Annotated in this window: 96 protein-coding genes, 1 tRNA gene and 4 pseudogenes; 69 read left to right on the plus strand and 32 right to left on the minus strand. The window is 60.3% G+C overall.

Going from position 1 to position 91,747, the window contains the following annotated elements; genetic code table 11:
- The 5 genes from PAF17_RS13785 to PAF17_RS13805 form a co-directional block, all read right to left on the minus strand.
- On the minus strand, nt 1-280 hold a 280-nt coding region (locus tag PAF17_RS13785; protein WP_408636428.1), incomplete at its 3' end, for an electron transfer flavoprotein subunit beta/FixA family protein.
- 131 nt (nt 281-411) lie between these two features.
- Nucleotides 412-984 (minus strand): cob(I)yrinic acid a,c-diamide adenosyltransferase, encoded by a 573-nt coding sequence (locus PAF17_RS13790; RefSeq protein WP_271889688.1) that lies wholly within the window; start codon nt 982-984, stop codon nt 412-414.
- Nucleotides 984-1,184 carry a twin transmembrane helix small protein gene (locus PAF17_RS13795; protein WP_271889689.1) on the minus strand — a complete coding sequence of 67 codons (201 nt, stop codon included), beginning with the start codon at nt 1,182-1,184 and terminating at the stop codon, nt 984-986. Before PAF17_RS13795 ends, PAF17_RS13790 begins: the two co-directional genes overlap by 1 nt.
- Before the next feature lie 24 nt (nt 1,185-1,208).
- Nucleotides 1,209-2,027: an SDR family NAD(P)-dependent oxidoreductase gene (locus PAF17_RS13800; protein ID WP_271889690.1), complete on the minus strand. Its 819-nt coding sequence runs from the start codon at nt 2,025-2,027 to the stop codon at nt 1,209-1,211.
- A 1-nt stretch (nt 2,028) separates the two neighbouring features.
- Nucleotides 2,029-2,550 carry an SH3 domain-containing protein gene (locus PAF17_RS13805; RefSeq protein ID WP_271889691.1) on the minus strand — a complete coding sequence of 174 codons (522 nt, stop codon included), beginning with the start codon at nt 2,548-2,550 and terminating at the stop codon, nt 2,029-2,031.
- Nucleotides 2,551-2,696: 146 nt separating this feature from the next.
- Between PAF17_RS13805 and parC the strand changes: the two genes are divergently transcribed.
- Nucleotides 2,697-4,940, plus strand: coding sequence for a DNA topoisomerase IV subunit A (gene parC, locus PAF17_RS13810; protein WP_271889692.1), 2,244 nt, complete (start codon nt 2,697-2,699; stop codon nt 4,938-4,940).
- Nucleotides 4,941-4,957: 17 nt separating this feature from the next.
- On the opposite strand, the gene PAF17_RS13815 is transcribed toward parC, so the two are convergent.
- From PAF17_RS13815 to PAF17_RS13825, 3 genes are all read right to left on the minus strand, one after another.
- Nucleotides 4,958-5,545: a cytochrome b/b6 domain-containing protein gene (locus PAF17_RS13815; RefSeq protein ID WP_271889693.1), complete on the minus strand. Its 588-nt coding sequence runs from the start codon at nt 5,543-5,545 to the stop codon at nt 4,958-4,960.
- The gene (locus PAF17_RS13820; RefSeq protein ID WP_271889694.1) at nt 5,542-5,997 is read right to left on the minus strand and encodes a c-type cytochrome; all 456 of its coding nucleotides are present in this window, start codon (nt 5,995-5,997) and stop codon (nt 5,542-5,544) included. Before PAF17_RS13820 ends, PAF17_RS13815 begins: the two co-directional genes overlap by 4 nt.
- A 181-nt stretch (nt 5,998-6,178) precedes the next feature.
- On the minus strand, nt 6,179-7,096 hold the full coding sequence (locus tag PAF17_RS13825) for a tellurite resistance TerB family protein (RefSeq protein ID WP_271889696.1): 918 nt from the start codon (nt 7,094-7,096) through the stop codon (nt 6,179-6,181).
- A 229-nt stretch (nt 7,097-7,325) separates the two neighbouring features.
- On the opposite strand from PAF17_RS13825, the gene tuf (PAF17_RS13830) reads away from it, so the two are divergent.
- Together tuf (PAF17_RS13830) and PAF17_RS13835 are read left to right on the plus strand one after the other, a co-directional pair.
- Nucleotides 7,326-8,501 (plus strand): elongation factor Tu, encoded by a 1,176-nt coding sequence (gene tuf, locus PAF17_RS13830; protein ID WP_271889697.1) that lies wholly within the window; start codon nt 7,326-7,328, stop codon nt 8,499-8,501.
- A gap of 121 nt (nt 8,502-8,622) precedes the next feature.
- Nucleotides 8,623-9,018 (plus strand): VOC family protein, encoded by a 396-nt coding sequence (locus PAF17_RS13835; protein WP_271889698.1) that lies wholly within the window; start codon nt 8,623-8,625, stop codon nt 9,016-9,018.
- Nucleotides 9,019-9,072: 54 nt separating this feature from the next.
- On the opposite strand, the gene PAF17_RS13840 is transcribed toward PAF17_RS13835, so the two are convergent.
- Nucleotides 9,073-9,954 (minus strand): AraC family transcriptional regulator, encoded by an 882-nt coding sequence (locus tag PAF17_RS13840; RefSeq protein ID WP_271889699.1) that lies wholly within the window; start codon nt 9,952-9,954, stop codon nt 9,073-9,075.
- A gap of 154 nt (nt 9,955-10,108) precedes the next feature.
- Between PAF17_RS13840 and PAF17_RS13845 the strand changes: the two genes are divergently transcribed.
- The 38 genes from PAF17_RS13845 to rpmD all read left to right on the plus strand — a co-directional run bounded on the left by PAF17_RS13845 (nt 10,109) and on the right by rpmD (nt 42,830).
- Nucleotides 10,109-11,056 carry an SDR family oxidoreductase gene (locus PAF17_RS13845; RefSeq protein WP_271889700.1) on the plus strand — a complete coding sequence of 316 codons (948 nt, stop codon included), beginning with the start codon at nt 10,109-10,111 and terminating at the stop codon, nt 11,054-11,056.
- A 498-nt stretch (nt 11,057-11,554) separates the two neighbouring features.
- Nucleotides 11,555-13,408: an ABC transporter ATP-binding protein gene (locus PAF17_RS13850; protein ID WP_271889701.1), complete on the plus strand. Its 1,854-nt coding sequence runs from the start codon at nt 11,555-11,557 to the stop codon at nt 13,406-13,408.
- 103 nt (nt 13,409-13,511) lie between these two features.
- Nucleotides 13,512-13,587: transfer RNA gene (locus PAF17_RS13855), tRNA-Trp, on the plus strand.
- Nucleotides 13,588-13,745: 158 nt separating this feature from the next.
- Nucleotides 13,746-13,940 carry a preprotein translocase subunit SecE gene (gene secE, locus PAF17_RS13860; protein WP_271889702.1) on the plus strand — a complete coding sequence of 65 codons (195 nt, stop codon included), beginning with the start codon at nt 13,746-13,748 and terminating at the stop codon, nt 13,938-13,940.
- A 171-nt stretch (nt 13,941-14,111) separates the two neighbouring features.
- Nucleotides 14,112-14,648 (plus strand): transcription termination/antitermination protein NusG, encoded by a 537-nt coding sequence (nusG, locus tag PAF17_RS13865; protein WP_271889703.1) that lies wholly within the window; start codon nt 14,112-14,114, stop codon nt 14,646-14,648.
- Nucleotides 14,649-14,737: 89 nt separating this feature from the next.
- A complete protein-coding gene (gene rplK, locus PAF17_RS13870; protein ID WP_271889704.1) occupies nt 14,738-15,190 on the plus strand; it encodes a 50S ribosomal protein L11 in 453 nt (150 codons plus the stop codon).
- A 3-nt stretch (nt 15,191-15,193) separates the two neighbouring features.
- A complete protein-coding gene (rplA, locus tag PAF17_RS13875) occupies nt 15,194-15,892 on the plus strand; it encodes a 50S ribosomal protein L1 (protein ID WP_271889705.1) in 699 nt (232 codons plus the stop codon).
- Nucleotides 15,893-16,131: 239 nt separating this feature from the next.
- Nucleotides 16,132-16,647, plus strand: coding sequence for a 50S ribosomal protein L10 (gene rplJ / locus PAF17_RS13880; RefSeq protein WP_271889706.1), 516 nt, complete (start codon nt 16,132-16,134; stop codon nt 16,645-16,647).
- 66 nt (nt 16,648-16,713) lie between these two features.
- Nucleotides 16,714-17,088 carry a 50S ribosomal protein L7/L12 gene (gene rplL / locus PAF17_RS13885; RefSeq protein WP_271889707.1) on the plus strand — a complete coding sequence of 125 codons (375 nt, stop codon included), beginning with the start codon at nt 16,714-16,716 and terminating at the stop codon, nt 17,086-17,088.
- A 228-nt stretch (nt 17,089-17,316) separates the two neighbouring features.
- Nucleotides 17,317-21,462 (plus strand): DNA-directed RNA polymerase subunit beta, encoded by a 4,146-nt coding sequence (gene rpoB / locus PAF17_RS13890; RefSeq protein WP_271889708.1) that lies wholly within the window; start codon nt 17,317-17,319, stop codon nt 21,460-21,462.
- Nucleotides 21,463-21,514: 52 nt separating this feature from the next.
- A complete protein-coding gene (rpoC, locus tag PAF17_RS13895) occupies nt 21,515-25,750 on the plus strand; it encodes a DNA-directed RNA polymerase subunit beta' (protein ID WP_271889709.1) in 4,236 nt (1,411 codons plus the stop codon).
- 151 nt (nt 25,751-25,901) lie between these two features.
- Nucleotides 25,902-26,837, plus strand: coding sequence for a DMT family transporter (locus PAF17_RS13900; RefSeq protein ID WP_271889710.1), 936 nt, complete (start codon nt 25,902-25,904; stop codon nt 26,835-26,837).
- Nucleotides 26,837-27,649: a glycosyltransferase gene (locus tag PAF17_RS13905; protein ID WP_271889711.1), complete on the plus strand. Its 813-nt coding sequence runs from the start codon at nt 26,837-26,839 to the stop codon at nt 27,647-27,649. The genes PAF17_RS13900 and PAF17_RS13905 overlap by 1 nt, the downstream gene beginning before the upstream one ends.
- Before the next feature lie 257 nt (nt 27,650-27,906).
- Nucleotides 27,907-28,278, plus strand: coding sequence for a 30S ribosomal protein S12 (gene rpsL, locus PAF17_RS13910; RefSeq protein ID WP_271889712.1), 372 nt, complete (start codon nt 27,907-27,909; stop codon nt 28,276-28,278).
- Between the two features lie 12 nt (nt 28,279-28,290).
- On the plus strand, nt 28,291-28,761 hold the full coding sequence (gene rpsG / locus PAF17_RS13915) for a 30S ribosomal protein S7 (protein ID WP_271889713.1): 471 nt from the start codon (nt 28,291-28,293) through the stop codon (nt 28,759-28,761).
- An 18-nt stretch (nt 28,762-28,779) separates the two neighbouring features.
- Nucleotides 28,780-30,903 (plus strand): elongation factor G, encoded by a 2,124-nt coding sequence (fusA, locus tag PAF17_RS13920; RefSeq protein ID WP_271889714.1) that lies wholly within the window; start codon nt 28,780-28,782, stop codon nt 30,901-30,903.
- An 80-nt stretch (nt 30,904-30,983) separates the two neighbouring features.
- Nucleotides 30,984-32,159, plus strand: coding sequence for an elongation factor Tu (tuf, locus tag PAF17_RS13925; protein WP_271889697.1), 1,176 nt, complete (start codon nt 30,984-30,986; stop codon nt 32,157-32,159).
- 197 nt (nt 32,160-32,356) lie between these two features.
- Complete coding sequence (locus tag PAF17_RS13930; protein WP_271889715.1) at nt 32,357-33,196, plus strand: 2OG-Fe(II) oxygenase; 840 nt, start codon at nt 32,357-32,359, stop codon at nt 33,194-33,196.
- Between the two features lie 264 nt (nt 33,197-33,460).
- A complete protein-coding gene (rpsJ, locus tag PAF17_RS13935) occupies nt 33,461-33,769 on the plus strand; it encodes a 30S ribosomal protein S10 (protein ID WP_042247848.1) in 309 nt (102 codons plus the stop codon).
- A gap of 12 nt (nt 33,770-33,781) precedes the next feature.
- Nucleotides 33,782-34,645 carry a 50S ribosomal protein L3 gene (gene rplC / locus PAF17_RS13940; protein WP_271889716.1) on the plus strand — a complete coding sequence of 288 codons (864 nt, stop codon included), beginning with the start codon at nt 33,782-33,784 and terminating at the stop codon, nt 34,643-34,645.
- Nucleotides 34,645-35,265, plus strand: coding sequence for a 50S ribosomal protein L4 (rplD, locus tag PAF17_RS13945; RefSeq protein ID WP_271889717.1), 621 nt, complete (start codon nt 34,645-34,647; stop codon nt 35,263-35,265). The genes rplC and rplD overlap by 1 nt, the downstream gene beginning before the upstream one ends.
- Nucleotides 35,262-35,558: a 50S ribosomal protein L23 gene (locus PAF17_RS13950; protein WP_271889718.1), complete on the plus strand. Its 297-nt coding sequence runs from the start codon at nt 35,262-35,264 to the stop codon at nt 35,556-35,558. The genes rplD and PAF17_RS13950 overlap by 4 nt, the downstream gene beginning before the upstream one ends.
- A 96-nt stretch (nt 35,559-35,654) precedes the next feature.
- Nucleotides 35,655-36,494 carry a 50S ribosomal protein L2 gene (gene rplB / locus PAF17_RS13955; protein WP_271889719.1) on the plus strand — a complete coding sequence of 280 codons (840 nt, stop codon included), beginning with the start codon at nt 35,655-35,657 and terminating at the stop codon, nt 36,492-36,494.
- A 3-nt stretch (nt 36,495-36,497) separates the two neighbouring features.
- On the plus strand, nt 36,498-36,776 hold the full coding sequence (gene rpsS, locus PAF17_RS13960) for a 30S ribosomal protein S19 (RefSeq protein ID WP_271889720.1): 279 nt from the start codon (nt 36,498-36,500) through the stop codon (nt 36,774-36,776).
- A gap of 5 nt (nt 36,777-36,781) precedes the next feature.
- Nucleotides 36,782-37,162: a 50S ribosomal protein L22 gene (rplV, locus tag PAF17_RS13965; protein ID WP_271889721.1), complete on the plus strand. Its 381-nt coding sequence runs from the start codon at nt 36,782-36,784 to the stop codon at nt 37,160-37,162.
- The gene (gene rpsC, locus PAF17_RS13970) at nt 37,162-37,872 is read left to right on the plus strand and encodes a 30S ribosomal protein S3 (protein ID WP_271889722.1); all 711 of its coding nucleotides are present in this window, start codon (nt 37,162-37,164) and stop codon (nt 37,870-37,872) included. Before rplV ends, rpsC begins: the two co-directional genes overlap by 1 nt.
- A 12-nt stretch (nt 37,873-37,884) precedes the next feature.
- Complete coding sequence (gene rplP, locus PAF17_RS13975) at nt 37,885-38,298, plus strand: 50S ribosomal protein L16 (protein ID WP_271889723.1); 414 nt, start codon at nt 37,885-37,887, stop codon at nt 38,296-38,298.
- Between the two features lie 199 nt (nt 38,299-38,497).
- Complete coding sequence (gene rpmC, locus PAF17_RS13980) at nt 38,498-38,704, plus strand: 50S ribosomal protein L29 (protein ID WP_271889724.1); 207 nt, start codon at nt 38,498-38,500, stop codon at nt 38,702-38,704.
- Nucleotides 38,705-38,716: 12 nt separating this feature from the next.
- Nucleotides 38,717-38,962 (plus strand): 30S ribosomal protein S17, encoded by a 246-nt coding sequence (rpsQ, locus tag PAF17_RS13985; protein ID WP_271889725.1) that lies wholly within the window; start codon nt 38,717-38,719, stop codon nt 38,960-38,962.
- A gap of 76 nt (nt 38,963-39,038) precedes the next feature.
- Entirely contained in the window at nt 39,039-39,407 is a 369-nt protein-coding gene (gene rplN, locus PAF17_RS13990; RefSeq protein ID WP_089345713.1) for a 50S ribosomal protein L14, read from the plus strand.
- Nucleotides 39,407-39,712 carry a 50S ribosomal protein L24 gene (gene rplX / locus PAF17_RS13995; protein ID WP_271889726.1) on the plus strand — a complete coding sequence of 102 codons (306 nt, stop codon included), beginning with the start codon at nt 39,407-39,409 and terminating at the stop codon, nt 39,710-39,712. The genes rplN and rplX overlap by 1 nt, the downstream gene beginning before the upstream one ends.
- On the plus strand, nt 39,712-40,272 hold the full coding sequence (gene rplE, locus PAF17_RS14000; RefSeq protein ID WP_271889727.1) for a 50S ribosomal protein L5: 561 nt from the start codon (nt 39,712-39,714) through the stop codon (nt 40,270-40,272). The genes rplX and rplE overlap by 1 nt, the downstream gene beginning before the upstream one ends.
- A 19-nt stretch (nt 40,273-40,291) precedes the next feature.
- Complete coding sequence (gene rpsN, locus PAF17_RS14005) at nt 40,292-40,597, plus strand: 30S ribosomal protein S14 (RefSeq protein ID WP_271889728.1); 306 nt, start codon at nt 40,292-40,294, stop codon at nt 40,595-40,597.
- A gap of 10 nt (nt 40,598-40,607) precedes the next feature.
- Nucleotides 40,608-41,006 carry a 30S ribosomal protein S8 gene (rpsH, locus tag PAF17_RS14010; protein ID WP_271889729.1) on the plus strand — a complete coding sequence of 133 codons (399 nt, stop codon included), beginning with the start codon at nt 40,608-40,610 and terminating at the stop codon, nt 41,004-41,006.
- A gap of 12 nt (nt 41,007-41,018) precedes the next feature.
- Nucleotides 41,019-41,552 (plus strand): 50S ribosomal protein L6, encoded by a 534-nt coding sequence (rplF, locus tag PAF17_RS14015; protein WP_271889730.1) that lies wholly within the window; start codon nt 41,019-41,021, stop codon nt 41,550-41,552.
- Between the two features lie 12 nt (nt 41,553-41,564).
- On the plus strand, nt 41,565-41,924 hold the full coding sequence (gene rplR, locus PAF17_RS14020; RefSeq protein ID WP_271889731.1) for a 50S ribosomal protein L18: 360 nt from the start codon (nt 41,565-41,567) through the stop codon (nt 41,922-41,924).
- A gap of 133 nt (nt 41,925-42,057) precedes the next feature.
- Nucleotides 42,058-42,630 carry a 30S ribosomal protein S5 gene (rpsE, locus tag PAF17_RS14025; RefSeq protein WP_271889732.1) on the plus strand — a complete coding sequence of 191 codons (573 nt, stop codon included), beginning with the start codon at nt 42,058-42,060 and terminating at the stop codon, nt 42,628-42,630.
- A gap of 11 nt (nt 42,631-42,641) precedes the next feature.
- Nucleotides 42,642-42,830 carry a 50S ribosomal protein L30 gene (gene rpmD / locus PAF17_RS14030; protein WP_271889733.1) on the plus strand — a complete coding sequence of 63 codons (189 nt, stop codon included), beginning with the start codon at nt 42,642-42,644 and terminating at the stop codon, nt 42,828-42,830.
- A 65-nt stretch (nt 42,831-42,895) separates the two neighbouring features.
- On the opposite strand, the gene PAF17_RS14035 is transcribed toward rpmD, so the two are convergent.
- The gene (locus PAF17_RS14035) at nt 42,896-44,011 is read right to left on the minus strand and encodes an aminotransferase class V-fold PLP-dependent enzyme (RefSeq protein ID WP_271889734.1); all 1,116 of its coding nucleotides are present in this window, start codon (nt 44,009-44,011) and stop codon (nt 42,896-42,898) included.
- A 146-nt stretch (nt 44,012-44,157) separates the two neighbouring features.
- Here PAF17_RS14035 and PAF17_RS14040 point away from each other — a divergent pair, with 146 nt between their 5' ends.
- The 3 genes from PAF17_RS14040 to PAF17_RS14050 are packed head-to-tail and all read left to right on the plus strand — an operon-like array spanning nt 44,158 to nt 47,518.
- Nucleotides 44,158-44,856, plus strand: a complete 699-nt coding sequence (locus PAF17_RS14040) for a type 1 glutamine amidotransferase (protein WP_271889735.1) — start codon at nt 44,158-44,160, stop codon at nt 44,854-44,856.
- Nucleotides 44,853-46,211: a glutamine synthetase family protein gene (locus PAF17_RS14045; protein ID WP_271889736.1), complete on the plus strand. Its 1,359-nt coding sequence runs from the start codon at nt 44,853-44,855 to the stop codon at nt 46,209-46,211. Before PAF17_RS14040 ends, PAF17_RS14045 begins: the two co-directional genes overlap by 4 nt.
- The gene (locus tag PAF17_RS14050; RefSeq protein ID WP_271889737.1) at nt 46,208-47,518 is read left to right on the plus strand and encodes an NAD(P)/FAD-dependent oxidoreductase; all 1,311 of its coding nucleotides are present in this window, start codon (nt 46,208-46,210) and stop codon (nt 47,516-47,518) included. Before PAF17_RS14045 ends, PAF17_RS14050 begins: the two co-directional genes overlap by 4 nt.
- Here PAF17_RS14050 and PAF17_RS14055 read toward each other — a convergent pair.
- From PAF17_RS14055 to cobD, 4 genes are all read right to left on the minus strand, one after another.
- A complete protein-coding gene (locus tag PAF17_RS14055; RefSeq protein ID WP_271889738.1) occupies nt 47,515-47,976 on the minus strand; it encodes a tellurite resistance TerB family protein in 462 nt (153 codons plus the stop codon). The genes PAF17_RS14050 and PAF17_RS14055 overlap by 4 nt on opposite strands.
- Nucleotides 47,977-48,119: 143 nt before the next feature.
- The gene (gene ppk2 / locus PAF17_RS14060; protein ID WP_271889739.1) at nt 48,120-49,025 is read right to left on the minus strand and encodes a polyphosphate kinase 2; all 906 of its coding nucleotides are present in this window, start codon (nt 49,023-49,025) and stop codon (nt 48,120-48,122) included.
- A gap of 77 nt (nt 49,026-49,102) precedes the next feature.
- Nucleotides 49,103-49,573 (minus strand): hypothetical protein, encoded by a 471-nt coding sequence (locus PAF17_RS14065; protein ID WP_271889740.1) that lies wholly within the window; start codon nt 49,571-49,573, stop codon nt 49,103-49,105.
- A gap of 56 nt (nt 49,574-49,629) precedes the next feature.
- Nucleotides 49,630-50,592: a threonine-phosphate decarboxylase CobD gene (gene cobD, locus PAF17_RS14070; RefSeq protein ID WP_271889741.1), complete on the minus strand. Its 963-nt coding sequence runs from the start codon at nt 50,590-50,592 to the stop codon at nt 49,630-49,632.
- Nucleotides 50,593-50,798: 206 nt separating this feature from the next.
- Between cobD and PAF17_RS14075 the strand changes: the two genes are divergently transcribed.
- The 6 genes from PAF17_RS14075 to PAF17_RS14100 all read left to right on the plus strand — a co-directional run bounded on the left by PAF17_RS14075 (nt 50,799) and on the right by PAF17_RS14100 (nt 54,851).
- A complete protein-coding gene (locus PAF17_RS14075) occupies nt 50,799-51,302 on the plus strand; it encodes a type III secretion system chaperone family protein (RefSeq protein ID WP_271889742.1) in 504 nt (167 codons plus the stop codon).
- A gap of 38 nt (nt 51,303-51,340) precedes the next feature.
- Complete coding sequence (proC, locus tag PAF17_RS14080) at nt 51,341-52,156, plus strand: pyrroline-5-carboxylate reductase (protein WP_271889743.1); 816 nt, start codon at nt 51,341-51,343, stop codon at nt 52,154-52,156.
- The gene (locus tag PAF17_RS14085; protein WP_271889744.1) at nt 52,153-52,485 is read left to right on the plus strand and encodes a tRNA-binding protein; all 333 of its coding nucleotides are present in this window, start codon (nt 52,153-52,155) and stop codon (nt 52,483-52,485) included. Before proC ends, PAF17_RS14085 begins: the two co-directional genes overlap by 4 nt.
- Nucleotides 52,485-53,435 carry a 2-hydroxyacid dehydrogenase gene (locus tag PAF17_RS14090; RefSeq protein ID WP_271889745.1) on the plus strand — a complete coding sequence of 317 codons (951 nt, stop codon included), beginning with the start codon at nt 52,485-52,487 and terminating at the stop codon, nt 53,433-53,435. Before PAF17_RS14085 ends, PAF17_RS14090 begins: the two co-directional genes overlap by 1 nt.
- A 79-nt stretch (nt 53,436-53,514) precedes the next feature.
- Nucleotides 53,515-53,715 (plus strand): CsbD family protein, encoded by a 201-nt coding sequence (locus PAF17_RS14095; protein ID WP_271889746.1) that lies wholly within the window; start codon nt 53,515-53,517, stop codon nt 53,713-53,715.
- A gap of 158 nt (nt 53,716-53,873) precedes the next feature.
- On the plus strand, nt 53,874-54,851 hold the full coding sequence (locus PAF17_RS14100) for a magnesium transporter CorA family protein (RefSeq protein ID WP_271889747.1): 978 nt from the start codon (nt 53,874-53,876) through the stop codon (nt 54,849-54,851).
- Between the two features lie 6 nt (nt 54,852-54,857).
- On the opposite strand, the gene arsH is transcribed toward PAF17_RS14100, so the two are convergent.
- The 11 genes from arsH to PAF17_RS14155 all read right to left on the minus strand — a co-directional run bounded on the left by arsH (nt 54,858) and on the right by PAF17_RS14155 (nt 64,987).
- On the minus strand, nt 54,858-55,571 hold the full coding sequence (arsH, locus tag PAF17_RS14105) for an arsenical resistance protein ArsH (RefSeq protein ID WP_271889748.1): 714 nt from the start codon (nt 55,569-55,571) through the stop codon (nt 54,858-54,860).
- Nucleotides 55,564-55,983: an arsenate reductase (glutaredoxin) gene (arsC, locus tag PAF17_RS14110; RefSeq protein ID WP_271889749.1), complete on the minus strand. Its 420-nt coding sequence runs from the start codon at nt 55,981-55,983 to the stop codon at nt 55,564-55,566. Before arsC ends, arsH begins: the two co-directional genes overlap by 8 nt.
- Nucleotides 55,980-57,032, minus strand: coding sequence for an ACR3 family arsenite efflux transporter (gene arsB, locus PAF17_RS14115; RefSeq protein ID WP_271889750.1), 1,053 nt, complete (start codon nt 57,030-57,032; stop codon nt 55,980-55,982). Before arsB ends, arsC begins: the two co-directional genes overlap by 4 nt.
- 36 nt (nt 57,033-57,068) lie before the next feature.
- Entirely contained in the window at nt 57,069-57,401 is a 333-nt protein-coding gene (locus PAF17_RS14120; protein WP_271889751.1) for an ArsR/SmtB family transcription factor, read from the minus strand.
- Nucleotides 57,402-57,465: 64 nt separating this feature from the next.
- The gene (locus tag PAF17_RS14125; RefSeq protein WP_271889752.1) at nt 57,466-58,695 is read right to left on the minus strand and encodes a Hint domain-containing protein; all 1,230 of its coding nucleotides are present in this window, start codon (nt 58,693-58,695) and stop codon (nt 57,466-57,468) included.
- A gap of 249 nt (nt 58,696-58,944) precedes the next feature.
- A complete protein-coding gene (locus tag PAF17_RS14130; protein WP_271889753.1) occupies nt 58,945-60,825 on the minus strand; it encodes an OmpA family protein in 1,881 nt (626 codons plus the stop codon).
- 183 nt (nt 60,826-61,008) lie between these two features.
- Nucleotides 61,009-61,848: a ferredoxin--NADP reductase gene (locus tag PAF17_RS14135; RefSeq protein ID WP_271889754.1), complete on the minus strand. Its 840-nt coding sequence runs from the start codon at nt 61,846-61,848 to the stop codon at nt 61,009-61,011.
- A 51-nt stretch (nt 61,849-61,899) separates the two neighbouring features.
- Nucleotides 61,900-62,286 carry a DUF934 domain-containing protein gene (locus PAF17_RS14140; protein ID WP_271889755.1) on the minus strand — a complete coding sequence of 129 codons (387 nt, stop codon included), beginning with the start codon at nt 62,284-62,286 and terminating at the stop codon, nt 61,900-61,902.
- Nucleotides 62,283-63,014 carry a phosphoadenylyl-sulfate reductase gene (locus tag PAF17_RS14145; RefSeq protein ID WP_271889756.1) on the minus strand — a complete coding sequence of 244 codons (732 nt, stop codon included), beginning with the start codon at nt 63,012-63,014 and terminating at the stop codon, nt 62,283-62,285. The genes PAF17_RS14140 and PAF17_RS14145 overlap by 4 nt, the downstream gene beginning before the upstream one ends.
- Nucleotides 63,007-64,665 (minus strand): nitrite/sulfite reductase, encoded by a 1,659-nt coding sequence (locus tag PAF17_RS14150; protein ID WP_271889757.1) that lies wholly within the window; start codon nt 64,663-64,665, stop codon nt 63,007-63,009. Before PAF17_RS14150 ends, PAF17_RS14145 begins: the two co-directional genes overlap by 8 nt.
- Complete coding sequence (locus tag PAF17_RS14155) at nt 64,658-64,987, minus strand: DUF2849 domain-containing protein (protein WP_271889758.1); 330 nt, start codon at nt 64,985-64,987, stop codon at nt 64,658-64,660. Before PAF17_RS14155 ends, PAF17_RS14150 begins: the two co-directional genes overlap by 8 nt.
- 101 nt (nt 64,988-65,088) lie before the next feature.
- Between PAF17_RS14155 and PAF17_RS14160 the strand changes: the two genes are divergently transcribed.
- A complete protein-coding gene (locus tag PAF17_RS14160; protein ID WP_271889759.1) occupies nt 65,089-65,592 on the plus strand; it encodes an Lrp/AsnC family transcriptional regulator in 504 nt (167 codons plus the stop codon).
- Between the two features lie 8 nt (nt 65,593-65,600).
- Here the strand turns inward: PAF17_RS14160 and iscR are convergent, their stop codons facing one another.
- Nucleotides 65,601-66,059, minus strand: coding sequence for a Fe-S cluster assembly transcriptional regulator IscR (iscR, locus tag PAF17_RS14165; protein WP_271889760.1), 459 nt, complete (start codon nt 66,057-66,059; stop codon nt 65,601-65,603).
- A 165-nt stretch (nt 66,060-66,224) separates the two neighbouring features.
- On the opposite strand from iscR, the gene PAF17_RS14170 reads away from it, so the two are divergent.
- The gene (locus PAF17_RS14170; RefSeq protein WP_271889761.1) at nt 66,225-66,887 is read left to right on the plus strand and encodes an alpha/beta hydrolase; all 663 of its coding nucleotides are present in this window, start codon (nt 66,225-66,227) and stop codon (nt 66,885-66,887) included.
- A 9-nt stretch (nt 66,888-66,896) separates the two neighbouring features.
- Nucleotides 66,897-68,024, plus strand: a complete 1,128-nt coding sequence (locus PAF17_RS14175) for an HD domain-containing protein (protein WP_271889762.1) — start codon at nt 66,897-66,899, stop codon at nt 68,022-68,024.
- Here the strand turns inward: PAF17_RS14175 and PAF17_RS14180 are convergent.
- Nucleotides 68,021-69,181: a Hint domain-containing protein gene (locus PAF17_RS14180; RefSeq protein ID WP_271889763.1), complete on the minus strand. Its 1,161-nt coding sequence runs from the start codon at nt 69,179-69,181 to the stop codon at nt 68,021-68,023. The genes PAF17_RS14175 and PAF17_RS14180 overlap by 4 nt on opposite strands.
- Nucleotides 69,182-69,384: 203 nt before the next feature.
- On the opposite strand from PAF17_RS14180, the gene PAF17_RS14185 reads away from it, so the two are divergent.
- A complete protein-coding gene (locus PAF17_RS14185) occupies nt 69,385-70,596 on the plus strand; it encodes an NADP-dependent isocitrate dehydrogenase (protein ID WP_271889764.1) in 1,212 nt (403 codons plus the stop codon).
- Between the two features lie 43 nt (nt 70,597-70,639).
- On the opposite strand, the gene PAF17_RS14190 is transcribed toward PAF17_RS14185, so the two are convergent.
- Nucleotides 70,640-71,515 carry a helix-turn-helix domain-containing protein gene (locus tag PAF17_RS14190; RefSeq protein WP_271889765.1) on the minus strand — a complete coding sequence of 292 codons (876 nt, stop codon included), beginning with the start codon at nt 71,513-71,515 and terminating at the stop codon, nt 70,640-70,642.
- Between the two features lie 112 nt (nt 71,516-71,627).
- Between PAF17_RS14190 and PAF17_RS14195 the strand changes: the two genes are divergently transcribed.
- The 4 genes from PAF17_RS14195 (at nt 71,628) to PAF17_RS14210 (ending at nt 75,766) form a co-directional block, all read left to right on the plus strand.
- Nucleotides 71,628-71,834 (plus strand): DUF2061 domain-containing protein, encoded by a 207-nt coding sequence (locus tag PAF17_RS14195; protein ID WP_271889766.1) that lies wholly within the window; start codon nt 71,628-71,630, stop codon nt 71,832-71,834.
- Between the two features lie 62 nt (nt 71,835-71,896).
- A complete protein-coding gene (purQ, locus tag PAF17_RS14200; protein ID WP_271889767.1) occupies nt 71,897-72,565 on the plus strand; it encodes a phosphoribosylformylglycinamidine synthase subunit PurQ in 669 nt (222 codons plus the stop codon).
- A gap of 140 nt (nt 72,566-72,705) precedes the next feature.
- On the plus strand, nt 72,706-74,421 hold the full coding sequence (locus PAF17_RS14205; RefSeq protein WP_271889779.1) for a sensor histidine kinase: 1,716 nt from the start codon (nt 72,706-72,708) through the stop codon (nt 74,419-74,421).
- Between the two features lie 19 nt (nt 74,422-74,440).
- A complete protein-coding gene (locus PAF17_RS14210) occupies nt 74,441-75,766 on the plus strand; it encodes a sigma-54-dependent transcriptional regulator (RefSeq protein WP_271889768.1) in 1,326 nt (441 codons plus the stop codon).
- 85 nt (nt 75,767-75,851) lie between these two features.
- On the opposite strand, the gene PAF17_RS14215 is transcribed toward PAF17_RS14210, so the two are convergent.
- Nucleotides 75,852-77,003: a hypothetical protein gene (locus PAF17_RS14215; RefSeq protein ID WP_271889769.1), complete on the minus strand. Its 1,152-nt coding sequence runs from the start codon at nt 77,001-77,003 to the stop codon at nt 75,852-75,854.
- A gap of 215 nt (nt 77,004-77,218) precedes the next feature.
- On the opposite strand from PAF17_RS14215, the gene metZ reads away from it, so the two are divergent.
- The 11 genes and pseudogenes from metZ to PAF17_RS14270 form a co-directional block, all read left to right on the plus strand.
- A complete protein-coding gene (gene metZ, locus PAF17_RS14220; RefSeq protein ID WP_271889770.1) occupies nt 77,219-78,418 on the plus strand; it encodes an O-succinylhomoserine sulfhydrylase in 1,200 nt (399 codons plus the stop codon).
- Nucleotides 78,419-78,496: 78 nt separating this feature from the next.
- Nucleotides 78,497-79,459, plus strand: coding sequence for a GTP cyclohydrolase FolE2 (gene folE2 / locus PAF17_RS14225; RefSeq protein WP_408636429.1), 963 nt, complete (start codon nt 78,497-78,499; stop codon nt 79,457-79,459).
- A 69-nt stretch (nt 79,460-79,528) separates the two neighbouring features.
- The gene (locus PAF17_RS14230; protein WP_271889771.1) at nt 79,529-81,958 is read left to right on the plus strand and encodes an ATP-dependent helicase; all 2,430 of its coding nucleotides are present in this window, start codon (nt 79,529-79,531) and stop codon (nt 81,956-81,958) included.
- Between the two features lie 32 nt (nt 81,959-81,990).
- Nucleotides 81,991-83,175: an STAS/SEC14 domain-containing protein gene (locus tag PAF17_RS14235; RefSeq protein WP_271889772.1), complete on the plus strand. Its 1,185-nt coding sequence runs from the start codon at nt 81,991-81,993 to the stop codon at nt 83,173-83,175.
- A 198-nt stretch (nt 83,176-83,373) separates the two neighbouring features.
- Nucleotides 83,374-84,447 carry a hypothetical protein gene (locus tag PAF17_RS14240; protein ID WP_271889773.1) on the plus strand — a complete coding sequence of 358 codons (1,074 nt, stop codon included), beginning with the start codon at nt 83,374-83,376 and terminating at the stop codon, nt 84,445-84,447.
- A 3-nt stretch (nt 84,448-84,450) separates the two neighbouring features.
- On the plus strand, nt 84,451-85,584 hold the full coding sequence (locus PAF17_RS14245; RefSeq protein ID WP_271889774.1) for a hypothetical protein: 1,134 nt from the start codon (nt 84,451-84,453) through the stop codon (nt 85,582-85,584).
- A gap of 150 nt (nt 85,585-85,734) precedes the next feature.
- Nucleotides 85,735-87,660, plus strand: coding sequence for an AAA family ATPase (locus PAF17_RS14250; protein ID WP_271889775.1), 1,926 nt, complete (start codon nt 85,735-85,737; stop codon nt 87,658-87,660).
- 43 nt (nt 87,661-87,703) lie between these two features.
- Nucleotides 87,704-89,095: a DUF6638 family protein gene (locus PAF17_RS14255; RefSeq protein ID WP_271889776.1), complete on the plus strand. Its 1,392-nt coding sequence runs from the start codon at nt 87,704-87,706 to the stop codon at nt 89,093-89,095.
- Nucleotides 89,092-89,373: a hypothetical protein gene (locus tag PAF17_RS14260; protein WP_271889777.1), complete on the plus strand. Its 282-nt coding sequence runs from the start codon at nt 89,092-89,094 to the stop codon at nt 89,371-89,373. Before PAF17_RS14255 ends, PAF17_RS14260 begins: the two co-directional genes overlap by 4 nt.
- 13 nt (nt 89,374-89,386) lie before the next feature.
- Nucleotides 89,387-90,082, plus strand: a complete 696-nt coding sequence (locus PAF17_RS14265) for a DUF1523 family protein (protein ID WP_271889778.1) — start codon at nt 89,387-89,389, stop codon at nt 90,080-90,082.
- Nucleotides 90,083-90,371: 289 nt separating this feature from the next.
- Nucleotides 90,372-90,866 (plus strand): annotated as a pseudogene (locus tag PAF17_RS14270) (IS3 family transposase); the annotation flags it as partial.
- Between the two features lie 42 nt (nt 90,867-90,908).
- Here the strand turns inward: PAF17_RS14270 and PAF17_RS14275 are convergent.
- The 3 pseudogenes from PAF17_RS14275 to PAF17_RS14285 form a co-directional block, all read right to left on the minus strand.
- Nucleotides 90,909-91,046: pseudogene (locus PAF17_RS14275) on the minus strand (ATP-binding protein); the annotation flags it as partial.
- Nucleotides 91,036-91,628, minus strand: a pseudogene (locus PAF17_RS14280) (Mu transposase domain-containing protein); the annotation flags it as partial. The pseudogenes PAF17_RS14280 and PAF17_RS14275, both read right to left, overlap by 11 nt.
- Nucleotides 91,629-91,651: 23 nt before the next feature.
- Nucleotides 91,652-91,747, minus strand: a pseudogene (locus tag PAF17_RS14285) (IS5/IS1182 family transposase); the annotation flags it as partial.

A 91,747-nucleotide genomic window follows, 5' to 3' on the forward strand; every position in this document is an offset into this window, starting at 1 on the left:
TATGGACGTCATCGGCGGCCACCACCAGGATCGCGCGGTCGGCGCCCATGGCCAGCGCGGTGCGCAGCGTTTCCTGCGCCTGCTTGACCCCGATGCTGACGGCCACGACCTCGGTCGCGGCGCCCTTTTCTTTCAGCCGGATCGCCTCTTCGACCGCAATCTCGTCAAAGGGGTTCATCGACATCTTCACATTCGCCAGATCAACACCAGAACCATCAGCCTTAACGCGCGCCTTCACGTTGTAGTCAATAACGCGCTTGACCGGCACAACTACCTTCATCAGCCTCTCCCTTGTTTGCGTCTTCTGTTGGGGCAAGTGTTAGCGACAGGTCGGTGGCAGTTACAGGGTAAAAACGTCGCAGAATATGCCTTTTGCGGCCATCACGTCACGTCGCCATGTGCTGTCATTCGCTAACGGCTGGCGCCGGGAACCCAGAGCACATCGTCGTTTCCGTTGTCATTCGCCTTGCGTGCGGCCACGAAAAGCCAGTCGGACAAACGGTTGAGATATCGCACCGCCGCGGGATTCGCGTCGCCATTGGCGGCAAGTTCGGTGGCACGGCGTTCAGCGCGACGGGCAACGGTCCGTGCCAGATGCAGATTTGCGGCGAGAACGCTGCCGCCGGGCAGGATGAAGCTACGCAAGGGCTGGAGGTCGCCGTTCATGCGATCGATTTCCTGTTCGAGACGTTCGATCTGCCCGTCGATGATGCGCAGCACCGGATAACCGGCCTGATCGTCGGCGGATATGTCGGGGCGGGCCAGATCCGCACCAAGATCGAACAGGTCGTTCTGAATGACCGACAATTCTTGCGCCATACTGTCCTGCGCATGCAGGCGGCACAGTCCCAATGTCGCGTTCAGTTCGTCGACCGAGCCATAGGCTTCGACCCGGAGGTCGTGTTTTGCGACCCGGCTGCCATCTGAAAGCGCGGTGTCGCCCTTGTCGCCGGTGCGGGTATAGATCTTGTTCAGAACAACCATCAGCTTCCCTTCAGCCAGATGAACAGCAGGATCAATGCGACGGCCACGGCCTGCGCCGCAATACGCCAGCGCATGAGCCGGTTGCCGTGCTTGCGATTGAATTCGCCGCCGCGTGCGAAGCCCCCGATGCCTGTTGCCAAAATGGCCAGCACCACCAGCACCGCGATGACGACGATATAGAAGAGTGGCTTGTCTTGCATGGAAACCGCCTTTCGGGCGCGACCCTAGCTGCGGCGCGCAAACCAGTCCAGAGCGCGTGTGGGCAAAAACCTGCGACCAATTGCCGAAAGCCGTGTCGGCGTGGTCACGTAATAGCGCCGTGCCGGAGAGGTTGCCGTCAGCGCCTGCAAGATCCGGTCACTGACCGCCGATGGCGCAAGTTCGAACCGGTCTTTTCCCGATGACTCATAGAGCCGGCGCAGCAGAACCCGTCGATAATCCTCGGCGCGCGCGCTGGCCTGCCAGTTCACCCATCTTTCGAAATGTGGAATGGCGTTGAGGCGAATGCGGCTGGTGATGGGGCCGGGCTCGATCAGGATGACCTTGACATCGGTGTCATGCATTTCGATCCGCAAGACATCGGTCAGCCCTTCGAGGGCGAATTTGGTCGCCACATAGGGGCCGCGCCATGGGATGCCGACAAGGCCAAGCACCGAGCTGATATTGATGATGCGCCCACCATTCTTTCGAAAATGCGGGATCAGTCGGGTGGTCAGGTCATGGGTGCCGAAGAGGTTGGTTTCAAAGATCTCGCGCAATGCCTGGCGCGGTATGTCTTCGACGGCGCCGGGCAAGGCGTAAGCGGCATTGTTCACAAGCGCATCGGGCGGGGTGGTGGACAGGACTGTTTGCACGAACCGTTCGACACTGTCCGGATCGGCCAGTTCAAGGTGATGGCACGCGATTCCTTCGGCATTGCGGGCGGCGATGTCTTCGGCACGCCGGCAGGTGGCAATGACATGCCATCCTTCGGCCTTCATCCGGCGCGCGGCATCAAGTCCGATGCCAGACGAGGCACCGGTAATCACGACGGTTTTCTTCATGTCAGTTGGGATTCGTATTGCTGAGAAACTGCGCCGACATATAGCCGATACGTCCACCCGTGTCGCGAATATTGATCCACGAAGCGTCGGTCGGGCCCAGTGTCTCGACGGGGTCGCCCAAAACCAATGCGCCGATCACACGGTCATTGGTTGACGGTCCTGCGCGAAAATTGACGCGATTGCCGGTGACATACATGATATCCTCGGTTGCGGCGGGCAGTTCCGCCTGCGCCGGGGCGGGTGCAGATGACGGCCCGGAATGGTCGGGGGCGCGTCGCAGCGGTGGGCCGGGAAAGGTCTGGACCTGCTCTGGCGTCTGGGATGTGGCCTGAATCACTTCGGGCAGGGGCTCTGGGGCAGGTGCGGGGGCGATCAGAACCTGTCGGCCGGCATCTTGCGCCGCGGATCTTTCTGGTTCCGCTTCGATCTGTCGCGCCGCGCGTGGATTGCCCGCGCCATAGCTTTCCATAAAAACGTAAAGTCCCGCCAAGGTGATGGCGACAAGAATTACCAGTTTGAACATCGCGCTTTCGTCGGTCCCCGATCGCTGCTTTTTCCTGTCTAGCTGATTGCGGGCGGCAACGCTATGCGCAGGATTGCCTTGACCAGAACCTTTTGCGCGGATTTTCCCGCTGGACCGTCCGGCATTCACATCCTATCCAGAGGATTATGTCAGAAGATCTGCCCACCGAACCCGAAGATAACACCCAGGCTGAACCGTTGAGCCGCGCCATTGGCGAACGGTATCTGACCTATGCGCTGTCCACGATCATGAACCGGGCGCTGCCCGATGCCCGCGACGGCCTGAAGCCGGTGCATCGCCGCATTCTGTTCGCAATGCGCGAATTAAGGCTGGCGCCCAACGGGGCGTTCAGGAAATCGGCCAAGATCACCGGCGATGTGATGGGGAACTATCACCCCCATGGCGATGCAGCGATCTATGATGCGATGGCGCGTTTGGCACAGGATTTCGCGATGCGCTATCCGCTGGTCGACGGGCAGGGGAACTTCGGCAATATCGACGGCGACAACCCGGCCGCCGCACGCTATACCGAGGCGCGTCTGGCGCAGGCGTCCGAGGCATTGATGGACGGTCTGGCCGAGAACGCGGTCGATTATCGCGCCAATTATGATGGCACGCTGACCGAGCCGGCGGTGCTGCCTTCGGCCTTTCCCAACCTGCTGGCCAATGGCGCATCGGGTATTGCAGTGGGTATGGCGACGAATATCCCGCCCCATAACTTGCACGAGGTGATCGACGCCTGTCTGCATCTGATCAAGACCCCGGATGCGCGCGACGACACGCTGGCCAATATTCTGCAAGGCCCCGATTTCCCGACCGGCGGCGTCATCGTCGAAAGTCGCGAATCGATCGCCGAAACCTATCGCACGGGGCGCGGCGCGTTTCGCGTGCGGGCCAAGTGGGAACAAGAGGATCTGGGCCGTGGCCAGTGGCAGATCGTCGTCACCGAAATTCCCTATCAGGTTCAGAAATCCAAGCTGATCGAACGACTTGCGGAACTGATCCAGACCAAGAAAATTCCGATCCTCGCCGATGTGCGCGATGAATCCGCCGAGGACATCCGCATCGTTCTGGAGCCCAAGACCCGCAGCGTCGATCCCGATCAGCTGATGGCCGCGCTTTACAAGATCAGCGATCTGGAAGTGCGTTTCAGTCTGAACATGAATGTGCTGATCGATGGCCGGGTGCCGAAGGTTTGCAGCCTCAAGGAAGTGTTGCGGGCGTTTCTGGACCACCGCCGCGAGGTGTTGGTGCGACGTGCGAATTTCCGGTTGGACAAGATCGCCGCCCGGCTAGAGGTTCTGGAAGGCTATCTGGTTGCGTATCTGAATATCGATCGCGTGATCGAGATCATTCGCTATGACGACAACCCCAAAGCCGTGATGATGGCTGAGTTCGGCTTGTCCGAAGTGCAGGTCGAGGCAATTCTGAACATGCGCTTGCGTGCCTTGCGCAAGCTTGAGGAAATCGAGCTGCGTGCCGAGCGCGACAACCTTCTGGAAGAACGGCAGGCGCTGCAGGACATGCTGGCCGACGAAGATGCGCAATGGGGACGTATCTCGGAGCAGCTGAAAGACGTGCGCAACCTGTTTGGCAAATCAAAGCCGGAAGGTCAGCGCCGCACTCTCATCACCGATGCGGTCGTGGTCGAGCCGGTCGATATGGACGCGATGATCGAGCGCGAGCCGCTGACAGTGATCCTGTCCAAGATGGGCTGGATCCGCGCGATGAAGGGGCATCAGCCGCTGGATGCGGAGCTGAAATTCAAGGATGGCGACGGCCCCGGCCTGGCCTTGCATGCAGAAACCACCGACAAGCTGATGGTCTTTGCCTCGAACGGACGGTTCTACACGGTGCCGGCCAATAGCCTGCCCGGTGGGCGGGGCATGGGCGAGCCGCTGCGCCTGATGATCGATCTTCCGAACGAGGCCGAGGTGATCTCGGTCTTTCCGTGGCGCGAGGGCGAGAAATACCTGGTCGCCTCGAAGGTCGGTGACGGCTTTGTCGTGCAGGCGGGCGATATTCTGGCCCAGACCAAAAGCGGTAAGCAGGTGCTGAATGGCGATGCACTGTTGTGCAAGCCGGTTGCCGGCGATCACGTTGCGGTGGTCGGCACGAACCGCAAGCTGCTGGTTTTCCCGCTGAGCGAACTGCCCGAAATGACGCGCGGCAAGGGTGTGCGGTTGCAGCGCTATGGCAGCGGGGGCGGGCTTGTGGCCGCCGACACGCTGTCGGATGCGCGCTTCGTCAACATCGCCGATGGTCTGAGCTGGCCGATGGGGGGCGGCAAGACCCGCACCGAAAGCGACCTGACCGAATGGCTGGGCAAACGGGCCGGGACCGGACGTATGGCACCGCGCGGCTTTCCGCGCGACAACAGGTTCGCCTGACAGGTTGGTGCGGCGCCCTAGCGGCGCCGCACCCATTTCCAGCCTGTGATCATCGGGCGGACAAGGTTTTCGTTTTTCCAGACCCGATAGAAGATGATCGTGGCAAGGTGCAATAACACCAGGATCAGGATCAATGTTCCGCCCAGATGGTGCCAGCCCACCGCCTTGCGCGAAACCGTTGCGCCAACATCGGCCGCAAACGGCCCGACATTGATAAAGTCTTCCGGGTCCGAAATCAGGCCGGTTGCGACCTGAATGCCCAGCACCCCGATCATCGCGACCACCGACAATGCGCCAAGCGGATTGTGGCCTGGCCAGTTGCTGGGTTCGCGATGCCCTGCATGGCGCAGGTAGTCGAATATCGCACGCGGCCCGCGCAGAAAGCTGGTGAACCGCGCAGGCTCAGGGCCGACAAAGCCCCAGATCACGCGAAACACCAGCAGGGCCGCGATAGCATATCCAAAAAGGAAATGCAGCGTCATGACATTCGGGCCGAACTGGCCAAGCAGCCAGTTCGAGATAACCAGAATGGCCAGCAGCCAGTGAAAGATCCTGAGCGCCGGATCCCAGACCCGGACGCGTTGTGCAAGATCGGGCTGACTCATTCCGGTTTGCGGAAATCATCATGGCAGGATTTGCAGCTGCCGCCCAGTTTTTGCAGCACGGGACCGATATTCCCCTGACCGCCTTTCACGCCTTCGGACGCACCGGTGGCTGCTTCGGCGAAAGACTGAAACTCTTGGGCAAATTTCTCGGAATTGTCCCATACGGCGGGCAGCGCGCCGGAATTTTCCAGATCTTCGGATGATGTGCCGGGAACGAACAGGCCGGTTGCCGTATATTGGGTCAGAGCCTCGATATTGGCCGCTGCGGTGGCTGCGGCGGCCTCGTCATATTCGATTTCGCCCTTTGCCATGCCCGACAATTGCCCCATGTTCAGCGCCAGCATGCGCATGAAGCCATGGCGAGCCTCCATCACGTCTTCGGTGGACTGGGCGGTCGCGATGACCGGAACGGCAAGGAATGCGACAAGGGCGGCTGACTTGAACAGTTTCATGGCTTGCTCCTGAGGTGAGTTGGCGAAGAAGGCTATGTCGGTTGAACCATCGCAGAGGCCGGCCCGGCAATCAATCTGACGCGGCGTCGATCACGCATATTCTATGAAAAATATGGTCTTGTGCCCGCAGGATGGCGAACCGGTCTGCGCAACCGGTCCGCCAGAATGTCCGGATCGCCCCCTAGCGGTAAAGTTGCGTCACCCCGACCTCCTGATGGATCTGGTTCACCGCTTCGGGCGGCAGTTTCAATGCCTGTGCGAGGTTGTGCAGATATTGCGCCTCTTCCTGATTGTCGAAATCGATCGCCAAGAGCGACATCAGATAGGTTTGTGCCTCAAGGCCGTTGGGCACCTCTTGCGCCAGTGCGGTGGCATCAACGGGCGCAGCCATCTGTTCACGGATGAACTGGCGTTCGTCTTCATCCAGTTCGTCACCCAGATGGCCAAGAAGCCGCTGTTTCTCGGCCTCGTCGATCTTGCCGTCGGATTTCGCCGCCTGGATCATTGCCTTCAGCATCAGCCCTGCCACGGCGTTCTGTTCGGCAGTCGGTGCGATTTCGGGCTCGTCATTGCGTGCAACGGCGTCGTTGAACAGCTCGCCAAAGCTTGCGTCATTGCTGTCCTGGGCGTCTTTGCGCGCAAGGCCACCCATTGCCGCACCACCGGCTGCGCCACCCAACAGCCCGCCCAACAGATCACCCAATCCACCGGACCCACTGCCGCCTGCCGGTCGTGAGCCACCGGTCAGCTGCCCCAGGATATCACTGAGTCCGCCGCCGCCGCCGCTGCGCGCGCGATTCGTCAGACCATCCAGCAACCCACCAAGACCGCCCTGCGCTCCGGCGGATTGCGCGCCGCCATAAGGCCGGCCCGAACCTGCGCCCCGGCCGCCAAGCACCTGCCCCAATGTGTCCGACAAGCTGCCCGTCTGGCCATTGGTGTTGCTGCCAAGCAGGCTGTCCAGCAATCCGCCCGAACCTTGCTGCTGACCGCGAGAGGCGGCCTGGCTGCCTTGCTGGCGGCTTTTCATCATGGCGCCAACACCTTTAGCAACCATTACGCCGGCCGCTACGCGGGCCAGAGATTTCATCAGGCTCATCGTCAACTCCCCTAGCTGCTGGACCGTCAGTTGCGGTCAGCTTCATGCGTCAATGATTGCGTGTCCGGGGCGGTTCCCGCAAGCCCGAAGGATTGTTGCCACAGGCGGCATCTAAAATGACGTTCGCGCGGTCGCACCACCCTTGATTTTTCCTCTGTCCGCTTATACATCGCGGCGCACGCTAAATCGGGGCCATCTTTCCGCCATGCCCCGCGATCAGGAGGCCTAGATGGCAAAGGCAAAGTTTGAACGGAACAAACCGCACGTCAACATCGGCACGATTGGTCACGTTGACCACGGCAAGACGACGCTGACTGCTGCGATCACGAAATATTACGGCGATTTCCGCGCCTATGACCAGATTGACGGCGCGCCGGAAGAGAAGGCCCGCGGGATCACGATCTCGACCGCTCATGTCGAGTACGAGACCGATACGCGTCACTATGCGCATGTCGACTGCCCGGGCCACGCCGACTATGTGAAGAACATGATCACCGGTGCTGCGCAGATGGACGGCGCGATCCTGGTGGTGAACGCTGCTGACGGCCCGATGCCGCAGACGCGCGAGCACATTCTGCTGGGCCGTCAGGTCGGCATCCCGTTCATGGTCGTCTACCTGAACAAGGTCGACCAGGTGGATGACGAAGAGCTGCTGGAACTGGTCGAGATGGAAGTGCGCGAGCTGCTGTCCAGCTACGACTATCCGGGCGACGACATTCCGATCATCAAGGGTTCGGCTCTGGCCGCTCTGGAAGGTCGCGACGAGGAAATCGGCGAAAAGTCGATCCGCGCGCTGCTGGAAGCCGTTGACAGCTACATCCCGACGCCCGAGCGCGCCGTTGACCAGCCGTTCCTGATGCCGATCGAAGACGTGTTCTCGATCTCGGGTCGTGGTACGGTTGTGACCGGTCGCGTCGAGCGTGGCGCCGTCAACGTGGGTGACGAACTGGAAATCGTGGGCATCCGCGACACCAAGAAAACCACCTGTACCGGCGTTGAAATGTTCCGCAAGCTGCTGGATCGCGGTGAGGCTGGCGACAACATCGGTGCGCTGCTGCGCGGCGTTGACCGTGATGGCGTCGAGCGTGGCCAGGTTCTGGCCAAGCCGGGCTCGGTGACCCCGCACACCAAGTTCGAAGCCGAAGCCTATATCCTGACCAAGGAAGAGGGTGGCCGTCACACGCCGTTCTTCGCGAACTATCGTCCGCAGTTCTACTTCCGCACGACGGATGTGACCGGCACCGTGAAGCTGCCCGAGGGCACCGAGATGGTGATGCCCGGTGACAACCTGAAATTCGAGGTCGAGCTGATCGCCCCGATCGCGATGGAAGAGAAACTGCGCTTCGCCATCCGCGAAGGCGGCCGCACCGTCGGCGCAGGCGTCGTCGCCAAGATCATCGAGTGATCCGCAAGGATATCGCGAAAGAGGGGCCGTCCGGATGGGCGGCCCCTTTGCGTTGAAAACAACGACAAACAAATCAGAAAAGAGCGGACCAGCATCGGTTTGTCCAAGCGGGAATCACATCATGGCAAAATACATTCATTCAATGCTGCGCGTCCTGAACGAAGAGCGGTCGGTTGCATTTTACGATCAATGTTTCGGCCTGAAGGTGGCCGAACGGCTGGATTTCGAAGGTTTCACCCTGATCTACCTGGCCAATGAGGAAAGCGGGACCGAGCTTGAACTGACGGTCAACAAGGACCGGACCGAACCCTATGATCTGGGCGATGGATATGGTCACGTGGCGTTTTCGGTCGAGGATGTCGACGCATTGCACGCCCGGCTCGAAGCAGCCGGATTGGCGCCACGCAAGCTGGTCGATTTCGCGCCCGGCGGCGAGGTCATCGCCCGCTTTTTCTTCATTGCCGATCCTGACGGGTATCAGATCGAGGTGTTGCAGCGCGGCGGGCGGTATAGCTGACGACCAAGTTGCAGTGAACGCGGGCGGCGGCGTCGACGGCCCGTCATTGGCCCGTCAGCCGGGAATGCCCCTGTGAAGATCGCTCCACTGTCTGGGAGGCTGGCCGTAGACGCGCTTGAATTCGCGGCTGAACTGAGATGCGCTGACATAGCCCACAGTCATCGCGGCGCGGGACACGCTCATTCCTCCGGCGATTTTCATGGCGGCGTTGTTGAGCCGCATCGATTTGACGAACTGGATGGGCGACATGCTTGTGGCCTGTTTGAACTTGCGATGAAACACGGCGCGACTCATTCCTGCGCGGGCGGCCAGCGCATCGATTGTGACGCTTTCATCGAGGCGGGCGGAAAGATGCGCGATGGATTGTGCGATGGCATTGCCGGGACCGAACGCCTGCCGGGCAAAGGATCCGGCCTGACCTTTCAGAATTGCATAAAGCAGTTCTCGTCGACGTGCGTTGCCCAGAACCTCGAGGTCGGCTTGGGATCGTCCCAGTTGCAGCAAGCGTAGCAAGGCGTCGGTAAAAGAAGCGTCCCATTCGGCCAACCGAATACCCCGTGCGCTGCCCGGCGCGGCCTGCAGGCGCTCTCCTGCCGTGTCCATCGCGATGGACAGCTCGGTCATCAAGGGCCTGTCCAGCGTGATATAGACGCCATAGAGCGGGTTTTCGGGCGAAGCGGTCGGCGTTCCCGCCTCGACTGGCATCGACATCGGACAGCACAGGTATTCGCGGCTGTCATAGACATAGTGTTGTCCGTCCAGCACGGTTTCCTTGCCACCGCTGACGATGGCGATGACACAAGGTTCATACACCGCCGGGACGCATGGCACCGCCCGGGTGGCGCGAAACAGTTGCACGCCCTTGATGCCGGTGTCGGACATGCCATCATCTGGCATCCGGCTTTCAATGATCTGTCTGATCTGGTCCTTGCTCATGTCCGGGATTTACCATCAGGAAAGCCCAAATAACAACGGGATTGATATAATCGGGCAAGTTATTGCGATGATATCGCCTATTCAGTACGCGTTGCGAGACTTAGTTCCATGCCGGTACAACAGCCAATGCGCTATCGCTGAAAGGATCAGGCATATGACAGGCACCATCTTTGGCCCGGAAGGCTGGACCCCGGATCATCTCGGGACACTTGCCGGGAAAACCTTTGTCATCACCGGCGGCAATGCTGGCACGGGATATCAGGCCACCCGCATCCTGCTGGCCAAAGGCGCAAAGGTTGTGATGCTGAACCGCAGTGCCGAACGGTCGGAAGCCGCTCTCAAGGGGCTGAAGGGGGAATTCGGCGCGACGGCTGATGTCAGCTATATCCGGATGGATCTTGCAGATCTTGTCGGCGTGCGTGCCGCAGCGGAAGAGGTGCTGACATCCGTGCCGCGCATCGACGCGCTGATCTGCAATGCCGCCATAGCGCAGGTTCCACAGCGCAAGCTGACTGTTGACGGCTTTGAAAGCCAGCTGGGCACCAATCACTATGGCCATTTTGTGTTGTCGGGGATGCTGTTTGATCGGATCGAGGAATCACATGGCCGCATCGTCGTGGTCGCAAGCCTTGGTTACAAGATGGGCCTGCGCAGGATCCGGTTCGAGGATATGCACTGGAACACCGGCTACAGCGCGAATCCCGCCTATAGCCAAAGCAAGCTGGCGCAAATGATGTTTGCCTATGAATTGCAGGATCGGGTGAAATCCAAGGGCAAAAATGTCGGGGTCTATGTCTGCCATCCCGGTTCGTCGCAGACATCGCTGATCCGCACCAGCGGGGGAATGCTGGCACGGATCGCATGGCGGTTGATGATCATGACGCCGATGGTGCAGTCTGCGGAAAAGGGCGCCTATCCCGAAGTGATGTGCGCGACCGAAGCCGATCTGGAGCCGCGCGCCCTTTATGGCCCGACGGGGCGTATGGAATGTGTCGGCCCTGTCGGGCGCGGTACGTTGAAACCCTATGCGCATGACAGAAAGGCCATGGAGAAGCTGTGGCGGAAATCAGAGCAGGATACCGGCTTCAGCTGGGCATGCTAGTCCAAGTCATGCCTTTGCGTCCCTGTGATTGCACAAGGAAATATTCGTGGGTCTCGTGAAATCTGCAAATCATTGGGCGCGGGCTTGCTCCTTCCCGCGCGGGCGCGGTTCCGTGGATTATTACAGGCTTATGCCGCCGATGCTGCCGGTTTCCTGACTGCCGAGATTGTGTGCGCCGACAAGGTTTTGAACCAGTGTCGGATCGCCATGTTTCGGATCTTTCCCGCGATTGTCGCCCCGAGCGCGCCGGCATTGACATGTCTGCTGGCACCGGTCTGGCGGGCGAGCCTGACGGTCGCGATTGCCCGGCTGAAGTTGTATAGGCAGCGTCTTGCCTTGGCGCAGGAATGTCCTTGAATACGCAGGAAACAAGCCGGCATTTCGGCGGTTGCGTTTGCCCTTGTGTGGCGGTTCTATGCTGCCTGACTTGACTCGGGGCGTGGCTCGGGTCAGCACAGAACGCTCTGTGCCGTTATTCACAAGCTTTCGGGTGCCCTTATGTTCGCATGGTTCGAGCGTCGGATTGAACCCTATCCGATGGATGACCCATCAATGCCGCCGCGTTCACTGTGGCGCTTCGTATTGCATTACTCGCGGGGCGCGCTGCCCTGGCTGATGGCGCTTGCGGTGTTTTCAGGTCTGATCGCCGTGATCGAGGTGATGCTGTTTGGCTGGTTGGGTGACCTGATCGACAGGCTTGCGGACACGCCGCGCGAATTGTTCTGGGCGCAGGAAGGCGGGCGGCTGATTTTTATGGCGGTCGTGCTTGTGGTGGCGTTGCCATTGCTTAATCTGGTGTCCTCTTTGATCCTGCATCAGTCGTTGATGGGCAATTTCCCCCAACGCATCCGCTGGCAGGCGCATCGCTATTTGCTGCATCAGTCGATCGGCTATTTCCAGGATGAGTTCGCGGGCCGGATCGCTCAGCGGTTGATGCAGACCGCGTTGGCCGTGCGCGAAGTCGCCATGAAGATCATGGATGTGGGCAGCTATGTGCTGATCTATTTCCTCGGCGCGATGGCTCTGGCGGCCAGTCAGGATTGGCGGCTGGCGCTGCCATTTCTGGCGTGGGCGGTAGCCTATGCCATCATGCTGTGGCACATCGTGCCGCGATTGGGACGGGTTGCGCAGGCTCAGGCCGATGCGCGCTCGGCGATGACCGGGCGTGTGGTGGACAGCTATACCAATATCGCGACGGTCAAGCTGTTCTCGCATTCGACACGCGAAGAAGCATGGATGCAGGAGGGAATGGATGGATTCCTGCGGACGGTTCATCAACAGATGCGCCTCAGCAGTATTCAGGACATCACCCTGAACGCGATCAATGTCGCGCTTGTGGCTTCGGTCACCGGACTGGGGCTGTGGCTGTGGAGCGTGGACCGCGTTGCTGTCGGGGCGGTGGCGATTGCCGTGCCTCTGGCGTTGCGGCTGAACAATATGGCGCATTGGATCATGTGGGAGTTCGCTTCCCTTTTCGAGAATATCGGGACGGTGCGCGATGGCATTTCCAGCCTCGCGTTGCCGCGTCAGGTATTGGATGCCCCGAATGCGCGCCCGCTTGTGACTGGCCCCGGTGAGGTGTCGTTCGAGAATGTGACGTTCCGCTATGGTGGCGTGGAGGGTGCGCGCCCGCTGGCGGTTCTGGACGATCTGACCTTGAAGATCGCGCCGGGCGAGCGTGTCGGTCTGGTGGGGCGTTCGGGTGCGGGGAAAAGCACGCTGGTCAACCTGCTGCTGCGGTTCCACGATATCGAGCAGGGCCGTATCAGCATTGACGGACAGGATATTTCCCGACTGACCCAGGACAGTTTGCGCGCGGCAATCGGGGTGGTTACGCAGGACAGCTCGCTTTTGCATCGGTCGGTGCGCGACAACATCGCCTATGGTCGCCCCGACGCCAGCGATCAGCAGATTGCCCGGGCGCTTGAACTGGCCGAGGCCGATGGCTTTGTGCCCGACCTTTCCGACAGCTATGGCAATGCCGGGCTGGCGGCCCATGTCGGTGAACGCGGGGTCAAGCTGTCGGGCGGACAACGTCAGCGAATCGCCATTGCCCGCGTCGCGCTGAAGGATGCCCCGATTCTGGTGCTGGACGAGGCGACGAGCGCGTTGGATAGCGAAGTCGAGGCCGCGATCCAGTCCCGGTTGGATGTGTTGATGCAGAACAAGACCGTCATCGCGATTGCCCATCGTCTTTCGACGATCGCGGCGATGGACCGGCTTGTGGTGATGGATCAGGGCCGGATCATCGAACAGGGAACGCATGGCGAATTGCTGGCACGTGACGGGCTATATGCACGGCTGTGGTCGCGGCAGTCGGGCGGTTTCCTGGCGGCGGATATAGCCAGCTGATCCATTCGCGCCGTTCCTGCCGGGCAGGGGTGGGTTCCACCCTGAAGATGCGCAAACCCCCTTGCGCATCCGTCGCCTCTGCCTTAAACGGTCGCTCGGCCTTAGGGGTATAGCTCAGTTGGTAGAGCATCGGTCTCCAAAACCGAGGGTCGTGGGTTCGAGTCCCTCTGCCCCTGCCAGGCCTTTTCGATCGCCTGTATCTTGCTTTTTGGTCCTGTGGCTTCGATCAGTTGTGGATCGTCCTGCGTCAAGGTTCGGGTTTGTCCTGTGATGCGTGGGCTTGAAACAGTTCCCCTCAGGCGCTAAGTGATCCTCTGATTTCGCGAAGGAGCCGCCCGTGGCCAATCCCGTTCAGTTCATCAATCAGGTGCGCGCCGAAGGCGCCAAGATCACATGGCCGACCCGGCGAGAGGTGATCACCACGACGATCATGGTTTTCATCATGGCCGCGTTGACTAGCCTGTTCTTCTTTCTTGTCGATCTGGCGATCCGTTTCGGCATCACCGAAGGATTGCAACTGATCAGCGGTTGATCAGGGCTTGCAATTCCGGGCCGGGGGCGTTATCTGCGCTCGACTGTCCGGCTAGCGGCGTGCAGCGAATCCGCATGCGCGCCGATTTCAATTTTGACGGACTCAAATGAATTCAAGGGTTTGCGCGCTGGTCGCGTGATTCCCTCAAGACGAGCAGGGGTCGATCGAGACATGGCAAAGCGTTGGTACTCCGTCAGCGTCCTGTCGAACTTCGAAAAGAAGGTCGCCGAGGCGATTCGTCAGGCGGCTGCCGAAAAGGGCCTTGAAGAAGAGATCGACGAGGTGCTGGTCCCGACCGAAGAGGTCATCGAGATCCGCCGCGGCAAGAAAGTGACGTCGGAACGTCGCTTCATGCCGGGTTATGTTCTGGTCCACATGGATATGTCGGACCGCACATATCATCTGGTGAACTCGATCAACCGGGTCACCGGGTTTCTTGGCGCGCAAGGCAAGCCGATGCCCATGCGCGATGATGAAGTGAATACGATCCTTCATCGCACTGGCGACGGCGAAGAGGCTGCTCCGCGCAACCTCATCCGCTTTGATGTTGGCGAGAAGGTCAATGTGACCGATGGCCCGTTCGAAGGCTTCTCGGGCATGGTCGAAGAGGTGGATGAAGCGGCTGCGCGCATCAAGGTCACCGTTTCGATCTTTGGCCGGCCCACGCCGGTCGAACTGGAATTCACGCAGGTCGCCAAGACCGCGTGATCGTTCGCGGGAGGTGCCGGGGTTTTCACGCCGGGCCGAACCGCTAAGTCGATCCCCGCGCGGGATCTGATGATAAAGGAGAGGGCCACATGGCCAAGAAAGTAGTTGGGCAGCTGAAGCTGCAAATCAAGGCGGGGCAAGCCAACCCGTCGCCCCCCGTCGGTCCTGCGCTGGGTCAGCGCGGTATCAACATCATGGAATTCTGCAAGGCGTTCAACGCCAAGACGCAGGAGATGGAACAGGGTGCTCCCGTTCCGGTCGTGATCACCTATTACGCCGACAAGTCGTTCACCTTCGAAACCAAGACGCCGCCTGCGTCCTTCCTGCTGAAAAAGGCCGCTGGCCTGAAGCCGGTCGGCAAGCGCAGCCGCACCAAGGGTTCGGAAAAGCCGGGCCGTCAGGTTGCCGGAACCGTGACCGTCAAGCAGGTTCGCGAGATCGCCGAATCGAAAATGAAAGATCTCAGCGCCAATGACGTCGATCAGGCGATGAAGATCATTCTGGGTTCTGCCCGGTCGATCGGTATCGAGGTGAAAGGCTAAGTCATGGCAAAATTCTCGAAGAAAAAAACCGCCGCCCGCGCCGCATTCGAAGGCAAGGACAACCTGACCGTGGAAGACGCGGTCAAGCTGGTCAAGGGTGCCGCTTCGGCCAAGTTCGACGAAACCGTCGAAATCGCGCTGAACCTGGGCGTCGATCCGCGTCACGCAGACCAGATGGTCCGCGGTGTCGTGACCCTTCCCGCAGGCACCGGCAAGGACGTTCGCGTTGCCGTGTTCGCCCGTGGTCCCAAGGCTGACGAAGCCAAGGCCGCCGGCGCAGACATCATCGGCGCCGAAGACCTGATGGAAACCATTCAGTCCGGCAAGATCGAGTTCGATCGTTGCATCGCCACCCCGGACATGATGCCGCTGGTCGGCCGTCTGGGCAAGATCCTGGGCCCGCGCAACCTGATGCCGAACCCGAAAGTCGGCACGGTGACCATGGACGTTACCGCAGCCGTTGGCGCGGCCAAGGGCGGTGAGGTCCAGTTCAAGGCCGAGAAGGCCGGTGTCGTCCATGCCGGGATCGGCAAAGTCAGCTTTGACGAAGACAAGCTGGTTCAGAACCTGCGTGCTTTCGTGGACGCCGTGAACAAGGCCAAGCCGTCGGGCGCCAAAGGGACCTATATGAAAAAGGTCTCGATCAGCTCGACCATGGGCCCGGGCGTTTCGGTTGACGTCGTTTCGGCGACGGCCAGCTAAAGAATTTCCCGGTGCAAGCCGGGGATGACGGGGCTGCGAAAGCCGCCCCGTCCTGTCCGAGACGGAGGGTGTCCGAGCCATATGGCAAAGGCTTAATTTCCTTCCTGAGATGGGAACAAGCATTTTTCCGAAGGCCAGTCCTTCGGGCGATCTTGTCCCTTGCGGACCCGACCCGCGCCCCGTGATTGGGGACGGGAAAAGTGAGAGCCGGGGGGAAACCCCCAACTTGGAGTGAAACCGTGGATAGAGCACAAAAAGAACAGGTGGTCGAGGAACTCGGCCAGATCTTTGAAAGCTCTGGCGTCGTGGTGGTTGCCCACTACGAAGGGATGACGGTTGCACATATGCAGGACCTCCGCTCGCGCATGCGCGAAGCCGGCGGTTCGGTTCGCGTTGCCAAGAACAAGCTCGCCAAGATCGCCCTCGAGGGTAAGCCATGCGCAAGCATCGCGGATTACCTGACGGGCATGACCGTGATCACCTATTCGGAAGACCCGACCGCTGCGGCCCGGGTTGCCGATAAATACGCCAAGGACAACGAACGCTTCGTGATCCTGGGCGGTGCAATGGGTGATTCGGCTCTGGATCCGGCCGGTGTGAAAGCCGTCGCCTCGATGCCGTCGCGTGACGAGCTTATTGCTCAGATCGTTTCGTGCATTGGTGCGCCTGCAAGCAACATCGCCGGTGCGATTGGCGCGCCTGCAAGCAACATCGCGAGCATCCTCAGCACTCTGGAAGAGCGCGAGGCTGCATAAGCAACCCCTTCCCTTCGTGTGGTCTAAGACCCGTCGTTGGAACACTAACTGGAAAGAAACGGAAAAATGGCTGATCTGAAAAAACTCGCCGAAGAAATCGTGGGCCTGACCCTGCTGGAAGCCCAGGAACTGAAAACCATCCTGAAAGACGAGTACGGCATCGAGCCCGCAGCCGGTGGCGCGGTCATGATGGCTGGTCCTGCTGCTGGTGGCGACGCTGCTGCTGAAGAAAAAACCGAATTCGACGTCGTTCTGACCGATGCCGGTGCAAGCAAGATCAACGTGATCAAAGAAGTTCGCGGCATCACCGGTCTGGGCCTGAAAGAAGCCAAGGAACTGGTCGAAGCTGGCGGCAAAGTCAAAGAAGGCGCTTCGAAAGAAGAAGCCGAAGAACTGAAGACCAAACTGGAAGCCGCTGGCGCCAAGGTCGAACTGAAGTAATCGGTCTTCGGACTGGTCGAATTGAGGCAGGGTCCGGGATTTCCCGGTCCCTGCCGAACCTGTCTTGAAGGGCGGTTTGGGAAAAGACCTTCCTTCAGGGCATGTTCGAGGTTCGGGAGCCGCGCGGTGGGACGGGCGGCATGAATGGAACCTCACCCCTGCATTCGTAGGCTGCGCGCCGGGGGCCCCGACCTGGTGTGCGGTGAAGACGAAAGGTGACAAGACCCCATGGCGCAAGCTTATGTCGGCCAAAAGCGTATCCGGCGCTACTATGGCAACATCCGTGAAGTTCTGGAGATGCCGAACCTGATCGAGGTTCAGAAATCTTCCTATGACCTGTTCCTGAAATCCGGCGACGGCGACAGCCATCAGGACGGAGACGGGATCCAGGGCGTGTTCCAGTCGGTATTTCCGATCAAGGATTTCAACGAGACTGCGACGCTCGAATTCGTCAAATACGAGCTTGAATACCCGAAATACGATGTCGACGAATGTCAGCAGCGTGACATGACCTACGCTGCGCCGCTCAAGGTGACGCTGCGTCTGATCGTGTTCGATGTCGACGAGAATACCGGCGCCAAATCGGTCAAGGACATCAAGGAACAAGACGTTTTCATGGGCGATATGCCCCTGATGACCCAAAACGGGACGTTCATCGTGAACGGCACCGAGCGCGTCGTCGTTTCCCAGATGCATCGCTCGCCGGGCGTGTTCTTCGATCATGACCGTGGCAAGACCCACAGCTCGGGCAAACTGCTGTTCGCCTGCCGCATCATCCCCTATCGTGGCAGCTGGCTGGACTTTGAATTCGACGCCAAGGACCTGGTCTTTGCGCGCATCGACCGCCGTCGCAAATTGCCGGTGACGACCTTGCTCTATGCCCTTGGCATGGATCAGGAAGCGATCATGGACGCGTTTTACCAAACGGTCGATTACTCGCTGCGCAGAGAGGGTCGCGAACAGGGCTGGGTGACCCGTTTCTTCCCCGAGCGCGTGCGTGGCACCCGTCCGTCCTATGACCTCGTGAATGCCGATACCGGCGAGATCATTACCAAAGCAGGCGACAAGGTTACGCCGCGTCTGGTCAAGAAGCTTCTGGATTCGGGTGAGCAGGTCAATCTGCTGGTGCCGTTTGATCGTATCATTGGCCGTTTCGTCGCCAAGGATATCATCAACGAAGAAACCGGCCTGATCTATGCGGAAGCAGGTGATGAAATCACCGCGGAATATGACAAGGATGGCGAACTGAACGGCGGCCTGCTGAAGGTGTTGCTGGACAATGGCGTCAGCGATATTCCGGTTCTGGACATCGATCACGTGAATGTCGGCCCCTATATCCGCAACACGATGGCCGCCGACAAGAACATGAATCGCGAACAGGCCCTGACGGATATTTATCGCGTCATGCGCCCGGGTGAACCGCCCACCGTCGAGGCCGCGTCGGCATTGTTCGACACGTTGTTCTTTGACGGCGAGCGCTACGACCTGTCCGCTGTTGGTCGCGTCAAGATGAACATGCGTCTGAACCTGGATGCACCCGATACCCAGCGCACGCTGCGTCACGAAGATATCGTGGCCTGTGTCCGTGGTCTGGTCGAGCTGCGCGACGGCAAGGGCGAGATCGACGATATCGACCATTTGGGCAACCGGCGTGTGCGTTCGGTCGGCGAGCTGATGGAAAACCAGTATCGCGTCGGCCTGCTGCGCATGGAGCGTGCCATCCGCGAGCGTATGTCCGGTGTCGAGATCGACACGGTCATGCCGCAGGACCTGATCAACGCGAAACCGGCCGCGGCCGCGGTTCGTGAATTCTTCGGCAGCTCGCAGCTGTCGCAGTTCATGGACCAGACCAACCCGCTTTCGGAAGTGACGCATAAGCGTCGTCTGTCGGCGCTTGGGCCGGGCGGTCTGACGCGTGAGCGCGCGGGCTTCGAGGTTCGCGACGTTCACCCGACCCATTATGGCCGGATGTGTCCGATTGAGACGCCGGAAGGTCAGAACATCGGTCTGATCAACAGCTTGGCGACCTTTGCCCGTGTCAACAAATACGGCTTCATCGAAACCCCGTACCGCAAGGTGATCGAGGGGAAAGTGACCGACGATGTGGTTTACATGTCGGCCACCGAAGAGATGCGCCACACGGTTGCACAGGCAAACGCGACGCTGGACGAGGACGGCAATTTCGTCGACGAGCTGATCTCGACCCGCCAGGCGGGCGACTTCATGCTGAACCCGGTCGATGCTGTCGATCTGATCGACGTTTCGCCCAAGCAGCTGGTGTCGGTCGCCGCGGCGCTGATCCCGTTCCTTGAAAATGACGACGCCAACCGCGCCCTCATGGGCTCGAACATGCAACGTCAGGCCGTGCCGCTTCTGCGCGCCGAGGCTCCGTTCGTGGGCACCGGCATGGAAGCAACCGTGGCGCGTGACTCGGGCGCTGCGATCATGGCGCGCCGCGGCGGTATCATCGACCAGGTGGATGCACAGCGTATCGTTATCCGTGCGACCGAGAACCTCGAGGCCGGCGACGCCGGTGTCGACATCTATCGTCTGCGCAAGTTCAAGCGTTCTAACCAGTCCTCGACCATCAACCAGCGCCCGCTGGTCAAGGTGGGCGAGAAGGTCATGACCAATCAGGTCATCGCTGACGGTCCGTCGACCGATCAAGGTGAGCTGGCCATCGGGCGCAACGTGGTCGTCGCCTTCATGCCCTGGAACGGCTATAACTACGAAGACTCGATCCTGATCAGCGAGCGGATCCACCGCGACGACGTGTTCACCTCGATCCATATCGACGAATACGAAGTGGCGGCGCGCGACACCAAGCTTGGGCCCGAGGAAATCACCCGCGACATCCCCAATGTCGGCGAGGAGGCCCTGCGCAACCTCGACGAAGCCGGTATCGTCTATATCGGTGCCGAAGTTGGCCCTGCGGATATTCTGGTCGGGAAGATCACGCCGAAGGGTGAAAGCCCGATGACGCCGGAAGAAAAGCTTCTGCGCGCCATCTTCGGTGAAAAGGCTTCGGATGTCCGCGATACGTCGCTGCGTCTGCCGCCCGGTGCCTATGGTACCATCGTCGAAGTGCGGGTCTTCAACCGTCACGGCGTCGACAAGGACGAACGTGCGCTGCAGATCGAGCGCGAGGAAGTCGAGCGTCTGGCCCGTGACCGTGACGACGAACAGGCTATTCTGGACCGCAACATTTATGCGCGTCTGAAATCGCTGATCCTTGGCAAGGTTGCCGTCAAAGGCCCGAAAGGCGTCAAGGCGAATACCGACATCACCGAAGATCTGCTGGGCACGCTGAGCCGTGGACAGTGGTGGCAGCTTGCTGTCGGTGAGGAAGAGATCGCCAAGGAAGTCGAGGCGCTGAACCATCAATACGACACCCAGAAGAAGGCTCTGGAAGCCCGCTTCGAGGACAAGGTTGAAAAAGTCCGCCAGGGCGACGACCTGCCGCCGGGTGTCATGAAGATGGTCAAGGTCTTTGTCGCCGTGAAGCGCAAGCTGCAGGCTGGTGACAAGATGGCCGGTCGCCACGGCAACAAGGGTGTCGTCTCAAAGGTCGTTCCGATGGAAGATATGCCCTTCCTGGCCGATGGTACGCCGGTCGACCTGGTGCTGAACCCTCTGGGTGTGCCGTCGCGGATGAACGTCGGACAGATCCTCGAGGCGCATATGGGCTGGGCATCGCGCGGTCTTGGCATCAAGATCGATGAGGCGCTGGAAGATTATCGCCGCAATGGTGATATGACACCGGTTCGCGATGCCATGAAGAACGGCTATGGCGATGACATCTATGACGGCACCTTTGCCGATATGGATGACGACACGCTGATCGAACATGCGAATACCGTGCGCACCGGCGTGCCGATCGCCACTCCGGTCTTTGACGGCGCCAAAGAGGCTGACGTGAATGACGCATTGCGGCGGGCAGGCTTTGATCAGTCGGGTCAGTCGATCGTCTTTGACGGCCGCACCGGCGAGCAATTCGCACGTCCGGTCACTGTCGGGGCGAAATATATCCTGAAGCTGCATCACCTTGTCGATGACAAGATGCACGCACGCTCGACCGGTCCGTACAGCCTTGTCACGCAGCAACCGCTGGGTGGTAAAGCACAGTTCGGTGGTCAGCGTCTGGGTGAGATGGAGGTCTGGGCCCTGGAAGCCTATGGCGCCGCTTACACGCTGCAGGAAATGCTGACCGTCAAGTCGGATGACGTCGCAGGCCGGACCAAGGTCTATGAATCGATCGTCAAGGGCGATGACAATTTCGAAGCCGGTGTGCCGGAATCGTTCAACGTTCTGGTCAAAGAGGTCCGGGGTCTGGGCCTCAATATGGAACTCCTGGATGCGGAGGAAGAAGAGTGAGGGCCTCGGCCCTCACCCGTTTCACCCCCGTGCCCTTCATTAGGATTTGGAAATGAACCAGGAACTAGCCACAAACCCGCTGAACCCGCTGGCCCAGCCGCGGCAGTTCGATGAGATCAAGATCTCGCTGGCCTCGCCCGAAGAAATTCTGGCCTGGTCCTTTGGCGAGGTGAAGAAGCCCGAAACGATCAACTACCGCACGTTCAAACCCGAGCGTGACGGTCTGTTCTGCGCGCGCATCTTCGGTCCGATCAAGGACTATGAATGCCTGTGCGGCAAATACAAACGCATGAAGTATCGCGGCCTCGTCTGCGAGAAATGCGGTGTCGAGGTTACGCTGCAGAAGGTCCGCCGCGAGCGCATGGGCCATATCGAGCTGGCCGCGCCCGTCGCGCATATCTGGTTCCTCAAGTCGCTGCCGTCGCGCATCGGCCTGATGCTGGACATGACGCTGCGTGATCTGGAACGCATCCTGTATTTCGAAAACTACGTGGTGATCGAACCAGGTCTGACCGATCTGGCCTATGGTCAGCTGCTGGGCGAAGAGGAATATCTGGACGCTCAGGACAATTACGGCGCTGACGCCTTCACCGCCGATATCGGTGCCGAGGCGATCCGCGCCATGCTGGCCAATATCGATCTGGCCGCTACTGCCGAGCAGCTGCGCGAGGATCTGAAGGAAGCCACCGGCGAACTGAAGCCGAAGAAGATCATCAAGCGTCTGAAGATCGTCGAAAGCTTCCTGGAATCGGGCAACCGTCCCGAGTGGATGATCATGACCGTGATCCCGGTCATCCCGCCGGAACTGCGTCCGCTGGTTCCGCTGGATGGCGGCCGCTTCGCGACCTCGGATCTGAACGATCTGTATCGCCGCGTGATCAACCGGAACAACCGTCTGAAGCGCCTGATCGAGCTGCGCGCGCCCGACATCATCGTCCGCAACGAAAAGCGGATGCTGCAAGAATCAGTCGATGCGCTGTTCGATAACGGCCGTCGTGGCCGCGTCATCACCGGGAACAACCGTCGCCCGCTGAAATCGCTGTCGGACATGCTGAAGGGCAAGCAGGGTCGCTTCCGTCAGAACCTTCTGGGTAAGCGGGTCGACTTTTCGGGTCGTTCGGTCATCGTGACCGGCCCGGAACTGAAGCTGCACCAGTGCGGTCTGCCCAAGAAGATGGCGCTCGAACTGTTCAAGCCGTTCATCTATTCGCGTCTTGAGGCGAAGGGCCTGTCCAGCACTGTCAAGCAGGCGAAGAAGCTGGTCGAGAAAGAGCGTCCCGAGGTCTGGGACATTCTGGACGAGGTGATCCGCGAGCATCCGGTTCTGCTGAACCGTGCGCCGACGCTGCACCGTCTGGGCATTCAGGCATTCGAACCGACGCTGATCGAAGGCAAGGCGATCCAGCTGCATCCGCTGGTCTGTTCGGCCTTCAACGCCGACTTTGACGGCGACCAGATGGCTGTTCACGTCCCGCTGAGCCTCGAGGCGCAGCTGGAAGCCCGCGTTCTGATGATGTCGACGAACAACGTTCTGTCGCCCGCCAACGGCGCACCGATCATCGTTCCGTCGCAGGACATGGTTCTGGGCCTTTATTACACCTCGATGGAACGCGAGGGGATGAAGGGCGAGGGCATGGTTTTCTCGAATGTCGAGGAAGTCGAGCACGCGCTTGCCGCCGGCGAGGTGCATCTGCACTCCAAGATCACCGCCCGGATCAAGCAGATCGATGAAAACGGTCTGGAGGTCGTGAAGCGCTTTGAAACCACGCCGGGCCGCGTCCGGTTGGGTGCATTGCTGCCGATGAACGCCAAGGCCCCCTTCGAACTGGTGAACCGTCTTCTGCGTAAGAAAGATGTGCAGTTCGTCATCGACACCGTCTACCGTTACTGCGGTCAGAAGGAATCGGTGATCTTCTGTGACCAGATCATGGGACTTGGTTTCCGCGAGGCATTCCGCGCCGGCATCAGCTTCGGCAAGGACGATATGGTGATCCCCGACAACAAGTGGACCATCGTCGACGAAGTGCAGGCCCAGGTCAAAGAGTTCGAGCAGCAGTATCTGGACGGCCTGATCACCCAGGGCGAAAAATACAACAAGGTTGTCGATGCCTGGTCGAAATGTAACGACCGTGTCACCGATGCCATGATGTCGACGATCTCGGCCACCAAGACCGACGAAAATGGCGCCGAAATGGAGCCGAACTCGGTCTACATGATGGCTCATTCGGGCGCTCGGGGGTCGACCAACCAGATGAAGCAGCTGGGCGGGATGCGCGGTCTGATGGCCAAGCCGAACGGCGAGATCATCGAAACGCCGATCATCTCGAACTTTAAGGAAGGTCTGACCGTTCTTGAATACTTCAACTCGACCCACGGTGCCCGGAAGGGTCTGTCGGATACCGCGTTGAAGACGGCGAACTCGGGTTATCTGACCCGGCGTCTGGTCGATGTTGCGCAGGATTGCATCATCCGCGAACATGATTGCGGAACCGAGCAGTCGATCACGGCGTCGGCCGCGATCAACGACGGTGAGGTCATCGCGCCGCTGAGCGAGCGTATTCTGGGTCGTACCGCGGCCGAGGATGTTCTGGTTCCGGGCACCGACGAGATCATCATTCGCCGCAACGACCTGATTGACGAGCGCAAGTCGGACGAGATCGAACAGGCCGGTGTCCAGACCGTTCGCATTCGTTCCGCGCTGACCTGTGAATCCGAAGATGGCGTTTGCGCACTGTGTTACGGTCGCGACCTTGCGCGTGGTACGCTGGTCAATATCGGTGAGGCCGTCGGCATCATTGCCGCGCAGTCGATCGGTGAACCCGGCACTCAGCTGACGATGCGGACCTTCCACATCGGCGGTATTGCCCAGGGTGGTCAGCAGTCGTTCCAGGCCGCGTCGCATGAAGGCACGATCCAGTTCCGCAACCAGAACATTCTGGAAAACGCCAGTGGCGAGCAGGTTGTCATGTCGCGCAACATGCAGGTTCTAGTGATGGACGATCAGGGGCAGGAACGTGCCAGCCACAAGCTGTTCTACGGTTCGAAGCTGTTCGTGAAGGAAGGCGAGCGTGTCATCCGTGGCGCAAAACTGTTCGAATGGGATCCCTATACCCTGCCGATCATCGCCGAGAAGGCCGGTACCGCGAAATTCGTCGACCTGCTCGGCGGCATCTCGGTGCGTGACGAGACCGATGACGCGACTGGCATGACCCAGAAGATCGTGACCGATTGGCGCAGTGCGCCGAAAGGCAACGATCTGAAGCCCGAAATCATCATCATGGACGCCAATGGCGAACCCGTGCGCAATGATCAGGGCAATCCGGTCAGCTATCCGATGTCGGTGGATGCGATTCTGTCGATCGAGGACGGGCAGGAAATCAAGGCGGGTGACGTTGTTGCGCGTATTCCGCGTGAAGGCGCCAAGACCAAGGACATCACCGGTGGTCTGCCCCGCGTTGCCGAACTGTTCGAGGCGCGTCGTCCCAAGGATCACGCGATCATCGCCGAGATCGATGGTTACGTGCGCTTTGGCAAGGACTACAAGAACAAGCGCCGCATCTCGATCGAGCCTTCCGAAGAGGGTCGCGATCCCGTCGAATACATGGTGCCGAAAGGCAAGCACATCCCGGTGCAGGAAGGCGACTTCGTGCAGCGCGGTGACTATATCATGGACGGCAACCCGGCTCCGCACGACATTCTGCGGATCATGGGGATCGAGGCCCTGGCCGACTATCTCATCGACGAGGTGCAGGACGTCTATCGACTGCAGGGTGTGAAGATCAACGACAAGCACATCGAGGTGATCGTTCGCCAGATGCTGCAGAAGATCGAGATCATCGACAGCGGCGATACGACCCTGCTGAAAGGCGAGCATGTCGAGCGCGACGAGTTCGAGGAAGAGAACGCCAAGATCGAAGCCAAGGGTGGTCGTCCGGCCACGGGCGAGCCGGTGCTGCTGGGCATCACCAAGGCATCGCTGCAGACCCGCAGCTTCATCTCGGCCGCATCGTTCCAGGAAACGACCCGCGTGCTGACCGAGGCTTCGGTTCAGGGCAAGCGCGACAAACTGGTGGGTCTGAAGGAAAACGTCATCGTAGGTCGTCTGATCCCGGCCGGAACCGGCGGTGCCACCGCACGGGTTCGCCGCATCGCCTCTGAACGCGACAACGACGTGATCGTTGCGCGCCGCGCCGATGCCGAGGCTGCGGCCGCATTGGCCGCACCCGAGCCCGAAATGGGCGGATCGGATGCGTTCACGATGGCACCCGAAAGCAACGCCGAGGAATAGGCGCTTGTTGACGAAATGAGGAAGGCCCGGCCGATTGGCCGGGCCTTTTTCGTTGACAGGGACGAACGATCTGCAGTCGGTATCGGGGGTTTTCACGCTGCCCCTCATCGCCTATCGCTTGCGGGGCAGGTCCAATCAAGCAGGTGAAGCAATGCGTGCGCCACTCTTGTCCCCGTTGCGTCGGGTCAGCCCGGCTTCGGTGACGCCTCAGCCACATGCACCCGGTGACAATCTTCGCGGCGCGCTGTTGATGACCCTGTCGATGATTGGGTTTGGCTGCAATGACGCCGCGATGAAATTCGCGACGCAGGACATGCCTCTGTATCAGGCGATTGCCATGCGTGGCCTGGCCATGATGGTGGTGCTGTGGATTCTGGCGTGGCGCGAAGGCGGGTTGACCTGGCGGCTGCCCCAAGGCGCCCGCTGGCTGATGATCCTGCGTGCGATCGGCGAGGTCGGTTCGACGCTGCTGTTTCTGAACGCGCTGCAGGTCATGGCGATCGGCGACTTGTCTGCGGTGATGCAATCCCTGCCATTGGTGGTGATGCTGGCTGCGGCGCTTTTCTTCAAGGAAAGACTGGGGCCGCGCCGGCTTGGGGCGGTGTTTGTCGGGCTGGTCGGGGTGATGGTGATCCTGCGACCGGGCAGCGGGACATTCGGCATCTGGGCCTTTGTTGCCTTGGGGGCGGTATTGCTTATGGTGCTGCGTGACATGGTTACGAAGTTGTTCGGCCCTGACATGAGCTCGACGACCATCGCGTTTTACGCTGCCTTTGCAGTGACCGTCATGGGCGGCGTATTGTGCGTCGGACAGGGCGTGATCTGGCCGAACCTGTCCCATGTATTGCTGATCCTGCTGGCCAGCGGGTTTCTGACAATGGGTTATGTGACCGGCGTCTCTGCGATGCGTGTGGGCGAAGTGTCTTACGTGGCGCCGTTCCGCTATACATCGCTGATTGTCGCGATTGCTGCGGGATTGGTGGTGTTTGGCGAATGGCCGGATCTGTGGACCTGGCTCGGGGCAGGGCTGGTCGTGGCGGCCGGCGTCTATGTGATTTGGCGCGAAGCCCAGTTGGAGAAACGTTGATGCGGGTTCAGATGCTGGGGCTGTGCCGGTTTTCCTATGTTGGATTGCGTGGCTACAAGGTGGAACATGGCAGTTATGATGAGCGCCGCGAATACCTGTATCGGTCCGATCGGCTGGCACGGCGCTGGCAGTGGTTCACCCGTGTTGCCTTGCCGGCATGGCGCGCGCAGACGGACCCCGACTTTACCCTCGTGATCATGACCGGCCCGGATCTGCCAGAGCCCTATCTGACGCGTCTGCAGGATCTGGCTGCCGAAATGACCCAGATCAAGCTGTCCCTTGTACCCCCAATGGAGCGGCATCTGCAGGCCTGTCGCGCCGCGGTGGCGCCCCATGTCGATGCGGATGCCGACGTCATCGGGCATTTTCGCCATGACGATGATGATGCGGTCGCCATCGACTATATCAAGGCGACCCGCCGGGATTTTCGCAGGGTCAAGGCATTGTGGAAATCCGAAGGAAAGCTGTCGCTGGACTATTCGCGCGGGATCATGGCGGCGGTCGGGCAGGGCGGGATCGAGCTGACGCCGCGCATCTGTCACAACATGGGTGTCGCGCTGACGGTGTTCCTGCCTGCGGATGCGCCGGAAACGGCCCTGAGCTATGATCACTCGAAGATCGGTTTGTGGATGCCGGGCGTTGCGATCACGCGCCCGCTCATGTTTCTGCGTGCCATCCATGCCGACAGCGACTCGGGCGCGATGGGGCCGGGAACACCCTGGCAGCTGGGCGCAGAACAGGTGACAAGACAGCTTTGGCAACGCTTTCGGTTGCGGCGGGCGGATCTGGATGAATTGGCCTGCGAATACTGATACTGGCGTGGCCCCGGCTCTTGTTGACACCCCAGTTGATTCCCCATATACGCCCTTCACCCGGCGGGAAACCGTTTCGGGAACCAGAACCTATGTGGTCACGATCCGGGCCGAATTATGCCCCGATCCTCTGGAATTCGCCTGTCCACCCCGATAGGGGACGGATGGGTGTGGCATTTCGCGATTCGCGCGGAGTGCCGTCGAGAAGAGGCGCAGCCGGTGGCTGCGAGTATTGACAGAGCAAGACGGGGAACCGAATGCCGACAATTCAACAGCTGATCCGCAATCCGCGGCAGCCCAAAGTCAAGCGTTCAAAGTCGATGCATCTGCAGGGCAACCCGCAGAAGCGTGGCGTTTGCACGCGCGTCTACACCACGACGCCGAAGAAACCGAACTCAGCTATGCGTAAGGTGGCAAAGGTCCGCCTGACGAATGGTTTTGAGGTCATCTCCTACATTCCGGGCGAAAAGCACAACCTCCAGGAGCACAGCGTCGTGCTGATCCGTGGCGGCCGTGTAAAAGACCTTCCGGGTGTCCGTTACCACATCCTGCGCGGTGTGCTGGATACCCAGGGCGTCAAAGATCGTCGTCAGCGTCGTTCGAAATACGGCGCGAAGCGTCCGAAGTAAGGAGAGACATCAATGTCCCGTCGTCACGCCGCTGAAAAGCGCGAAGTCCTGCCCGACGCCAAATTTGGCGATCGCGTGCTGACCAAATTCATGAACAACCTGATGGTTGACGGCAAGAAATCGGTTGCCGAGCGTATCGTCTATAACGCTCTGGACCGTGTCGAGACCCGCCTCAAGCGCGAGCCGGTCGAAGTCTTCCACGAAGCACTCGACAACGTGAAACCTTCGGTCGAAGTCCGTTCGCGCCGCGTTGGTGGTGCAACCTATCAGGTTCCGGTCGAGGTTCGCCCGACCCGCCGTGAGGCACTGGCGATCCGCTGGCTGATCACCGCGGCCAAGAACCGCAACGAAAACACCATGGAAGAACGCCTCGCCGGCGAGCTGGCCGATGCCGTCAATGGCCGCGGCACCGCTGTTAAGAAGCGCGAAGACACCCACAAGATGGCAGACGCGAACAAAGCGTTCAGCCATTACCGCTGGTAACCGGAAGGAAGGCCCTCAATGGCACGCGAGTATCCGCTTACGCGCTATCGGAACTTTGGCATCATGGCTCACATCGATGCCGGCAAGACCACGATGACCGAGCGCATCCTGTTCTATACCGGTAAGAACCACAAAATCGGCGAAACCCATGACGGTGCCTCGACGATGGACTGGATGGAGCAGGAAGCCGAGCGCGGCATCACGATCACGTCCGCGGCAACCACCACGTTCTGGCAGCGCCAGGAAGACCCGACTGCCGAGGGCACTTCCGACACGAAGTTCCGCTTCAACATCATCGACACCCCGGGCCACGTCGACTTCACCATCGAAGTCGAACGCTCGCTGGCCGTTCTGGACGGTGCCGTCGCACTGTTGGACGGTAACGCCGGTGTCGAGCCGCAGACCGAAACCGTCTGGCGTCAGGCCGACCGCTACAAGGTTCCGCGGCTGGTCTTCGTCAACAAGATGGACAAGATCGGCGCCGACTTCTTCAACTGCGTCAAGATGGTCAAGGACCGTACCGGCGGTACGCCTTGCCCGATCGTTCTGCCCATCGGTGCGGAAGACAAGCTTGAAGGCATCATCGACCTGATCAAGATGGAAGAGTGGGTCTGGAAGGGTGAAGACCTTGGCGCAAGCTGGGTTCGTCAACCGATCCGCGAAGATCTGCAGGACATGGCCGACGAATGGCGCAACAACATGATCGAGCTTGCCGTCGAGCAAGACGATGATGCGATGGAAGCCTATCTGGAAGGCAACGAGCCTGACGAAGCGACCCTGCGTCAGTTGATCCGTAAAGGCACTCTGTCGCTGTCCTTCTTCCCGATGCTGGCTGGCTCGGCGTTCAAGAACAAGGGTGTGCAGCCGCTGCTGAACGCCGTCATCGACTTCCTGCCCGGTCCGCAAGACGTGCCGACGCTGATGGGCTTCTCGCCCGACGATGAATCGGAAACCCGCAACATCGCCCGTCCGGCAGACGATGCAGAGCCTTTCTCGGCTCTGGCGTTCAAGATCATGAACGACCCCTTCGTCGGCTCGCTGACCTTCACCCGCATCTATTCGGGCACGGTCAAGAAGGGCGATACGATGCTGAACTCGACCAAGGGCAAGCGCGAGCGTGTCGGTCGGATGATGCTGATGCACGCCATCAACCGTGAAGAGATCGAAGAAGCCTATGCAGGCGACATCATCGCGCTTGCAGGCCTGAAGGAAACGACCACGGGCGACACGCTGAGCGATCCGTCCAAGCAGGTCGTTCTGGAAACCATGACCTTCCCCGATCCCGTTATCGAGATCGCGGTCGAGCCGAAATCCAAGGCTGACCAGGAAAAAATGGGTCTGGCACTTCAGCGTCTGGCCGCCGAAGATCCGTCCTTCCGCGTCGAAACCGATCTGGAATCGGGTCAGACGATCATGAAGGGCATGGGCGAACTTCACCTCGACATCCTGGTCGACCGCATGAAGCGCGAGTTCAAGGTCGAGGCGAATATCGGTGCGCCGCAGGTGGCCTATCGCGAAACCATCTCGTCGGAAGCCGAGATCGACTACACGCACAAGAAACAAACCGGTGGTACCGGCCAGTTCGCCCGCGTGAAGCTGATCATCACCCCGACCGAGCCGGGCGAAGGCTACAGCTTTGAAAGCCGTATCGTTGGTGGTTCCGTTCCCAAGGAATACATCCCGGGTGTCGAAAAAGGCATCAAGTCGGTGATGGATTCGGGTCCGCTGGCGGGCTTCCCCGTGATCGACTTCAAGGTTGCACTGATCGACGGTGCCTTCCACGACGTCGACTCGTCGGTCCTGGCCTTCGAAATCGCCTCGCGCGCAGCAATGCGTGAAGGTCTTCGCAAGGCGGGTGCGAAACTGCTGGAACCGATCATGAAGGTCGAAGTCGTGACGCCGGAAGAATATACCGGTTCGATCATCGGCGACCTGACCAGCCGTCGCGGCATGGTTCGCGGGCAGGATGCACGTGGCAACGCCAACGTCATCGACGCCTTCGTTCCGCTGGCCAACATGTTCGGCTACATCAACAACCTGCGTTCGATGTCGTCGGGCCGTGCGGTGTTCACCATGCAGTTCGACCACTACGAGGGCGTGCCGCAGAACATCTCGGACGAGATCCAGAAGAAATACGCATAAGGGCGGTGCGCTTCGGCGCACCCTACCACCTCACGTAGGGTGCGTGCTTGCACGCACCGTCACATGAAAAGGAGCCAATCATGGCAAAGGCAAAGTTTGAACGGAACAAACCGCACGTCAACATCGGCACGATTGGTCACGTTGACCACGGCAAGACGACGCTGACTGCTGCGATCACGAAATATTACGGCGATTTCCGCGCCTATGACCAGATTGACGGCGCGCCGGAAGAGAAGGCCCGCGGGATCACGATCTCGACCGCTCATGTCGAGTACGAGACCGATACGCGTCACTATGCGCATGTCGACTGCCCGGGCCACGCCGACTATGTGAAGAACATGATCACCGGTGCTGCGCAGATGGACGGCGCGATCCTGGTGGTGAACGCTGCTGACGGCCCGATGCCGCAGACGCGCGAGCACATTCTGCTGGGCCGTCAGGTCGGCATCCCGTTCATGGTCGTCTACCTGAACAAGGTCGACCAGGTGGATGACGAAGAGCTGCTGGAACTGGTCGAGATGGAAGTGCGCGAGCTGCTGTCCAGCTACGACTATCCGGGCGACGACATTCCGATCATCAAGGGTTCGGCTCTGGCCGCTCTGGAAGGTCGCGACGAGGAAATCGGCGAAAAGTCGATCCGCGCGCTGCTGGAAGCCGTTGACAGCTACATCCCGACGCCCGAGCGCGCCGTTGACCAGCCGTTCCTGATGCCGATCGAAGACGTGTTCTCGATCTCGGGTCGTGGTACGGTTGTGACCGGTCGCGTCGAGCGTGGCGCCGTCAACGTGGGTGACGAACTGGAAATCGTGGGCATCCGCGACACCAAGAAAACCACCTGTACCGGCGTTGAAATGTTCCGCAAGCTGCTGGATCGCGGTGAGGCTGGCGACAACATCGGTGCGCTGCTGCGCGGCGTTGACCGTGATGGCGTCGAGCGTGGCCAGGTTCTGGCCAAGCCGGGCTCGGTGACCCCGCACACCAAGTTCGAAGCCGAAGCCTATATCCTGACCAAGGAAGAGGGTGGCCGTCACACGCCGTTCTTCGCGAACTATCGTCCGCAGTTCTACTTCCGCACGACGGATGTGACCGGCACCGTGAAGCTGCCCGAGGGCACCGAGATGGTGATGCCCGGTGACAACCTGAAATTCGAGGTCGAGCTGATCGCCCCGATCGCGATGGAAGAGAAACTGCGCTTCGCCATCCGCGAAGGCGGCCGCACCGTCGGCGCAGGCGTCGTCGCCAAGATCATCGAGTGATCCGCAAGGATATCGCGAAAGAGGGGCCGTCCGGATGGGCGGCCCCTTTGCGTTGAAAACAACGACAAACAAATCAGAAAATCAAAAAAAAACGGATCCCGAGGGTCGCCTTAACCTTGCGGCAAAAAAACTTCGTTCTCTTGTGATCCCGTTCTATGATACCGGACGATTCGGTAACTAATGAATGGTATGATTGCATGACCGGCCCCACCTATCCGATGGACCCTGATACCTATCTGGCAGACAACAAGAAAGCCGCTGAAATCGGCGGTAAATTTGCCGAGGAATATCAAAGCGGCCAACCTTATAATCACATCTGCATCGACAATTTTCTTGATGAGAAGCTGATCGATCAGGTGAAAGCAGATCTGATGGTGTTGCCGGAAGCGGAAACCAGCTTCAATCGCGCGCAGGAACGGCTGAAAACCTCGTATGTCCCCGAGCGCCTGCCCAAGGGCACCCGTGACCTGTTCTATGCCTTGAACTCGCGTCCCTTCTTGCTGTTCCTCGAACAGATGACCGGAATCAAGGGGTTGATTCCCGACCCCTATTTTATTGGCGCGGGCATTCACAAAACCCAGAATGGTGGCCATCTCGACATCCACGCGGATTTCAACCTGCATGGGCCGATGCAACTGGAACGCCGGCTGAACGTGCTGATCTATCTGAACGACGATTGGAAGGAAGAGTGGGGCGGCTGTTTCGAGATCTGGAACAATGACATGACCCAGATGGTCAAGCGTTTCGCCCCGCTACGCAATCGGATGGTTTGCTTCAGCACCAGTTCGACCAGCATGCATGGCAATCCGGAGCCGGTAAACCACCCCGAAGGCGAGCCGCGCCAATCCATCGCCCTGTATTATTACACCGCGACCTGGGATGAGAGCCGCAAGGAACACGGGACCATCTTCAAGCCTCGTCCCGGCAGTGTCGATGACGCGGACCGCGCTTCGAAACGCCATGAATTCGTCAAGGATCTGTTGCCGCCCGCGCTGCATCGCAAGATTGGCCACCGGCTTCGCCGTATCGGATTATAGGCGATCTGCGCCTGAGCCAGGGCGTGCATTACAGGCCCCGAATTTCAGGCCCCGAAATTCAGGCCCGGACCGGGTTGACAGAAATCGACGGCGCGGGCATAAGCGGCCATCGCAGCGGTCCGGCCTGTAACTGGAAAGAATCGCTTGCAGTAAACGAGGTCGCCCGATATAGGGCGGCCTCGCTATTTTTTACGGTTCGACGCTGGCGATGCGTGGTGTGTTGTCAGCCTCTCAACTGGAACTCCCCGTCTAGAGGGATGACGTATGCAAAGCCAAAACATCCGTATCCGGCTGAAGGCGTTCGATTACCGCGTGCTGGATGCAAGCACCCAGGAAATCGTCAACACCGCCAAGCGCACCGGCGCGACCGTTCGCGGCCCGATTCCGCTGCCGAACAAGATCGAGAAATTCACCGTTCTGCGTGGTCCGCATATCGACAAGAAATCGCGCGACCAGTGGGAAATCCGCACGCACAAGCGTCTGCTGGACATCGTTGACCCGACGCCGCAGACCGTTGACGCCCTGATGAAGCTCGACCTCGCCGCCGGCGTTGACGTCGAGATCAAAGTCTAAGGGGGACGAAACATGCTGCGTACTGGTGTTATCGCCAAGAAACTGGGCATGACCCGGCTGTTCCTCGAGGATGGCCGTCAGGTTCCGGTGACCGTCCTGCAACTGGACAATCTGCAAGTCGTGGCTCAGCGCACGTCCGAAGTTGACGGCTATACCGCCGTTCAGCTGGGCGCCGGCGTTGCCAAGGCCAAGCGCACGACCGCCGCAATGCGCGGTCACTTTGCCAAGGCTTCGGTTGCTCCCAAGCGCAAGATCGCGGAATTCCGCGTTGCCGAAGAAAACCTGATCAATGTCGGTGAGGAAATCACGGCTGACCACTATTTCGAAGGTCAGTTCGTCGACATCGCCGGCACCTCGATCGGTAAGGGCTTTGCGGGTGCCATGAAGCGCCACAACTTTGGTGGTCTGCGCGCCTCGCACGGCGTGTCGATCAGCCACCGCTCGCACGGTTCGACCGGTCAGTGTCAGGATCCGGGCAAGGTCTTCAAGGGCAAGAAAATGGCTGGTCACCTGGGTGCCGTGCGCGTCACGACCCAGAACCTGCAGGTTGTCCGCACCGACGCCGACCGTGGCCTGATCATGGTCAAGGGCTCGGTTCCGGGTTCGAAAGGTGGCTGGGTCACCGTCAAGGACGCCGTCAAGAAAGTCCTGCCCGAGAACGTGATCTTCCCTGCGGCTCTGAAATCCGCTGCGGATGAAGCCAAGCGTTTGGCCGAAGAAGCTGCTGCACAAGCCGCTGCCGAGGAAGAGGCCGCCCGTCAGGCAGCCGAAGCCGAAGCCGCCGCCGCTGAAGAAGCTGCGCTGAAGGAAGCCGAAGCCTCGATCGAGGCTGAAAAGGCAACCGACGGCGCTGCTGCGCCGGAAGGAGACAAGTGATGAAACTTGATGTGATCAAGCTGGATTCCGGCAAAGCCGGATCGATCGATCTGGCCGACGACGTGTTCGGCCTGGCGCCGCGCGGCGATCTGCTACAGCGCGTTGTTCGCTGGCAGCGCGCCAAGGCGCAGGCAGGTACACACTCGGTTCTGACCAAATCCGAGGTCAGCTACTCGACCAAGAAGATCTATCGCCAAAAGGGCACCGGCGGCGCGCGTCACGGTTCCAAGAAGGCGCCGATCTTCCGTCACGGTGGTGTCTACAAAGGGCCGACCCCGCGTTCGCATGCGTTCGATCTGCCCAAGAAGGTCCGCGCCCTGGGCCTGAAGCACGCGTTGTCGGCAAAAGCCACCGCAGGTGAGCTGGTCGTGGTCGAGGATCTGAACCTGACCGACGCCAAGACCTCGGCAGTCGCCAAGGCCGTCAAGGAAAACGGTTGGAAGCGTGTGCTGGTGATCGACGGTGCCGAAGTCAACGAAGGCTTCGCCCGTGCCGCGCGCAACATCGAAGGCGTGGACATCCTGCCTTCGATGGGTGCCAATGTCTATGACATCCTGAAGCGTGATACCCTTGTCATCACGCGGGCTGGTGTCGAAGCTCTGGAGGCTCGCCTGAAATGAGCGCGAAACCCGAACATTACGATGTGATCGTCAAGCCGATCATCACCGAAAAAGCCACGCTGGCTTCGGAAAACAACGGCGTTGTTTTCCAGGTGACCAACGACTCGACCAAGCCTCAGATCAAGGAAGCCGTCGAGACCCTGTTTGGCGTCAAGGTAAAGGCCGTGAACACGACCATTACCAAAGGCAAGCAAAAGCGTTTCCGCGGCCAGCTTGGCCGTCGCAGCGACGTCAAGAAAGCCTATGTGACCCTCGAAGAGGGGAACACTATCGACGTCTCGACCGGACTTTGATAGTAGATCGCGAATCTGCGGCCCCGGACTATCCGGGGCCGCAGGTCATTTTGAAGAAACGGACCACCTCGGTCCAAAGCAACGGAAGACAGAAAGATGGCATTGAAGTCGTATAAACCGACGACGCCTGGCCAGCGCGGGCTGGTTCTGATCGACCGTTCGGAGCTTTGGAAAGGTCGCCCGGTCAAGGCCCTCACGGAAGGCTTGACCAAGAAAGGCGGCCGGAACAACACCGGACGGATCACCATGCGCCGCAAAGGCGGCGGGGCAAAGCGCCTGTATCGCATCGTCGATTTCAAGCGCAACAAATTCGACGTGACCGCGGTGGTCGAGCGGATCGAATACGATCCCAACCGGACCGCATTCATCGCGTTGGTCAGCTATGAAGACGGCGAGCGCGCCTATATCCTTGCGCCGCAGCGTCTGGCAGTCGGCGACAAGATCGTTGCAGGCACCAAGGTCGACGTGAAACCCGGCAACGCCATGCCTTTCAGCGGCATGCCGATCGGTACGATCGTGCACAATGTCGAGCTGAAGCCCGGCAAAGGCGGCCAGATCGCACGTTCCGCCGGCACCTATGCGCAGTTCGTCGGTCGTGATGGCGGTTACGCGCAGATCCGCCTGTCCTCGGGCGAATTGCGCCTGGTGCGTCAGGAATGCATGGCCACCATCGGTGCCGTGTCGAATGCCGACCATTCGAACCAGAACCTCGGCAAGGCCGGCCGCAACCGCCACAAGGGCATCCGCCCGAGCGTTCGCGGCGTTTCGATGAACCCGATCGACCACCCCCATGGTGGTGGTGAGGGCCGCACTTCGGGTGGCCGCACGCCGGTTACGCCTTGGGGTAAAGACACCAAGGGCAAGAAAACCCGCAGCAACAAGGCGACCGACAAGTATATTCTGCGGTCGCGTCACGCGAAGAAGAAGGGGCGTTAACCAATGGCACGTTCTGTTTGGAAGGGCCCCTTTGTTGACGCCTATGTGCTCAAGAAAGCGGAAAAAGCCCGCGAGGCGGGGAAATCCGACGTTATCAAGATCTGGTCGCGTCGTTCCACCATCCTGCCGCAATTTGTCGGCCTGACCTTTGGTGTCTATAACGGGCAGAAGCATATCCCCGTTGCCATCACCGAAGACATGATCGGCCAGAAATTCGGTGAATATTCGCCCACCCGGACCTATTACGGTCACGCGGCGGACAAGAAAGCCAAGAGGAAGTAATCGTCATGGGTAAGGAACAGAATCCGCGCCGCGTGGCGGAGAACGAAGCGTTCGCCAAGATCAAGATGCTTCGCACCTCGCCGCAAAAGCTGAACCTTGTGGCTCAGCTGATCCGGGGCAAGAAAGTCGACAAGGCGCTGTCCGACCTGACTTTCTCGCACAAGCGTATCGCTGGTGACGTGAAGAAATGCCTTCAGTCCGCCATCGCGAATGCCGAGAACAACCACGGTCTGGACGTTGACAACCTGGTTGTCGCCGAAGCCTGGGTTGGCAAGAACCTGGTGATGAAGCGTGGCCGTCCGCGGGCACGTGGCCGCTATGGCAAGATCATGAAGCCGTTTTCGGAAATCACCATCAAGGTGCGCCAAGTCGAGGAGCAAGCGTAATGGGTCAGAAGGTTAACCCGATCGGGATGCGCCTCCAGGTCAACCGCACCTGGGACAGCCGTTGGTATGCCGACGACAAGGAATATGGCGATCTGCTGCTTGAAGACCTGAAGATTCGGGAATTCATCAAGAAAGAAGCAAAGCAGGCCGGCATCAGCCGTGTCATCATCGAGCGTCCGCACAAGAAATGCCGCGTGACCATTCACGCCGCACGTCCCGGCGTGATCATCGGCAAAAAAGGCGCCGATATCGAAGTGCTGCGCAAGAAGCTTGGCGCATTCACCAGTTCGGAACTGCACCTGAACATCGTCGAAGTCCGCAAGCCGGAAATCGACGCTGCCCTGGTTGCGGAATCGATCGCTCAGCAGCTGGAGCGCCGTGTGTCGTTCCGTCGCGCGATGAAGCGTTCGGTCCAGAACGCCATGCGCATGGGCGCGTTGGGCATTCGTGTGAACGTTGCCGGTCGTCTGGGCGGTGCCGAGATCGCACGGACCGAATGGTATCGCGAAGGCCGTGTGCCGCTGCACACCCTGCGCGCCGACATCGATTACGCGCTGTGCGAAGCCTCGACCCCTTACGGGATCATCGGGGTGAAAGTGTGGATCTTCAAGGGCGAGATCATGGAGCATGACCCGCAGGCTCGCGACCGCAAGGCCGCCGAGGCTCAGGAAGGTCCGGCTCCGCGTGGTCCGCGCCGCGACGCCCGGTAAGGAGAACGACAAATGCTGCAACCGAAACGGACGAAGTTCCGCAAACAGCACAAGGGCCGGATTCATGGCAACGCAAAGGGCGGCTTCGAGCTGAACTTTGGTTCCTTTGCCCTGAAAGCTGTCGAGCCCGAGCGCGTCACCGCGCGCCAGATCGAAGCGGCGCGCCGCGCGATCACCCGCCACATGAAGCGTCAAGGCCGCGTCTGGATCCGGATTTTCCCGGATCTGCCCGTGTCCTCGAAGCCGACCGAAGTGCGGATGGGTAAAGGTAAGGGTTCTGTCGATTTCTGGGCCGCCCGGGTTCACCCCGGCCGGATCATGTTCGAGATCGACGGCGTTTCCGACACCATCGCCCGCGAGGCTCTGCGCCTGGGTGCGATGAAGCTGCCGGTCCAGACCCGTATCGTCGAGCGCGAAGACTGGTAAGATCGGGGCGACAGCCCGATTGAGAAAAAACGAGCCCCGCCGGTGTGTCGGCGGGGCTTAGAATTTCCCGACAAGGGGAAAAGGGCTTGCCAAGCGGGGATTGTCCCTGTATGGGCAGGCCTTCATCACGAAACTCCACCGGAATCAGGGTGGCCCGGACAATCCGGGGCTCTCCGGTGATGTTGGAAAGGACATGCGCATGGACGCGCAAGAACTGAAATCGAAAACGCCTGACCAGCTGCAAGAGCAGCTTGTCGCGCTGAAGAAGGAAGCGTTCAACCTGCGCTTCCAGCAGGCCACCGGCCAGCTTGAAAACACCGCTCGCATGCGCACCGTCCGTCGTGACGTTGCTCGTGTGAAAACCATTTTGAACCAGAAAGCGGCGGAAGCCGCGGCCTCGAAGTAAGGAGACCGGCCCATGCCCAAACGTATCCTGCAAGGCCGCGTGACCAGCGACAAGAACGAGCAGACCGTCACGGTTCTGGTCGAGCGTCGTTTCAAACACCCGCTGCTGCACAAGACCGTTCGTTCGTCCAAGAAATACCGGGCGCATGACGAAACCAACCAATTCAAGGTCGGCGACATGGTTCGCATTGTCGAATGTGCCCCGATTTCGAAGACGAAACGCTGGACTGTCCTGACGGACGAAGCTGCTTCGGCATAAGTCCATCATCACAGATCAGTAATGATCGAAACCCTGGGGCCGGATAGGCCGGTCCCCAAAGGTCGGGAGAAACCAAATGATCCAGATGCAGACCAATCTGGATGTTGCTGACAACTCCGGCGCTCGCCGGGTTCAGTGCATCAAGGTCCTGGGTGGTTCGCACCGTCGCTATGCGTCGGTGGGCGACATCATCGTCGTTTCCGTCAAGGAAGCCATCCCGCGGGGCCGGGTCAAGAAAGGCGACGTCCGCAAGGCCGTAGTCGTCCGCACCGCGAAAGAAGTTAAACGTGAAGACGGAACCTCGATCCGCTTTGACCGCAACGCCGCAGTCGTCCTGAACAACCAGGGCGAACCGGTCGGAACCCGTATTTTCGGGCCGGTCGTTCGCGAGCTGCGCGCCAAGAACTTCATGAAGATCATCTCGCTTGCTCCGGAGGTGCTGTAATGGCTGCCAAGCTGAAAAAGGGCGACAAGGTCGTCGTGCTTGCCGGCAAGGACAAGGGCAAGCAGGGCGAGATCACCGCGGTGATGCCCAAGGACAACAAGGCCATTGTTGACGGCGTGAACATCGCTATCCGTCATCAGCGCCAGACCCAGACCAGCCAGGGAGGCCGCACGCCGAAGGCGATGCCGATCGACCTGTCGAACCTGGCCCTCATGGACAAGAACGGCAAAGCGACCCGCGTCGGCTTCCGCGAGGAAGACGGCAAGAAGGTCCGTTTCGCCAAGACCACGGGAGACGTGATCTGATGCTGGACGCTGCAAATTACACTCCGCGCCTCAAGGTGCAGTATCGCGAGTCGATCAAGGCTGCTTTGAAAGAAGAGTTCGCCTACAAGAACGACATGCAGATCCCGCGTCTGGACAAAATCGTCCTGAACATGGGGATCGGCGAAGCGGTCAAGGACACCAAGAAGGTGAAGCAGGGCGCTGAAGAGCTGTCGCTGATCGCCGGTCAGAAGGCTGTCATCACCAAGGCGAAGAACTCGATCGCAGGGTTCCGCGTCCGTGAGGAAATGCCCCTGGGCGCCAAGGTCACGCTGCGCGGCAACCGGATGTATGAATTCCTGGACCGCCTGATCAATATCGCGATGCCCCGGATCCGCGACTTTCGCGGCGTCAAGGGCACCTCTTTCGACGGCCGCGGCAACTATGCCATGGGCATGAAAGAGCACATCGTGTTCCCGGAAATCAACTTCGACAAGGTCGACGAAGTTCTGGGGATGGACATCATCATCTGCACCACCGCGAAGACCGACGCGGAAGCGAAGTCGCTGTTGAAGCATTTCAACATGCCGTTCACCAGCTAATTCGCGGAGGGAAGAAGATATGGCAAAGAAATCGATGGTTGAGCGCGAGAAAAAGCGCCAGCGCATGGTCGCGAAATACGCTGAGAAGCGTGCGGCCCTGAACGCGATCGTCAAAGATCAGTCCCTGCCGATGGAAGAGCGGTTCAAGGCTTCGCTGAAGCTGGCCGAACTGCCGCGTAATTCCTCGGCTACGCGGCTTCACAACCGTGACCAGCTGACCGGTCGTCCGAAAGGTTACTACCGGAAACTGAAACTCAGCCGGATCTCACTGCGCGAGCTTGCCTCGAACGGTTTGGTTCCGGGTATGGTCAAATCTAGCTGGTAAGGGGGTACTGATGTCGATGAACGATCCTCTCGGCGATATGCTGACCCGCATCCGCAATGCGCAGATGCGCGGCAAATCGACCGTGCGCACCCCGACCTCCAAGCTGCGCGCTTGGGTTCTGGACGTGCTTCAATCCGAAGGTTACATCCGCGGCTACGAGGAAGTGACCACCGATGCCGGCCACAAAGAGCTGGAAATCGGCCTGAAATACTTCGATGGCACCCCGGTGATCCGGGAATTGTCGCGCGTTTCGACGCCTGGTCGCCGCGTTTACGCTGGCGCCAAGGAACTGCCGCAGGTTCGTCAGGGCCTGGGCGTTTCGATCGTGTCGACGCCGAAAGGTGTCATGTCGGATGCAGCGGCTCGCAACGCCAATGTTGGCGGCGAAGTCCTCTGCACGGTATTCTAAGGAGGGCAGCAGATGTCTCGGATTGGTAAGAAACCGGTCGAACTGCCCAAGGGCGTCACGGCCGAAGTCAAAGGTCAGACGATTGAAGTGAAGGGTCCCAAGGGTGCCCGCAGCTTCACCGCGACCGATGATGTCACCATCGCACTCGATGACGGTCTCGTGCGGGTTACCCCGCGCGGAACGTCAAAGCGGGCCCGCCAACAGTGGGGCATGACCCGCTCGATGGTGGAAAACCTGACGGTCGGCGTGTCGACGGGCTTTAAGAAAGAGCTGGAAATCCAGGGTGTGGGTTACCGCGCGCAGATGCAGGGCAAAACCCTGAAGCTGTCGCTGGGTTATTCGCATGAGGTGAATTTCGAAACGCCCGACGGCGTGACGATCACGGCTCCGAAGCAGACCGAAGTTGTTGTCGAAGGTGTCGATCAGCAGCTGGTCGGCCAGGTTGCGGCAAACATTCGTGAATGGCGTCGTCCCGAGCCCTATAAGGGCAAGGGTATCCGCTATAAGGACGAGTATGTTTTCCGCAAGGAAGGCAAGAAGAAGTAAGGGGCGCGAGAAATGGCACTGAAAAAGCAAGAGCTGTTCCGCAAGCGCCGCTTGCGCGTACGGAACAAACTGCGGGCGATGTCGAATGGCCGTCCGCGTCTGTCGGTTCACCGTTCGTCCAAGAATATCTCGGTTCAGGTCATCGACGACCTGAATGGCGTGACCCTGGCTTCGGCCAGCTCGCTGGAGAAAGATCTTGGCATCGTGGGCAAGAACAACGTCGAAGCGGCCGCCAAGGTCGGTGCGGCGATTGCCGAGCGTGCGAAGAAAGCCGGTGTCGAAGACGTGGTCTTCGATCGCGGTGGTTTCATCTTCCACGGCAAGATCAAGGCTTTGGCTGACGCTGCACGCGAAGGCGGACTGAAGTTCTGATGCATGCGGGTGGCGCGTTCCGGTTTCCGGGGCGCGCCATCCCGATGATCCGGGGCCCGTTTGCCTGGCAGGCGGGCCACTTGGATTGGTAAGTAACGGCGCGATCAGCGCGCCACCTAGAAAGGAATGCCTTATGGCAGAACGTGATAACCGCCGGAGCCGTCGCGACGACCGTGACGAAACCCCGGAATTCGCCGATCGCCTTGTTGCGATCAACCGTGTGTCGAAAACCGTCAAGGGTGGTAAGCGCTTTGGCTTTGCCGCACTTGTTGTGGTTGGCGACCAGCGTGGCCGTGTCGGCTTTGGCAAAGGTAAGGCCAAGGAAGTCCCCGAGGCGATCCGCAAGGCGACCGAACAGGCAAAACGCAACATGATCCGCGTGCCGCTGCGTGATGGCCGCACGTTGCACCACGACATCGAAGGCCGTCATGGCGCCGGCAAGGTGGTCATGCGCACCGCCGTTCCCGGTACCGGGATCATCGCCGGTGGTCCGATGCGCGCCGTCTTCGAGATGCTGGGCGTGCAGGACGTCGTCGCCAAGTCGCTGGGTTCGCAGAACCCGTATAACATGATCCGTGCAACGCTTGACGGTCTGAAGCTGGGTTCGAGCCCGCGCTCGGTTGCTCAGCGTCGTGGCAAGAAAGTCGCCGACATCCTGCCGTCGCAAGACAAGGCTCCGGCTGCTGCCGAAGCTGCTCAGGCGTAAGGAGTAGAGACATGGCAAAAACCATCGTCGTCAAGCAAATCGGTTCGCCGATGCGCCGCCCTGCCATCCAGCGTGCGACGCTGAAAGGCCTGGGCCTGAACAAGATGAACCGCACGCGCGAGCTGGAAGATACCCCCTCGGTGCGCGGCATGGTCAACAAGATCCCGCATCTTGTGACGATCATCGAAGAAAAGAACTGATCCAAGGCCGGGGCGACCCGGCCTTTTTCTTTTTGGGGCGCCGGTTTGGCGCCCCGTTTTCTAGGTCAGATGACCTGTTCGATGGCCGTGCGCAGCCGCGTGACCGTGCCCTGGACATCCTTCAACTTGTCCAAGCCGAACAATCCGACGCGGAAGGTTGAAAACGAATCTCCTTCGTTCACGGCCAGTGGGACGCCTGCCGCGATCTGCATCCCTTGCGAGGCGAATTTCTGCCCCGATTTCACGTCCGGATCGTCGGTATAGGACACGACAACACCCGGCGCCCCAAATCCGGGTGCCGCGACGGAATGCAGACCCTTTTCGGCCATCAGGGATCGCACAGCATCGCCCAGTTCCCATTGCGCCTGTTGGGCACGGTCGAACCCGAATGCGCGGGTTTCCTCGATCGTATCGCGCAGGCCGGTCAGTGCGTCGGTCGGCATGGTGGCGTGATAGGCGTGACCGCCGTTTTCATACGCGGCCATGATCGCGCGCCATTTCTTCAGGTCCAGCGCAAAGCTGTCGCTGTCGGTGTCTTCCAGTCGGGCCGCTGCGCGTGACGAGAACATGACCAACCCCGCAGAAGGCGACGCGGACCAGCCCTTTTGCGGCGCGGAAATCAGCAGGTCGACACCGGTTTTTGCCATATCGACCCAGATCGCGCCCGACGCGATGCAATCGAGAATAAAAAGCGCGCCGACCTCATGCGCGGCGTCGGCAAGGGCGGTGATGTAATCATCGGGCAGGATCACGCCAGCCGAGGTTTCGACATGTGGTGCACAGACGATATCGGGTCGGTTGGTGCGGATCTGCGCGATGACGTCATCGATGGCAGGCGGTGCATAGGCCGGTTGCGGCCCGTTTCCTGTGGGTCTGGCCATTTCGACATGGATGTCACGGGCGATGCCACTGGTTTCGAAGATCTGGCTCCAGCGATAGCTGAACCAGCCATTGCGGATGATGAAGACATTCGCGTCCCTGCCGAATTGTCGCGCGACGGCCTCCATCGCGACCGTTCCGCCGCCTGGAATAATGGCAACCTGATGGGCCGAGTATACCTGTTTCAGCGATGCTGACAGGTCGCGCATGACCTGTTGAAAGCGTTGCGACATATGATTCAGCGACCGGTCCGTGAAAACGACCGAAAATTCCAGCAATCCATCGGGATCAACGGCTGACATTGGGGGCTTCCTTTCCATGAAGGCGTGTCTTGCGGCAGGCTAGCGCGCCGTGAGATCCTTCACCAGCCCGGGGCGGCGGCTTACCCCTTGCAGCCGGGGCCATTGCGTGACTACCTTGCGGGTATAATCAAAACCATGGGTTATTCATGCGTATCGGCATACTTCAATGTGGCCAGTCGCCCGCCGAGTTGAAGGGCGAGATTGGCGACTATCCGGACATGTTTGTCCGCCTTCTGGCTGACAGGGGGTTCGACTTCGATGTTTATCATGTCGAGAACATGCAATTTCCTGCTGACATCGATGATGCCGATGGATGGCTGCTGACCGGATCGCGCCACGGTGCCTATGAGGACCATCCGTTCATCGCGCCGCTGGAAACGCTTGTTCGGAAAATCTATGACGCGGGAATCCCGGTGGTCGGCATCTGCTTTGGTCATCAGATCATTGCCCAGGCGCTTGGTGGCAAAGTGGAAAAATATTCCGGCGGATGGGCGGTCGGGGCGCAGGATTATGATTTCGATGGTGTTCCAGTCACCCTGAATGCGTGGCACCAGGATCAGGTCGTGTCGCTACCAGAAGGTGCCCGGGTGGCCGGGCGCAATGCCTTTTGTGCGAATGCGGCGCTGATTTATGGGGATCGCGCCTATACGATTCAGGCCCATCCCGAATTCGACGACACGGTGGTGCAGGGGTTGATGGACACGCGCGCCAAAGGCGTTGTTCCCCAACCGCTGCTGGACCGTGCAGCGCAGCGCATGGGAGAGGTCAAGGCCTCACACGCCATTGCCGACCGTATGGAAACGTTTTTCAAATTGCCGCGCCGCAAGGCAGAGGGGGCCGCATGAGCGCCGAATGGCTGAAGGGTGCGCCGCAGGCCGCACGAGATTATCTGGCCGAACGCAGGCTGGACGAGGTGGAATGTATCGTTGCCGATATCGCCGGTGTCGCGCGGGGCAAGGCGATGCCCGCGTCGAAATTTGTGCGGCAGGACAAGTTCTACCTGCCCAATTCGATCTTTCTTCAGACGATCACGGGCGAATGGGCCGACAATCCCGCCGGCGCGTTTACCGAGCCTGACATGATTCTGACACCGGATTACAGCACCGCAGCCGCAGCGCCGTGGACGGCCGACTGGACCATGCAGGTCATCCATGACGCCCATGACCAGCAGGGAAACCCGATCCCTATCGCGCCGCGCAACGTGTTGAAGCGCGTGGTCAAGCTGTATCAGGACAAGGGATGGAAACCGGTCGTCGCCCCGGAGATGGAGTTCTTTCTGGTCGCCCGAAATACGGATCCCAATCAGCCGATCATCCCGCCGATGGGCCGCACGGGCCGCAGGGCGGCCGCCAAGCAGGCATATTCGATGTCCGCGGTGGATGAATACGGCAAGGTCATCGACGATATCTATGATTTCGCCGAAAGTCAGGGGTTTGAAATCGATGGCATCCTGCAAGAAGGCGGGGCTGGACAGATCGAGATCAATCTCAATCATGGTGATCCGGTCGCTTTGGCTGACGAGATGTTCTATTTCAAGCGACTGATCCGAGAGGCTGCGCTGCGTCATGATTGTTTCGCGACCTTCATGGCCAAGCCCATCGAGGGCGAACCGGGCAGCGCGATGCATATCCATCACTCGGTGGTCGATCTGGCGTCGGGCCGGAATATCTTTTCCGATGCCGAAGGGAACGAGACACCGGATTTCCTGAATTTCATTGGCGGCATGCAGCGGCATCTGCCCGCCGCCGTGGCTTTGCTGGCGCCCTATGTGAACAGCTATCGTCGCTATGTTCCCGATTTTGCCGCGCCGATCAATCTGGAATGGGGGCGCGACAACCGGACCACCGGACTGCGCGTGCCGATCTCGGAGGCCGAGGCGCGTCGTGTTGAAAACCGGTTGGCCGGAATGGACTGCAACCCCTATCTGGGGATCGCGGCGTCGTTGGCATGCGGTTATCTGGGTTTGATCGAACAGCAGGGGCCGCGTGCGCAATGCCGGGGTGACGCCTATATGTCGCGGGATGAGCTGCCGTATAACCTGGGCGATGCACTGGATCTGATGACCGAAAGCCAGCCCATGCGCGATGTGCTGGGCGCAGAATTCGTCGATCTTTACGAAGCGGTGAAACGCAACGAATACAAAGAGTTCCTTCAGGTCATCAGCCCGTGGGAGCGGGAACATCTGCTGTTGAACGTATGAACCTGTTATATGTGAACGATCGTCGCGGCGAATATCCCGACAGCGTCTATGCCGCGACGCGGACGCATCTGGACCCATTTCCTACCTTGCAGGGCCCGATTCGTGCCGATGTAGCGGTTATTGGCGGCGGATATACCGGGTTGTCGGCGGCACTGCATCTGGCGCGGGCTGGCTTGGATGTGGCGTTGGTCGAGGCGCATCGCGTCGGGTTCGGGGCGTCAGGCCGCAATGGCGGGCAGATCGGTTCCGGGCAACGACAAGAGATCGACTGGCTGGAAAGGCATCTGGGCACGGACCAGGCTGCGCATTTATGGTCTTTGGCGCAAGAGGCCAAAGCGTTGGTGCGCAGTCTGGCAAAGGAAGCCGGGGTTCCGATCCGTGACGGGGTCGTGCATGCCTGTCGTAACCAGGCCGAGATAGATCACGCCAACAGCATGGCTGCGCATTTGCGGCAGGCATATGGCTATGAATCAATCGAGCTGCTGGATCGCGACGGATTGGCTGCCATGCTGGGCAGCGATGCCTATCGTGGCGGTGATGTCGACTGGGGGGCGGGGCATGTGCATCCCCTGAATCTTGCACTGGGCATGGCGCGCCTGGCCGGGGAGGCAGGCGTCAGGCTGTATGAAAACACATATGTCAGCCGGGTGACCCACGCGACCCGGGCCGGTGAAAAGACCATCGTGCATTGCGATGCGGGTCAGATCACCTGCGATCATCTGGTGCTGGCCGGAAACGGCTATCTGGGTCAGATCGAACCGAAGGTCGCGGCGCGGGTCATGCCGATCAACAACTATATCGTGGCGACGGAGCCTTTGGGCGATCGGTTCCCCGATGTGCTGCCGCGCAATACGGCCGTTGCCGACACGAAATTCGTCGTCAACTATTGGCGGCTGGATGATGAACGGCGGCTGATTTTCGGGGGTGGCGAGACCGTTACCTATCGATTCCCGCGCGATATTGCGGCGGTCGTGCGGCCTCATCTTGCGGCGATCTATCCGCAGCTGGCCGATATTCCGCTGACCCATGCATGGGGCGGCACCCTGGCCATCACAATGAACCGCATGCCCTGTTTCGCACGACCCGCGCCCAATTGCCTGTCGGCCAGCGGATTTTCCGGCCATGGTGTAGCGCTGGCGACCCTGTCGGGGCAATTGATGGCAAAGGCCATCGCCGGTCAGGCATCGGGTTTCGACGCCATGGCGGCCGTTCCTACACCTGCATTTCCGGGTGGGGCGCTGCTGCGCGGTCCATTGCTGGTTGCGGGTATGGCCTGGTATGGGCTGCGTGATCGCCTGGGGTTCTAGCCCGGATCGCGCCCCATCTGTTCCAGAACCTTTTGCCGGGTCAGCGCCGAATCGCGGTCGGTTATGCCCAACAGGCCAGAGACCAGGCGGATCATCGATTCCTCATCGGCGCCGCGCTGATCGTCGGCATAGGCCACTTCCCACATGGCGGCAATGACGCCGAGACGATCGTCAAGCGCGATGCGGTCCTTGATCTCGCGGGTAAAGCGCACGGTGTCCGGTGCCTCGGCCTCGATCATTTCCGCGGCAGCGCGGCGTTCGGCAGCTTCGTGCAGGGTCAGCCCGCGGCGGCGGGCAAGGATCGCGTCGATGCGCTGACGCTCTGACTGGTCATAATGATCATCTGCACGCGCGACACGAACCAGCAAAGCCGCCAATGCAACCTCGGCATCTTGCGATGCAAGGGGCTTGGGGCCGGGGGCTTCGACGAACAATCTGGACAGCAGGCCTTGGAACATACGCGGATCATACGGCTTTTCCAAAGGCCGACAAGCGCGGAATGGCTGACACCGCCGCCTTTCGGGCGACGGTGGTTCACATTGGCGAAATCCGGGTCGAAACCCGAACCGGATACGGGGACCGGTTCGGCTATCGGAGGGTGTTAGTATTTCTGGGGAACATACAGATCGCGCGGCAACACTTCGCGTTCGTAATCGGGGTTGAAAACGCGATCGGGAAGCTGAATGTCCTCGTGGGGGACATCGGTATAGGGAAACAGCGTCAGCAGGTGGCTCATGCAGTTCAGGCGCGCGCGTTTCTTGTCATTGCCGGGCACGATATACCAAGGTGCCTCGGGAATGTTCGTGCGTTCGAACATGTCTTCCTTGGCCTTTGTATAAGCTTCCCAGCGGACGCGGGATTGCAGGTCCATCGGCGACAGTTTCCACTGTTTCAGCGGATCGTGGATGCGCATCAGGAAGCGCATTTGCTGTTCTTCATCCGTGACCGAGAACCAGTATTTGACCACGCGGATTCCGGAACGAACCAGCATGCGTTCAAATTCGGGCACGTCCTGAAAGAACTGTTCAACCTGATCTTCATCGGCAAAGCCCATCACACGTTCGACGCCGGCGCGGTTGTACCAGCTGCGGTCGAACAGCACGATTTCGCCCCCTGCGGGCAGGTGGGGAACATAGCGCTGGAAATACCATTGCGTCTTTTCACGGTCCGAAGGCGCGGGCAGGGCCACGACACGCGCCACGCGCGGGTTCAGGCGCTGGGTGATCCGCTTGATCGCGCCACCCTTGCCTGCGGAATCGCGGCCTTCGAACAGGACCACGACCTTTTCCTTGTGATAGGATACCCAATCCTGCAGCTTGATCAGCTCGGATTGCAGGCGCAGAAGCTCCTGGAAATACAGCTTGCGGTCCATCTGGTTGGGATGGTGGCTGCGGTAGATGCGCTTGATTTCGGCCGACAGGACCGCATCTTCAAGTTCGATCTCGATGTCTTCGTCCAGCGTATCCTGCAGCTCTTCCTCGAGCCAGTCCTTGGGTGTTTCCTGCATGGTCCTCTCCGGTATCTGTGCCCCCCTTTAAGGAAGGAATGTAACGAATTTGCGGCCATTCCGCATCGGTGGGCGAATTAGCGTCGGAATTTCGATGCGCAGCCCTTGGTGACGGCCAGAACAAAGCGTTGCCTGCTGCCGTCGACGGTGCCGCACCATTCGCCGCCGGTCGTGAACAGGCTGCGCGTGCCCCGTGCCGGTCGATAGGCGATACGCCGGCCGTTGATGTCAAACAGGTTCAGCACCCCGCCCGCGTTATAGGCATAATACCCCAGAACCCCGCCGTCCGCGGTGATGATCAACCGCTTTTCATTGGCGGGATTGCTGGGGCGGTTCGACCATACCGATGATGAGTTCGCGGTGTTCCCGGCTGAATTCCATTGGGCATGGGGCGAGTTGGATCGCTTTGACGGCTTGTTGGCCGGGTGTCCCGGACCGAGGTCAAACGGCAACTGCGTCTGATCCAGAATGATCAGCGGCGCATCGGCGTGTGTTGGTGCCGCCATTGCCAGCAGGGCGATCACGGCAAGGCGAAACAGGCAGGGCAAGGCGCTCTCCTTTGTCGGGGTGATCCTCATTGCCACGGCAGGGCGCGGGGGGCAAATCAGGAAGCGATCGCTTGGGACAGCCGCGCCCATTCGGCACGAGATCCGGGGATGCCCAGTCGCAGCCAGTTTCCGGAATAGGGAAAGCGCCGGGACCAGATTTGCGACCGTGCCAGTTGTTCCTGCGCGGCAAGCGCATCACCGGTATCATACAGCCGGAACAGATGCGTGCCACCCACAGGTGTCCAGCCCGCGCGGCAGGCTATCTTGTCCAGTCGCAGGCAGGCTTCGGAATGGTAGGTGACGGTTTCATCGGCCCAGTCGTGATCGGCCATCGCGGCCGCCCCGATGGCCAGCGCGGGTCCGCTGACGGACCACGGGCCGGTTCGTTCGGCAATTGCCGCCAGCAATGTCGGCCGGGCGATCACAAAGCCCAATCTCAATCCGGCAAGGCCCCAGAATTTCCCGAAGCTGCGCAGGACAAGGCAATTTTCGGGAAGGGCCGGCGCAACCGAAAGATCGGGGCGGGGATCGGCGAAGCTTTCGTCCACCAGCAGATGCCCGACACGACCCGCCAGCGCGACCAGCGAATCGGCGGTGAATTCTCGTCCGTCGGGATTGTTCGGGTTGACGATCACCGCAAGATCGGCCCCGGACATATGGTCGGGGCTGGGGGTTTCGGTGACCTGCCAGCCCGCCTGGCGCAGGCTGGCGGCATGCTCATTGTAGCTTGGCGACAGCACATGCGCCGAACCGCGCGGCAGGATTCGGGGTATCACCTGTATCGCGGCGGATGCCCCGGCAACGGGCAGGATGCAGGTCGGGTCGCAGCGAAACCATGCTGCGGCGACGTTGATCAGATGGGTCAGCGCCGTTGCCGTGGGCAATGCCTGCCATGCAGCACCGGGCAGGGGTGGCACCGCCCATGGACGGCGGTTGATTCCGGTCGAAAGGTCGATCCAGTCGGTCCCGCCATAGCGGCGTGCCGCTTCGTCGATATTGCCCCCGTGGTCGCGGCGCATCTTGTGATTCCTGCCTTTTCCTGCCCCTGCATCTGGTATGGAATGCCATGCTGCTGTGCAATCTGTTAGCGAATTTTTACTTTACACCACCGCGATTCCCGACCACGATATATAGTAAGAACATTCGGGCACCTATGCTCGGTATTGTATCGAAACCAAGGGTTAGCGGCGTCAGAATCGCCCCCGCAGATAGGCAGGATGCAGGCATGGCTCAGACTGACAACTTCATCGCCAGCGACGAAATCCATCCCATCGATATTGTCGAGGCTGTCGCCACCCATCACGCATGGGATTTTGACCGTCTGGCCGACGATCAGATCGCCATGGTCGTCGAAGGTCAGTGGCGCAGCTATTCCCTGACGCTGGCATGGTCGCCGAGCGAAGAGGTGCTGCGCCTGATCTGTACCTTTGATATGGATCCGCCCGCCGATCGTCTGTCGCGGATCTATGAAACGCTGAACCTGACCAATGATCAGGTCTGGGACGGCGGTTTCACATTCTGGGCGCAGCAACGGCTGATGGTTTGGCGCTATGGGCTGGTTCTGGCCGGGGAAGCCGTGGCCGAACCCGAGCAGATCGACCAGATGATCGGCAATGCGCTGATTGCCTGTGAACGGTTCTATCCGTCCTTTCAGCTTGTGGGTTGGGGCGATACCGAACCCGCCGCCGCACTGGACATCGCCTTGGGCGAAGCCTACGGACGGGCATAGGGGGCGCCGGCCCCCGCCAAGACAATGTGGGGGAACGGATGAGCGATTTCGACGACATCAACGAACGCGGTTTGGTTCTGGTCGGCTGTGGCCGCATGGGCGGCGCGATGCTGAGGGGGTGGCTGGCGCGCGGGCTGCAACCGGGATCTGTCACGGTGATCGACCCGCGCCTGGCGCCTGAATGGCGCGATAAGGGGATGCGCGTCAACGAGGCATTGCCCGAAAATCCGGCAGTTCTGGTTCTGGCGGTCAAGCCGCAGATGATGGCCGATGCCCTTGGCGAAGTGCCGGTGCTGCGCGACACCCTGATCGTATCCGTAGCCGCAGGCACCACGATCGCGACATTTGCCAACAGCTTTCCGAACGCGCCGATCGTGCGGGTGATGCCCAACACGCCGGCGGCAATCGGCAAGGGTATTTCGGCGCTGATTGGCAATGATCTTGCCGGTGCGGCGCATCTTGATCTGGCGGAAACCCTGATGAGCGCGGTGGGGCGCGTGGTCCGGCTGGAAAGCGAGGATCAGATGGATGCCGTCACCGGGCTTTCCGGCAGCGGGCCGGCATATGTGTTCCACCTGATCGAAGCGATGGCGCAGGCCGGTGAAGCGCAGGGGCTTTCTGGCGAGCTGGCGTTGGAACTGGCGCGGATGACGGTTGCGGGTGCCGGTGCGCTGGCCATCGACGCCGACGAAGATCCGGCGGTGCTGCGCGAAAACGTGACCTCGCCGGGGGGAACGACGGCGGCGGGACTGAATGTGCTGATGGATGCTGAAACCGGATTGCCACCGCTGATGCGCAGGACTGTTGCCGCGGCAGCCGACCGGGGGCGCGAGCTTGGAAAGGCCGGGTCATGACCATCAGCTTTGACGATTTTCTCAAGGTCGATATTCGTGTCGGCACGATTACCCGTGCCGAACCTTTCCCCGAGGCACGCAAGCCCGCGATCAAGCTGTGGGTCGATCTGGGTGAACTGGGCAGCAGGAAGTCATCGGCTCAGATTACGCGGCACTATGATGTCGACAGCCTGGTCGGCAAACAGGTCATGTGCGTGGTGAATTTCCCGCCCCGTCAGATCGGGCCGGTGCGCTCGGAGGTGCTTGTTCTGGGGGTTCCGGATGAGGATGGCGAGGTTGTTCTTGTCAGACCCGATCTGGCGATTCCGGATGGAGGCAGGTTGTTCTGATGAAGCTGCTTGTGACACGGCCCATGACCGAACGGGCCACCAAATCCATCGAGGCGCGGTTTCAGGTTGATTTCCGCGACAATACGGCGCTTGACGAAGCCGGTGCCGCCCGGGCCTTGCGTGACTATGACGCGATCATTCCGACCCTTGGCGATGCCTTTACACAGGCGGCCTTTGCGGGTGATGGGGTGCGCTGCAAGTTCCTGGCGAATTTCGGGGCCGGGTTCAACCATATCGATATCGAGGCGGCACGGGCGGCGGGGATTTCGGTGACGAACACCCCGGATGTCGTGACCGAGCCGACAGCAGATATCGCGATGACCCTGATCCTGATGGCGATGCGACGCGCCAGCGAGGGCGAGCGTATCCTGCGTGCAGGGCAGTGGCAGGGCTGGAACCCGACACAATTGCTGGGATCGCAGGTCGCGGGTGCGACTGTCGGGATCGTGGGGATGGGTCGTATCGGCAAGGCAATTGCCCGGCGCTGTCATCTGGGTTTCGGGATGCGTGTCGTGTTTCACAACCGCTCGACCGTTTCGGCGCTGGATATTCCGGCGCGCCAGATGCCCGGTCTGAACGAAATGATGCAGGAATGCGATGTCGCAGTTATTGCCGTTCCCGGTGGGGCGGGGACGCGCCACATGATCGGCGCCGAGCAGCTGCAGGCGCTTGGCCCACGGGGGGTTCTGGTCAATATCGCGCGTGGCGATATCGTCCATGAAGCTGCGCTGATCGATGCGCTGGTTACGGGCCAGATCGCGGGGGCGGGGCTGGATGTCTATGAACACGAGCCCGTGGTCCCGCAGGCACTGCTGGATGCGCCCAATGCCACGTTGCTTCCCCATCTTGGAACTGCGACCGAACCCGCACGCACTGCAATGGCGCAACGTGCGCTGGACAACCTGCTTGCCTTTGTCGAAGGGCGCCCACCTCGCGATCTGGTGAACTGAACTCTCCTGATGTCCGGAACCTGACATGGCGGCTTGTCGTTGAGGGGGCATACAACGCTTGCACTCAAAGGAGGACGAGATGAACTGGGATATCGTTCAAGGCAAATGGCAGCAGTTGAAAGGCACGGCCCAGGAAAAATGGGGCGAACTGACCAATGACGATCTGGATCAGATCGACGGCAAAAAGGATCAGCTGGCCGGGAAACTGCAAGAAAAATACGGCTGGACAAAAGAGCAGGCCGAGCAGGAGATCGACAATTACTTTGCCGACAAGGTCTGAACCACTTATCTGAACTTGCATCAAGGCCCGGTATTGTCCGGGCCTTTTTCGTGGCGGTCAGGGCCGCGGCCCGTCTTTACCGCATGGGTGTTTCCGGCCTATCAGGGGGTATGACAGGTCCGGCAGGTGACCTTTGTTCGTCAGCAGGGGATTTGCCGATGTTGTACAGCTATGTCACCCAGTCGGACCGTATCGTCCAGTTGCCGCGTGACGCTGATGCGACACAGGCCATCTGGATTGACATGATCCAGCCATCGGATGCCGAGGTTGCGCTGCTGCGCGAAATGGGGGTCGATGTGCCGTCGCTTGCCGATATGGAGGAAATCGAGATCTCCAACCGGCTGTATCGTGAAAATGGCATGGAATACATGACGGCGGTCCTGCCGGGGGACCGCGCCGATGGAATCCGTTCGGCCATGCCAGTCACCTTCATTCTGTCCGCTGACCGTCTGGTCACTGTGCGCCACCATTCACCACGCCCGTTCCTGACCTTCCCTGACCGCGCCGAGCGATCCACCCTGGGATGTTCCAGCGCCGACCGCTTGTTCGCCGGACTGCTGGAAGAAATCATCGCGCGTCTTGCCGATATCCTCGAGGCCTCGGGGCGGTCGCTGGATGAAACCAGTGCCGCCGTGTTCGAGCGGCGCACCGCGATGGGGCAGTCGCGGCAGGACGGCGCCGACCGGCTGCAAGAGGCGCTGCGCGTCGTCGGACGCGAGGCAGAACTGATGGCGCGGGTCCGGCTGGGTCTGCTCAGCATCGAGCGAATCCTGGCTTTTTGCCAGGCCACGACCAATGATCGCCGTGAAGGCAGCAAACTGCGTCCGGTGATCAAGGCACAGCTGCGGGATGTGCAGGCGCTGGAGGTTCATGCCGATTTCCTGTCATCGCGCGTCAGTCTTGCCGTGGATGCGATCCTTGGCATGATCAACCTTGAACAGAACAGCACGGTCAGAATCCTGTCGGTCATCGCCGCGCTTTTCCTGCCGCCGACGCTGATTGCCAGCATGTATGGCATGAACTTTTCCAACATGCCCGAGCTGGAACAGCCCTGGGGTTATCCGATGGCGCTGGGTTTGATGTTGGGCACATCGGTGGCCACCTGGCTGTTCCTGAGATGGAAGAACTGGTTGTAATGCGGGCTAGATGGCCTTGGACATGTTCACCCGCGAGGATAGTTCCGCCCGGCTTTCAACTCTTTCGGAATAGCGGTCGACCAGATGATCGCGAATGTCTCGCGTCAAGATGGTAAAGCGGGCCAGTTCTTCCATGACATCAACGATTCGATTGTAATAGGGCGAGGGTTTCATGCGCCCGTTCTCGTCGAATTCGTCCCATGCCTTTGCGACAGATGACTGGTTGGGGATCGTCAGCAGCCGCATCCAGCGGCCCAGGATCCGCAATTGGTTCACGGTGTTGAAGCTTTGGCTGCCGCCGCAAACCTGCATCACCGCAAGGGTCTTGCCCTGCGTGGGGCGTACACCACCCAGAGACAGGGGGATCCAGTCGATCTGGGCCTTCATCACGCCCGACATCGCGCCGTGACGTTCTGGCGATGACCAGACCATGCCGTCGCTCCATGTGACCAGATCGCGCAGTTCCGTGACCTTGGGGTGATCTGCGTCGCTGGCATCGGGCAATGGCAGGCCATGCGGGTCGAAGATGCGCGTCTCGATGCCCAATGCGTTCAAGATGCGTCCGGCCTCTTCCACCGCAAAGCGCGAAAAGCTGCGGTCGCGCAATGATCCATACATCAACAGGATACGCGCGGGCGCGCCACTGCGCTGCAGGGGGAAAAGCTGATCGCGGTCGATCGGGGCAAAGGCGTCGGGGGTGATATTGGGCAGATCAGTCAACGGGATTTCCTTTCTTGTCCAACAGCGGCTTGCCGTCCTGCGTGGACAGGGGGCCATCGGGGCGCGTCTCCAGCAGGTCGAGAACCATTTGCCAAGGGCGGCACAGGCGCACGCCCTTGGGGGTGGCGACGATGGGGCGATGCACCAGAACGGGATGGGCGATCATGGCATCCAGAATGTCATCATCGGTCACGCCGTCCTCAAGCAGCCCCATGTCCTGGGCGGGGGAACGGACGTCGCGCATGGCTTGTCGCGGCGTCAGCCCCGCAGCGGCAAACAGGGCCTGCAGCTGCGGACGCGTCCAGCCGGTTTCAAGATAGTTGACGATCACGGGCTTGGCCCCGGTTGCGCGAATGGCGGCCAGGGCATTGCGTGATGTGCTGCATTTGGGGTTGTGATGAATGACGATCATGACTGATCCTGTGCAAAGCGATTGCGGGTGCGGTTGGCAAATGCCACCAGGGACAGCATGACCGGTACCTCGACCAGAACGCCGACCACCGTGGCCAGTGCGGCGCCGGAATTCAGCCCGAAAAGGCTGATGGCGACCGCGACGGCGAGTTCGAAGAAATTGGATGTGCCGATCATCGCACAGGGGGCGGCGATGCGATGGGGCACCTTCAGCGCATAGGCCGCGCCATAGGCGATGGCAAAGATGCCATAGCTTTGGATCAGGATCGGCACCGCGATCAGCAGAATGACAGCGGGTCGATTCAGGATGACCTCTCCCTGAAGGCCGAAAAGAATGGCGACGGTGGCAATCAGGCCGATCATGGACAGGGGCTTGATCCGTGCAGAAAATGCATCGATGGCTTGGGGTGTACCAAGCGCGCGTCGCGTCAGCATGCCGGCGGCCAGCGGCAACACGACATACAGCAATGTCGCCAGAACCAATGTTTTCCAGGGCACGGTGATGTCGGTCACCCCCAGCAGGAAGGCGACGATGGGCGCGAACGCGACCACCATGATCAGATCGTTGAGGGAAACCTGCACCAGCGTATAGGTCGCATCGCCCCGCGTCAGCTGTGACCATACGAAGACCATGGCCGTGCAGGGGGCGGCCCCCAACAGGATCAGCCCGGCGATGTATTGCGCCGCGTCTTCGGGGGCGATCCAGGGCGCGAAGATATTGTCGAAGAACAGCACCGCCAACAAGGCCATGCTGAACGGCTTGATCAGCCAGTTGACGATCAATGTGATCAGCAGACCCCGAGGTTGTCGCGCCACCCCGGAAATCGCGCCGAAATCGACGCTGACCATCATTGGATAGACCATCGCCCAGATCAGCACGGCGACGACAAGATTGATCGAGGCGATCTCGGCCGACGCCACAGCATTCACTACGCCCGGCATCACCGCCCCAATCGCGATGCCCGCAATCATCGCAAGCGCCACCCACAATGTGAGGTATCGTTCGAAACTGCCCATGCCGTTGGGCTGGTCGGCTGTCATGTCGCTCATGTCATGTTCTTTTCTGTCATATCCGGACGACGCGCCTCAGCAATCGCAGGCGATCTGATCCAGAAAGGATTGGCACAACTCGACCTGCCCGCCACAGCAATCCTGCAGCAAGAAGCCCAACAGATCCCGCATGGTATCCATCTGGGCGAAATACCTGACCGAGCGTCCTTCGCGAGAAGATCGCACAAGATCCGCTGCGGACAGGATGTTCAGGTTGTTTGACAGGGTGTTGGGCCGGATATCCGCCAATCTGGCCAGATCACCCGCGGTCAGCCCCTGTGGCCCCGCCTGAATCAACAGGCGAAAGACATCCAGCCGGATTTCATGGGCCAGGGCCGAAAGGCCAAGCAGTGCATCGTTCTTTTCCATATTACATGAATTATGGAAAAGAACGATGAATGACAAGTGCTCAGACGCGAAAACCTTTGGTAGTTCAGCTTACCAGTTGTTTCCGATTGCGGGCGTGCCGGGTTGCCAATTGGCGCGCCTTACGCCCGTTCGGCAGTATCCGCGCCGATGCCAATGGGGATTCTTGTTCTGCAAGCGACGGGAAAAGCTCGAAAATTTCGTTTCTGGCCGATGCGCCGACAAGATTCAGTGCTTCTGTTCCCGCATAGAAGGATTCGGTTTCCGCACCATTGGAATGCACAATTTCATGATCGTCGAACATGATGTGAAAATATTCGACCCGGCTCAGATCCGAAGCGATTTCGATACCGTCCAGTTCCAGCAGGTGCTTTGCGGCGACCAGCACCTCGTCGGTGCCGAACATGCGTTGGGCGATGGATGAGCGCACCAATATCCGGTGTTGCGGCGACACCAGCAGTTCCGTTGCCGGGCAGTTTTGCCCCAAGGCACCGGCCAGGATGCGGATGGGGCGTAGCTGCGGTCGAGCCCGCAGTCGGATGGGGCCCAGCTTGGCTGATCCGACCCAGCGCACCGGGCGCAGGCCGTGATCGCGTGTCATGATCATTTGCCCGACCGAGATGTCTTGAACGGGGATGGCACCGCAATCGGTTTCGATCCGCGTTCCATGAACAAAACATGCCAGAACGTCATCATCATCCAGAATGAAGCTGCCGTCGGGGTCAAAATCCATGGTGATGATGGTGGTGTCCAGCGTCGCCTGAATCGTATCTGTTCCGCCACGGATCAGGGCGGCGATAGCTGCGCCCCCAATGGGAACGGCGCTTTCAACGGCCGAGGCCAGGCTTTCGGTAATTTCCGATGCTGGTGCTGTGATTTCGATCGGAATGCCCAGAACGGTGACCGCTGCCGTGACTGAAAGCCGGTCATCGCTCAGCTCGTCATCGGTGATCATGAAGACGTTTCCGTCCTCATCCTGCATCACCTGACCCTCGATCGGGTTCACGGTAAGGCTGATATCGGCAACCCCCGGCAAACCGACAGTGGCGCCCGCATTCATCAGGGTCGCCTCACCCAGATAAGTGCCTTCTTCCAACGATTGACCGGTGGAATCGATCGGCGCGATTTCATCGCCTTGGGTCAAAGTGTCGCCCAAAGGTGACGCGATATCGAATTCTTCGAATGTCCGTGACGCTCCGAACAAGTTGATCAATTGGGTCGGGGGCAGATCCACGACCGTCAGATCGGCGCCGACGGTAGCCAGTGTTGCATCAGGGATTCCAGTCAGAAAAGGCATGAGCGCAGGCACCATTATAAACGAACATCATGAATGCAAAGATGCCGATAGCCTGGCGATGTCGCGTGCTGACGGCTGAGGTTCTCTGCAGATCATGCAAGTTTTAATCAGCTTCTTCTTGTCTGCGCAATATACCTCTGGTTGAATTATTTCTTTTTATATCACTGCAGGGCTGCAAGCCCCTGTAATCCGGCGCCGCATGGTCAGCGATGGACGGGATTTCGCCACCATGCGGGTCGGGTCGCGGGTTCAGATGGCCTGCTCGTCGTCTGAAACCTGAAGCAAATCGGTGATCCTGCGCACGGATGCACGCCGGTTGGCGCGGATGTCCCCGTCTGCGCGTATCTTCGGGAATGCTTCGCCATAACCCTGAACAACCAGATTTTCCGGCGGAACATCGAAATACTCGGTCAGGGCCAACGCGACTGTTTCCGCGCGCCGGTCGGACAATGCGAGGTTCATTTCATTGGGGCCGACCGTGTCCGTGTGACCTTCGATCATGAAAATCTCGTTCGGGTTCTGCCTGATGGAATCGGTGATGACCCGTCCAAGATCAGCAAGCCCTTGGGCCTGATCGGGTGACAATGCCGCAGATCCCGTTGCGAATGTGATCGCATCCATATCGATTGGCGCAACCAGGGCGCGAACCTCGGGGATGTTGCGGATCTGGCCAAGGGTAAAGCGCCGGTCGATACCGGATTCGCGCTGCAGCGCCGCACGCAGCGCCGCTTCATCCATATTCGCGCCCCATTCTGTCACTGGCGCCGGGGCGGGCAGGGTTGCGGTATCGACGGGTGGCACCGGCTGCGTTTCGTCAATCAGGCGGGTCGTGCGGCCATCGGCCGACACCAATGTGCGGCGCAGAACCCGCAGGTCGGCATCGCGGATCGTGACGACTTTGCTTCCATCCGTGCGGGTGACGATGGTGCGTGACGACCCATCGTCGAATTCCTCGGTGGTCACCGTCGAGCCGGGTTCGCGCAACAGGGCGGTCTCGTCCTTGATCACCTCTTGGCTGCCATCGGGCCGCGTCACGACCACGCGATCCGGCGTGCTGAGCGCGACCTGTCGATTATTGTTCAGCATCGAGCCAACGGCGACGGCGCCCAGACCCAGCAACAGGGCCTTGGCCAGATCATTGTCGTCATCATCTTTGTCGGTATCGGCCTTGCGCCGATTGGCATCACGCAATGCGGTCCGGAAATCTTCGCTGGAAGAGCGACGGTCTTCCCTGGCGATTCGTTCTTCGCGGTGGCGGCGGCGTTGGTTCCCCTGATCATTCAGGGCCGCTGCATTGGCGGCACGGGTTTCGCGCGCGGCCTCGGATGCGGCGCGGGATTTTTCGCGCCGGCCATCGCGACCGATCAGCTCGCCCTCTTGATTGACACGATAGATCTGGTCGGCGGCCGATGCCAGGTGCAGCCCGCCATTCGGGCCCTGTTCCAGCACCACACCGCGTGGAGACAACAGCAGGTCATTCTTGCCGCAGGGATAGACCCCACCCGATTTGCAGGCCAACCTGTCCCGCGTCAGTCCGCCGGAAAGTTCGTGGCGGAATACGCGGTCGAGCCCGCCCATATTGTCCGAGCGACGTTTCGCAAGATCTGTCTTCGAAAATGCTATCGCCTTGGCGGGCTTGCCGCGACTGTCGCGTTCATGGCCGGTTTTTTTCCGTTGCTGTGCTGTCTTGTGATCCTTGTGTCGATCATGGTTGCGCTGATCATGATCCGCGCGGTGCTTGTCAGCATCGCGTTTCTTGTGCTGGTGCTTGCGTTGCTTGTCCTTGTTCGATTTTTTCTCGGCCTTCTCGGCCTTCTCGGCCTTCTCGGCCTTCTCGGCCTTCTCGGCCTCTTTGGCCTCTTTGGCGCGTTTGCGGGCCTTGGCGATATCTTCCTTGGTAACTTCTTGCCGCTTGGCTTCGTTCTCGCGTTTCTTGGAATGCTGCTGTTGTTGGCGGGCTTCTTCTGCGCGTTGGCGCGCGCGCAGAATGTCCTCTTTCGTGACCTCTTTTTTCGCGTCTTGCGCGATGATGATGTCGCGGGGCCGTTCCTGCGCGAAGAGCGGCTGAGGCAGCAATAACGACATGGATGTGGTTACGGCCGTCGTGAAAGAGACGATATTGCGCGGCATTTTGAATCCTGTGTTCCGGTCCTGTCAGGGCCTTTGAACCACCTTAACCCGGCAGCGGCGAAGTTGTTTCAAAATTGCCGTGACCTTGCCGTGATCATGTCCCGTCAAGGATCGCGAACATGAAAAAGGGCGCGAGGAAAACCACGCGCCCTTTTTGCTGGCGAATAGGGTAATCAGGACCGGTCAGACACCTTCGCCGACGAAAGCCTTTTCGACCACGAATTCCTTGGGGTCCGAATTGGCGCCTTCACGCAGGCCAAAGCCTTCCAGAACGGCCTTCACATCGACGTTGAACGCCAGGCTGCCGCAGATCATGGCGCGGTCGGTTTCGGCATCCATCGGGGGCAGGCCCAGATCCTGGAACACCTTGCCCGAGGTCATGTTGTCGGTGATCCGGCCCATCAGCGGAGATTCCTCGCGCGTGGTGGTCGGGTAATACAGCAGGCGCTTGGCGAAGTCCTCGCCATACAACTCGCCCAGCAGCGGGTCGTTTTTCAGGTTCTCGACCAGTTCGCGACCATAGGTCAGTTCGTCCGCGGTGCGGCAGGTGTGCATCATGATGACCTGCTCGTAACGCTCGAAGGTTTCTGGGTCGCGCATCAGGCTGGCAAAGGGCGCAAGGCCGGTGCCGGTGGCCAGGAACCACAGGCGCTTGCCCGGCAGCAGCGCATCCAGAACCAGCGTGCCGACGGGTTTGGGGCGCAGGATGATCTGATCGCCCGGCTGGATGTGCTGCAGACGCGAGGTCAGCGGGCCGTCCGGCACCTTGATCGAATAGAATTCCAGTTCATCGTCCCAGTTGGGCGAGGCGATGGAATAGGCGCGCAGGATCGGCTTGCCATTGTCGCCCGGCAGGCCGATCATCACGAATTCGCCCGACCGGAAGCGCAGGCTTGCCGGGCGGGTCACGCGGAACGAAAACAGCGTGTCGGTCCAATGCGTCACGGCGGTGACCGTCTGGGCATCGGGGAGGGTCTTGGCAGGTTTTTCGGCGGCGTCGGCCACGGTCAGATCCAGCGTCATGTCAAAATTCCAGAATGTCTTATGCTATTTGGCAATGCGGCGAAAGCCCGCTTAGCTTGCCAGGTTTGCGCGGTGGTCAAAGTCGCGCCAGTCCGAACGGGCGACCCATTGGTCCTGCGGCTGGCGGGCGGCGATGTCGGCGGCCACCTGCACCTCGTCAAAGCCCACGCGGCGGGCCATGGCGTATTGATCGGCGATCAGGCGGCCGGTCGCACGCAGGCGACCCTGATAGCCCAGTTCGCGCAGGCGACGCGCCAGCGTGAAGCCGCGACCATCGCTGAAGGCCGGAAAGTCGATGCCGATCAGGTCGCGATGCAGGTGGTCGACCAGTTTTTCGGGCGCTGTGTCGGGCGCAAGGATCAGTTCGGCCTGAACGTCCAGCGGGTGAAAGCCGTCGTCGCGAACGATGATGTCTTCGCTGTTCAGTTGCTCGCTCATGCCGGGACCTTTCCGCGGACCATGCGCCCGCCAATGAAGTGAATGCCGCATTCGGATTTGTCGCTGCCGCGCCAGCGGCCCGCGCGGGGGTCTTCGCCCGGCTTTACGGGCGAGGTGCAGGGCGCACAACCGATTGACGGATAGCCCTTGGCGACCAGCGGATGCCGGGGCAGGTTGTTTTCGACCATGTATTCCTGCACATCCTCGGGCCGCCAATGGGCCAGGGGGTTCACGCGCAGGCGCGCGGGTTCTTCGGGCTCGAAGAATTCCAGCGCGGCGCGCTGGCCGTTCTGGAAACGTTTGCGGCCGGTGATCCAGGCGTCAAAGCCCGACAGGGCCTGTTCCAGCGGCACGGTCTTGCGCAGGTTGCAGCAGGCGTCCTGATCGAACTGATGCAGGGTGCCGTCGGGATCGTGGCGGGCGATCTCATCTGCGGTGGCGCGGATGATGCGGATGTCGGTCAGGCCCAGCTTTGCCGCCACCTCGCGCTGGTAGGCCAGCGTTTCGGGAAACAGCATCTCGGTGTCGATGAACAGGACCGGCAGGCCCGGCGCGACAACACTGACCATATGCAGCAGCACGACCGATTCCGCGCCGAATGACGACACCAGCGCCACGCGCCCCAGATCGGGGTCGCTGACCGCGCGGCGCAGAACCCCGGTCGCGGCGTGATGCCGATACCGGTCGTTCAGCAGCCCCGCGCGCGTGTCGAGGTTGCCATCAAGCATGGGCGGCCTCGGGGTAGAGCGCGGCCTTGAAGGGCGCGGGGCCAAGGCGGCGATAGGCATCCAGAAAGCGCTCGGACGCGCTTTCGCGGACCTCAAGATAGGCGCGCATCAGGCGGTCGATGGCGGGCACGACCTCTTCGGCGGGGAAGCCCGCACCGGCACGTTGGCCGATGGCCGGGATGTCATAGCCGTCGCCACCCAGCGTGATCTGATAATTCTCGACCCCGGCGCGATCCAGCCCCAGGATGCCGATATGACCCAGATGGTGGTGACCGCAGGCGTTGATGCAGCCCGAGATGCGGATGTTCAGCTTGCCGATTTCCTCTTCCAGGCCTTCGGCGCGGAAATGGTCGGCGATTTCTTGTGCGATCGGAATCGAACGGGCGGTCGCCAGCGCGCAGTAATCCATGCCGGGGCAGGCGATGATATCGCTGGTCAGTCCGGCATTCGCGGTGGCCAGCCCGGCTTCGCGCAGCGCCAGATACAGCGCGGCCAGATCCGATTTGTGGACATGCGGCAGCACGACGTTCTGGTCATGGCTGATGCGCAGGTCGTTATGGCCGTATTTCTCGGCCAGATCGGCCAGCAGGCGCATCTGTTCGGCGCTGGCATCGCCCGGCGTCTCGCCCGGCGATTTGAAGGTCACGATGACGCTGGCATAGCCGTCGACCTTGTGGTCGTGCAGGTTGGTATCGGCCCAGCTGCGGAAGGCGGGGTTCGCCTGACGCTCGGCCTGATAGCCGTCGCTGCCGGCATTGCGGAAGGCCGGGGCGGCAAAGCGGTCCTTGAAGATCGCCAGCGCCTCGCGGTCGGCACCGTGGAAATCGCGGCGGCGGCGCAGGAATTCTTCCTCGGTTTCGGCCTTGAACACGTCCAGACCGCGTTCGGACACGGTGATCTTGATGCGGGCCTTGTATTTGTTGTCGCGACGACCCGACAGGTTATAGGTCGCGATGATCGCTTCGATATAGGGCAGCAGATCCTCTTCCGGCAGGAAGTCGCGGATCACCTGGCCCAGCATCGGCGTGCGGCCAAGACCGCCCCCGACCCAGACCTCGAAGCCGGCCTTGCCGTCCTGTTCGACCAGACGCAGCCCGATGTCATGGGCCGCAACCAGCGCACGGTCGCGCGAGCCGCCGGAAATGGCGATCTTGAACTTGCGCGGCAACCACTGGAATTCGGCATGGTCGGTCGACCAGCTGCGCAGCAATTCGGCATAGGGGCGCGGATCGGTCACTTCGTCCTTGGCGGCACCGGCAAAGGCGTCGGTGGTCACGTTGCGGATCGTGTTGCCCGAGGTCTGGATGGCATGCATCCCGGCCGAGGCCAGATCGTCCAGCATATCGGGAATGTCCACCAGCTTGGGCCAGTTGAACTGGATGTTCTGGCGGGTGGTCCAGTGGCCGTAGCCCTTGTCATAGGTCGCGGCCAGATGCGCCAGCATGCGCATCTGATCGGGGCTGATCGTGCCATAGGGAATGGCCACGCGCAGCATATAGGCATGCAGCTGCAGATAGACGCCGTTCATCAGGCGCAGCGGCTTGAATTCATCCTCGGTCAGGCTGCCGTCCAGACGTCGCGCGACCTGATCGCGAAACTGCTGGGCGCGGTGGCGCACATAGTCGGTTTCGACGGGGCGGATATCAAACATTGGCTGCCTGTGCTTTCTCGGCCTGAATGCCGTGGAAGTAATTGGACGGGCCGGTCTGGCGGAACGCTTCGCGGAAATGGGTAGGTTCGGGGCCGTCGGGGCCGCGCCTAACCTCGGCCAGATAGGGGCCGACCACGCGATCGGCCTGACCGATCGCCTCGAGCAAGGCGATTTCGGCGATGGCTTCGTCTTCGAACACGGTTGCGCGCTTGGGGTCTGCGGTCCAGCCTTCATCGCACATCCAGACGTTATGACCTTCGCGCAGGTCATTGGCTGTGATGACTCCGGGCCGTGCGGCTGTCGGTGTAAAGGCTTTGCTCATGGTTTCGGACCTTTCCCTTGCTGCCTTCATATATAGAATTTTGTTCTGGAATTTTGCGATAGGCTGCGCGAAATAAGGACAAGTTGACCATCGAGGCGAATATGTCGGGCAAAATTCCTTTCGATTCCGATCCAGAGCGGACATCCGTCCGGCTGGATGACGTGGATCGTAAAATCCTTTCCCTGCTGCAAAGCGATGCCAGCCTGTCGCTGGACCAGATCGCCGAGCGGGTCGGTGCATCCAAGACGCCGGTCTGGAACCGAATCCGCAAACTGCGCGATGCCGGGGTGATCCTGCGACAGGTGGCGATTCTGGACCCGGATGCGTTGGGGCTGGAGGCATGTTTCTTCGTGCTGGTGCGCACCAGTGAACATGACAAGGACTGGGCGACGCGGTTCCTGCAGGCACTGCGCGACCGCCCCGAAGTCATCGAGGCGCATCGCCTGGCCGGGGATATCGACTATATCCTCAAGGTGCAGGTGCGCAACGCGCGTGCCTATGACCGGTTCTACCAGTCATTGATCAGCGAGGTGAAAATTCACAACGTCACCGCGCTGCTGTCGATGGAAGAGATCAAGGCGACAAGCGCCTTGCCGATTCCGTGAATGGCCCGCTATTCGTCCACGACGCTGAGGATCTTGGGTAGCGCGGGGCAGGGCAGCAACTGGTTCTTGGCAATATCTGCCAGCGTGTGATTGTGCAGGAACACATAGACATGGGCCGACAGGCCCTCCCACAGGCGGTTGGACAGGGTCTGTGCGCGAGACCCCGAGACCCCGCCCGAAGCTCCGGCACCGACATGCATTGCGCTGACGGTTTCATCCACCGCTTCGAGCACGTCGGAAATGCGGATGGTTTCGGGTTGGCGGGCAAGGCGGTATCCGCCGCCCGGACCTCTGACCGATTCGACAAGCCCGGCCCGGCGCAGGCGCACGAAGAGCTGTTCAAGATAGGGCAGGGAAATATCCTGCCGTCTCGAGATTTCCGACAATGACGTCAGCTCCTCGGGTTTTGCAATCGACAGATCGGTCAGGGCAATGACCGCGTAACGCCCTTTGGTTGACAGTTTCATCGCATGACCCCCTGCTTGTGGCTGACGCCGGATTGACGTCTGGCATATCGCTGCGCTATGCCGCGATGGCCTGTTTCTTGTGTCGGTGGCGCTGGCTTCCCAGATAACTGGTCTAGAAGTCGGACGCGAAGGCGTCAAGAAACCAACATGCTGTGAAGGATGACGATGCCAGAGCTGATTTTCCCGGGTCCCGAAGGTCGTTTGGAAGGCCGTTACCATCCGCAACCCGGCAAGCCCGATGCCCCGATCGCCATCATATTGCATCCGCATCCGCAATATGGCGGCACGATGAACAACCGTGTTGTCTATAACCTGCACTATGCGTTCCATAATATGGGCTTCACGGTGATGCGGTTCAATTTCCGCGGGGTTGGCCGCAGCCAGGGCGAATTCGATCAGGGCGTGGGCGAGCTGTCTGATGCTGCTTCGGCGCTGGATTATCTGCAGGCGATGAACCCGAATTCCAAGCATTGCTGGGTGGCGGGCTTCAGCTTTGGCGCGTGGATCGGGATGCAGCTGTTGATGCGCCGCCCCGAGATCACCGGCTTTATCAGCGTTGCGCCCCCGGCGAACATGTATGATTTCAGCTTTCTTGCGCCTTGCCCCTCGTCCGGGCTGATCATCAACGGCACCGCCGATCGGGTGGCGCCGCCCAAGGATACCCACACGCTGGTCGGCAAGCTGCGCGAGCAGAAAGGCATCACGATCACGCATGAAGAAATCGAGGGCGCTGACCATTTCTTCCGCGATGACGAACAACACATGAAGCCGATGATCTCGAACGTTCAGGGGTATGTCCGCCGCCGCTTGACCGAAAGCACGCGGTAACCGCGGCCGATGTCCGACCATATTGCGCGATCCGTTGAATTTCTGTGCGAAGCTGATCGCCTGAAATCAGTTGATCGTGCGAATGTGCTGATGGACCTGTCCCGGCCCGAAAACAGCGCCGAGCACAGCTGGCATGCCGCGCTTTATGCGATGGTGTTCGGTGGTTCGGATCGGGCCATCGCCATGCTGTTGCTGCATGATCTGGTCGAGATCGACGTGGGCGATCACCCGATTCATCTGGATCACGATCCGGTGGAACTGGCACGGGCCGAGGCCGCGGCAGCACAGCGCATTCTGGGCATGTCGCCCCATGGCGACGATCTGATCGCGCTTTGGGCCGAGTTCGAGGATGCGACCTCGGAGGATGCCCTGCTTGCCAAGCGCATGGATCATTGCCAGCCACTGTTTCAGGTCTTGCAGGCCAGGACGCCGCTGGCCGCGCATCTGGCGATCGTGCAGGACAATATCGGCACCGGTCGCGCGGCGCGCCTGTCTCGGGAATGGCCCGAGATCATGCAGGTCGCCGGCGAGATGATGGCGGGGCGTGGTCCGGGAGCGGACGATCTGGGCGATCGTTTGCGTTTTCTGGCCGAGGCCGACCGGTTGAAATCCGTCTATCGTGCGAACACGCTGATTGATGGATCGCGCCGCGAGAACAGCGCCGAACATAGCTGGCATCTTGCGCTTTATGCGCTTGCGCTGCGCGATATGGCGGGGGCGAATGTCGATGTCGGGCGCGTCATGCGCATGTTGCTGCTGCATGATCTGGTCGAAATCGATGTCGGGGATGTTCCGCTGCATTCCGCGGCGGGGCAGGCACATGGGTCCGCGCAGATACAGGTGGCCGAGGCCGAGGCCGCGCGCCGCATCTTTGGTCTGTTGCCGAAGCTGCAGGGTGCCGAGTTTCTGGCATTGTGGCAAGAATTTGAAGCTGCCAGCAGCCCGGATGCCATCTTTGCCAAGTCACTGGATCGCTGCCAGCCCGCGATCCAGAACCTGCGCTCTGGCGGTGCAGGATGGCGCGAATTCAATGTAAGCCTTGCGGATATCGACGCGCGTGTCGGCCGCAAGGTTGCGCTTGGCCTGCCGGACGTGTGGGACTGGCTGCGTCCGCAAGTGGCCGCCTTTCTGTCCTAGTGTCGGATAGCACCTGCTTGGCTGTGCAGGGCGCGCTGGTTCCTGACATGACGCATGATCATCTGACGTCCGCGTTTGCCCGTCGCAAAAGGGCGGGCAGGTGCAATCCTGTCAGACATGTCACGCAACTGCGGGAACAGGGTAAACAGTTCTTCGGCGGCCTCGCCCAATGCCGCGATCGCCTGCGGTCCGGGATACAGCGATTCCGTCAGCGCCCCGTTCGATGTCAGGATTTCGTGCCGGTCGAACAACAGATGCACATAGGTGACAGGCTCGGGTGCCTCGACGATGCAGATGCCGGGGATTTCGGTCAGGTGGCAGGCCGCGACCAGCAATTCATCGGTTCCAAACATGCGGTGGGCGATTGGCGAGCTGACCAGAACGCGATGCTGTGGCGATACCAGCAGATTCTGACGTGGCTGGTCTTGACCAAGCGCCCCCGCGCCGATGCGGATGGGCCGCAATTTCGGCGATGCAATCAGTTCGTCGCGTGACAATTTGCGTTGCGCCGACCAGCGCACCGGCTGCAGGCCGTGATCCTGCGTCACGACCAGATCGCCCGCGCGGATATCCTCGACCGGCCTTTCGCCACATTCGGTCAGGATCAGCGTCCCATTGGTAAAGCACGGCACGAAAGAGGCCATTCCATACCGGCCGGCATAGGCCGCAGTATAGCTGGTCGAAAAATGTTCCGCGTCGGGAAAGCGGATCGCAAGGATCGGATGCGTGGTCATGGCATTTACTTCGGACAGGGTGCTGTCGGTCAATGGCGGTGGCATCATGAAGACATTGCCCTCGGTGTCCTGAATGACCCGAACATTCGAGGTCACGCGATCGGTGCTGCCATCGGGCAATAGTCGCGTGACCTCGGCATTGATGGCGGTGAAGGCGCTGTCGATTTCGTGTGATTGCGGATTTCCGCCCGGCAGGCTGTAGGAAATTTCCTCTTGTCCGCCGCCCCAGTTATTGGTCAGGATCAGCCCGTCACCATTCGTGTCCTGCATGTCGACCTGCACCCGCTGGCCGAACAGCGGCGTGTCGGCAGAGCCGAAGCTTTCATTCGCGAAATGCTTGGTCGCCTTTTCGGCGGCGACATTCCATTCGTTTCGGTCAAGATCGGCAAAGTTCCCAAGATAGATCATATCGTGGATGGGCATGGCATCGGTTCCTGCGTGGCAATCGGTCTCTCGACCTGCCACGAAGGTGTTTAAGAACCGCTTTGCCCGATGCCTTGAAATGCAGACAAGTTTAGTGGCTTCGGGCCCCAGTCATTTTTTGCATACCAAGGCATACCGTCTTTCCTTTTGCCATCATAAAGGCTATGAGGCGGCAGATCCTGACGCCAACAAGGGGACCATCCATGTCCAAGATCAAGGTAGAGAACCCCGTCGTCGAGCTCGACGGCGACGAAATGACCCGGATCATCTGGGATTTCATCAAGCAGAAGCTGATCCTGCCCTATCTGGATATCGACCTGAAATATTACGATCTGGGCATCGAAGAGCGTGACCGCACCGACGACCAGATCACCGTTGATGCCGCCGAGGCGATCAAGAAATACGGTGTTGGCGTCAAATGCGCGACCATCACCCCGGACGAAGCCCGCGTCGAGGAATTCGGCCTGAAAAAGATGTGGCGTTCGCCCAACGGCACCATCCGCAACATCCTGGGTGGCGTGATCTTCCGCGAGCCGATCATCTGCGAAAACGTCCCGCGCCTGGTTCCGGGCTGGACCCAGCCGATCATCGTCGGCCGTCACGCCTTTGGCGACCAGTACCGCGCGACCGACTTCAAATTCCCCGGCAAGGGCAAGCTGACGATCAAGTTCGTCGGTGAGGACGGCGAAGAAATCGAACACGAGGTGTTCCAGTCGCCCGGCGCCGGTGTCGCCATGGCGATGTACAACCTTGACGATTCGATCCGCGATTTCGCACGCGCCAGCATGAACTATGGTCTGGCCCGCGGCGTTCCGGTCTATCTGTCGACCAAGAACACGATCATGAAGGTCTATGATGGCCGCTTCAAGGATCTGTTCCAGCAGGTCTTCGACGAGGAATTCGCCGACAAGTTCAAGGAAGCCGGCATCACCTATGAACACCGCCTGATCGACGACATGGTCGCCAGTGCGATGAAATGGTCGGGCGGCTATGTCTGGGCTTGCAAGAACTATGATGGTGACGTGCAGTCCGACACCGTTGCGCAGGGCTTTGGCAGCCTTGGCCTGATGACCAGCGTCCTGATGACGCCGGACGGGCAGGTCGTCGAATCCGAGGCCGCGCATGGCACCGTGACCCGCCATTATCGCGAACACCAGAAGGGCAACGCGACCTCGACCAACTCGATCGCGTCGATCTTTGCCTGGACCGGTGGCCTGAAGCACCGCGCCAAGCTGGACGGCAACGATGCGCTGATGACCTTTGCCACCACGCTGGAAAAGGTCACTGTTCAGTGCGTCGAGGACGGCTTCATGACCAAGGACCTCGCACTGCTGGTCGGCCCGGATCAGAAATGGCTGACCACCATGGGCTTCCTTGAGAAGGTCGATGAATATCTGAACAAGGCGCTTGCCTAAGCGCTAAGCGATTGTTCCAGACATTGGACGGGGCTGTGCTTGGTTAGCACGGCCCCGTTTCTGTTGGCGCGCTCTGCAATCCTGCCAGCAGATCGGGCAAATCCCTTGCGCCATGCTGCGCCCGCCGAACCAGTTGGTCGAAATGCGCGGTCAGCGTTCGGACGCGGTTGCTGTCGCGAAAAACCAGATAGTTCTGCCCGATATAGATTGCCGCCATCAACGGACCGAATACCGTCAGTGGCGTCGAAAACACCTGGCGCGCGTCATAGAGATACAGGCGCAACGCGGGGTAAAGCTGGTCGGTCACTTCGCGCATGTAATCCAGTTGGGCGTCGCGATGCCGGTGCGGCAGATCCCGATAATACCCTTCTCCACGCGCCAGCATCTGCAATTCCTGCAAGGGCAGGGCGATTTCAACATCCGATGTGGTTTCGCGCATCCATTCCAGGCGGCGTTCCGAGGCCTCGATTGCCTGCTGGGTGTTGCGGGTCACGTGATTGTCGTATTCCCAGCGCAGTGTTTCGCGGGTTTTCAACAGATCGGGCAGGCCGGTCGGCACGTGCCTGATCTTGTAACCTGTCGCTTGCCGGTGCCAGTCATAGATCTGGTCGTCGATCAGGGTCCGCGTCGCGGCAGTGACCTGCAACGAAGCATCGACAAGGTCGCTGGCCATCTGCTGATGCTCACTCAGGCCCAGCAGCCAATCGGCGCTGATGCCAAAGTGACGCGCCGCCAGTGCAATCAGATGCGCCCCCGGCATCCGCCCACCCTCATCCGTCAGCAGCTGGGATATGGTGGAACGGTCCACGCCGATCGCGCGGGCCAGCCCCGATTGTGTTTCACCGGTTTCGGTCATGATCTGCGCCAGCCGCGCGCGCAACTCGCCCGCCAGATCGCGTTTGTCGATGGAATCGATCATGCGGTGAATTTTATCACGTCTTGATGCATTTTGCTAACGATGTTCCGAATTCTGGCGGCCGGCAGACAAAGCTAAGCTGGAGCCGAGAATTGGCAGAAAAGGAAGCGTGTTCATGGAAACCCGTGTCAGATCAGTAACCAAGGCGGTTCTATGGCAGGTGATCGGTCTGCTGGGCATGACGGCTGTCGGGTTGCTGGTCACGGGGTCGGTCAGTGCCGCCGGCGGGATGGCCCTGATGAATGCGGCCATAGGTTTCGCCATGTATCTGGCCTATGAACGACTATGGCAGCGTATTCAGTGGGGCCGGTCGGCGCGCTGAGGCTTTTCTGTGGCGCAAGGCTGGGCTATCAGTGCGCCCAGCACCCTACAGGAGCCCATGCCATGAAAGCCGCCGTCATCACCTTTCCCGGGTCGAATTGCGACCGCGACCTGACCGTTGCCCTTCAACAGGCCGGAGCCGAGGTGACATCGGTCTGGCACAAGGACACCACCCTGCCGACCGGCACGGATCTGGTCGCCGTGCCCGGTGGGTTCTCATATGGGGACCATCTGCGTTGCGGGGCGATTGCCGCGCATTCACCAATTGCCGCTGCCTTGCGCGAACATGCGGCCAAAGGCGGCTATGTGCTGGGGATCTGCAACGGATTTCAGGTTCTGACCGAGCTTGGCTTGTTGCCCGGCGCCTTGATGCGCAATCAGGGGCTGACATTCATCTGCAAACCCGCAGTCTTGTCGGTGGCCAGCGTGGACAGCGACTTTACTGCAGGCTATCGCGCCGGGCAGAGCATCACGATCCCCGTCGCACATCACGATGGCAATTATCAGATTTCCGCTGACGGACTGGCCGAGTTGCGCGATCAGGATCGGATCGCCTTTACCTATGCGCCTGCGATCAATGGTTCGGTGGCTGACATTGCCGGTGTGCTGTCCGCGAACCGGCGTGTGTTGGGGATGATGCCTCATCCGGAACGCGCGGCTGATCCGGCCCTGGGTGGGCAGGACGGCGCGGCGATGTTCTCGTCGCTAGTCGGCGGATTGCAGCACGCGTGACTTGAGCCGCGCGCGTTCTGAGCCTAAATTGCGGCAGTTAGCGGTTTCGTCGGATCGGCGCGGTGGGTAGGAAAAGAACAGACAACCACGGTGGCAAAGGCCGCCCGGGCGGCGCAGCGCAGCCGTCCAATCCGTGGTGGCTGCGCTCTGCCATCGGATTGATCTTTGTCACCGCGCTTGTCGCGATCTGGATCACGAACGCCTGGCTGACCGAGCGATTCGCCGAGAATACGCGTGTGCGTGCCGATCTGCGCCTGGCGCTGTATACTGGCAACCTGCGTTCCGAGCTGGACCGAAACGAGGTCGTGCCGCTGCTTCTGGCGCGCGACCCCGCCTTGATCGATGCGCTGAACATGACCGATTTTTCGACCACTTCGGCGCGTCTGATCGCGGCGCAACAGGAAATCGGCGCGGCTTCGATACGGCTTCTGGATGCGTCGGGGCGGACGGTCGGCTCGACCGATCGCTATCAGATCGGTACCAACAATGTCGCCGCGCCCTATTATGTCGAAGCCCTGCGGTCGCGCGACACGGTGTTCACCGTTTCGACCACCGATTCCGGCGCCTATGAATTCAATCATTCCCGCGCCATCATCGCGGATGGCAAGACATTGGGCGTGATCGTCGTGGGGGCTGATCTGACCCGGCTTGAACGGTCATGGGCCGGAATTGCCGATGCGGTCGTCGTGACCGACAGCGAGGGGTCGATCATCCTGGCGACAGAACCGCGTTGGCGCGGCCTGCCATTGCCCGAGGCGCTGTCGGTGCGGTCGGCCCCTTCGGCGATCCAGCGGGCGTTTCAGGTCACAGCGGACTGGACGTCGCCGCCGGCGGATGCCTATCTGCAAGGCCGTGCGGTGATGCGCAGCGAGGCCCGGATACCGTTTCGCGGCTGGAAGATGATCAGTTTCACCACCTATGCCTCGACGCGGGAACGGGTGAACGCCGTCCTTGCGCTGGAAATCATGGGCTTTGCGATCCTTCTGGCGGCGACGTTTTACGTGCTGTCGCGCAGGGCGCGGTTGCAATCGGCGGCCTATATGCGCGAATCGGCGGATCTGCGGGCGCTGAACATGCGCCTGACCCGCGAAATCGCCGAACGAGAGCGTGTGCAAAAGGAACTGCGCGTGGCTGAGCAGACCGTGCAGCAGTCATCCAAGCTGGCCGCGCTGGGCGAGATGTCGGCGGGTGTCAGTCACGAATTGAACCAGCCGTTGGCCGCGATGAAGACCTATCTGGCCGGCGCCCGCCTGCTGCTGGAGCGCGGGCGCAGCGAAGAGGCGCTGTCAAGTTTCCAGCGAATCGATGACCTGATCGAGCGAATGGGTGCGATCACGCGGCAGCTGAAGTCCTATGCGCGCAAGGGGGGCGAGGCCGTCGAGCCGGTTGACCTGCGTTCCGCGGTCAGTGCCGCACTGACCATGATGGAACCGCAGCTGCGTGCGCGAACGATCCGCATTACGCGCAATGTTCCGCGCGGCAAGGTCATGGTGCTTGCCGATCGCATCAGGCTGGAACAGGTGATCATCAACCTGTTGCGCAACGCGGTGGACGCAGTCAAGGACAAGCGCGACGCGTGGATCGAGATCACCGTTGAAAGCGGTGCTCACGCCTATGTGTCCGTTCGCGACAACGGACCGGGTGTATCGGACCTGGAAAAGCTGTTTGAACCGTTCTGGACAACCAAGAAGCCCGGCGAGGGCACGGGGTTGGGGCTGGCCATTTCTTCCACCATCGTGGCGGATTTCGGCGGGCGCCTGACCGCACATAATGAAACCGAGGGCGGAGCCGTGTTCCGGGTCGAGCTGCCATTGCACAGACCCGGCCAGCCCGTCGAAGCCCTTGCCGCAGAATGAGACCGAGAGAGGAACAAATATGTCCCGCAAGCTGAAGATCGCGATTGTCGATGACGAACCGGATATGCGGGAATCCATCAGCCAATGGCTGGTCCTGTCCGGCTTTGAGACCGAAACATTTGCCAGTGCCGAAGACGCATTGAAGGTAATCGGGGCGGACTGGCCGGGGGTCGTCGTGTCCGACATCCGCATGCCCGGCATGGATGGTATTGCCTTCCTAAAACGTCTGATGGGGGTCGATTCTGCCCTTCCGGTGATCATGATTACCGGCCATGGAGATGTGCCGATGGCGGTCGAGGCGATGCGGATCGGTGCCATGGATTTCATGGAAAAGCCGTTCAACCCCGACAAGATGACCGCGCTGGCCAAAAAGGCCACGCAGGCGCGACGGATGACGCTGGACAATCGGGCGCTGCGTCGCGATCTGTCCGAAGGGCAGCAGGTGATGTCAAAACTGATCGGGTCCAGCCCGGTCATGGATCGCCTGCGCGAAGATATTCTGGATCTGGGGCAAGCAGACGGTCACGTGTTGATCGACGGGGAAACCGGCACCGGCAAGACACTGGTTGCGCATGCCCTGCACGCCGTTGGTCCGCGCGCCTCGCGTAAATTCGTGCCGGTGTCCTGCGCCGCCTATAATGATGAGGCGCTGACAGCGCGGCTGTTCGGTCCGATCGAGGACGGCCTGCCTGCAGTCGAAGAGGCCCGTGGCGGGACATTGTGCCTTGAGGATGTCGAGGCCCTGTCCGAACCTCTGCAAGCCCGGCTTTTGGCATTCATCAGCGAACAGGGCGCGGCAGCCGAGGCGCGCATCATCGCGATTTCCAACGCCCGCGGCGAGGGCCGCAAGGCCGAAGATTCCCTGCGCCCGGATCTGTTCTATCGTCTTTCGGCGCTGAAGATCACCCTGCCGCCCCTGCGCGCGCGGGGCGAGGATATTCTTGCGCTGTTCACGCGCATGGCCGAACAGTTCTCGGATGAATATGGCTGTGAACCGCCGCAGGTCAGCGCCCAAGAGGCCGCGCAGCTGTTGCAGGCCCCCTGGCCGGGCAATATCCGCCAGCTGATCAATGTCGCCGAACGAGCCGTTCTGCAGAACCGGCGCGGATCGGGCAGCATCGCCTCGTTGCTGATGGCTGATGGCGAGGACAATCAGCAGGCCACGACGACCGAGGGCAAGCCGCTGAAGGAATATGTCGAAAGCTTCGAGAAAATGCTGATCGACAACACCATGCGCCGCCACAAGGGCAGCATTGCCAGCGTGATGGAAGAACTGTGCCTTCCGCGCCGGACGCTGAACGAAAAGATGGCCAAATACGGGTTGCAGCGCGGCGACTACCTGTAAGGTCGCGCAGCAACAACCTGCCGCAATGAACAAAAGAAGGGGGCGATTGATCCGCCCCCTTCTTCAATATGTGCGGGCTGCGTGCTCAGGCGAACAGGAACACATCACCATTGGTCGCGACCTCGTAGCTGTCGTCGATCAGGCTGGTGGGGCGTACCATGCCATCGACCGGGTCGATGCTGGCACCGTAGGGCAGGGTGTCGGGTTCTTCGCCATTTCCGTTGACGCCACCATACAGATAGTAATCTGATTCAACCCCGTCGCCGCCCAGAAGCACGGCTTTCAGGTGGGAATCTTCGTTCAGATAGCTGTCGGCGGCGACCAGATTTTCGACCAGCCCCTCGATGAACAGGTCCAGGTCGGTCGGGTGATCGCCGGTCAGCGAAATGTCGATGATGCGCAGGCCGTTCTGATCGAAATCGCCCCCAGCGATGCCGTCCTGCTGCACGAAGGCAAGCGTCAGCACCGTGATCGGTGTTTCCAGGTCGGGGAAGTCCAGCACCAGTGACATCGGTTCTTCGGGGTCGATCGGATCAACCGGATCGACCGGATCGGTCGTGTCCTCGGCTTCGACAAAGGTTCCGGTGGCGGCCATCTTGGCGCTGTCATGCCCTTTGCGACCCATGCCGGTGGCGCGCATGCCCAACTCGGCGCTGGCCAGTTCCGCCAGATCCGAAATGCCAAGGTCTTTCATCGACATCACGACATGACCTTCGGTGGTGTCCTTGTCGCAACCGCCGACCGTGCCGATGGCCTTGGCAAAATCGAACCCGTCCAGCTTGTCGCCGTCTGTATCCGAGCCGAACATGTTATTGCCGCGCTGAATCGCATTGATATCGCCGCCGTCATTATCCAGATCCAGATAGAAACCGTTCAGATCGGAGCGGCCATTTGTCAGTTCATAATTGAAGACGACATTGCCGTTGTCGTCGGCATGTGCCGTAATTTCGACGGTGACACCTTTCTGTGCTTCCAGCGTCCAGGTGACGACATCTGCGCCTTCGGGGGCTTCGGACGGTGCGGTGCTGTCGTCATGGCGGTCGTCGCGGTCATGACGGTGCCAGAACTTGTTGTCGTGATCGTGGCGCGAATGCCCGCGATCATCGTCGTTTTTCCAGTGTTTGCGGTCATTCCGGTCCGAATCCCAACGGCTTGAAAAATCCTTGCGGCCTTCGTGGCGGTCGAAATGCTTTTCGAAACGGTTGTGGTCGAACCGGAATGCTTTGCGGAAACTCATTAACCTGCTCCAATCATAAAATTGATGCAGGCAAATTATCGGCGGAAATATGCCCAGTTAAGCTGTCTAAATGGATATTGTATTGACTTCCATAAAATCACCTTTCGGTTGTTTTTTGCGCCCGATCCAACATCGTTTGGGGCCGGACTGGTGACAAAGCTTGCGCGAATGGGGCGGGGGCGTTAACCGGACGCAGCATCCGAAAGGCACGAATTATGACCGGAAAGCCCAAGATATCTGACGCCAAGAACCTTTGCCCCCGGACCGCAGCCGTGCATCACGGCACGCGCCGCAGCCAATATGGCGAGATGTCCGAAGCGATCTTCATGACGCAGGGCTTTGTCTATGACAGCGCCGAACAGGCCGAGGCCCGGTTCATCGAAAGCGGATCGGATGAGTTCATCTATGCCCGGTATGGCAACCCGACCAGCCGCATGTTCGAAGAACGCCTGGCCGCCCTGGAAGGCACCGAGGACGCCTTCGCAACAGCCAGCGGAATGGCGGCGGTGAATGGCGCGCTGTTTTCCATGTGCGCGCCGGGTGATCACGTTGTCGCAGCCCGCGCCCTGTTCGGGTCATGCATTTATGTTCTCGACCTGCTGGCGAAGTTCGGTGTCGAGATTACCTATGTCGACGGAACGGACCTGTCGCAATGGGCCAGTGCGATTCGCGACGGCACCAAGGCGGTGTTCTTTGAATCGGTCTCGAATCCGGGGCTGGAGGTGACGGATATGCAGGCCGTTGCGCGCCTGGCGCATGATGCCGGGGCGATGGTCGTTGTCGACAACGTTTTTGCGACCCCGGTCTTTTCGCGGGCGGTCGAACTGGGGGCGGATGTCGTGGTTTATTCCGCGACCAAGCATATCGATGGCGGTGGGCGTGCGCTTGCCGGCGCGATCTGCGGCAGCCGCGATTACATCCGCAACACGGTCGAACCCTATCTGAAACATACCGGCGGGGCGATCAGCCCGTTTCACAGCTGGATCATGCTGAATGGCCTGACAACGATGGATCTGCGGGTCCGGGCGCAGGCCGAATCGGCTGACAGGATTGCACGTGCCATGCAAGGCAACCCGTATCTGTCGCGGGTGGTGTATCCGGGACTGGATGATCACCCCCAGCATGCCTTGGCCATGCAGCAGATGGGGGCGGGTGGCACGATGATCGCGCTGGAGATAGCGGGCGGCAAGGATGCGGCCTTTGCGGCGCTGAACCGCCTGCGCGTGATCAAGATTTCGAACAATCTGGGCGATGCGAAATCCATCGTGACCCATCCGGCAACCACGACGCATCAGCGTTTGCCGGATGAGGTCAAGGCGCAGTTGGGGATATCGCCCGGGCTGTTGCGCCTTTCGATCGGGCTTGAGGATCCGTCCGATCTGATTGCCGATCTTGAACAGGCTTTGGCGGGCTGATCCCGCATCTGCCCCGGGTCTTTCGCAATCAGGCGAAAGACCCCATATTGCGGCAGAGTTCCCAAGGAGGATGACCGCATGACCGATGCCCGACCCATGGTCCCGGCCTATCCGGCACTGATCCGCGACTATGATGCGGGTTTTCGTGTGGATGAAGAATATCGTTCAGCGCTGCCTGATTTGCAAAACGGGCCGGCCAGTCTGATCGTCGGGGCGCGGGCGCCGATCCAGCATGTCGGGATTTCGAATTTCCGCCTGCCGATCCGGTATCAGACCCGTGCCGGGGGCGAGGTCGCGCTGGAAACCAGCGTGACGGGCACTGTCAGTCTGGATGCCGACCGCAAGGGCATCAACATGAGCCGGATCATGCGGTCTTTCTATGGGCATTCCGATCACCTGTTCAGCCTGTCCGTGCTGGAGGCCGCACTGGATGATTACAAGGCTGATCTCGATGCTTTCGATGCCCGTATCCAGATGCGCTTTTCCTATCCCGTTCGCGTGGATTCGTTGCGGTCGGGCTTGTCGGGTTGGCAGTATTACGACATTGCGCAAGAGGTGATCGAACGGCAGGGGCAACGCCTGCGAATCATGCATTTCGATTACGTCTATTCCTCGACCTGCCCCTGCTCGTTGGAACTGTCCGAACATGCCCGGGAATCCAGGTCGCGCCTTGCGACGCCGCATTCGCAGCGTTCGATTGCGCGAATATCGCTGGTGATGGGCGGGCCGGAAAAGATCTGGTTCGAAGACATGGTTGAATTGTGTCGCCGTGCCGTGCCCACGGAAACCCAGGTCATGGTCAAGCGAGAGGATGAGCAGGCCTTTGCCGAGTTGAATGCCTCGAACCCGATTTTCGTCGAGGATGCGGTGCGCGCCTTTGCCAAGGAACTGCAGGGCGATCCCCGCATCGGCGATTTCCGCGTGGTGGCCAGCCACAAGGAATCGCTGCATTCCCATGATGCTGTCAGCTTGCTGGTGGATGGGCCGACCTTCGCGCAATCATCCCTTGATCCGATGACATTCGAGAGTCTGCGTGCCTGACGGCAAAGTGCGGAACAAATATGGAACGCGGGCTTTTCACGGCCGGCCGGGGCACATATGGTAAGGGCTATGGAGCTTCTGGACGATTCCGACGATTTTGATGGCGTGCCTCTGTCGCAGCGGGCGATGGCGGCCCGGCCCGCGCCCTATCTTGAGGGGCTGAACGCGGCACAACGTGCGGCGGTGGAAACGCTGGATGGCCCCGTGCTGATGCTGGCGGGCGCTGGCACCGGCAAGACGCGGGCCCTGACCACGCGGATTGCGCATCTGTTGATACAGGGCAAGGCATGGCCTGGGCAGATTCTGGCGGTGACCTTTACCAACAAGGCCGCGCGCGAGATGAAGGACCGGATCGGGCGTCTGCTGGGTGAAACAGTCGAGGGGATGCCCTGGCTGGGCACGTTCCACAGCATCAGCGTCAAGATCCTGCGCCGTCATGCCGAACTGATCGGCAATGGTGAACTGCATCTGAAACCCAGCTTCACGATTCTGGATACAGACGACCAGATCCGGCTGTTGAAACAGCTGATCAAGGCCGAGAATCTGGATGAAAAGCGCTGGCCGGCGCGGCAGTTGGCGCATCTGATCGACGGTTGGAAGAACCGCTGCCTGACGCCCGGCAGGTTGCCCAAGGGCGAAGAGGCGGCCTTCGATGGCTGGGGTGGGCGGCTGTATCAGGCCTATCAGGATCGTCTGCTGACCCTGAACGCGGTCGATTTCGGCGATCTGCTGATGCATTGCGTCACGCTGTTTCAGGCGCATCCCGACATCCTGAAGGGTTGGCAGGACCGGTTCCGTTACATTCTGGTCGATGAATATCAGGACACCAACGTTGCCCAGTATATGTGGCTGCGGCTGTTGGCGCAGGCCCATAAGAATATCTGCTGCGTGGGCGATGACGATCAGTCGATCTATGGCTGGCGGGGCGCCGAGGTGGGCAACATCCTGCGGTTCGAAAAGGATTTTCCCGGCGCACAGGTGATCCGGCTGGAACAGAATTACCGCTCGACCCCGGAAATTCTTGCGGCGGCGTCGGGGCTGATTGCGGCCAATTCCGGGCGACTGGGCAAGACGCTGTGGACCGATGCCGAGGCGGGCGAGAAGCTGCGCCTGATCGGCCATTGGGACAGCGAGGCCGAGGCGCGCTGGATCGGCGAAGAGATCGAGGCGTTTCAGGGCGGCCACCGCGCCGCGCTGGGACCGGTCAGCCTGAACGACATGGCGATCCTTGTGCGTGCCTCGCACCAGATGCGGGCCTTCGAGGATCGTTTCATGACCATCGGCCTGCCTTACCGCGTGATCGGTGGCCCGCGTTTCTACGAGCGGCAGGAAATCCGCGATGCGATGGCCTATTTCCGTCTGGTCGTCAGCCCCGATGACGATCTGGCCTTCGAGCGGATCGTGAACACACCAAAGCGCGGGCTGGGCGACAAGGCGATCCAGACCATCCAGACCGTTGCCCGCCAGAACGGTGTCGGGTTGCTGGAAGGCGCGCGGATCGTGGTCGAGGACAAGCATCTGGGCGGCAAGGGTCTGGCCAATCTGCGCGATTTCGTGAATGGGGTCGGGCGCTGGCATGTCGATGCCACGGACGACGCCATCAGCCATGTCGAGCTGGCCGAACGGATTCTGGATGAATCCGGCTATATCGCGATGTACCTTAAGCCGCCACCTGACGGCTGGGATGAAGATCGCGATGGAGAATGGCCTGCGATCGCTAAAGATGTGGAAGCCGAAGGGCGCCTCGAAAACCTCAAGGAACTGGTCAAGGCGCTGGAGGATTTCGACAATCTTCAGGGCTTTCTGGAACATGTCGCACTGGTCATGGACCGCGACAGCGACGAGAGTGGCGAACAGGTCAGCATCATGACGCTGCATGGCGCCAAGGGGCTGGAATTTCCGGTCGTCTTCTTGCCGGGCTGGGAGGACGGGCTGTTCCCGAACCAGCGCGCGATGGATGAAAACGGCACCAAGGGCCTCGAGGAAGAGCGTCGTCTTGCCTATGTCGGCATCACTCGTGCCGAACGTTTGGCCACGATCACGTTTGCGGGCAACCGCCGACTATATGGACAGTGGCAAAGTTCGATGCCATCGCGTTTCATTGACGAGCTGCCCGAACAGCATGTCGAGGTCTTGACCCCTCCGGGGCTGTATGGCGGCGGATATGGCGCGGCCATGGCCCATGCGGGGGGGAATCCGGCCGCGCAGATGCAGGATCGCGCGGCGCGGGCCGATGTCTATAACTCGCCGGGCTGGAAGCGCATGCAGGCCCGCGCGGCAGAGCGCAAGACAGCGATGCCGCGCACAGGCGTGACCATAGACGCCGATCCGGCGGCGGGGTTCAAGGTTGGCGATCGTGTCAATCACGCCAAGTTCGGCGATGGCCAGGTCATGGGTATTGCCGAGGACACGTTGACCGTGCAGTTTGACGCCGGTTTCAAGAACATCAAGGCCAGCTATGTGAGGCCGGCCGGCGACGATCAGGACGTGCCGTTCTAGCACTCAGGGCGGCCACCAACAGGAGAAAGCGAATGCTGAACATCCATGTGGACGCCAAGAGAAACATCATCACCGCGCAACCCGAAGGCGTCATACCCGCTTCGGAATTCGAGGCGATGGGCCATGCAATCGATGACTATGCGAATGAACATGACCGGATGCCCGGCCTGGTGATTCATCTGAAGGGATTGCCGCATTGGCAGGGCTTGTCCGCGATGCGGGCCCATTTCGAAATGGTTCGGGAACATGGTGTCGTTCTGCCCCGTGTTGCGATTGTCACCGACAGCAAGGGGCTGGCCGTGCTGCCCAATGTCGCTGATATATTCGTCCGTGCCCGTGTGCGCCACTTTGACCTGCGCCAAGAGGCCGAGGCCGTGGACTGGGCCGGATCGGCCGAGCAAGAGCCGGAAGGATATGTCCTGATCGACGGTTTCCCCGATAATGTTGTCGCGATCCGCGCCGTGGGCGAGGTCACATCACGGGATTACGAGGATCGGCTGATCCCGCTGGTGCGCAAGAAGGCCAAGGCCCATGGAAAGGTCCGGCTGATGATGCAGCTGGGCCATGATTTCGAAAAATACTCGGTCGGTGCAATGTGGGATGACGCGCGTCTGGGTCTGACCAATTGGCGCAGCTTTGAGCGTATTGCGATTGTCAGTGACATCGGCTGGATCACACGTTCGATCAAGATGTTCGCGCCGTTGATGCCAAGCGAGGTCGCTGTTTTCCCCGATGATGGCCTGGAGGCCGCCTCCGCATGGATCTGCGAAGGCAACGCAACGCCCGCGCCAAATGATGCAGGACCCAGCGAGGCACCAAAGCAGGCAGCAAGCAAACCGGCCGCCAAACGCACGCCACGCACCACCGGTCGCAAGGCGGCGACCGAGGCCCGGCAGACTGCGCCTGCGGCCAAGGCCCCGGCTGCAAAAGCCCGGGTTGGTGAAGCGCCTTCCACCGCAACCTCGAAGGCCGAAACCTCGGATACAGCGACCAGATCCTCGGCGCCAAGATCTGCCCGAGCCCGTACAGCGGCCAAGCCGGCAGCGGCGACCAAAGCCAGCCCGGCGAAAACCACGGTGCCGCGTACCCGCCGCAGCACGACTGCCAAAACCCAGGCAAGCGCGCCCGAAAAGACAACGGCAACCCCTGTCAGGTCGCGCAGGAAGCCGACAACGGCGAAGCAGCCCGGCTCGACGCCGCCAAAGTCCGAAAGCTGATAGCGCTGGAGCGGGTTGCGCTGGCTGTTCACGGGCTGGCGCAACAGGGTGCGCCGTCGGTCAGACCGGTTGAAGGCGACAAAGGTGTCACAATCTCGGGGCGTCGAACCGGCGATATTCGGCAGATCCCGGGCGCAAACCCTTGCGCGGCGGTGCGCGCAGCCTAACATCTATGCAAACGGATGATGGGAGGTCGTGATGGCATCGCTGGCACAGCAGATCGATGAAAGCCGCGTTCAGGTTTCGCAGGCTCAGGGCAAGATTGCCGAAATGACCGCCAGATTGGACAGCGCGACCGCCGGGTCCGAGGCTGCCTCGCTGCCGGTCGATGTGGCCAATGCGACCTTGGAGGATGTGCATAATCATACCGAGGCGATGAACGCCAATATCGCCGAGCTGATCATGGGGCTGGATGATGTGACGGCAGGTTTCAGCCGGGATTTCGAAGAATTGCGCAGCAAGACCGGCTGGGAAAAATTCGTTGGTATCTTTGCCAGTGGCAAATCGGAATCCATGCGCCAGGAACGCCTGCGTTCGGCCAGTATCGACGACAAGTTACAGGACCTGATTTCGAAATCGGACACGATCAGGCGCTTGCTGCAAGGGCAGTTGGATCTGTTGAACGATCAGAAACAGAAGGTCGAGGCCAATTTGTCGCGCACATTGAGCGAACGGGAAGGCACCGTTGCCACGCTGCAGGAATTGCGCGACCGGTTGAAGGCAATGGATCCGGATCTGATCAGTCTGGAAAATCAGGTGGCCAGCACTACCGACGCGACCGAACGCACACGTCTGGAAACCGCGCTGGCGAATGCCAACAAGGATCACAACGCCTTGGTTCAGGAAGAACAGGTGGCGCTGGCGCGATCTCAGACCCTGGAACGCTATATCGAAGCGGGCAAGACCTGGGTCGACAGCCTGCAAAATCAGGCAGCCACACAGATGGTGTTGATCAACAAGCTGCAAACCGATACGCGCCAGCGGGTCGTGCTGTATGATGCCTTGACGAAATCCTTGAAAACGGCCCAGCAGCAGGATGTGGCCCATCGCATCAACGAGATCGGTGTTCAGACCGATCAGGAAGCGCAGGCTGCCATGGCCGCCATTGGCACGGCAACCAATGACCGGATGGCCGACATGCTGGAAGCGCATGGCGATCACATGGTGTTCGCCCGCGAGGTTCTGGAAGAAAAGGCCAAGGCGGATCAACGTTTTGCCCGGCGTTTCGGCGAGATCGTCAAAAAGCATGACAGCAATCTGTATGGCGGCTGATCCGTGGCGGAAACCGGAAACCTCGATGCCGATCATCGCCACCTGAGTGACGAGGCCACGGCGCGTGCCTTTTTCGACCAGATCGGACGGATTACCGGGATACTTCCGGCCACGCTGGCGGAGCTTGTGCGCGACGACATCTTTTCGCCGACCGAGACGCAGATCGTCGGCGGTTATCTTGACGCCCTGAACAACAGCATTCAGGCTCTGGCGCTGAAATATCTGATTGCGGGCCGTATCGATGGACCTCTGCGCAGGCATGTGACCATCGATATTCATGAATCCGGCTTTCCCGTCTGGTCCGAAATCGCGCAGACCGCAGCAGATGCGGCGCAGGCGACAGAGGAACTGGCCCGCACCCAGCCTCCGGGGGCGATCAAGGATGAAATGATCCGCCAGATTGTCGGCGAACTGGTGGTCCCGACGCGGCTGCAATATGCCATGTCGCAACGGCTGTATTACGAGATGCTAGATCGGGGCGGGCTGTTCTGGCCGCAGATGCATCCGCAGGGTTATTGGCTGTCCGGTCATGACAGCCCCCGCCGCCGTTGGCTGCTGCATTGGGCGGTATATGACAGCCAGCTGAACGTGCCCGTGCTGTATCTGCTGGATGTCGATGACAGTGGCCGCCGACCCTTGATCGATGATCCAAGGCGCTGGCCCGAGCTGCGCGCCTATTTGTTGGCTCAATCGGTGACGTCGTTGCAACTACTCACGATCGCCCGAGGTTTTGACCGCGATTTCGACACATTGCACCCGATGCGGCTGCGCCGGATCGTGCTTGGGCCGATCTATTCGCAGCGATTTACCGTGCAGAAAGGCCCGATCCGTGAGGTTTTGAAAAATGCCTATGCGCCAGACGGGGAAGATTGGGCGATGGCTTTGACGGTCGAAGATCTGGAATCCGAAAAGGCCATTGTCGAGCCCAAGGGGTTCTTTGGCGTGATCGAACGTCAGCTGTTCCGGCTGGACCCGTTGGAACCCGAAGGCGCGGGGCAGGGGGCAAGCCAGGTGATGCGACTGCTGGTCTTGCCTCAGCGGCCCTATCAGGCGCTCGCGGCACTGGACCCGGCGGGGTTTCGCAACATGCGCAAATATGTGCCCGGCCCCGACGGTCGCGTGATGGGTTACCGTTGATGTGGGCTGAAATTGTCATGGATATACAAATATGCTTTGATCTGACAGCTTTGCGCCGGACAAGGCGCGGCAATTTTTGCGTTTCAGAATTCGACCGGGTGTAGCGGGCATGTCGCCCTGAGTTTCGGTTATTCAAGTAAAGAGGTTTGAATGGACGCCCGCAATGAAATGGAACTGCCCGAGGACGATATACAGGGCAATTATCCGCAAGCTCTTTCCTTGCTGACCGGGTTTGAGCATGCGCCGCGTCTGATGCAATCGACCGTGACGGCGGGTGCCGAATTGTCGCCGGGGATCGCAGCGCCGTCGCGCTTTCGGCCGACGACGCCGGGTCTGCTGGGACGGCGCGCCGCACAGGCCGATGGCGTCAACTTGCTGGAACGGATCGAAAATGCGGGCGGGGATGAATTGTTGACCCCGGCGGCAGCTACATTGGCGCGTGTCTTGCGACGCGCCATCGCGATTGCGTTGGCCGTGTCCAACGATGTCGCCGCACGCTCTGGTGCGGGCGAAATGAAGCGTATCAACCTGGAAAGCCGTCTTCCCGCAGATCGACACCATGAGTTTGCCGAATTGCTGGCGGTTGAATCGCTGGCCGCGCTGTCGGTTCTGGCGAATGCGACGGCATTCCTTCTGGCCGAGCATTCCGGGGCCCTCAATGTCGAGGACATCACCTCGGATGAAATTCTGACCGATAGCACGCAAACCGCCCTTCAGGGCGCGTTGTGGGAACTGGATCAAAACCTGTCGCGAAACGCGCGCGACGATCAAAGCCTGATCGCAACGGCCCTGGCTTGGGCAGAAAGCCTGTCGATCGCGGTGGCCGCGCGGGGCGAAAACACGCCGCGTATCCGTGCCTTTACCGGGGCCGCCTGGCGCGTCGCGGCAGATGATTTCGCGATTGCGGGCTTTGCGCCGCCGACCCGTGTGCAGGGCGGTCCGGTCGCGATGGAGTTCAAGAAACCCGAAGAGGTTGTCGGAAACGCGATTGCCAAACATCAGGCCATGCGGTTGGCGCGCATGCTGGTGGCATATGATTTTGATCGTATGGCGAACCCCTTTGTCGAGCTGGGCGGATTTGTCTTTACCTTTCTGGGCGATGGCAAACCGGGAACCGGTAAGACCACATTGATCCAGATGATGGCGGGGCTGATCAATGAATATTGTCAGGTTGCGGGCTATCCGTTCCGTTATCGCAATCTGTCCATCGACAATGTCGATAGCTATCAAGGCAAGTCGGGGCAGAACGCACGTGCGTTCGTCAATGCGATCGTTGATCCCAAGGTCATCGGTTTCGGCAGCATCGACGATATCGACCAGATCGCCGGGCGCCGTGGCGATCGACAGTCTTCGTCGGGGCAACAGGAAATCACCGCTGTCTTGATGGAGGCGTTCGCCGGCGCATCGACCGTCGTTCGGGGGAACGCGACGTTTGGAATGTTTTCCAACCATGCGGAAAATATCGATGATGCCTTGCGGCAGCGCGCCTCGGCCCGGTTGCGGATCGACGGGCCCAAGAGTCGCGATGACTATATCGACATTCTTGGCCTGTTGATGGGGTCGCGCCACCAGATCCCGGTGGGTGATCACGACCTGATGCGCGCTCAGGCCATGCAACAGGCTGTGGCGATTGAATATCGGGACCATTCCCGCCCCTTGGAAACGGGGTTGGCACAGGTGTTTGACAGCGTTCTTCACCAGTTCGGGCCGTTGGACAATATCGCGGATCTTGGCAGCTATCTGCATGCAATCGCCTGCGCGGATTCGCGCTTCACTGGGCGCGCGGTCAAGAACATCACCGATGCCGTCAAGGCCCGAGCGATGGATTTCGATATGCCGGACATGTGGTTTGAAACGCCCGAACCCTTTTTGCATCAACCCTATGAGCGCAAGGTGCAGATGATCGAATCCCTGCGCAAACCCATGACGCCCGAGATGATCCTGCAAGAAATAAATCGCTATGCAGACAGCGAATGGCGCTATGCCGAAAATGCCGACGAGACGGCCATTCAGGATGCCGTGCGCGGAATGGAACGCATGGCCGAGGCCAAGCGCAGGTTCGAGGGCGGCAGATGACACCTGTTCGGTGCCTTGTAACCTGATCCGGGGGTGATGCAGCGTGAAGCGGCTGATCGAAAATGATCTGATGTTCGGCAACCTGATCCGCGTCGATTCGCAGGCATGGATCGGGTTATATAACCGTGCTTTGAAGAAACTGACCGGTCGCGAAACCTCTTTGCCCGAATTTCATATCGATATCGGGGGCTTCTCGCCCGAGATCGGGGATGAGCTTGGCGATATGAACTACCTGTCGCCAAAGGGCGGCGAACGTCAGTTTATCCTGTTGACGACCGAACAGAAGACCGCCCCGATGCTGAACGCCGATCTTTCGGTTCTGCGCGATGTGATGCGCGGGTTCATTACCCGCAATGAAAGCCAGCTTTTCGGCCTGACCGCCCGCGATGCCGTGATCGGGCAGATAGATGATCGGGTCTGGGCCCTTGAAACGCCTGCCGACCTCATGCAGCTGCGCGATCTGGGCGTAACGGCTGATACGACGGGCAATCACGTCGCCGAGGCCGACCGGCTTGGCCGCATGATCGAGGATTTTCGCACCCGGCCTGATGGATGGTGGGATGATGTGCTGATCGCCCGCATGATCGAGCAGGCCAGGAAATCCGGGGATGTGTTGCGCAATCCGATTCGGCTGACCCACACGGAATTCGCCATGCCGGATTTCTGGACCGCTGATTTCGGCGGGGTTTATTTGTGCCGATCCTGTGCCGAGCCGGCGATGATCTTTGCCGATCCCGATCAGGCGATCGAGGTCAGCGGTATGCGCATGCTGACCCTTGATGCACCACATCAGGTGGCGGCATGGCTGGCCCGCAATGCCTTGGCCGAACCGATCATCAGCGCAAGCGGCGCGGATGCGGCGGCCATTCTGCGCCAGAAGATGGATTTCATTCTAGCCGATGCGGCCATTCGGCTGGGGCTGGACACGGGCGATGGCAGCCGATCAGAACTGCGCCGCGTCGCCTCGCGGATGGGTGCGGATCTGCCCGCAGAAATCAAGGGATTGTCGGCGCTGCATCGCTATGCCCAGAACGGAGGGGACTGGCCGGTGATAGACAGCGGCGATCCGGCCTATTTCTATGCGCTGCGAGGCACTCCGGGGCCGCTGCGCGATCTGGTGAACCGTTTGCTGGCCGAAATGGCGCCCCATGACGTGCGTCAGCTGTTCATCACCCACAAGCCGCGTTTCTACAGCCTTTACCGCACGTGGCCAGAAGCCAAACGGGACTATGTGGTGCGTATTCTTGCGCGTGAATATGCGATCGACAAACAGGGCACGCGCGAGGCCCTGTTCGGGTCCGAACCGGGTATGCAAGAGGCGCAGATTCCGTCGCACCGCACTGGTCCCTGGGGGCCGGCGCGTGTTAAGCTGGCCGAGGCCGAACTGTCGCGTCCGGCCGGACCGTGGGGTCGTGCATCCGGAGGAACCGATTGACCGCCTTGTTCCGCCTGATCGTGCTGGTTTTTCTGTTGGAGGCCATGTTCTATCTGCTGCTGCGGATCTATATCAGATCGCTGCAAAGGGAACGGCTTGAAGATACCTGGGACGAAAGGCATCCCGACAAGGCCGGGGACAGTGCCGCACGCGATGAATTCGTGCGCAGGTCGATGGTGGGTTTTGACAAGACTTTGAAGTCCCGTCTGTTGTGGCTGGTCTTTATTCTTCCGACCCTGGCGATCATGGGGATCGTCTACTGGGTGAATTGGCAATAAGGGGCCGCCGTCAATGTTCTATTACGTCAAGGTTGTTTTTGGGGTTCTGCTGGGCATCGTGGTGTTCATGTTCCTCGATTACAGCCTGCCATCCAAGAATACCGTTCGTATCACCAATACCTATAACCGGTTGACCGCGATCACGTCCTCGAACGCGATGTTCTATGCGGCCGAGGATGCGGGCACGGTCGAAAATGCCTCTGGGCAGCGTGATGTGCGTTTCTTTGAAACAGTGCGCCCCAATGGGAAGGTCTTTGTCTATCGCAACGAGGACACGGGTTGGATCTGGCCGCCCTATTTCAAATATGACAGCGCCAATCTGCATGCCGAGGCGACCAACCTGCGGTCGACTTCGGCGGATCCGCAATGGGTCAGCGTCACGGCCTATGGCTGGCGCATCCCGTGGCTGACGGCCTATCCCAATGCCATTTCGATCGATACGCTTGCCGGACCCGACGAGCGCCCGCGCAACTGGGCGGCGATGATCATTTGCGCCGTTCTGCTGATCCTGCTGTTCATGTTCTGGCGGATGTGGGCGCAGTTTCGAGAACGCACGATCGATCCGGCGGTTGATCGCGTCGATCAGGCATGGGATCGCGTCGAAGATGGCGCAGACGCGGCACGCGATCACCTCAGCACGCGCACCGCAGACGCTGGGGGCAGGTTTCGCCGTTGGCTGGACAGCTTTCGGGGGAAACCGCGCAAATAGTGCGTGCGATATCGCAAACGGGGGTAGCGGTTCCGTTCCGCCAACTTGGTCGAGCAGTTTGAACCAGACCTGTTAGTCGTGTGTGTCCCCCAAGTGTTTTCCCGGCCCTTTGCGCTCAAAGGCCAAGTGGCTTTTACTCGCCCGGTGCTGAATACTGACAGCGGGGGATCGAAGCCGTTGGGATATGCGAAGATGGCCATCTCGGTTTGGTGCTTTTCCCCTGAGACTGGCTCATTTGGAGCTGGAGTTTTCAGGTAGACTTTCCTGGCTGGGAAAGGGGCGCAAACGCATGAACGCATCGAAGTTCACGGATGCGCGGAAATCGTTCATCTTGCCACAAGGCGAAGACGGAATGCCGGTTGTCGAGATCTGCCGAAAGGCTGGGATGCCATTGCCCGACGAGATGCACCGGCTGACGCTGCTTGCGGACGAGAATTCGCCGCTCAAGAAGATCGTTGCGGACCTGACGCCGGCGCGCGAAATGCTTCAGGATGTCATCCGCCGAAAGCGCTGAGGCCGGAACGGACGCGTGAACTTGTCCGCGGGATGTGCGCGGATTGGGCGGTCTCGATCCGCAGGGCTTGTGGGGCCTGCGAATTGACTGCTCCGGCCACCACGACCAGTTCCGCCGCACGGATCCGGCAGCTCGTGACAGGCGCGGATCAAGGAAATCTGCGAAACGGATGTTCGATACGGATATCGACGCGTGCATGTTGTCCCTGATCGCGATGGTTGGCGCCGCAGCATCAAGAAAACCTCTCGTGTTTACAGGGCGATGGGCATGTAGTTGAGAAACAGGACGCCGAAAAGGCGTGTGAAGGCGACGCTGCGAGAGGATCGGGATTGCCGCGTCGAACGCAGGCGCGCCCTGTTCCATGAGGTCATGCACGGCCTGCGCCATACCTAGCATCTTCAGGCTGCGGAGCATGATAACGATGGCAGCGCCGGCGGGATCATGACGCATGGCGTTTGCCTTCGGATGTGCGCAGCCCATCGTAGCGTGCGACATTGGCCCCGAACTTCTTGCTCAGTGTCAAATCAGGAGGCGGCCTCACATCTGGCAGCTCGAGCTAAATGCCGTTTACCAGCCGGTGCAACAGGTTTAGCGCGTGGGTCTTGGTCGCCACGCCTGCCTGCAGGGCCATGTCCACCGCGCATAGGGCCGCCTGTTCGTCGTGATGCAACGCCAATGACAGGACGTCGACCATCTCCCGATCGCCGCCGGGTCTGCGCGGCACCTGATCCTGCAGCTCACGAAAGCCTACCGGCATCTCGACAAATGGGGCACCGTTGCGAAGCGCGCCTGGCTTGCGCTGGACCACGGCGAGGTAGTGGTAAAATCATAAATGACGCAGCCCGGTTGCCGATGCGATCGTTCAATGATGCGCTGGTGCTCGCAGACGATGTGCCCTTCAGCAACGATAACCGGCCATTCTGAGTAGATGTGCAGGCTGACCGACCGGTTCGCAAAACTGGTCGGTACCGAGTAGCGATTGCGATCAAAGGTGATCAGGCAGGTTGGGGACACCCGCTTGCTTTGCTCGACCTAGGCTCAGGACTCATTCCGATTCACAGCCAGAAGATGACAGTTGCGGCGAGTACGATCGCTGAGAAGAAGGTCTTCGGGCACCGGTCGTACCGCGTTGCAACGCGCCGCCAGTCCTT

The organism is Paracoccus onchidii, from assembly GCF_028294535.1.
Taxonomy (GTDB): domain Bacteria; phylum Pseudomonadota; class Alphaproteobacteria; order Rhodobacterales; family Rhodobacteraceae; genus Paracoccus; species Paracoccus onchidii.

Coding starts and splice junctions, on each gene's coding strand:
- PAF17_RS14100 (WP_271889747.1), top strand. CDS start 53,874: ATGTTGTACAGCTATGTCACCCAGTCGGACCGTATCGTCCAGTTGCCG.
- iscR (WP_271889760.1), bottom strand. CDS start 66,059: ATGAAACTGTCAACCAAAGGGCGTTACGCGGTCATTGCCCTGACCGAT.
- rplF (WP_271889730.1), top strand. CDS start 41,019: ATGTCTCGGATTGGTAAGAAACCGGTCGAACTGCCCAAGGGCGTCACG.
- PAF17_RS13905 (WP_271889711.1), top strand. CDS start 26,837: ATGCGGGTTCAGATGCTGGGGCTGTGCCGGTTTTCCTATGTTGGATTG.
- PAF17_RS14175 (WP_271889762.1), top strand. CDS start 66,897: ATGTCCGACCATATTGCGCGATCCGTTGAATTTCTGTGCGAAGCTGAT.
- rpoB (WP_271889708.1), top strand. CDS start 17,317: ATGGCGCAAGCTTATGTCGGCCAAAAGCGTATCCGGCGCTACTATGGC.
- rplV (WP_271889721.1), top strand. CDS start 36,782: ATGGGTAAGGAACAGAATCCGCGCCGCGTGGCGGAGAACGAAGCGTTC.
- rpmC (WP_271889724.1), top strand. CDS start 38,498: ATGGACGCGCAAGAACTGAAATCGAAAACGCCTGACCAGCTGCAAGAG.
- rpmD (WP_271889733.1), top strand. CDS start 42,642: ATGGCAAAAACCATCGTCGTCAAGCAAATCGGTTCGCCGATGCGCCGC.
- PAF17_RS13850 (WP_271889701.1), top strand. CDS start 11,555: ATGTTCGCATGGTTCGAGCGTCGGATTGAACCCTATCCGATGGATGAC.
- PAF17_RS14085 (WP_271889744.1), top strand. CDS start 52,153: ATGACCATCAGCTTTGACGATTTTCTCAAGGTCGATATTCGTGTCGGC.
- cobD (WP_271889741.1), bottom strand. CDS start 50,592: ATGCGCCGCGACCACGGGGGCAATATCGACGAAGCGGCACGCCGCTAT.
- PAF17_RS14265 (WP_271889778.1), top strand. CDS start 89,387: ATGTTCTATTACGTCAAGGTTGTTTTTGGGGTTCTGCTGGGCATCGTG.
- PAF17_RS14210 (WP_271889768.1), top strand. CDS start 74,441: ATGTCCCGCAAGCTGAAGATCGCGATTGTCGATGACGAACCGGATATG.
- nusG (WP_271889703.1), top strand. CDS start 14,112: ATGGCAAAGCGTTGGTACTCCGTCAGCGTCCTGTCGAACTTCGAAAAG.
- PAF17_RS13790 (WP_271889688.1), bottom strand. CDS start 984: ATGGTTGTTCTGAACAAGATCTATACCCGCACCGGCGACAAGGGCGAC.
- rpsH (WP_271889729.1), top strand. CDS start 40,608: ATGTCGATGAACGATCCTCTCGGCGATATGCTGACCCGCATCCGCAAT.
- parC (WP_271889692.1), top strand. CDS start 2,697: ATGTCAGAAGATCTGCCCACCGAACCCGAAGATAACACCCAGGCTGAA.
- PAF17_RS14155 (WP_271889758.1), bottom strand. CDS start 64,987: ATGAGCAAAGCCTTTACACCGACAGCCGCACGGCCCGGAGTCATCACA.
- rplR (WP_271889731.1), top strand. CDS start 41,565: ATGGCACTGAAAAAGCAAGAGCTGTTCCGCAAGCGCCGCTTGCGCGTA.
- rplP (WP_271889723.1), top strand. CDS start 37,885: ATGCTGCAACCGAAACGGACGAAGTTCCGCAAACAGCACAAGGGCCGG.
- PAF17_RS13900 (WP_271889710.1), top strand. CDS start 25,902: ATGCGTGCGCCACTCTTGTCCCCGTTGCGTCGGGTCAGCCCGGCTTCG.
- PAF17_RS13835 (WP_271889698.1), top strand. CDS start 8,623: ATGGCAAAATACATTCATTCAATGCTGCGCGTCCTGAACGAAGAGCGG.
- PAF17_RS14250 (WP_271889775.1), top strand. CDS start 85,735: ATGGACGCCCGCAATGAAATGGAACTGCCCGAGGACGATATACAGGGC.
- PAF17_RS13930 (WP_271889715.1), top strand. CDS start 32,357: ATGACCGGCCCCACCTATCCGATGGACCCTGATACCTATCTGGCAGAC.
- rplN (WP_089345713.1), top strand. CDS start 39,039: ATGATCCAGATGCAGACCAATCTGGATGTTGCTGACAACTCCGGCGCT.
- tuf (WP_271889697.1), top strand. CDS start 30,984: ATGGCAAAGGCAAAGTTTGAACGGAACAAACCGCACGTCAACATCGGC.
- PAF17_RS14150 (WP_271889757.1), bottom strand. CDS start 64,665: ATGTTTGATATCCGCCCCGTCGAAACCGACTATGTGCGCCACCGCGCC.
- PAF17_RS14075 (WP_271889742.1), top strand. CDS start 50,799: ATGGCTCAGACTGACAACTTCATCGCCAGCGACGAAATCCATCCCATC.
- folE2 (WP_408636429.1), top strand. CDS start 78,497: ATGACCGATGCCCGACCCATGGTCCCGGCCTATCCGGCACTGATCCGC.
- rpsL (WP_271889712.1), top strand. CDS start 27,907: ATGCCGACAATTCAACAGCTGATCCGCAATCCGCGGCAGCCCAAAGTC.
- PAF17_RS13805 (WP_271889691.1), bottom strand. CDS start 2,550: ATGTTCAAACTGGTAATTCTTGTCGCCATCACCTTGGCGGGACTTTAC.
- PAF17_RS14140 (WP_271889755.1), bottom strand. CDS start 62,286: ATGAGCGAGCAACTGAACAGCGAAGACATCATCGTTCGCGACGACGGC.
- rplE (WP_271889727.1), top strand. CDS start 39,712: ATGCTGGACGCTGCAAATTACACTCCGCGCCTCAAGGTGCAGTATCGC.
- PAF17_RS14215 (WP_271889769.1), bottom strand. CDS start 77,003: ATGAGTTTCCGCAAAGCATTCCGGTTCGACCACAACCGTTTCGAAAAG.
- arsB (WP_271889750.1), bottom strand. CDS start 57,032: ATGAGCGACATGACAGCCGACCAGCCCAACGGCATGGGCAGTTTCGAA.
- arsC (WP_271889749.1), bottom strand. CDS start 55,983: ATGATCGTCATTCATCACAACCCCAAATGCAGCACATCACGCAATGCC.
- rplB (WP_271889719.1), top strand. CDS start 35,655: ATGGCATTGAAGTCGTATAAACCGACGACGCCTGGCCAGCGCGGGCTG.
- rplD (WP_271889717.1), top strand. CDS start 34,645: ATGAAACTTGATGTGATCAAGCTGGATTCCGGCAAAGCCGGATCGATC.
- PAF17_RS14090 (WP_271889745.1), top strand. CDS start 52,485: ATGAAGCTGCTTGTGACACGGCCCATGACCGAACGGGCCACCAAATCC.
- fusA (WP_271889714.1), top strand. CDS start 28,780: ATGGCACGCGAGTATCCGCTTACGCGCTATCGGAACTTTGGCATCATG.
- PAF17_RS14125 (WP_271889752.1), bottom strand. CDS start 58,695: ATGCCTTTTCTGACTGGAATCCCTGATGCAACACTGGCTACCGTCGGC.
- PAF17_RS14120 (WP_271889751.1), bottom strand. CDS start 57,401: ATGGAAAAGAACGATGCACTGCTTGGCCTTTCGGCCCTGGCCCATGAA.
- rpsS (WP_271889720.1), top strand. CDS start 36,498: ATGGCACGTTCTGTTTGGAAGGGCCCCTTTGTTGACGCCTATGTGCTC.
- PAF17_RS13950 (WP_271889718.1), top strand. CDS start 35,262: ATGAGCGCGAAACCCGAACATTACGATGTGATCGTCAAGCCGATCATC.
- PAF17_RS14050 (WP_271889737.1), top strand. CDS start 46,208: ATGAACCTGTTATATGTGAACGATCGTCGCGGCGAATATCCCGACAGC.
- rpsQ (WP_271889725.1), top strand. CDS start 38,717: ATGCCCAAACGTATCCTGCAAGGCCGCGTGACCAGCGACAAGAACGAG.
- rplL (WP_271889707.1), top strand. CDS start 16,714: ATGGCTGATCTGAAAAAACTCGCCGAAGAAATCGTGGGCCTGACCCTG.
- PAF17_RS14145 (WP_271889756.1), bottom strand. CDS start 63,014: ATGCTTGATGGCAACCTCGACACGCGCGCGGGGCTGCTGAACGACCGG.
- PAF17_RS13800 (WP_271889690.1), bottom strand. CDS start 2,027: ATGAAGAAAACCGTCGTGATTACCGGTGCCTCGTCTGGCATCGGACTT.
- PAF17_RS14185 (WP_271889764.1), top strand. CDS start 69,385: ATGTCCAAGATCAAGGTAGAGAACCCCGTCGTCGAGCTCGACGGCGAC.
- rplX (WP_271889726.1), top strand. CDS start 39,407: ATGGCTGCCAAGCTGAAAAAGGGCGACAAGGTCGTCGTGCTTGCCGGC.
- PAF17_RS14235 (WP_271889772.1), top strand. CDS start 81,991: ATGCTGAACATCCATGTGGACGCCAAGAGAAACATCATCACCGCGCAA.
- purQ (WP_271889767.1), top strand. CDS start 71,897: ATGAAAGCCGCCGTCATCACCTTTCCCGGGTCGAATTGCGACCGCGAC.
- PAF17_RS14240 (WP_271889773.1), top strand. CDS start 83,374: ATGGCATCGCTGGCACAGCAGATCGATGAAAGCCGCGTTCAGGTTTCG.
- PAF17_RS14230 (WP_271889771.1), top strand. CDS start 79,529: ATGGAGCTTCTGGACGATTCCGACGATTTTGATGGCGTGCCTCTGTCG.
- PAF17_RS13825 (WP_271889696.1), bottom strand. CDS start 7,096: ATGAGCCTGATGAAATCTCTGGCCCGCGTAGCGGCCGGCGTAATGGTT.
- PAF17_RS14195 (WP_271889766.1), top strand. CDS start 71,628: ATGGAAACCCGTGTCAGATCAGTAACCAAGGCGGTTCTATGGCAGGTG.
- PAF17_RS14160 (WP_271889759.1), top strand. CDS start 65,089: ATGTCGGGCAAAATTCCTTTCGATTCCGATCCAGAGCGGACATCCGTC.
- PAF17_RS14130 (WP_271889753.1), bottom strand. CDS start 60,825: ATGCCGCGCAATATCGTCTCTTTCACGACGGCCGTAACCACATCCATG.
- PAF17_RS14170 (WP_271889761.1), top strand. CDS start 66,225: ATGCCAGAGCTGATTTTCCCGGGTCCCGAAGGTCGTTTGGAAGGCCGT.
- proC (WP_271889743.1), top strand. CDS start 51,341: ATGAGCGATTTCGACGACATCAACGAACGCGGTTTGGTTCTGGTCGGC.
- rpoC (WP_271889709.1), top strand. CDS start 21,515: ATGAACCAGGAACTAGCCACAAACCCGCTGAACCCGCTGGCCCAGCCG.
- PAF17_RS14055 (WP_271889738.1), bottom strand. CDS start 47,976: ATGTTCCAAGGCCTGCTGTCCAGATTGTTCGTCGAAGCCCCCGGCCCC.
- PAF17_RS14045 (WP_271889736.1), top strand. CDS start 44,853: ATGAGCGCCGAATGGCTGAAGGGTGCGCCGCAGGCCGCACGAGATTAT.
- PAF17_RS13815 (WP_271889693.1), bottom strand. CDS start 5,545: ATGAGTCAGCCCGATCTTGCACAACGCGTCCGGGTCTGGGATCCGGCG.
- tuf (WP_271889697.1), top strand. CDS start 7,326: ATGGCAAAGGCAAAGTTTGAACGGAACAAACCGCACGTCAACATCGGC.
- PAF17_RS13845 (WP_271889700.1), top strand. CDS start 10,109: ATGACAGGCACCATCTTTGGCCCGGAAGGCTGGACCCCGGATCATCTC.
- PAF17_RS14040 (WP_271889735.1), top strand. CDS start 44,158: ATGCGTATCGGCATACTTCAATGTGGCCAGTCGCCCGCCGAGTTGAAG.
- rplK (WP_271889704.1), top strand. CDS start 14,738: ATGGCCAAGAAAGTAGTTGGGCAGCTGAAGCTGCAAATCAAGGCGGGG.
- rpsN (WP_271889728.1), top strand. CDS start 40,292: ATGGCAAAGAAATCGATGGTTGAGCGCGAGAAAAAGCGCCAGCGCATG.
- rpsC (WP_271889722.1), top strand. CDS start 37,162: ATGGGTCAGAAGGTTAACCCGATCGGGATGCGCCTCCAGGTCAACCGC.
- rpsG (WP_271889713.1), top strand. CDS start 28,291: ATGTCCCGTCGTCACGCCGCTGAAAAGCGCGAAGTCCTGCCCGACGCC.
- PAF17_RS14190 (WP_271889765.1), bottom strand. CDS start 71,515: ATGATCGATTCCATCGACAAACGCGATCTGGCGGGCGAGTTGCGCGCG.
- ppk2 (WP_271889739.1), bottom strand. CDS start 49,025: ATGCAGGAAACACCCAAGGACTGGCTCGAGGAAGAGCTGCAGGATACG.
- PAF17_RS14095 (WP_271889746.1), top strand. CDS start 53,515: ATGAACTGGGATATCGTTCAAGGCAAATGGCAGCAGTTGAAAGGCACG.
- PAF17_RS14180 (WP_271889763.1), bottom strand. CDS start 69,181: ATGCCCATCCACGATATGATCTATCTTGGGAACTTTGCCGATCTTGAC.
- PAF17_RS13820 (WP_271889694.1), bottom strand. CDS start 5,997: ATGAAACTGTTCAAGTCAGCCGCCCTTGTCGCATTCCTTGCCGTTCCG.
- rpsJ (WP_042247848.1), top strand. CDS start 33,461: ATGCAAAGCCAAAACATCCGTATCCGGCTGAAGGCGTTCGATTACCGC.
- PAF17_RS14135 (WP_271889754.1), bottom strand. CDS start 61,848: ATGACGCTGGATCTGACCGTGGCCGACGCCGCCGAAAAACCTGCCAAG.
- rplC (WP_271889716.1), top strand. CDS start 33,782: ATGCTGCGTACTGGTGTTATCGCCAAGAAACTGGGCATGACCCGGCTG.
- PAF17_RS14035 (WP_271889734.1), bottom strand. CDS start 44,011: ATGTCAGCCGTTGATCCCGATGGATTGCTGGAATTTTCGGTCGTTTTC.
- rpsE (WP_271889732.1), top strand. CDS start 42,058: ATGGCAGAACGTGATAACCGCCGGAGCCGTCGCGACGACCGTGACGAA.
- PAF17_RS13840 (WP_271889699.1), bottom strand. CDS start 9,954: ATGAGCAAGGACCAGATCAGACAGATCATTGAAAGCCGGATGCCAGAT.
- metZ (WP_271889770.1), top strand. CDS start 77,219: ATGACCGGAAAGCCCAAGATATCTGACGCCAAGAACCTTTGCCCCCGG.
- rplA (WP_271889705.1), top strand. CDS start 15,194: ATGGCAAAATTCTCGAAGAAAAAAACCGCCGCCCGCGCCGCATTCGAA.
- PAF17_RS13795 (WP_271889689.1), bottom strand. CDS start 1,184: ATGCAAGACAAGCCACTCTTCTATATCGTCGTCATCGCGGTGCTGGTG.